Below are 113,614 nucleotides of genomic sequence, written 5' to 3' on the forward strand. Positions count from 1 at the left end.
CCTCGATGGTGTCGGTGCCCAGGCCGGCCAGAGCACGGAAGGCTGCCTTCTCACTGGGCAGCTTCTTGGCCTTGGTGATGTCCTTGACCAGGAGCTCGAAGGCCCGATCGGTGGGCAGGAAAGCGGTCACGGGCGTCTTTCCGTCGGTCAGGACGCTGACCGAGGACTTGGGCTTGGCCTTCAGAACGGTGACGACGGCCGTCCGCAGGATGTCGAAATCCTTTCCGTTGTGGTCGAAGCGATGCTTGTCGGCCAGGAGCACCGACGCCAGGGACCGGTTGCCGGCCGGAGAGGTCGCGGCCTGGGCGATCGAGGTCGTGGCGTTCTGCCCGGTGGACACCGCGCTGGCCGACGCAGTGGCAGGTAGCAGCACCGCCGACGTCAGTCCGACAGCGGTACCGGCAGCAGCAGCGAGCGTGATCACGGGGCGTGAAAGGCGCATCATGATTCCCTTCCGGGGGTCGTGGCGGGTGGTGTCGTTCTGGGATTCGCTTCCGGGCCCGCGTACGGATGCACCTGAGCCCAGAAACTTGCGCCGAGTTCCCGGCTGCGCCGGTCATGGTGCGAAATGGGTTAGGTTCAGACGTGCTTGATCGAGGACGGCGACCACGATGAGTGACGTTGGTCATCCGGTGGGCGGGAGTGACGAGGAGATCCGCAAGGGTTTCCAGGCCGACGACGAAGGCTCACTCAGGCTGCTCTACGACTGTTATGGCCCAGCTGTTCTGCACCTGGCCAGAACCGTGGTGGGTAACCACGCCGACGCCGAGGACGTCGTGCAGGCGACCTTCGTCGCGGCCTGGCACAACCGCGACAGTTATCAGCCCGAACTCGGCAGCCTCCTCGGCTGGCTCCTGGGAATCGCCCGGCGCAAGGCTGTCGACCTGATCCGGGTGCGCTCGCGGCAGGATCGGGTGACCGACTCTCTTCGTCGGGTAGCGTCGCCGCCGTCATCGGTCGAGCATGATACGGAGACCGTCCTGGAGCAGCTCGTCATCGCCGACGAGCTGACGGTTCTGGAACCGCAACAGCGCCGCGTCCTCGAGCTGGCGCTGTACGACGACCTGACCCACAGTCAGATCGCCGCCGTGACAGGCTTGGCGCTCGGCACGGTCAAGAGTCATCTGCGCCGTGGCGTGGCCCGCCTGCGCAAGCGAAGGGAGCTGGACCGTGGCGCATATTGATTCTGAGCGTCTTACCCTTGTCGCAGTCGGCGAGCAGCACATGTCTACCCAGGAGACCGGGCATCTGGAGCAGTGCCGGACGTGCGCCGACAGCCTGTCGGACCTGTGCACGGTCATCGGCGTGGCGCGGGACGCGGAACCGGTTCGCGAGCTCCCGGCCATGCCCGGTGACCTGTGGCAGCGCATTTCCCAGGAGGTTTTCGCCCAGCCGCCGACCGTGCTGGAGGTGGCGCCGGGAAGCGACCGTCCGGGGCGCCGGCGACAGGGCCGGACAGCCTGGCGGGCCGCCCTGCTGGCCGTGGCGGCCGCCCTCGTGGGCATCGCCGGGACCCTGGGTGTACAGACGCTGGTGGAAAGGCCTCCTACAATTGTTGCCGAGGCCAGCCTGGGGTCCAAGAACGCGGTCACGCGGGCGGTTCGGGGCACCGTCACGATCGTCGACACCGGACACGGGTTGCAGATGAAGGTCGATGTTTCCGATATGCCCTCCACCACGGGCTATTACGCGGTGTGGCTGTATGACGGCGCGGACACGATGATTCCGCTGGGGACGCTCGGTCCGGCTCCGCTGAACCTGCCGGCCTCGGTCAGCGACCTGGAGAGATTTCCTCTTGTCGACATTTCCGCCCAGCAGCTCGGTCAGCAGGCGCACGGGGTGTCCCTGCTGCAAGGCGCGCTCCGGACGGAGTAACCCGGCGGGCTCCGTCACCGGGCCTCGCCGGGCCCGGCCGACCGCCTGAAATGCCGCATCCAGTCATCCCCACTACCGTGGCCGGACCTGCCGCAGACCGGGCGGCAGGAGAACCGGAACCTGGAGGAGTGGTGCCGATGAGGATCGACAGTCAGGTGGAGCCGCTCGTGCGCGAGGCCCTGGCGGCCGTGGTCGCGCGGGATCCGGCGCGATCGGTGGTGGCCACCCAGACCCTCGTCGACCAGGGAGATCAGACCTTCGCCGACGCCGTCGACCTGTGCCTCGCCGTCGACAACCACGTGCTGCTCGACCTCTACGACGGGCCCCCGAACCTCGACAGCATCGCGTCCCTGGCCGATTCCGTCGTGCACATGGAGGCCTGGGCCGATATCGACCGGCCGACCGCGCAGACCTTCCTCACCGCTCTGGTCGAGCAGGAAGACCCGGCCCTGCTGCTTCCTCCCGCCGACGCGGTGGAGGCCGGATTCGTCGTCGGGGGCTGGCTGCTCTCGGCATTCGTGCCCGAGAGCGCCTCCTGGGAGAGCGCCCTGGACCATGCGCTCGACGCCCTCGGATCCGACGACTGGACGGCCGAGAGCCTGGCCGTCGGAGCCGGCGGGTTCGCCGGCACCATCCGGAGGGTCAGCCCCAGTCGCTGACCGGGCGGCATCAGTGAACAGCTCCCCACCCGACGTTCACAGTTCGTCCACAACGCTCCGATTAGTGTCCGTCCGGTCAGCGAGTGCTGACCGTCCGGACCGCTGATCGGCCCGGACGCGCGGGTGAAGGAGAGCTGCCAGTGTCAGCCAGTGTGCTGTTCGAACTCCGCGGACCGGAAGTGGTCCCTGAACAGGTGAACGACCGCCCGGAGCTCGCGGTGCTGAGTTCCCGGCTGGCCCGCCCGGAAAACGGCCCGTCCAGCACGGTGCTGCGCGGCGCCCCGGGCACCGGCAGGTCCGCCCTGCTGGACGCGCTCGCAGCCCAGGCCCCCACTCACGGTCTGCGGGTACTGCGGGCCTGCGGCGCCGAGGCCGAGGCGGAACTGCCGTTCTCCGGACTGCACCAGCTGCTGTACCCGCTGCGGGAGTACATCGCCCGGCTACCGGGCACCCAGCGCCAGGCCCTGAACCGGGCCTTCGGCCTGACCGACGGCCCGGAACCCTCCCGCTTCGTCATCTCGGCGGCGGCACTCGCCCTGGTCGACACCGCCGCCACCGCCCAAGGACCGCTCCTGCTCCTGGTGGACGACGTCGTCGGGATCGACCCCTCCAGCGCCGAAGTCCTCGGCTTCATCGCTCGCCGGCTGTCCGGCCGCCCGGTGCTGTTCCTGGCCGCGGCCACCGACGACGACCCCGCCACCCTCACCGCCGGATTACCCGAACTACGCTTGCGCGACACCGGATCCGGGACCCAGAGCGCCTCCTCGTCCGATCTCACCGCCCAGGAACTGCGGATCGCCGACCTGGCCGCCCAGGGCCTCACCAACAAGCAGATCGGCGAACGTCTCTTCCTCTCCCACCGCACGGTCAGCACCCATCTGTACAGGATCTTCCCGAAACTCGGCATCAGCTCCCGGGCGGCCCTACGGGACGCGCTCGCCGCACACTGAGCTCAATACCGGTACAGCTCCACCTCGGCAATGGCGATCTCCTTGCCGTCCGAGGTGCCGAAGCCCTCACCCAGCACCAGCACCACCTGCACGGCACCGTCGACCCGGATTCGCACCAGTTCTGGCGTGTAGTCTTTCAGCGTAACCTGTTTCGTGGTGCGCCGGCCCTGCTGGTCGAATACCACCAGGGTCAGGGTGTGTGGACGGGCCTGCTGGTCGCGCAGTTCCGGCCGGGGGGAGACCCCGGGCGTGATCCGGACCGCTCTCAGGTCGGTCGGGTTGATCACCGCCCGCAGGAACTGGCCGCGGGAGTCACCCGAGAAGCCCGGCCCCCACCAGGTGTTCGACCCGCCGTCGAAGGCCGAGGTCGCAGGATGCTGCGGATCGCTGTTCGACGCGTCCACCGAGATCGGTACGACGGCCACCGGAGTGCTGACCCGGTCCTGGTAGCGGTAGAACAGCGGTCTGGCCAGCAGTACACCGGCCAGGAAGATGAGCATCGTCAGCAGGCCGGCCCCGACCGCGAACCACGGCACGTCGTTCAGGCGGTCCCGGAATCGTTTCCACCACGAGGGTTCCGGCGGCGAGGCGGCCACCGGCACCCGGCTCAGCTCGACCCCGCAGTTGCGGCAGAAGATCCGGTCGCTGCGGTTCTCCACCGAGCAGTTCCAGCAGAGGACGCCCCTCTCCCGTACCGGTTCGGGTGTCCGGGTCACGGGTCGCACCGGATCGGGCCGGCCCGGCGCCACCTCGCCCACTCCCGGAAGCGATTCCGGCACGGGGAGTAGCAGGGCCCGGGCCCGCTCGAGTTCGGGATCCGCCGGGCCGTCCTCTCGCGGAGGCGACGACGGACCGGGCCGCGACGGCCCGGGGCGGGAGACTCCGGGTTGAGTGGGGCCAGGCTGGGAAGGGGCAGGTCGCGCCGGTCCCGGCTGGGAAGGCGAGGGCTGGGAAGGCCCCGGCCGGACCGAACCGGGTTGTGCGGGAGCGGGATACGCCGGCCCCGGCGGGCGGCGACGCGGTTCGCTGCTTTCGTTCGGCATCGGTTGCTCAGTTCCTCTCATCGGGAGCCGGGGCCGGGCCGCAGACCCAGCACCTCGACGGTGTACGGAATGTGGGCCGGACGCGCTCCGGCGACAACCTCGTCCAGACGCTGGCGATCGACGGACGACGGGTCGGCGACCCGCAGGGTGACCCGCAACCACGGGCCCTGGTCACCCGGGAACGGGCCCAGCGGGCCGGAAGACCAGATCGCGCCACCGCTCTCGGTGATCTCCGGGTCGACCCCGAACATCAGCCGGATCGCGATCGCCAGCCCCCGGGGCGTTCCCCGGGAACGGTGCAGGAGACCGGCCGCCGCGACCGCCGCCCGCCGCACCGACGCGTCCTCGTCCCCGTCCAGCTCGGCCCCCACCCAGCGCCCGAGCCAGTCGACGAAGTCCATCGGCGCCAGCAGGGGGTCGAAATAGAACGGCAGGCAGTCCAGAACGGTCAGCAACGGCGCGAAGACACTGTCCAGGCCGGTGCTGAACCGCTGCCCGAACTCGTCGTCGGCGTACACGGCGGGCAGCCGTTCACCCAGAGGATGAGGACTCGTCAGCTCGGGCAGGGCGCCTCTCACGACGGCCCGATCACGTCGACGTCGTGCTCGAACGAGAAGAACAACGACGAAGAGGACAGCGTGAGGACGTCGGTGGCATCGCCCCGTCGTCGGGTCAGGGGATCGGAGGGGTGGAGCAGCACCTCGTCCACCAGTTCCACCCCCGGAAGACGTTGCAGGGCGGCGAACAGATCACCTGAACGCAGAGGACGACCGAACGGCCAGCCGGTCCGGTCGGGTCCTCCGGTCATCGGGTCGAGGAAGTCGTACAGGGCGTCCAGGGCGCGGGCGCGCACCTGGCCGACCTGGGCCGCACGATAGGAGTGCAGCGTGGCCTTTACCGAGACACCCTGATAGAAGGGCGGTCCCACAGCCAGCCGGGTACCCAGGGGGCGCCGCTGGTCGAGATAGCGGGTGATCTTGTCCAGCAGCAGGTCACCGGGCACCAGCTGCTCGAACCGCAACCGGCCGCCCCGGTCCGTGACGGCCTGCGGCACCACGAGAATGCGGACCGCGTTCTCACCGTGATCGGTGGCGGACATCCCCACGCAGGTGATCCGGGCCGTCTCCGGCGCCGCCCGCCGGGCGAGCTCCTCGTAGTCCCGCACGGTGACCGCGCGGTCCTGGGCCCGCAAGGTGATCGGGGCCCGCACCGACGCCTCGTCCACCGTCTCGCCGTTCACCCCGCCCCGGGCCGCCTCGCGGTTCTCCACCCGGGCCACGAACGGGATCGAGCTGCGCAGCACCTGCAACGTGCCCCGCGAGACGTTCCCGGCCCGCCCACCGCCGGCCCGGTACCGCGCGGCGCGAATCATTCCTCCGCGCAGCGGAACCGCGCCGTACTGACGCAGACTGCCGTCCGGTTCCCGCACCGCCGGGCCGAACGAGATCTCCCCGGTGGCCGGCTCCAGGGTGACGTGCCGGTCGTCCGGCCCGGATTCGGAGAAGTCGTCCACCACCTGCCAGGGCCGCCAGCCCGCGTCCTGTGCTACCTCCAGCAGCAGCGGCGGATCGTCGGCCAGCACCGGGACGCCGGCCACCCGGACCCGTTGTCCCGGAGTGCCGGTGGCCTCCCCGAGCAGCTCGTTGTGCACCACCTGGGCGTGCACCGCCGACACCGTCCCGCCGATGGTGAACGCGTCGGCGGCCCGCACGGTCGGTGAGGTGGTGAAGAACGGCTGGTCCGGGAACGGGGCCACCACCAGGCAGCGCAGCCAGCCCGCGTCCCGGTCACCGAACCGGCTGGGTGCGTGAGTGGCCGGGACGTGCAGCACCACGTTCCCGGCCCGGTTCAGCCCGCCGGTGCCGTCCTCCTCGAGTTCGCAGTCCTGCCAGCCGTTCGGGGTCCAGGCCTGCCAGCGCAGCGGTGGCTGACGGGGGTCCACGCCGACTCCGTCCACCGTGCTCTCCAACGTCAGCATCACCGCGCAGCCGGGCACGGCCGCGGACAGCCCGAACAGCAGGGCGTCACCGGCCTGGGGCGGATTACCGAACACCGGGACGTCCCGCCCGGAGCGCACCTGAGGAGTCAGATCGATTACGCCCGAGCCGTTCTGGGTCTCGCGGGCGACGTATTCCAGGGTGCCCGGGGGGATTAGCAGATCGCGTTCGGTGGCGAAGATCAGGGCTTCGTCGGTCTCGGTGCGCAGGGTCGCCACCTCGGTGTCGGCCGGCAACGTCACGGTGTCCGGCTGCGGCGCCGAGAGCCAGAAGATCACGTCGGCCCGGGCCGCGGCCGGCGCGAAGAGCTTCACCCCGAGCAGGTTGAGGAAGGCCAGGTAGTTCTTGTCCGGCACCCGGTTCAGCCGGTACACTAGCTGGTCGGCCAGGTGGGCCACGGCTTCGATCAGGGTGACGCCCGGGTCGGAGACGTTGTGGTCGGTCCATTCCGGGTTGTGCTGCTGCACATGTCGTTTGGCGTCGTCCACGAACTGCTGAAAACGCCGGTCGTCGAGATCGGGGGAGGGCAGTCCCATCAGGCACCACCTGTCGAGGGCTCGTCGGAAGGGATCGTGTAGAACGGGAAGACCAGGTTGCGGGGGCTGTTCGTGCCGCGGATCGCGTACCGCACGTCGATCAGGACCACGCCGTCGTCGTCGTTGTCCTCCAGCACGTTGACCTCGGCGACCTCGATGCGTGGTTCCCAGCGGTCCAGCGAGCTGCGCACCTCGTACCGGATCCGCCCGGCCGTCGCCTCGTTCACCGGGGCGAACACCAGGTCATGGATGGCACAACCGAATTCCGGACGCATCGGGCGTTCGCCCGGCGCGGTGGCCAGCACCAGCCGGATCGCCTGCTCGATCTCGCGCTGACCGCGGGCCAGCGCGACCGAGCCGGACGCGTCCACCCGCATCGGGAAGGCCCAGCCGGAACCGATGAACTGCTCGGCCATCAGAAGGGGATCCCGTTCCGGATCGGGATCCCGGTCAGGACCACGGACAGGGCGGTGATGTTCGCGTTGCCCACCGCCCGGATGCCGACGGCGGCCCCGGCCTGGATGCTGGCTGTACCGGCCGCGTTGATGGTGGCGGCCGCCCCGGCGTTGATCGTGGCCGCCGCTCCCGCACTCAGGTTCATCGCCCCGGCGGTGTTCATCGCGATCCGGCCCGCGGCGTTGACGTTGACGGCCGCGCCGGCCTGGATGTTGACCGCGCGCCCGGCCCGCAGGGTCAGATCGCCCTCGCTGGCCACCTCGACGCTGCGCGAGCCGTGGATCCGCACCGTGCCCCGGCTGTCGATGCTCAGACTGGTCCTGCCCCGGTCCAGGTGCACCGTCAGCGCCCCGTCGCCCGAGCGCAGCCGCACACCCCGGTTGCCCGCGCGGGTGTCCATCAGTTCCAGCATGTTTCCGCTGCGGTCGGACAGGCTGCGCCAGTTGACATCCCCGCTGCGCAGATTCACGGCATCGGTGCGGTCCGGATCGGGAGTCGGCCTGTCCACGCCGTTGTACAGCCCGGCCAGCACGTACGGGTGTTCCAGGTTGCCCCGGTCGAACGCGACCAGTACCTCGTCCCGCACGTCCGGCAGCATCAGCCCGCCGCCGGCGACCCCGCCGAACTGCGCCACGCGGGCCCAGTCGCTCTCGTAACTGTCCGACAGCCAGGGAAACTGGAGCTTGACGCGTCCCATTTTGAGCGGGTCCTGGACGTTGCTGACCAGGGCGACGACCACTCCGTTCATCGCCGGGGCCGGTTCCCCGCCGGAAGCCAGGCCGTACAGTGAGCGGAACTGCCGCCCGGTCACGCTGACCTGGGTGGTGTACGGCCGGCCGGAGGCGAACACGTGCCGCACCCCGGTCACGGTGTACTTGCCCTCGAACGGGTACCCGGCGTTCTTCAGCGCCACGGGCGTGCCCGGCTGCAACTCCGGGTCGCCGGTCACGGTCAGCTCGACCTCGGCGAAGGAGCCGGCCAGATCACCGGCCAGGGCCGTCGCGGCGTGCCGGACCTGCGACTGGGTGCCGTACGGCACGCTCGCGTCCACCACCTCCGAGGCGCCGAACTTACTGATCAGCTCGCCCGGGGTGATGTCGGCCTGGATGTCGTCGGTGCGTGTGGCCGATGCGTCCTGCACCAGGGGTTTACGGGTCTTCACGTCCCAGCCCCGCACCGAGACCGTCTTCACCTGCCCGCCCGCGGTCACCCCGGCCCGGCCGTTGAGGGTGTTCGCGCCGAACTCCAGCACGTAGGGACTCCGCCTGGCCGGGGTGCTCCCCGCCGGCGCGCCCGAAGCGGCCCGCAGGGCGGTGAACTGAAGCTTGCCGAGCCGATCGAAGTACAGGTTGACGTCGTTCTCCCGGGCCAGCCGGGCCAGGAACTCCCAGTCGGTGACGTTCGGCTGGGTCGCGAGCGCGTACACCGTCCTCGTTGCGTCGATCGTGCCCAGGTTCAGCCCGTTCTGCCGAGCCACCCGCCGCACGATCTCCGAGGCCGTCTGGTTCGGGTAGCCGGCCACCCGGCGGTTTCGCAGCAGGCGGTGTCCCGGGTCGTAGCCGCGCACCACCACCGAGCGCCCGGCGGCGTCCACATCCATCTCCACCCCGGTGATCTCCCCGGTCAGGAGTGGCTTTCCGGGCCGGCCGTCGGTGACCGGGATCAGCTCGGCCTTCGCGCCCACGGCCAGCACGGAAAATGTGCCGAACATGTCGCCACCGGGGTTGGAGAAAGCCAGCCGGAAGGCCGCCGGAACGTTCACGCTCGCGTCCACCCACGCGTCCACCATCAGACCGGCCAGCCGCGGCGGCAGTTCCGTGCCACCGACCCGGACCTGGAGCACACTGGTGTAGGTTTTCTGGCTCATCCTCGGGCCACCTCCTCGGTCGCCGGAAGCAGCAGCTCCCGGCCGGTTTCCAGACGCATCGGGTCATCGATCGCGTTCGCCTCGGCAATCGCGCGCCACCGGGTCGCATCGCCGTACTCCAGCCAGGCCAGCGATTCCAGCGAGTCGCCGGAGACGACCCGGTGCACGCGCTGCGCGGCCAGGGTTCCCGAGGTCGGGTTCTGGCCCTTGGTCGGCAGCGGGACCTCGGTCAGGGACAGCTGGCAGTTCGCGCGCAGCGGGTCGCCCGTGGCTGTGAACAGGGTGTACGTCGCGCTGACGCTCTCCACGTAGGCGACGAACTGCACCGTGCTGAACGAGCCCCAGGCGAACCGAACCCAGGGTGGGGACGGACGTTGGGTCGGCAGGCTCTGCGGGTCCACCTCGCAGCACGACAGCAGCTGTTCGACGTCTTCGCGCACCTTGCTCGCGCTCGGTTTGGCCGAGCCGTCGAGGAACACCTCGACCTGCAACGAGGCCGGGTTGGCCCCGGAGAACTCCGGTGAGGCGCCGCGGGCGAAACCCACTGACGGCTGGGTGTTCCACGACGCCGATCGGGACAACTGCAGCTGGTTGGGGTTGAACTGGAAGCGCACCTGCCCGATCTGGCCGCCCAGACCGCCGGTCAGGGTCGAAGGCGGATGATGGATCGACAGGGTCGCCCGCACCAGGCTGGCGCCATTTTTCACGCCGGCCATCACCGGCCTCCCGCATCGGTGAAGCCGTGATGAGCGATCTCCAGCTCTTCCTCGGCCACTCCGGCCTGGCCGGGATTCAGGCTCGGCCCGGTCCAGCGCACCGGGAGCACCTCGACCAGGCCCCACTGCGCGACCACGGACAGATCCGCCCGCAGCGCGGCGATCTGAGCCGTGGGCCGCTGAATCCCGGTGGCGATGGACGAGATCCACGACGCCACCTTCACGGTGTCGGCCGTCAGGGGACGTGTCAGCCGGATGTTCGAGAACGTCACCCGGGTCGGCAGTTGCCAGACGAAGCTGTTGTTCCCGCCCTCCTCGTGCTGCTCGACCTGGACCTCGGAGGCCAGACCGTCACAACCGTGGAACAACCCGAGATCCCGGCCGTCGATGGACAGCCGGAAGAACACGGTGGCGGCGGGATCTGCGGTGGACGGCATGGGGTTTCCTCTGTCGATGGTTCGGGGGCGGATTATTTGGCATCACGGTCGGCTGTCGCGCACCCGGCCGAGACGTTCACGGTCGGCACGTAGTTCGGCCCGCAGCAGGCGGGCGATGGGGTCGTACAGGGCCCGGGCCAGCTCGTCGAGCTCTTGAGGGCTGCGCCCTGCCGGTCTTGGGGCAGTCGGCTCGGCCTTGCGCGTCGAGCTGGCCGCGGCGGGCACCGACGGGCGCGCCGGCCGTTCCGGACGCCGCTGAACCGGCGCCTGTTTCGGGGGCGGTGGCGGGGTCGGTGTCGATGGTGGACGTCGGTCACCCGCCGAAGGTGACCGTTGCACTATGGGTGGTTTCGAGGGTTGAGGAGCACGGACGGACGCGGCCGATCCCGTTTCCGCGGGGAGGTTCCCCGCCGTTCGGGCCGGCCGGGCGGGGGTAGCGAGTTGCGTCGCGGGCATCGGGACCGGCCGCCGCACGGCAGCGGGCGTCGAGGGCTGGACCACCGGTGTCCTCGCGGACCGGGCGGTCGGGTCTGTCGTCGGCGACAACCTGACCGGGGCGGTTCGGTCGGGCCTGGACGACGTGGGCGTTTGGGGACGGACGAGCGAAGCCCGCTGAACCGTCGCCGTCCTGGCTCGCGTGAGAGTTTCTGGCGGAGCCGAGGACAGCGCTGTGAACGCCCCCGGCACCGAGGACGTCGGCGCTGATTCGAGCGACGCGCCCTGGAGCGAGGCGACGGACGACCGATGTGTGGACGCGGTGGCCGAGGTAGCGCGTGCCCTTGCCGAGGAGGGCGATGTCGGTGCGTCCGGAATCCTGTCGGTGGACGCCGGGCGCCGGGCGGGGGAGGAGGTGGTGCTGTCTTCTCGCGTCGTCGTGGAGTGCGCCGGGCGGAGAAGGCCGGCCCGCTGGACAGACGTGGCGGACGCTGGTGGCCTCACCGGGGGTGCCGGGAAGGAAGACCGATCCGGTCCCCGTACCTCTGCTCGCTCAGCGGGCGAGGTCGCCGCGCCGTCGTGCTGCGTGGTCGGCGCTGGACGGGGAAGGCTCACTCGCTGGACGGGAGTGGCAGAGGACGACGCCGGTCCAGTTGCCGGGGTGGTGGAGGAGTGGAGCTGGGCCGGTCGTCGTGCCTCGGCACGCTGGACCGGCGATAGTGCCGGGCCGTTGTCCTGGACTGCTGTGGTGTGGGGAGGGGCTGGACGACGAACGCCGATGCGCTGGCCGGGATCGGCGGAAGAAGGCGGCGTCGTCGGGGTCTGGGGCTGGGCTGGGTGGCGGACGTCAACTCGCTGTACGGGAGCGCCTGGGGAGATAGCTGGCCCCGTTGCCGGTGAGAAGTTCGGCAACTCACGCCGTGCCCCGGCCGGCTGGATGGACGGTGCCGAGGAGGCTCCGTGGGCCGTCGTGGAGGTGGACGCCGGTGGCCGGTTGCTCGGGGCCCTCTGAACGGGTCCGGTGACCGAAGGTCCTGCGAGCCCCACGGAGGATGCGGGCGCTGAGGAGGACCTGGACGTCGCTGAGGGCAGGGACGGCCCGGAAAGAAGGGACGAAACCGTCGGCAGGGCTGTGCGTTGCGCCGAGAGCGCGGACGAGCCGGCGGACGTGCTCTGTCCCGAGGATGTGGCCTGTCCCGAGGGCGCGGACTGCCCTGAGGCCGCAGACGGTCCGGTGGACCCGGCCTGGGCTGAAGCAGCTACTGAAGACTCCAGCCGCGCCGGTGTGGCTGAGAGCGCCGGGTTCTGGCGCGAGGAGCGGTGCAGCGCGGGGGCCAAGGAGAGCGATTGCGTCGGCGAGGCCGGACGAGCAGCGGAGGTCGGTGATTCCTGCCGCGTCGGGGGTTCGGCCTGTCCGGGTGACGGCGAGGTGAGTTGCGTCGGAGCCGCCGGGCGGGTCAGCGAGGCACGTCGGATCGAGGGCTCCGAGGGGGTCCGCGCTCCGCCTGAGGGGGAACGGGGCTTCTGGGTCTTGGACGACCAGGACGGCTGGGGGGTCGCCGTGTTGCGTCTGCCGAAGGGCAGGGAGAACCGGCGCAGTGGTGACCTGGATACCTGCGGCGCGGGTGATGGGGACGCCGGCGGGATCGACGGTAGAGAGGCTGCCCGCGTCGCGGACCCCGATGATCGGGGGAGCGCGGCCCGGGGTGCGCCTTTCGTGGCGGTCTCGTTCGTTGCGGTCTCGTTCGAGGAGGTCCCGTTCGTGGAGGCGCCGGCCTGGTGGGCTTTGGCTGGCGGGGCCTGGAGGGCGCGGCCGCCCACCGGCGGAAGATGCGGTGGCGAGGGGGAGCGTTGCACCGAGGACAGCCGGGCTGCTCGCGCGGGCGGCAGGTCCGTGGCCGGGGCGATCCGGGAGGCAGCGCTCAGGGCTCTGAACGACGAGGTGCTCTGCGTCGGCAGAGGACTCGCCGAAGCTGCTGACCACGGGCGCGGGAAACGCTGCACACGAATCGGATCTGGTGATTGCCGGGTGGGTTCCGGGGGTTTCTGGTAGCCGGAGCCGGAGCCGGAGCCGGAGCCGGAGCCGGAGCCGGAGCCGGAGCCGGAGCCGGAGCCGGAGCCGGAGCCGGAGACAGAGCCGGAGACAGAGCCGGAGACAGAGCCGGAGACAGAGCCGGAGACAGAGCCGGAGACAGAGCCGGAGACAGAGCCGGAGACAGAGCCGGAGACAGAGCCGGAGACAGAGCCCGAGCTGGAGCCCGAGACAGAGCCGGAGTGGGAGCTGGAGACGGACCCCGAGCCGGAGTGGGAGCTGGAGACGGACCCCGAGCCGGAGTGGGAGCCCGAGCCGGACCTGTAGCCGGACCGGTCGCCGTCCATCTCTGACGCCGCGGCATCGGTGGACATCGGCCCGGCCGAATTTGGTGTGCTCCGCTGGATCGGGGCGTTCCGGTTCAGGACCGAGGATGGGTCCATCGGCGCACCGAGGCGTGACCGTCCACTGCCCGTGGGCTTGGACGCAGAGCGCTGTACCGCGGACGATCGTGCCGTAGCCGCCGTAGCCGCCGTAGCCGCCGTAGCCGCCGTAGCCGCCGTAGCCGCCGTAGCCGCCGTAGCCGCCGTAGCCGCCGTAGCCGCCGTAGCGGCTGCCACTCCTGTCACCGGTCCGGTGGGTGACCCTGCGACCGGAGCGGGCGCTGTCATCTTGGGCTGGTGCACGCCAGGATCGGCGCTGCGGGCGACGGTGATGGGGGCGGACGCGGTCGGGGAGACGGTGGCTCGGGGGGAGTCGGTGAGAGGGGCTCCGAGACCGAGGCGTCGTCGGGGTGTGTCGGAGCCTTCGGCGAGGGGGTGCGCGGGGGGTGGTGGCTGATTCGGGGTGGGTTCAGCGAATCGCTGGATGGGCGCCGGGGTGTTGCCCGGCGTTGTCGTCGGGTGGTTGGGGATTGCCGTGACCACGGGCAGGGGTCTGTCTCTGTCCGCAGAGGGTGCGGAAAACGTTGTGCCGGAGGATGTTGATGCCTGGGTGAGCAGGGGGTTGCGGTGGGTGGTCAGTCCTCTGTCGAACGAGCCGGTCAAGAGGGCGGAAGCGGAATGTGTGACGCGCTGGATGGCGGGCAGGGCCGCCCAGTCCTGCACCCGCGGGGCCGGGGTAGCGGGAGGGGGTGCAGTCGCCGGAGCCGGCTCGCCCGACGGCGAGCCGGCCCGGGTGGGCGCCGGACGACGGCCCAGCCCCAGGAAATCGAGCAGGCCGCTCACGACGGGCCACCGGCCGGATCCGCCAGCCGGCGGGCGGCAGCCACGTAGCGTCGCCGGTCGTGGTGCTCGAGGTCCATGATGTCTTCCAGGCTCCAGTGCAGATGGTGGGCCACGTACGCGATCTCCTGGTGCATGCCCTCGACCGCGCACGTCACGATTCCCCCAGGCGGCTCCCGCCGAGTTCGACCTCGAACGGCTCCGAGCAGTGCGGGCAGACGACGCTCGCCCGGGTGTGGCCCTCGGCGTTGATCTGGCGGTAGAAGTCTTGAAGGAAGGCCAGATCCGCGGCGAAGAGGTTCTCCACCACGCCGTCGTGCACGGCCGGCAACGATCCGAGCCGGGTGATCACCCGGGCCAGCAGCACCACCGACAGGTACGCCGGATTTCCCTGAACCCGTAGGTCCCGCAACGGGATCAGTTCGTCGCGGGCGGTAGCCAGGCGCATCACGCCGGAGGAGTGCACGGATCCGTCACCGGCGACGAAACCGCGCGGCAGCTCGAAGGTGAACTCGGTCTGCAAGCGATAACCCGGGGACTGGACGGGCGCGCCGGAGGGTGCCGGTGCGTCCATTATTCCGATGTCGACGACGCTTTCGCCCGGGGCAGAGCCGGCGGACGCGGCGGTGGCCAGATCTTCTGCCGACATCGGTGCCATCACGCCGGCCCGGCCCCGCCGGGTCACTCGATCGTCAATTCTTCGAAGGTGATGGTGACCTGCTCGGTCAGGGCCGACGCGTCGCCGGCCTTGACCCCGCTGCTCTCCACCTTGCTGCACCAGGCGTTGGTCATGTTGTAGCGCTTGACCGGGTTGTACTGGTAGTCCATCAGCATGATCGTGGCGTTCTTGCGCGCCGAGGCCATGTTTCCGGCCAGCGACTCGTTGATCCACTCGGTGAAGGCGCTCGACTGGGTCATGCCCCGGGTCACGCTGGCCTCACCGGCCTTCTTGGTGCCGGGCATCTTCTTGGTCACCGGGCGGCCGTTGGCCGAGACCTGCTGGTACTCGATCACGTCCTGCTCAAGGCTGAGACCACCGACCTCCTGGAGGTACTCGACGGTGACGCCGTCGATCTGGAGGCCGAAGTTGTGGGCGGCGAGGGCATCGCCAGGCTGCAGAGACATCTGTTCTTCCCTTGTTCCGGAGGATTATTCGGTGAGCTCGCCGGCGCCGCCGCCGGTGAACTGGGCCAGCTGGAACACCACGAACTCCGCCGGTTTCACCGGGGCGATACCGATCTGGCAGACCACGCGGCCCGCGTCCACCGACTCGATCGGGTTGGTGTCCCGGTCGCACTTGACGTAGAAGGCCTCTTCGGCGCGGGTGCCGAACAGGGCCCCGGAACGCCACTCGTTGACCAGGAAGGCCGAGATGTTGCGGCGGATGCGGGCCCAGAGGGCGTCGTCGTTCGGCTCGAACACCACCCACTGGGTGCCCAGAAGGATCGACTCCTCGAGGTAGTCGAAGTAGCGGCGCACGTTCAGGTAGCGCCAGGCCGGGTCGGACGACAGCGTGCGCGCGCCCCAGATCCGGATGCCGCGACCCGGGAAGGCCCGAATGCAGTTGATGCCGTTCGGGTTCAGCAGATCCTGCTCGCCGCGGGTGATCTGCAGCTCCAGATCGACGGCGCCGCGCACCACCTCGTTGGCGGGGGCCTTGTGCACGCCGCGCTCGGTGTCGTTACGCGCCCAGACGCCGGCCATGTGCCCGCTGGGTGGCACGTTCTGCTTCTGGCCGGTGGCCGGGTCGAAGACCGAGATCCACGGGTAGTACAGGGCAGCCTGGGACGAGTCGTAACCAGCCATCTCCTGGCGCCATTCGCGGATCTGCAGCGCGTTCATCCCGGGCGGGGAATCGAGGATCGCCATCCGGTCGCCCATCGACTCACAGTGAGAGATCATGCCGAGCTGAACGGACTTGACCCCGTCGAGGTCGATCTCGCCGCGCTCGTAGGCAGCCATCAGGTCGGGCACGGCCACGACGCTGATGGTGTCGAGTGCTTCCAGGCCCCCGAAACCCGTTCGCTCGGCGGCATCACCGAGAAACTCGGTCGCGGAGATCGTCCCCTGGTTACCGCGGGCCACCTCGGCGGGCCGGGACGGCACGGTGAGCTGCACGGACTGGTTGCCCGGGCGGGCCAGCTGCCCGGCCGGCGCGTTCTCCTCGACCTGGATCAACTGTGATCGCTGCCGCACCTGGGTGACCACGTAGTTGCGGGCGTTCTTGCGGGCGGAGACGTCGAAGCTCTCGGCGACCTGGTCACCGTCTTTGATCACCAGGGTGAAACGGTCTTCGGCGCTCTCACCGCCGGTGTCGGCCACCTCGACGGTCAGCCGGCCGCCGTTCACACCCTCGCGCGGCAGGGCCGACGCCTTGAACGTGCCGATCTCGACCGGGTCACCGGGGCCGACCGCGGCGCGGCGGCCGCGCGTCGTGCCGGAGCTGGCGCTGCCCTCGGAACCGCCGCCGATCCGCACGATGTAGGCGGCCGTGCCGCCGTTGCTGAAGAAGCCGTAGACGGAGTGCGCCAGGTAGAGGCCTTCGGTGAATTCGCCGAAGGACGAGACGTACTGCGCCCAGTTGGTGACCAGGACCGGTTCGTTGAGGGGACCGGTGGGGGCCAGGCCGACGAAGGCGGCCACCGACGTCCCCACGCCCTCGATCGGGCGGGAACCACCGGCCACCTCCTCGACATAGACGCCCGGGGAGAGGTACGTGGCCATGGGAGGTCTCCTTGATCGGGAACAGGGAACGGAAGCAACGGACTTCAGCGTGCCCGGGCCCGGCCGTCACCGGAACGTCTGCGCGACTCCGGTGCGGGACAACCCGATATGACCATTCGGGCACAGCGATCTGCCCGCGCGAGGGCCCGGCGGCCTCTGCCGTGGGTGCCGGCCCGGACCTACGGTCGGGCTGTGAGCCTTTGGACGTCCTTGAACCCGCTGTCTCTGCGCGTCGAGCCGGGGACCGATGCCGCCTACACCCTGGCGCTGCGCAACGACGGCGACACGGTTGAGGAGTACCAGTTGTCGCTGGTCGGCGCCCCGGCCGCCTGGGGTGTGATCGAGCCGCAGTCGGTGCGGCTCTACCCGGGTGACCAGGGCGCCGCCCAGGTCACGCTCAGCCCGCCGCGCAGTCCGGTGGCCCTGGCCGGTGAGACGCCCTTCGGGGTGCAGGTCCGGCCCCGGCAGAACGCCGAGCTGTTCGACGTGGCCGAGGCCAGTGTGACCGTCGCGGAATTCAGCGACGTGCGCGCGGTGCTGGCCCCCACCACGGTCAGAGGACGCCTGTCGGGTCGCCCCCGCCTGTCGGTCTCGAACTACGGTAACGCCCCGCTGACGGCGGCTTTCACGCCGCGCGACGACGAGGACGCTCTGGACTTCTCCTACGACACGAAAACGCTGGAGGTCTGGCCGGGCCGCTCGAACGCCACCCGGCTGAAGGTGCGGCCTCAGCGGTTGCGGCTGACGGGCCAGCAGGAGCGTCATCCGTTCGCGGTCGGGGTGGGTAAGGCCGGGCAGATCGACGACCCCCTGAGCCGGCTGGAGCCGCAGGGCACGTTCATCCGGATCCCGCTGTTCCCGAAATGGCTGATCGCCCTGCTGGCCCTGCTCACGGTGATCGCCCTGGCAGTGGTGGGTTTCATGACGTTCCCGCTGCCGAACCTGCGCACCGTGGCCCAGGAGCTGTCGGTGCAGCCGGCCGCCGCCCCGGTGGCCCTGCCGACCCCTCCGCCCGCGCAGGCGGCTCCGGTGGTTGCCCTTCCACCGCCGGCCGTGGCCACACCGCCGCCCACTCAGCCCCCCGCGGCGCAGCCGCCTCCCGCTGCCGCCACTCAGCCCCCGGCGGCCACCCAGCCACCGCAGCAACAACAACAGCAACAGCAGCAACAAGAGGACGAGAAACTCGGCGATCTGCAGAAGGACCAGAACGGTGACGCCGTCGCCACGATCACCAGCCGCCAGGACGGCAACTACCTGACCGTGCAGAACGGCGCCCAGGACGACGGAACCCCGGTGATCGTGCAGGGCAAGCAGAACCAGCAGAATCAGCAGGTGGCGCTGAACCAGTTCTGGGTGCTGGTCGGGTTCGACGACGGCTCGATGGCGCTGTCCCCGGGAAACTCGGCCGGGAGCGCGCTGACCCGTAACGACGACGTGGACCAGCTGCGGATCCGGACGGTCTCCGGCGGGGACGGCGCGATCCGGGCCGGCCGGGTGGAGGACTTTCAGCGATGGACGTTCACCGACTCGGACGACGACACCGTGCTGATCGTCAACGCCGGCACGGGGGAGTGCCTGACCAACGCGGGTGCTGACCAGCAGGCCCGCGCGCTGCGGTGCGAGGACCGGCTGAAGTCGTTGCAGCAGTGGACGCTCGGGGACTCGTGATGCATCGTTACGTCGAGGATGCGTCCGGACCCGACCGGTCGGGCGGTGTCCGGCGGGATGGACAACGTCGGCGCGACGACTCCGGGGAGACCAGGCAGGCCGTACAGCGGTCGATGGTTCCGCGGGTGCTGAGCAGTGGCGGTCGTCCTCTGGAGGAGCCCGTTCGCGCCGAGATGGAAGCCCGGCTGGGGGCCGACTTCTCGGACGTGCGGATTCACACCGGGTCCTCGGCCGACCGGCCGGCCGCCGAGATCGGGGCACGTGCCTACACCGCAGGCCATCACGTCGTGCTCGGTGACGGCGGATCCGACCGGCACACCCTCGCGCACGAACTGACCCATGTCATCCAGCAGCGGAACGGGCCCGTGGCGGGGGCGGAGAACGTTTCCGGGCTGAAGGTCTCGGACCCGGACGACACGTTCGCACGTGCGGCCGAAGCCAACGCACAGCGGGTCATGAAGGCCTCCGTTCCGATATCGGTGGCGCCTCCGCCGGAGGTCGGAAGACCTTCTGCGCGGGACCAGGCGGTGCCTTCGGTGCAGAGGGTGTTCGAGGGCGCATGGGCCCATGAAGGTCAGGAGGACATCCAGCGGCAGCTGGAAGAGCTCGGGGTGACGGCCTCGGCCGTGAGACTGATGAGGTTGAGGGCGGGCACAAAGGTCTTCAGGACGATCGACGAACTGGCCGCCGAACTGGGGGGAGGTCCCGTCGAAGGGACCGCGGTGGCGGACTATGTCAGGGAAACGGCTGCTGCCCGGGCCACGTCGGACGAGCAGAGTCAGGAGCCGCAACGGTATCTGCGGGTGAAGGCCGGGCATCCGCTGGCCGCTCCCACACCCGAGCTGACCGCGCAGATGGCAGCCGTGCTCGCCGACGGCGATCCGTCCGGCCTGCTGCCGGTCCTGATCGCGCAGCTCTACAGTGTGCTGAGCTGGACCGGCCGGGCACCTGTCACGGTGTACACCGATGAGGCCCAGGGCCGGGGCGACCTCACTCTGGGGATCAAGACGGCCGAGACCCTGAGGGAGTCCTTTCCGGGGCCGGGCGCAACCGGCAGCGACGTATCGCTGATGAGCACGGTACGGGCCTCCACGAAGAATCCGGGCATGTTCCGGGACTCCGGCCTTCCCTACACCCTCCTGCCCGATGCGAACACGGAGCCGCCCACCGTGCAGAACCCGGCGCAGGCTCCCGTGAGCGTGGTGGTGGCGCCGCAGCTGGGGGTCACCAAGCCTTTCCAGAAGGGCCTGCCCCGGTGGAACAGTCAGGTGACCACACTGACCGAGTACAACAATTACCAGCCCCTGCCCCCGGGAGCGGTGTCGCAGATGCACGCCGCCGGACTGGGGAGGAACCGGTACGGAGTGGCCAACGTCGGGATCAACGTCGACACCGCCCTGCGGGAGTACAAGAAGAGCCAGGACTCCATCCCCCTGCCCGAGGACAGGCGTCAGGCCCGGCTGGAGAATCTTCACGCGCTCAAGGACCCACAGATGCTCACCGGTCTGTTCAGCCGTCCGATCGGAAACCGGGAACAGGATATCGACGCGTACGCCAGGAACGCCGGATCCCGGCTGTATTTCGCGTACTCGAACAAGAGCGCCGTACGGTTCGCGATGCTGGTGGCGTCGCTGGAATCGGAGGGGCGCGACGACGTGACCGTGGCACAGAGCTCGGTGAAGAAGGACCAGTTCGGCCTGTCGGCGCTCGACGTACCGGCCAAGCAGTATCTGATCGACCGCAAGGTGGGGATCATCCGGCTGGTGACGTTCGTGAACGGGAGCAAGCAGGTCAGCAACGTGTTGCTCGGACACGGGGGCAAGACGATGACCTGGATCCTGGTGGACAGCATTCCGAAGTCGGACATGCTGACACTGATCCGGGCCAGCGAGCCGATCACCATGATGACCGGGAACCAGAGCACGGCGGAGGCGCTCTCGGCGGGCAAGACCATTCTGTACGAGAGCATCGGCCAGCCGCAGAGCCAGGCCTTCCGGACCGCGCTCCTGGACGATGCGGGTGTCGGTGCGGACGACCGGCTCGCGATCGAGGCGATGAGCCGGGACCACGACTGGAACCTGCACAAGCCGACGCCGGTGTCTCCCGGTGCCCCGGGGCCGACCGAACTCGATGGCGCGGCAGCGGCTCTGCGGCGGATGGAGGCCGGGCAGAACATGCCGAGGCTGAGTGACCGCGTCGCGGCCACCCGAGACCTCGGACGCTGGATCGGTGGGTCGCAGCTGCGGAGCTTCCTGATGCAGGGACCCCTGAAGAGTGACCTGGAGGGCCTCGAAGCAGATCTGATCGCGAACGCGAAGGCACCGGAAGGCGAACCGTTCAGGACGTTTCTCAAGGGGCTCACCGGGCTGGCCGGGAGCTGACGGGCAGAGCGACAGGGAGACGCGATGCATGACCACGAATCGCTTCAGGACGGAACGCCGCGGACCAGGCGACGGCCTCCGGCCGGGACGGAAGGCCCGGGGGCCGAGTCCCCGGTGATGCCGGCTCTGCAGCGGGCGACCACACGCGGCGTGCTGCGGTCGGGTGGGCGCCCCTTGGACGAGGCGACCCGCACCGACATGGAATCCCGTCTGGGCGCGGACTTCTCCGACGTCCGGATCCATGACAACAGTGCTGCCCGGCGCTCGGCCGCGCAGATCCAGGCCCGGGCCTACACGTCCGGGAACCATGTCGTCATCGGTGAGGGCGGAGAGGACCGGCACACCCTGGCCCATGAACTCACCCATGTCATCCAGCAGCGGCAGGGGCCCGTCGCCGGTACCGATCACGGCGGGGGCCTGCGGATCTCGGACCCTTCGGACCGATTCGAGCGGGCGGCCGAGGCCAATGCGCACCGGGCGCTGTCCGGCCGACCACCGATGAATGCCGAACCCACTGCTGTGCAGCGGGTCTCGCCGGACATGCCCCTGCAGAGGATGGTTGACAACCGAGGGGGAACCGAGGAGATCTTCAAGGCATTCTTCCAGCCCACCGTCAGTGACAACGATTACTACTACTTTTATCACGGCACGGCCGCGGACAATCTGCTCGAGAGTTCCACCCAGGTGCGGGGATCGGTCGTGACGACGAAGGGCATCGGAACCGAGGGCCTGGATCCGAACCTGGGTGGGAGCTCACTGGGTGCGGCCGGTTACGAGTCCTCGGTGGCGCGGGACTCGCAGGGCGCAACGAAGTTCGGCACCGATCCGAACCTGGCGATGACCTACTCGGCCAATATCGCCAGGGAAGGAGCGCGACGACCCGGTGTTCTGCTGGAGGTGCGGGTGCGCAAGGAGGAGCTTCAGCGGCTCTGGACGAGGAGGATCCAGGTCGGTCAGCCGGACCCATACTGGGGGAGGGAGAACGGCGGCGCTGATTCGCAGCACTCGGTGACGTCGCCCATCGACCCGCAGGTTCTTTCGCCGAACGCGGATCTGGCCCGGCTGAGCGAGGGCGGGCCGATCTACGCCGTGCAGACCAACATGAGGATACCGGCCCACGACATCAAGATCATCGGATTTCATGTTTCCGCGGGGCAGGAGATGGACGAGCGCAGGTATGCGGCGGCCATGAAGTACGACATGATCGTCGATGAGATCGGTGGGAATTACCCCAGCGACCCGTGGATCACGGCCCACCCGCATCCCTGACGGTGCTACGGACGTCGACCTCTCGTCGGGAGCCACTGGGTGTGCACCGACAAGGTCACCGCATCAAGGCTTTCCAAGGAGCCCGGAACGGCCCGGCGCCGGTCGTGCGCCGCGACGTCGAGCCATACCGGGGCCTGGGGGTGCAGGGGCAGGATGCGCAGGCTGACCTGATCGCCCTGCGCACCGGCGATCGTGTCCAGGTCGATCACCCAGCCGGTGCCGTCCCAGAAGCGGTCGGCCACGACCTGCCCGTCGACGCACAGGTGGGCGACGTCCCCGGCCCACTCCACCTCCAGCAGCCGGCGGGTGCCATCGGCCGGTTCACCCACGTCCATCAGCCGGTACAGCGTTCCCCGCTCCTCGACGGTCTCGGGGGTGGGCGCCGAGGCCCGCTCGTGGAAGCTGCCGTACAGCGGCAAGGGGTCAGGACGGGCGGCTGCCACCGGCACCCAGGTCACCGGCCGGGCGGGCAGGGCCGGGGCGGCGGGGTGGAGCTCCGCCGGCCTGAGCCCTTCGGCCGTGACCGCCCGCAGGCGGGGCCGGCGGTCGGCCAGAACGTGCACCACGCCGCGGTCTTCCCAGAGCGGGTGATCGCTCAGCAGTACCTGGCGTTCCGGCGTTCCCTCCACGACCCAGACCCGGTCGGCATCCCCGGACGCCACGATCACGACATCGGCCCGGGCGGACGGCCCGGCCAGGTGCACCGTTCCGCCCGAGGCCGCCGGAACCCGCCACCGGCCCTGTTCGAGCCTCTCACCGGCTCCGGAAACCTCCACCTCGGCATCGATGGACAGGTCGACGTCGATTCCCGTCTCCGCGACCAGCACCAGCGTGCCGTCATCCAGAACAGTGAGCGCGCTGGCGGTGGCCGACCGCAGAATGACGCCACCCAGATCGAGGTTGAAAGGCCAGCGGGCGATCGTGCCGGGCGGCACGTCCAGGGGGCCGAAGGCGGTGCTGCCCTCCGGCGTCTCCACCCGTAACCGCACGGCCCGGCACGTCGGCAGCGCGATGTGCGGCTGGTGCCAGTTCACGAAGACGAAGCCGCTGTACCCGTCCGAACGCACCGCCCAGCGCAGTGTCGTGCTGTCGTCCAGGCCGGCGGGCTGCTGGTCCGGCAGGGAGGCCGGCATCGTGGCCAGTCGCTCACCGAAGGCGGCCAGGAAGGCGTGCTGACGACGCAGGGCAGCGTGACTGGGGGAGGGCAGACCCGCAGCACCGATCGCGGCGTGGAAGTCGTAGTCGGTCACCGGCAGGTCGTTGGGGTATCCGGTGGCGTGGGACTCCTGGGCCGGGCCGATATCCGATGGGTTCAGCCCACCGGCATACATGTAGTAGCCCTGCCACATCGAGCCGCTGCCCAGCTTGGCGTTGGCGACCGCCGCGATGTCGGCGGCGGCCGGGACGATGCGCCGGTGGTAGGTGGTGGCCATCCCTCCGCCCAGCTCGCAGGTGGCCGGCGGGAACCGGTCCGGCGCGACCGGTCCCTCGCCGCTCGGGGCCGTCCCCGCCTGAAGGTCCCGCACGTCGGCCCCGACCCCCGGATCGTCCCACTCGTGGGAGAAGGAGAAGTGCGCGCGGAAGTTCGGGGCCCAGCCGTCCTGCGCGTCCACCCAGAAACCGTCCCCGTAGCCGGCCCACAGCGGGAAGACCTCGTCGGCGGGCAGATCGGCGCCGCCCCAGGCGGTGGCCGTCCACAACGGCGCGCTCAACCCCGACTCCCGGGCCATGGCCTTGAGGGTGAGCAGGTGCCCCGGCTCGGTGTACAGCTCGTTCTCCAGCTGCAAGCCGACGACGGGGCTGCCGGGCCCGCACAGATGCCCCAGTTCCTGGCCCAGCCGGGCGAACCAGGGCCGCACCAGATCCAGGTAGGCGGGATCGTCGGTGCGGTGACGCACCGGCTCCTGCTGCACCCAGTCGGGGAAACCGCCGTTGCGCACCTCGCCGTGCACCCAGGGGCCCAGACGCAGCACGACGTTCAGGTCCAGCTCGGCGCACAACGACACGAACGCAGCCACGTCCCGGTTGCCGTCGAACCGGGCCTGGCCCGGCCGGGGCTCGTGGTGCAGCCAGATCAGATACGTGGAGATCACGTCGATACCGCCCGAGCGCATCAGCAGCAGACGTTCACGCCAGCGCTCGCGGGGGACGCGGGAGTAGTGGATCTCTCCCGATACCGGGATCCACGGGCGCCCGTCCCGCAGCAGGCTGCGCGAGCTCAGCCCGATGCGATGGTGCGGGTCCACGTCGGCCATGGCCGGGCGGGTGACGGGATCGCTCCAGTCCTGGTGACGCGTGATCAGGTCGTGTGCAGGCATGACGGAACTCCTCGTCGAGATGGCCTTGCCGCGGTCAGCGCGTGGTGGTGCGTGGGCGAAGGGCTCCTGCGGCCAGGGCGGCGATCAGGAAGAACAGCGCCAGGAGCCAGAAAGCGGTGAGGAGGCTGGTGATCTGGGCCAGGAACCCGACGGCGGGCGGGCCGGCCAGGTTGGCGAAGTAGCCGAGGGTCGCGACGATGCTGACCCGGGCGGCGGGGTTCGGGCCGCTGTCGGCGGCGGCGGACATACCCAGGGGGAATCCCATGGAGACGCCGATCGCCCACAGCAGGACGGCTACCAGCATCACGACGGGGTGGCCGGCCAGGATGAACAGGACGACGCCGAGGACGCCCAGGAGCGAGGTGATCTGGACGGTCCGCACGCGTCCGAGCCGATCGACCACGGGTCCGCCCAGGACGCGGGCGGTGGTCTCACCGATCGCGAACGCGGTGAAGAAGAGCGCGGCGATCGAGGGTGACTGGCCGTGGCCGTCGCTGGCGGCCAGGGTCAGCCAGTTGTTGGCCGATCCCTCGCCCAGTTCGGCGCCGAGCATGACCAGGCCGATCGTCAGCAGGCGCCAGTCGGCCCAGCCGCGCAGCCAGACCCGGAACCTTTCGCCGCGGGAGAGTTCTGCCGCGGTCCCGGTCTGTTCCTCGCGCGGGCCGCCGGGGATGGCCGTGGCGGCGAACAGGGCGAGCGCGGCCATCAGGAATGCCTCGGCGGTGAACTGCGTCGCGGGATTGATGCCGAGCGCGGCACAGCCGGCACCGATGCCTGCTCCCACCGCGGCGCCCGCGGACCAGGCCGCGTGCATCAGGGGCATGAGGGTGCGCCCGGCCGCCCGTTCGATGCCGGCGCCATCGACATTGATCATTACGTCGAGCGTGCCGATCGCGAAGCCGGCCACGACGAAGCCCACGGCAACGACCGGCACGGAATGCAGCACGGTCGAGCCGACACCGATGATCGTCACGGCCGCGGCGATCACCAGCATCGCCCCGGGGACCGCCCGGCGGGCGCCGAACCGGGTGAGCAGAGGTGTCGAGGACAGCAGGCCGACGACCGAACCGACGGTGATCCCCGCCAGGAGCACGCCGATGCCACCGGTATCGAGATCCAGATCGGCCCGGAGGGCGGGGAGGCGGGGGCCCCAGGTCGACAGGGCCAGACCGCCGACAGCGAAAGCAGCGAAGATCGCGTTGCGCCAGCGGGCCAGCGCAGCGCGATCGATCGTCTGGGTCTTCATGGTGGCGGGGTCATTCACAGCGATGATCCAGTCTGAGCGCGGGTGGGAAACGGGAGTGAAGCCACCCGGTCCACTGCGTGCCCGGCGGCTCCGTTACCGTTCACGTGAACGGTAACAGCAGAGTCCGCCCGAGCGCATCAACACTTTCGGGAAGGCTCACTAGACTGGGTGGACTGTGAAAAACGACGATCTGCCCGCCGGGCGCACGAGCCCTCAGCGCGTGACCTTGCGCGACGTCGCCCGCGCGGCCGGTGTTTCCCACCAGACCGTGTCCCGGGCCATCAACGACAAGGGCGAGATCGACCCCGAAACCCGTCGCCGCATCCTCGAGGTGGCCCAGCAACTCCGGTACCGGCCTTCGCGATTCGCCCGCGGACTGGTCCGCCCCGGCGCGACCACGATCGGCCTGGTCGTCGACGACATCCTGAACCCGTTCTTCCCCGAGCTCATCGCCGGCGTCATCAGCGCCGCCGAGCAGCGCTCCTGGACGGTGCTGATCAGCACCACGCAGAACCACCCGGAGCGGGAGCCAGAACTGCTGGGTTCACTGGCCGGGCAGGTCGACGCCTTGATCGGCTACCTGTCCCAGCAGGACGCCGCGCTCGCGGCCGCCGTGGAAGGCCTGCCGCTCGTCGTCATGGGGCGCCCGGCCCAGGAGAGCGCCTTCGGTGCCGTGGACGTCGATGTACGCCCCGGCGTTCAGGCGGCCGTCGACCATCTGATCGCCCGGGGCCACCGGCAGATCGGCATGATCGACTGCCCGACCGCGTGCGAACCGGGCCGGCGGGCGGTCTTGCTGGAAGCAGCCGCCGCTCACGGTGTCCCCCTGCCCGCCGGCGCGATCGTCGCGGCCGACCCGAACCAGGTCGGCGGGGAGGAGGGCCTGGCCCGGCTGCTGACCGCGGAGCCCGGCGTCACCGCGGTGCTGGCCTTCAACGACGTCGTGGCCATGGGCGCCTACCGCACCGCTCGTCGCCTCGGTCTGTCGATACCCGGTGACATTGCGCTGATCGGCTTCGACGGCCTCAGCGTGGGTGAGGTCCTCGACCCGCCGCTGACCACGATCAACGTCGACAAGCGCCGGATGGGCGAGCTGGCCGTGGCCCAGGTCGAACGTCTGCTGGCGGGAGAGGACTCGCCCCTGGCGATGCTCTCGACCGACCTCCTGGTCCGGGATTCCGCCTGACCTGCGGCTGAACCCGGTTCAGAAAGACGAAACATTCACCAGACGGCCCATTTTGCGGTACTCGCGCTCGGCGCCGGACCACAGGTCGTCGTGCGTGACCCGGCCGTCACGCCCGGCGGCGAGATAGGCGGCGGTGACGCAGGCGCTGTGGATGGCGCCGCCGGGCATCTCGAACCGGGTGGCGACGTGGGCCGGATCGAGACCGGGTTCGAGCGGGGCCCCGGCCAGACTGTGATGCCACAACCGGGCCCGCTGCCCCGCGTCCGGGAACGGGAAGTCGACCACCAGGTCCAGGCGGCGGGTGAAGGCGTCGTCGATATTGGCCCGCAGGTTGGTGGTCAGCAGGGCGATCCCGTCGAACTGCTCCAGACGCTGCAGCAGGTAGGCGCTTTGCATGTTGGCGTGCTTGTCGTGGGAGTCCTTGACCTCGGAGCGCTTGCCGAACACGGCGTCCGCCTCGTCGAACACCAGCACGGCGTCGCTCTGATCGGCCTCGGTGAAGATCCGCTCCAGGTTCTTCTCGGTCTCCCCGATGTACTTGTCCACCACGGAGGACAGGTCGACCACGTAGAGGTCCAGGCCGAGTTCGCCGGCCACCACTTCGGCCGACATGGTCTTGCCGGTGCCGGACTCCCCGGCGAACAGGGCGATCACACCCCGGCCGCGCCCCCCGCCGGTACGCATCCGCCAGTCGCCGAGCACCCGGTCGCGCTGGCGCGCCCGTAGCGCCAGTTCGCGCAGGGAGCTCAGAGGTTCGGCGGGGAGCACCAGGTCGGCCCAGCCGACGCCGGGCGTCACCCGGCGGGCGTGGCGGTCCAGCAACGGGGCGGACTGGCGCCGGGCCGCCTGCTGGATGTGGGTCCGGGTCAGGGGGCCGCCGTCGAGCGCGGCCAGGGCCAGGGCCGAGCGGGTGGCCCGGCGCACCTGGTCCGCGCCCAGGCGGTACGGGGACACCGTCGAGGCCAGGTCCAGTCCGTCGGCGGCGGAACCGAACTCGTCGAGCCAGAGCTGGGCCGGGGCGCTGCGGGGGCCGGGGGCCTCCAGCGGAATCGGGGCGCCGGTCGATGACCAGTGCGGGTCGTACGGGGCACTGCCGGTCAGGACGACCGGGACCCGGGCGGTTTCCAGGGCCTGGATCAGCCGGGTCGTCCCGGCCGGGTCGTCCGGGAGTGGCCCGGCCACGATCGCCGCCTGCCGCAGCCGCGCCTCCCGGACCAGCGCGGGCACAAGCTTTCCGTCGGTGGAGGTGAACCGCAGCACGGGGTGGCCGGTGGCGAGCAGTGCGGCCACCGCCACCGCGGCTCCCGATCCGGGGCGGGTCTCGTGCAGATGGACGACGGTCGCCTGATCCCGAGCGGTCAGCAGGTTGGCCAGTCGGTGCGTGAAATTACGGTCCAGCAGAGAATCCGGATCGTTCTGGCCGATCAGCTGGACGGCGTTCGTCAGGCTCCCGTCCAGGGTGTCGTCACCGAGGAGGTGGGCGACGACCCGCTCGGGGACCTGAAGGTTGCGGCTCGGGAGCGAAAGGTGAGGGTTGTCGTCCATCATGATCAGGTGGTCGGCGAAAAGAGGCGCCCCAGGGTGGAAGCGGGCCCGGGCCAGGATCTGGTCGGTCTGTAGCCCGGCCAGTTCGAGGGCGAGCGCCACGGTGGCCCGGCGGCGGCTGACGTCGTCGTTCAGGTAACCGTAGAGCGGCTCGAACCGCCGGCTCACGTCCGGGGCCAGCGCCACCACCAGGATGTGCAGGTCGAGGGGGCTGAGTGCGAAAGTCTCGGCGAGGGAGAGCAATCGTCCTTCGGGACGGCGCAGGGCGGCGGCGTAGGCGTCGGTGCCGGGCACCGGATCAGGCCGGCGGTCCAGGAGATAGGTGACGGCCTCGGCGGACAGGAACAGGCCGCGCAGCGGATCGGTGGCTGTCGGGTCACCGGCGGAACGATTCTCTATGAGTACCGCCACCCGGTCGTGCAGCAGTTCCAGGCGGGGCATGAGTTCGCTGTGATCATCCATCGGAACTCCTGTCGTGCACGTCGACGACGGCCGGCTGGGTGACCGGCGGGGCGACCGGGAATTCCGGCAGCACCGGGAACGGGGCAATGATCACGACATCCAGCGACGGTTTCAGTTCTCCTCCCAGCGCCGACCAGATGTCGGCGATCGAGCGCGACTCCGGGGGTGGCACCGCCACCGAAATCTGCACGGCCCGGGTGATCTCGGCGACCGAGGGCGGTAGATCGTCCGGCGGGAGGATCTCGTTGCGCAGTAGGCATCCGAGAACTGATGACAGCAGCCGGTGTTCGTCCTCAGGCAGACGGGTCCAGGCGGTCACCAGGTAGGACAGGCGGAACCAGCGCGGCTGCATCCGCCGGGCCTGCACCTGGCCGGCCGGGTCGCGGACGGTGGCGGCCCCGCGCTCGCGCCGGGACACCTCCTCACGGATGTCGTACAGGTAGGCGTCGATGGTGGGGGAGTTGCGCCGCGCCGCCCAGTCCCGGCTGGGTGCGTCGAACAGCACCTCGGCCGAACCGTCCGGCAGGGCCTGGCGTTTGATCAGGCGGCGCACCGACTCGTCGATCTCGTTGATCACAGGTATCCCTCACGCAGGGCGTAGGCGACGGCGTGAGCGCGGTTGGTCAGGTGCATGCGCGACATGATGCCGTGCAGAATATTTTTCACGGTGCGCTCGGAGTACGACAGCTCCTGGGCGATCTGCCGGGTCTCCAGCCCGTCGGCCACCAGGCGCAGCACGCTCACCTCGCGGGGAGCCAGGTAGAGCGGGGCGCCGCGCCGAGGGCCGCGCTGCCCCCGCCCGACCGCGCCGAGCAGCTGCCCGAGCAGGTCGGGCGGCAGGTCACCGTCGCCGCGGGCGGCGGTGCGGACGGCCTGGGCCAGCCGCTGCGGGGAGGCCTGGTGGCGCCAGACGATGTTCTGCACACCGCATTCCAGCACGCTGACCAGTTCCGGTTCGCGCAGCTGGCCGGCGACCAGCAGGACCTGCCGCCGACCGCCCCGCACCAGGCGCTTGAGTTCGGCCAGGGTCAGGTCGTCGAGCCGGTCGCTGACCACCACCGCCACCGTGCCGCTCAGGTCGGGCCGGGCCACGGCCGAGCGGTCGGGGTTCTCCAGCACCTGCACGTCGCCGCGGCCCAGATGGCTGATCACCCCGGCCCGCAGCAGCTGGTCGGCGACATGCACGGTGACGGTGGGTTGTTCGGTAATCCTGGGCGCCACGCCGATCTGCCCGGCCATCTGCACGGTGTTCCTCCTTGGGTCGGTCCCGCGAGAGACGGTCTACTGGGCCTTGGCCTTGGAGCCGTCGGGCGCCACGGCGAACCAGTTGCCGTCCACGCCCTGGCCGTTGATCTGACCGGGGGCGGTGTCCTTGGCGAAGCGGTAGACCGGCCACTTGCCGATCGACATCTGCACACTGCCGTCCTTGCGGTAGAGGCTGCTGATGTTCTTGCGCTGCAGGCCCACGTATTGCACCTTGTGCGTGGCCAGGACCGGCGGCCAGGCCACGGCGCACCCGTCGTTGCAGGTCGACCTGGACGGGCTGGTGCTGTCCGGGCTGAACCGGTAGAGGGTGTAGCCCTCACCGTCGACGACGTAGCCGCCGATCTCGGCGGACTGCACGACCTGGAAGGTGACGGTGTCGTTGCCGGCGATGTCGGTGGTGTACGCCTGCACGCCACCGGCCGGGGCGGTGGTCACGGTCGTGGGTGTCACAGCAACGGACGAGGTGGCGCCCGCGGCGGTCGGGGTGGCGGCTGCTGTGGTGGCCGGGGCGGCCGGCGGCAGCGCCGGGGCCGGTTCGGCGTCCTGGGAGCAGGCGGCCAGCAGCAGGGTGGCACCGATCGTGACGGCGAGGGGCAGGGTCGTGCGCTTACGCATGGGAACTCCTGGTCAGGAAGGGGGAAGGATTAGTTCTGGCTGGCTTTGGAGCCGTCGGGGGCGACCACGAACCAGGTGCCGCCGATGCCCTCGCCACTGCTCTGGCGGGGCTGGGTGTCCTTGCTGAACCGGTAGACGGGCCAGCCGCCGACGGTCATCTGCACGCTGCCGTCCTGGCGGGAGACCACACCCAGGGCGCTGCGGTCCAGGCCGGAGAACTGGACCGTGCGCGCGGCCAGGGTCGGGGGCCAGGTGACCGCGCAGTCGTCGTTGCAGGTCGCCTTCGAGGGGTTGGCGTCGTCCGGGTCGAAGCGGTAGAGCGTGAAACCCTCACCGTCCACGACGTACTGGCCGAACCGTTCGGACTCCACCACCTGCAGGGTGACGGAACCGTCCCGGTAGCCGGGCTTTCCCTCACCGGCGGCGTAGCTGCTCACGTCACCGTCCGGCGGTGCGGCGGCCTGGGTGGCGGCCGGGGCGGGCGCGGTGGCCTGGGCCACGGGCGGCAGCGCCGGTGCCGGCTCCGGGTCCTGCGAGCACGCCGCGATCAGCAGGGTCGCGCCCACCGCGAACACGACGGGCAGGGTCTGGCGTCTCATGCGGACTCCTTGTCGGCAGTGGACCGGATCTCGATCCCACTGCGACGAGTCTCGCTATTCCAGACAAATTTTCCGTGCGTCAAATGACTGATCGAATGACTGGTCAGGCAACGTTGGTGCCAGTCTCGCCGGTCCGGGCAGCCACCGCACCGAGGGTCGCGCGCACCCTCCCGGTACCCGGACGGTCATCGTCCTTCTCCAGCCGGCGCAGCTTTTCGCGCAGCGGGCCGGCGTCGGCGTGGTTCAGGTCCTCGAGCACCGTCAGCGCCTGTTCCCAGTGACGCCGGGCCAGATCGGGACGCTGGGCGTCACGGTAGACGTTGCCCAGCTGACTGCTGCTGGCGGCCATGAAGTAGCGGTTGCCCTGGGCCGTGAACATCTCCAGGGCCTTCTGGTAGCAGTCGATGGCTTCCCGGTGGTGGCCGAGATTGTGCTGCGCCAGACCGACGCTGTCCCAGGCCGCGGCCTCACCGTGCCGGTCGCCCAGCTCCTGCTGGAGGTCGAGTGCGGCCTGGCTGTGCTTCAGGGCGGCCTGGTGGTCGCCCAGCAGCGCGCTGATGTGGCCGAGGTTGTTCAGCGCCCGGGCCCGGCCGACGGCCGAACCGGCGGCGGTGAACAGGTGCAACGCCTGACGGTCGTGCTCGCGCGCCTCCCAGTAACGCTGCTGCTGACCGGTGCGGCTCTTCACCGCCCCCAGGACGAGGTGCAGGTGGGCCTGGGCGGCGCCGTCGCCGAGATCACCGAACAGCTCCAGGGCCTGGTTCAGTTCGCGGAAGGAGTCCTCGGTGCGGCCGAGCCGGCTGTAAACCGTGCCGATGCCGCGGTCGGTGTGGGCCAGGCCCACCTGGTCGCGCTGGCGGGCGGCGGCGTCGCGGGCCACGTGCAGGGCGGCGATCCAGTCGTGCCAGTGGCCCCGCCGGTCGAAAAACTGCTGCAGGGCCCAGGTCAGCTGCCAGCAACTGCGGTCCTGTCCCTGGTCGGCCGCCTGTCGCAGCGCGGTGAGCAGGACCGGGTACTCGGTCCGGAACCAGGCGGTGGCCGCGTCCGGATCGGCCAGGGGCACCGGGGCGGCACCCGCGGTGATCGGGTCCAGGTCGATCGGGTGCCGGTACGGCTCGATCAGCCGGTTGGCCGCGACGGCGGTGTGCAGGTAATGGTCGATGATCCGCCGCTGCGCGTCGTGGCGCCGGCCGGCGCTCTCGGTGTCTTCCACCAGCTCGCTGGCGTAGGCGGCAATCAGATCATGGATGACGTAGCGGCCCGGCACCCGTTCGGTGATCAGGTGGGCGCGGGTCAGCTCGGCCAGGAGTGGCCGCACCTGGCGGGGCGTCAGCGCGCCCAGAGCGGCGGCCGCGGGTGCGCCCAGGTCGGGGCCGGGACGCAGCGCCAGCAGCCGGAACAGGCGGGCCGCGTCGGTGCTCAGCGCCCGGTACGACCAGGAGAACGCGACCCGGGCGTCGGTCGAGGGATCGGTGTCGGCGAACGCGTCCAGGCTGCCGGCCGTTTCGCGCAGCTCCTCGGCCAGCGCGGTCAGCGAGAACGTCGGGTGGGCGGCCGCCCGGGCCGCGACGATGGCCAGCGCGAGCGGGAGCCGCCCGCACCGGGCGACAATCTCGTCCACTGCTGCTGGTTCGGCGCCCACCCGGGCGGCCCCGAGACGCTCGGCCAGGGCCGCACGGGTCTCGTGCTCGGCCGGCAGGTCGAGGGTGACCGGCCGGGCGCCGTCCCGGGCGACCAGCCCGGAGAGCCGGTTGCGGCTGGTCACGATGACCAGGTGGCCGGCCGAGCCGGGCAGCAGCGGGCGCACCTGGTCCTCGTCGCGGGCGTTGTCCAGCAGCAACAGCATCCGGCGCCCGGTCAGCAGACTGCGGAACAGCGCGGCCTGGGCGTTCACACCGGCCGGGATCTGGGCCGGGGCCACCTCCAGGGCCTGCAGGAAGCCGCGGATCGCGGTGGCCGGATCGAGCGGATCCCCGCTCGGGTCGAAACCGCGCAGGTTGACGTACAACTGGCCGTCCGGGAAGCGGTCGGCGAGCTGGTGGGCCCAGTGCAGGGCGAACGTGGTCTTGCCGATGCCGGCCATCCCGTTGACCGCGGCGATCACCATCGCGGCCGGCGTCTCGTCCCCGGTGCCGAGCAGGGCCATCGCCTGGTGCAACTCGACCTCCCGGCCGGCGAAACCGGGCAGGTCGGCGGGCAGATGGGCCGGCCGGGCGGTGCCGGCCACCGGCTGCGGCAGCTCCTGCCGCAGCACCTTCCGGTGGGCGTCGCGCAGTTCCGGGCCGGGGTCGATACCCAGTTCCCCGGCCAGCGCGGCCCGGACCGTCTCGTACCGGCCCAGCGCCTCGGCCTGGTGCCCGGCGGCCGCCAGGGTCAGGATCAGCCGGGCCTGCAACGACTCGGTGTACGGATGCTCCGGGGCGCTCCGGCGCAGGATCGGAAGGGCCTGCTGCGGGCTCCCCGCGTCCAGCGCGGCATCGGCCAGCGCCTGCACCCCCTCGACACGGTGCTGCTCCAGGGCCGTGAACAGAGGATGATCAAGCACTTCGGGGTCCAGGCCCGCCGCCCCCGGGCCCCGCCACAGCTCCAGGGCCCCGACGAACAGCGGAACCGCGGCCTCCGGGTGACCGTGGTCGACGGCGTTGCGGGCCTGCTCGGTCAGCTCCTGGAAACGGTTCAGGTCCACCGCCTCGACGGGCAGCTCCAGCCGGTACCCGCCCGGGCTGCGCAGCAGGAACCGGCCCGGGGCGCGGACCGGGAGATCAGGCTCGAAGATCCGGCGCAGCCGCCCGATGTAGCGGTGCAGGACGTTCACGGCCGTGGCCGGAGGACGGTCACCCCAGAGCACGTCCACCAGTTCGTTCGTGCTGACCGTCAGGCCCTGCCGTAGCAGCAGGACCGCGAGGGTCGCGCGCTGCTGCGGTGGTCCGAGGTCGAGCTCCACCTCACCGCGCCAGGCCCGGACCGGGCCGAGAACAGAACACCGAAGGTCACTACTCATGCGGGAACAGACGCCTCACTGTCGAACGCGACGAACGGGGTGACCGGGCTCCCCCCGCCTCTTGCCGATCGGTTCTTTCCCGACACTTCGGACTCGAGTATCCGTGATCATTGCCTGATGCGTCCGGGCCACGAGACCCATGTCACGCTCGCCGGAGCGACCCCCCACGACCGGAAAACCACTTGCCCGCCGGGCCCGGCCACGCGACTCTCGACCCGTCACGGAAGCGGAGAACCAGGTGAGGCACGGATGGACGCGATCGATTGCGCGCTGCGCGGAACCGACGTCGATCTGACGTCCGAAACCCGGCCCGAGCTTGCCGGCCTGCGGGAATGCCCACAGACAGCGGCTTTCCACGCCGAGGGCGACGTGGCCGAGCACTCGCGCCGGGTCTACGACCTGGCCCGCGAACACGCCGGGCATCTGGAGGACCCCTGGTCCGCGATTACCCTGCGCCTGGCCGGACTGCTGCACGACGTCGGAAAACCCTTCACCACCAAGGAGAACGGTCCCGGACGCTGGTCGGCCCACGGGCACGACCTGGAGGGCGCGAAGCTGGTCTCGACCCTGTTCGCCACCCACCCGGCCCTGCTGAAGCTGCCCCTGGGTGTCTACGCCGGCGTCCATGCGCTGGTGCGGGCCCACATGTGGACGTACGCAGCCGACCGGATCAGCCCGGGCGCGGCGCTGCGGATGTCGCACATCAGCGATCCGCGCCTGCTGACGGCCCTGTGGGACAGCGATTCCCGCGGCCGGATCTGCGACGACCCGCACGAGCTGGCTGATCGCGTCGCCTTCGCCGACCTGGTGCTGCACGACCTCGACGCGGCCCGGCCCGCCAGCCACGGGGTGCTCGACCAGGTGGCGGTGCGCGACACCGTCGACCCCCGGGCCTGGCGGGAGACCTTCCGCGCCGTCGTGGAGGGCACCCTCACGAACTCCGGGGCCGCGTCCGCGCATCTGGCCGCCGCCGAGCGGCACAGCACCGGGGGGTCGATCACCTACACGATCGGCCTGCCCGGCGCGGGGAAGTCCACCTGGGCCCGGGAGACGTGGGCCCCGGCGACCGGCGGGGTGGTTCTCTCCAGCGAGGGCGCGCGCCGCCGCGACCGCAGGGCCGCGGCGGCCGCCGTCCTGCAACAAATTCCCGGGCACCTGGCCGCCGGGCGGGACATCTGCGTGGACGCCACCCACCTGCTGCGCGAGACCCGGGACGTGCTGATCACCTACGCCGGCCGGTACGGGGCCGGGCTGCACGCCGTGTACTTCGCGGCACCGCTGTCCCTGGCCCTGAACCGGCAGACGACCCGACCCGGTGCCGACGCGGTCCCGGCCGCCGCCGTCACGACCATGGCCGCCCGGCTGCGCTGGCCGACCCCGGACGAGTACCAGACCCTCACCGTGGTCGAGCCGAACCGCACCTCATGGGACTACACCGGGCACTCCCGATGGCTCGATCCACGAGCCGCCGCCCTGTCGTCCCCCTCCCGGACACCCTCGTGAACGCCCGCGTGAAATACCCGCGCACCCGTCACCTGCCCGGCAGCCCGGGGGCCAGCGCCGACGACGAGCACCTGGCCGACCTCACCACCCTCACCCACGCCGAGGTGGTGATGACCGAGAAGATGGACGGCGAGAACACCACCATCGGGTGCGGTTACGTGCACGCCCGCTCGGTGGACTCCCGGCCCCACCCCTCCCGCACCTGGGTCCGGGCACTGGCCGGGCGGCTGTGGCCGGACCTGCCCGACGGGATGCGGGTGTGCGGCGAGAACCTCTACGCGCGACACTCCATCGCCTACGCCGACCTGCCCTCGTACTTCCTGGTCTTCAGCATCTGGCAGGACGACATCTGCCTCGACTGGGACACCACCCGGGAATGGGCCGACCTCCTGGGCCTGAGCTGCGTCCCGGTCATCTACCGTGGCCCGTTCCCCACCGGCGGCCCCCGCGAACTGCTGCGGTGCTGGCAGAACAGTCGCGACAGCGCCCACCGCGAGGGATTCGTCGTGCGCACAGCGGACTCGTTCGACCGCACCCAGTTCCCCACCCACGTGGCCAAGTGGGTCCGCGCCGGGCACGTGCAGACCGACCAGCACTGGATGAACGCCCCGATCACAGCCAACCAACTCCTTCGGCAATAGGTACCAAAAGCCCCGTTTCTATCTAGGCTGGGCGGCGGGGGTGAAGAATGACGGACGAGGGGCGCGCCGGCGCGCGCAACTGGATGTCCCGGCTGCGCGGGCAAGCCAGGCCGGAAGGGCTGTCGCTGGTCGCGGGACTTGCCGCCGCGACCAGCGCTCAGATCTGGCTGCCCGCGCTCGCGGCCGGGGGAGCTGCGGGGGCGGCGGCGATCATCGCGGGCGTCGGCGGGAACCTGATGGCCAGCGTCATCGAAGACGTCTGGCGGCGCACCCGGCACGACGAGAAGCCCGAGGGCGAGGAGTCCGCCCGGTTACAGGCCCTGCTGGAGCAGACCTTCGAACGGCTGCTCTGCGACGACGAGCAGCGCGGGGTGCGGCTGGTCTTCGAGCAGGAACTGAACCGGTTCCTCAGCCTCAGCGGGGCCCTGGACGAGACCAGCGCCGACCCCGACCTGCACGCCGGCCTCGTCCGCGTACTCAACGACCTGACCGGCGTGATCGCCACCGGCCACCGGGTCATTCTCGACCAGGTGCAGGCCGGGCAGGACCGCGTGGACGACTACGCCGCCCGCCAGACCGCGGCCCTGGCCCAGCTCACGCGCCTGGAACAGGTGCGGCAGGCCGAGATCCGCCGCTTCATCGACAGCCGCGCCCCGGCGGACGAGACCGGCCGGCCCGAGCCCGGGCAGATCCCGTAACCCGGCCTCGACCCCGTCGGCCCGGCCGAGGCGGCGGCCGGTTTCTTGCACGGCCGCGACGAGATCCTCGCCGCCCTGCTCACCCGCCTCGCCGTGCGCGCGCAGGCCGACGTGAGCCTGCTCGTCGTCACCGGATCCTCCGGCGTGGGCAAGACGTCCCTGCTCCGGGCCGGACTGATCCCCGCCGTCGACAACGCGCTGCTGGATGTCGACGGCTCGAAGGACTGGCCGGTGGTGTACCTCGAGCCCGGCCGAAAACCGCTCCAGGCGCTCGCTCACGGCGTCACCCCGATGAACCACCCGGTCGGCGCGCTGCCGGACGACCTGGCCCGCGAGCCCAACGCGCTGGGGAACTCGCTGGGTCCTCTGCTGGAGGAACGACCCGACGCTGCCCGCGTCCTCTTCGTGGTCGACCAGGCTGAGGAACTCTTCACCCTCGGGTGCTCCGGTCGTGAGCGGGAGGCTTTCCTCACCGCGTTGATCAGAGCGTCGATGAAGGACGCGGTGGTCCTCCTCAGTTTCCGGGCGGACTTCTACGCGCAGTTCGCTGCGCAGGACATCCTGCGCGTCCACCTCGAACACCACTCCCTGTTCGTGCCTCCGATGAGCCGCGCGCAGTTCCAGGAGGTCATCGAGGGGCCGGCCCGTGCGACCGGTCTCACCCTGGGGCTCGGACTGACCCGGGCCCTGCTCGAGGACACCAGCGCCGAGCCGCTGCCGCGGCTGGCCCACACGCTGCGTCAGCTCTGGGAAGACAGCGACGGCACCACGCTCCGGCTCGGCGACTACCGTGAGATGGGCGGCCTGGCCCACGCCATCAGCTCGACGGCCGAGAAGGTCTACCTCGATCTGAGCGCCGACCAACGGGAGATTGTGCGTCCCCTGCTCCTGTCCATGGTGAGCATCGGCGACGGCACCACCGACACCCGCCAGAGCGTCGTCACCGCCGACCTCCTGGAGTCTTTCCAAGACGGAAAGGCCGACGCCGAGACAGTTCTGCGCCGCCTGAACGAGGCCCGCATCGTCACCTCAGGCCGGCTCACGAGCACGCTGACCCACGAGACCATCATCACGGCCTGGCCGGAACTGCAGGGCTGGCTGAATGACGACCGCACCGGCCTGCGCCTTCACGAGGAACTGCGCAACGCCGCGCTCTACTGGAACACCCACCGAGACGAACCCGGAACCTTCTGGGGCGGAAACCGTCTCGACACCATGCGGGACTGGTCGCAGGAGCACCCGCAGGCCCTGACCAGGCTCGACCAGGTATTTCTGGTGGCGAGCCAGAATCATCTGGACGCCGCCCGGAGCGCCGAACAACGGCGCGCCCGCCGAGTGCGTTTCCTGGCCGGTCTTTTCGCTGCCCTGTTCGCCATCGTCTCGGTGCTCGCGGTGGTCTCGTTCCGCCAGACCCGGGCGGCCGAACTGTCGCGCAACACCATCCTGGTCGATCGGATGGTGGGCCAGGCGCAGGATCTGCTGCGCAGTGATCCGCGCCTGGCCACACTGCTGGCGTTGGAGGCCGACCGCATTCATCACACCTCCGACACCGAAGATCTGCTGACGACCGCGGCTCGCTCGCCCATCTTCCGAACGGTCAGCGGGCACACCGGCGATGTGACCTCGGTGGCCTACCGCCCGGACGGCACGATGTTCGCGACCTCCAGCTCTGACAAGACTGTACGGATCTGGAACGCCGCCGCCGGCTCCGCCTGATCATGCCGCCCGGAAGATTCCCCACGGCTTCCCCGGAACTCTGACCTGGGTAAACGCCGAAGGACCCGTCCGTGGACGGGCCCTTCGATGAAACTCGCGGTCATCGCGGGCGGAAACCCGCGGGGGCTGATGCTGGCCGGGCGCTGGGCCGTGGTCTGCGCGGTCAACGTTGCCTCGCTGGTCACTCGGGGATGTCGAACTCGTACGTCCAGGTGAAGCGGCTGGCTGCATGGACCCCCGTGGCCGATTCGACCGGACAGTTTCTCCGGAACAACTCTCGTTCTGATGGCCGACGGGACCAGCAGGCCGATCGAGGATTTCGAGATTGACGACGAAGTTCTCGCCACAGATAAGGTTTACCACGAAATTTACCGTTCCGACTTTAAAAGGTGTGCGGGGCGTCGTGCCCGCCTATCCGGCATATCTCGGCGCGGCGCGTTTACGTGCTGGGTTGGTGCCAGGTCAGGCTCTCGGCGGGATCGGCATCGCCGTAGCACTTGACCCAGAGGCGGTGCAGGTGATTCAGGAACTCCCCGTCTGTGCCAAATTCCCACCCGGTCTCTCGTTCGTATTCGCTCGGTGAGAGGCCGCCTGAGAGACTCTTCGCGAAGCCTCTGCGAAAGCTTTCTCGTGTGGATTCTGTTCTAAGGTTCGCCATCCTGGTCGCGAAGTTTTCCTCCCAGCCGGAGAAGAGGGCATTGACATGCATCATTCGCCCTGAGTATTCGAGGAAAGTTTTGATTTCTGGGTCGTTGGTGTCGGTCGTCATGTAGCTCAATGAAGCCCTTCCATTGCGACTCGCCGAAGCGACGCTGGCTTGCGAATGGCCGACCTTGACGGTGCCAGCTAGGTACTCATCGAACCGGTCAGGTTCATGATCTCGGACTGGACCGGGCGCCTTTTGGTCTTCTCTACCTGACCTGTTCCTGAGGATCTGCATCTCGGTAAAATCTTGACCAGAGAGCCCTGAGATGGTCGTGCAGCTCTTCGGGAGTGTCGAATGACCACCCGGTCTCACGCTCGTATTCGCTGATCGATATCTGGCCGCTCAGGCCTTTGGCGAAGCCTCGGCGAAAGCTCGTCTTCAGGGATTCAATTTTCAGGCTCTCGATTTCTTCAACGAACTCTGCCTCCCAGTTCCGGACGAGTCCGTTGACGTTCATTGCGCCCGCCGAGAAGTCCAGGAAAACTTTGATGTCGGGATCGGTGGTCACATTCATTCCTTGGGGTCCGGGTACATGGTAGTGAGATGGTAATGGCCGTCGCTGGTTCTTCGGAAAACGGCATGGACGAAGCCGTCGTGGAGGTCTGACCGTTCTGGGGGAGAACTTCCTGGTGGTATGCCGGTCGGGTTCCGCTGTGATCCGGAGCGTCGCATTCCCCGTACCTGGGCAGCATAGTTGGGGCCGAAGACGTCGGACAGGGAGACCCGGACGACGAATGTGCGCCGTCCTGTGGTCTGACACTCGATTCCCTTGTCCCGGTATTCGCTGGTCGAGCGGACGTGTCTTTCGGCTTGGACCAGGGCTTCGTCGGTGGTGAACTTGGTGGCGTTCCGGCCGTGTTGGTGAGGGCCTCCATGAACGCCGTCAGTGGTGGTTCCGGTCATCGGATCCTTGCCCCAGAGTGCCCGGTCGGTGAGTTGCTGATCAGTGATCTGGGCGCCGTGGCGTTGTGGGGCGTGTCCTTGGCGTTGCAGTTCTGCGATGCGGGTCCGGATTGCGGCTGTGTCGCCGGGCGGATCCCTTGCAAGTGCATCCTCGGCTGGTTCTCCCAGCCTGGCGGACGCCTGTTCTTCGGAGATTTCCTTCTGGACGGCAGCGAGTGTCTCACCCGTTTCCTGAACCTTCTCGATCAGATCGTGAAGGATGCCGGTGAGGTACTCCTCGCCGGTAGCGGCCAGGGGGGTGAGGGCTTCGTCGAGTTGACTGAGGACGGCTTCCAGGCCGGTGTCGATCTCGTCGGTCGCCGCGCCGAGTCGTTCGGCGACGCCGGTGAGGCCGTGCTCGGAGTGAAGCGGCTGGAGGATCTGCGCGCAACGCTCGGCCCGTTCGCAGACCTCAGCGAGTTCGCCGGCGATCTCGCGGAGGTGCTCGGAAGCGGTCTCGTATCCCTGGGCCAAACCGTCCCAGCCGTGCTCCCAGCAGCTGAGTGCCCGTTCCCCGGCAATGGTTGCTGAACCGGTGACGTGATCGTGGTGCTGGCGTAGGGCGGTGGTGAGCGCGGTCAGGGATCTCTCGATCTCCTGTGTCCGGTTCGTCACCGTCCATGACTATCGGTATCCAGGCGGGCAGAACAAGTCATCAGGAGTCGCCTGAACAGGCCGACCGGGATCGAACCGGCACGACTGGCTTGTAGGGCTGGCCGATCCGTCTTTCGGCACAGTGTCTGCCTGGGGAGAATGAGGACGACGACACCACGTGAAGGCGGTGCACCGTGCGGTACTCCTCGGCGCTCTTCATGGCCGCTCTGGCCGGCCTGTGTTGGCTGACCGGGTGCAGTGCTGTGCACAGCGAGGATGCGGGGTGTGCCCGTCCTGATCTGGTGGTGGAGCCCGAACCGGTCACGATCGGGTCGGACGTCACCGTCACCGGCGGGCCGTTCCTGGGCGTCTGCGCCGATACCACGGACAACGGAAAGACCGGAAAGAACGTCGCTGCGGACGAGGTCCGTCTCTACCTGGTGCAGGGCAGCACCTCGACACCGCTCGGGGCGGGCGTACCGGATCAGGAGGGGCAGATCTTCGTGACCGTCACGATCCCGGGCACCGCCGGGCCCGGTGCCGCGAAAATCTCCACCGACGAAAAACTTCCGGTCTCGACCCGGATCAGCCTGGCGGAGTAGACGAGACACGGTCAGTCAGACAGGGGCCACGGGCGAGCAACCGCTCCAGCCGGGCCAGCATCTGGAGCTGGGCGGAGGGCAGCGCGTCGCGGGCGTAGGTGTCGATCAGCGCGAGCCAGTGCGGGTCGACCGAGCCCTGGACCGGGCCGAGCCGGGAGACGGCCTCCGGCGAGGTGAGGAAGGCGTGGAAGTCGTCGGCCAGGGCCGAGATGCCGTCGGCGTCGTCGGCGGCCAGGTGCTCGAGACGTTCACCGAGCTCACGCACCTCCACCATCAGGGCCGGGTCGGTCAGGATGTCCATCATCTGCTCGGTGTGGCCGGTGCCGGCGCCTTCCTCCAGATGCGCGAGAAAAGCCAGCTGCTCCCGCAGACTGCGGGCCAGACGGGGGGACGCGGTGAGGAGGAGCGGCGCGAAGCGGAGCAGGTGGGCGGGCAGGTCGGGGACGGTGCCCAGAGCCCGGGCCCGGGCGATCAGGGCGCGCTGAGCGGTCAGCTCGGCGATCTGCCGGTCCAGATCACGCTCGACGTCGTCCAGGACCGCCATCAACCGCTCGTTCCCGCCGGGCTCGTCGTCGAGCAGGGCCGCCGCGGCCTCCAGGGAGAACCCGGCCGCCTGCAGATGACGTAGCCGCAGCACCCGCACCAGCTCCCGGACGCCGTACTCGCGGTAGCCGTTCAGGCTGCGCGCCGGCTCGGGCAGCACCCCGAGCTGGTGGTAGTGCCGCAGCGTGCGCACGCTGACCCCGGCCAGGCGGGCGATCTCGGCGCTGCGCATCCTCACGCCCTCCAGTCAAAACCATGACGCTACGTCGGGGTCCATTCTGACGCGGCAAGACCCGGGTCCTTGACCCCGACGCGACGTCACAGTTTCGACTGGACCCATGCCCCGCGTCGTCCTTGCCTATCTCGGCTCCTACTTCCTGTCCGTCCTCGGTAACTCGATCGCCGCGGTGGCCCTGCCCCTGGTGATCCTCCAGTCCACCGGAAGCCCTCTGAAAGCCGGTGTGGTCGCCGCGGCCACCGCGGTCCCCGCCGTCCTGGCCGGGCTCTTCATGGGAACCGTCATCGACCGGATCAACCGCCGCACGTCCTCGATCGTCACTGACCTGGTCTCCGCCGCCACGACCGCCGCCCTGCCCCTGGTCGCCCTCACGACCGACCTGACCGTCGGCTGGTTCATCCTGTTCGGCGTCCTCGGTTCACTGGGCGACGTTCCTGGCCTGACTGCCCGAGAAGCCCTGCTACCCGCGATCTCCCGCAACAGCGGCATGACTCCCGAGCGCCTGGTCGGACTTCGCGAGAGCCTCGGCGCCCTCTGCATCGTGATCGGCCCGGCCGCCGCGGCCGGGGCCCTGACCTTCTTCGACGGCCCGACCGTGCTCTGGGTGACCGCCGCGACCTCCCTGGCCGCCGCCCTCGTCACCCTGCTGATCCCGGGCACCCTCACCACGGTCGAGGCGCCCGGTCCCGGAACCGGGATCCGCGCGGGCTGGAAGGCACTGTTCAGTAGCCCCTTCCTGGTGACGACGACCGCGCTCATCTGCCTGTCCGCCGTGGTCCTCGCCGCCCTTCAAGGGCTCGTCCTGCCCGTCCACTTCACCAGCACCGGCCGGCCGAACCAGCTCGGGCTGGTGCTCACCACCCTCGCCCTCGGCCTGCTGCTGGGCAGCGGTCTCTACGCCCTCGCCGCCCGCACCCGCTCCCGCCGTTTCTGGCTCGTCACCGGAATGGCCGGAACGGTCGTCGGATTCGCGGTGACGGCAACTCTTCTGAGTACCGTCGTGATCCTCACCGGCGCCTTCCTGATCGGCTTCTCCAGCGGCCTCTTCGCCAGCCTGCTCGGCGTCCTCAGCATGGAACGCATCGACGACGACCTGCGCGGACGCGTCATGGGCACCCAGAACGCACTGATGACGGGCGCTCCTGCCCTCGGCATCATGGGCGCGGCCGTCCTCACCGAGAAGGCCGGGGTCGAGGTCGCCGCAGCAACGCTGGCGAGCATCTGGGCCCTCGGAGCGCTCACCGCTGTCCTGGTCCCGGCCACCCGTGACCTGGATCCGCCGACCAGCACGCCGACCGTCACCGGGGCGTCGATTCGATGACCGGCCGCTTCGGCGCGGGGAGGCAATCAGGTCGGCGCCCCGGCTTGCCTGGTCACGCCGAGATCCAGGTCGTAGGACACATAGGTGAAGGAAGCCCTAAAATCGGACGTCAACTGATGGGGACGGTGTCGTCCTCGGTCACGGTCCAGTGGTCCTGACCTGACCAGCCGCATCGGTCGCCCCGGGGTGGACGATCGGCCGGATGTGCGAGGCTGTCGGCGTGCAGCGTCCGGTTCTCCGTCTCGCCGGGCTCGTCGTGTTCCTGGGGGCCCTCGGCCTGCTGACGGCGTTCTTCCTGCCGGTCTCGGTCGAGGGCCTGCAGTCCCAGATGCAGCGGTTCGGGCTGCTGGCCGGACCGGTGTTCATCGTGACCGCGGCCGTGCTGGCCCTGGTGTTCGTGCCCGGGCCACTGCTGTCGGCCGCCGGAGGCGCGATGTTCGGCACCGGTCTGGGCTTCGCGTGCAGCCTGGCCAGTTCCACGCTGACCTCGGTGCTGGCCCTGCTGACAGCCCGCCGGGCCGGGGGAGGAGCGGTCGAGGAGATCGGCGGGGAACGGACCCGCGCGCTGACGGATCTGGCCCGGCGCCACGGCACCGTCGCGGTCGTCGTGCAGCGGCTGATCCCCGGGGTGCCGGACGCGCCGTTGTCCTACGCCTTCGGCGTGATCGGCCTGCGGACCTACCAGATCGCCCTCGGCACTCTGATCGGCTCGGCCCCACGGGCCTTCGCCTACACCGCGCTGGGTGATGCTGCGGTCTCCGGCGACGCGACCCTGGCCGTCGTCGCGACCGGGGTCGGGGCCGCCGTCAGCGTGCTCGGGCTGGGCCTGGGCTGGTGGCTGACCCGCCGGAACCGCCACAGAAGTACGGACGAGGTCACCCCGCCACGGTGAGAGCGGGTTCGCAGAACATCCAGTCCACCCAGGAGAACCGGGGCTCGTCCGTACTACGCTCGCCTCCGGCGGGACGTGTCGAGGTCGGCAGGAACTGCGTGCTGTGGTTCGATTTCCGGCTGCCGTCAGCAGCGCGGTGACCGAGCACCCCACTGCGCCCTAGTATCTCGTCCGTCCCTACGCCCGCATCTGAATCCCTGAAGAAAGTCAGTAGGAGCCATGAGCATGCCCCGCACCGCCATCAGCACGACCGACGCGCCGGCCCCCGCCCATACGTTCTCCCAGGGGGTGCGCAAGGGCCCGGTGCTCCAGGTGTCCGGCCAGGGCCCGGTCGACCCGGTGACGAACGAGTACCTGTACCCCGGCGACGTGAAGGCCCAGACGCTGCGCACGCTGGAGAACGTCGAAGCGATCCTGCGGGCCGGTGGCGCGACCTTCGACGACGTCGTCATGCTGCGGGTCTACCTGACCACCCGCGACGACTTCGCCGCGATGAACGAGGCCTACGGCGAGTTCGTCAAGCAGCGCTGCGCCTCGGGCGTCCTCCCGGCCCGCACGACGGTGATGACCGGTCTGCCGCGCGAGGAGATGCTCGTCGAGATCGATGCCCTGGCCGTCCTCGACTGAGGCTGCTCAGAGGTCGGCGATGTCGACCGTGACGTCGGTCTGGGGGCGTCCTACGCAGGTCAGGACGTATCCCTCGGCCTCCTGCCCGGCGGGCAGGCAGTGCGGCTCGCTCATGGCCACCCGGCCCGAGAGGAGCTTCACGACACACTCGCCGCAGTTCCCGACGGTGCAGGAGTACGGCATCGGCAGCCCGGCGGACAGGCCGGCCTCCAGGAGGGTCTGTCCGGCCGGGACCGGGCCGGCGCCGATCTCGGCCCCGCCGTCGGTGACGTTCATCCGGTGGGCGGTGCCCGTCGATTCGGTGGGGGCCGCGCTGCGGTAGCTCTCCATCCGGATCCGATCGCCCGGGATCTGGCTGTCCCGCAGGGCTTCCCGGGCCCCGCTCATGAGGGCGTCGGGTCCGCACAGGTAGTAGCGGGCCCCGGTGGAAGGACGTAGGTCGGCCAGCCAGGCGGTCAGGGACGCGCCGGTGATCCGGCCCGTCCTGCCGGTCCAGGTGGGGTCCGGGCCGGTCAGCTGGTGCGTCACCACGAGCCGGCCCGGATGTTCCCGCTGCAGCCGGGCCAGTTCTCCGGCGAAGATGATGCTGCTCTCGTCCCGGTTGCCGTACAGCAGCAGAAGACGGGCGCGGCCCGGGCCGGCCAGCCGCGCTCGGATGATGCTCATCATCGGGGTGACGCCGCTGCCGGCGGCCACCATGACGATCTCGTCGGCATCGGTCGTGGCCGGGTCGAACAGTGCGCCCGAGGGGCCCCGCACCTCGAGCTGGTCGCCCACCGCGAGCTTTCGGTGCAGATGGCCGGAGAACACCCCGCCGTCGATGTGTTTGACGGTGATCTCCAGTTCGGGGGAGCCGGGGGCCGACGACGCGGAGTAGGCGCGCCGCACGGTGGTCCCGTCCACGTCGAGGCCGAACGTGAAGAACTGTCCCGGAACGAAGTCCAGAGGTTCGTCGCCGCCCCGCAGGACGACCGTGGCGGCCTCGGGCGTCTCCCGGCGGATCGTGCGCACCTCGAACCGGCGCGCGGGTGAGGACGCCCGGCGCGGCGGGGTGGGTGCGGGGGCGGGAGCATCGCTGTCGTAGCCTTCCTTGGCCAGGGCCGAGCTGAACGACCGGCCGATCAGGCGCCGGGTGACGTTCGGGAAGAGCCGCAGCAGCGCTGCCACCGGCCGGATCAGCGGGCCCATCCGGTTGGCCGGGTTGGTGGCCAGGTGCTGGGCCGCCAGGATGTTCAGGTCGGGGAACGCATCCCGGTCGACGTGGGCCGCCGCGTCCCACAACTGGGCGTCGCGCACCGGCTCGCTGACGCCCAGTTCCGCTCCGGCGACATCGATCAGCAGTGCCGCGTGCGGGTTCATACCTCGTAACGCCATGGTGCTGAGCAGATCCGGGTCGGTGGTGACGGAAGCAGTCCCGTTCAGGTGCAGGACCTGCGAGGATCCCGGAACCAGCGCGGCCAGGGCGATCTGCGGGTCCTGCAGCACATTGTGGAACGTGTCGGCCCGGCGGTTGCCCTTGCGGTCCGGGATCGCGATCGTGTGCCCGTCGATGATCCGGACGAAACCCGGCCGGTCACCCCGGGGGCTGGTGTCGCTCCCGCCGTCGGCATCACCGCTGGTGCAGACCAGGAACGGTGCGGCGGCGAGGAATTCCCGTACCCCCGGATCGTTCAGGGGCCCGGATCCGCCGGGGCCATGGCTGCCGGGCGGGGCCGGGGATTTCGGGGCCACCCACAGTTGGGACCGTCCGATGGCCCGCGCACAGTGCACGTAGACCTCCTGCACCTGCACGACGGTACGGGCCCCGTCGCGGCTCAGCATCAGGCCGTTGAGGCGGAGCGTCTCACTGACCCCGGGTAGGAGGAAGACGAAGGAGAAGCCGCTCGAATTCGCCGGCACAGGAGATGTCCCGGGAAGGGAGAAGGCGATCCGGGTAGGAGCGAGAACCTCGATGAACCCGGCGTCACCACCCACGAACGTGCTGCGGCGCGATCCGGTGGCGTCCCGGTACCCGGCACCCGCGATCGGGGAATGCCGTAGCACCGAGACCGCGCCCCGATCCAGGTGATCGATCTGCTTCATCATCACGGCCGGCACGGGGTTGCCCAGCAGCTCCATGATCTCGTCGGCGGTGGTCAGAACCGCTGTTGTCGTGAGCCTTTCGCCCGGAATCTCCGTGGTCATCCAGCCAGGCTAGGGCGGCTGGTCTGCGAATGGCGGCCAGGCGATACCGCGGACACGCCAACCTGAGAGCCGGCATCCCGGCCCGGCCACCTACACCCATCGATACCGCCAGGGTATGGACGGTTCGCGCTGAGGGTGTTGGTCCCCGGCCACGAATGGGTCAGGATCGACACCATGAACCAGCAGAGAGCGGACCCCGAACCGGCCGCGACCGGCCGGTGGTCACCCGAGCAGGCGCAGCGCATCCATGCCGCGGACGAACTGGAGATCGCCGTCGCCCGCACCGACGGCACCCTGCGGCGATGGACGCCCGTCTGGGTCGTCTGTGTGGGTGAAGAGGTGTTCGTGCGCACCTGGTACCGACGCGAAACCGGTTGGTACGGTCAGGTACTGCGATCTCGCCGGGGCCGCGTCCGGGTACCCGGGGTCGAGACCGACGTCGAGATCGAAGAGGTCACCGGCCCGGTCGGCGCAGCAGTCGATCCGGCAGTGGACGAAGCAGTGGACGAGTCGGTGGACGAGTCGGTGGACGCGGCTGTCGACGTTGCGTACCGGGCCAAGTACCGGCGCTACGGCAGCGGTTCGGTCGACCAGATGGTTTCGGAGGCGGCCGTGGCCACCACTCTTCGCCTGCGCCCCGCGGGGCGGTCACGGAAGGAGTGACCCCCGCCAGCGGTGAACCGGGACCCGTCAGACGGCCGCAGGAGGTGTCCTGAGCGGGGTGTAGGTGCTGCGGTAGGAGCGCGGCCCGACGAACCGGACCAGCGAATTACGGATGATCGCAGGCAGTGCCGCGGCCCGGGAGAAGCGGTCGGTGGCGTCCTGGACGTGCTGCACCCGAGCGCGCCGGGCGTTCTGATAGCGCTCGCCGACCTGGTCCCACGGCTGGGTGGCGAGCAGGTCGGCCAGCACCTGCCCGTCTTCCAGGGCCATCGCTGCGCCCTGGGCCCAGACCGGCGCGGTGGCGTGAGCCGCGTCACCGATCAGCACGCGGCGTCCGTGGGTCCAGGTCCCGGAACGGACCTCCTCGATCAACGAGTGGTACAGCGTGTCCGGGCACCCGGCGAGCTCCTCCAGCACCTGCCGGACCGGAGCCGGGTAGGTGGCGAAAGTGGTCTGCAGCCAGTCCGGATCGTCGGCGACCGCACCTCCGACGACGCTGGAGGCGTACCCGTACACCTGCCCCTGATCCACGGGCACCAGCAGGAACGTCGCTTGGGGACCGGTCCACAGGGTCCAGCAGTCCACGCCGGGGTTGCGGGCCATGAAGCGCCAGTTGGAACCGCTGAGCAGAGCCTGGGTGCGCTCGGCGCCTCCCGGCAGCCCGGACCGGACGGCCGACCGGATGCCGTCGGCACCGATCACGAACCCGAAATCCTCCGTGGTGCCCTCCCCGAACTCGACCCGCACCGACTCGTCCTGTGCAGTGGTCGTCCGGATCGCCAGCGGCCGGCGCACCGGTGCGTCCAGGCCGTCGGCGAGCAGATCCAGCAGGTCCGAGCGCCGCACGCACCGGGGCCGGGCCTGCGGCCCCCAGAAAGCGTCCTCGTCGACGCCGAACATCAGCCGGTCCCGGGCACTGCGGTACTCCCGGCGCTGCGTCGGCGATCCGAGCGAGGCCAGCCGTTCGCCCAGTCCCAGCCGGTCGATGGCCCGCACGGCGTTGCCCGGCAGCACGATCGCCAGCCCCGAACGGTCCGTGCTCTCGGCACTGCGCTCGCACAGCACCACCGGCACGTCGTGGCCGCGCAGGGCCCGGGCCACCGCCAGACCGGCGATCCCCGCTCCGGCCACCAGTACCTGCTCACCCATGACATCGTCCTTCCCGCACTCGTGAACCGTTCACCAGGACAGACCTCCGGCGACGCTGTCGAGGTGCCCGAGAGAGCACGTGGCGGGACCTCCCAAAGGTTCACGCCGGGCAGAGGCCTCGTGGCGGGTGAGCCGGGCCGGCGTGTCCACTCCCGTCGAAAGGTCATGCGACCTCAGGGTTTCACCGGATCGACGGTCCGGGTCTTGCTGGTGACTCCCTTCAGGGGCTTGTCACCGTTCAGAGTCGCTTGGTCACTGCGCTTTCCCAGCAGGAAACGCCCGTAGAACGCCGTCGCGTACTGCACCAGGGCGCTGTGCTGGGTGGCCGGGGTGAGCGTGCGGCCGGGGCAGGTGCTGTCGTCGTACGCGAGCGGTGTGGGTGGCGTCCACCGGGTGTTGTAGAAGTTGTGGTTCGCCCCCTCCAGAACGACGGAGTAGGCGCCCGCCCGCGTCTTTCCCTTCACGTCGTCCAGGTAGCCCTGTCCCTCCAGCGATTGACTGATCCCGCCGTCGCACGAGCCCATCACGACTCCGACCGGCACCCGGGTCGTGAAGGTGTCGCTGATGTCGCCCCGGGGCCAGTCGAACTTCACGGGCGCCAGCGGGAGCACGGCCTTGACCGTCACGCCCTTCGGCCACTGGTGCCGGTGCTTGTCCGAGGCCTGCCACATGACGCCCTTCCCGGCCCGCGAATGTCCCATCGTGCCGACCCGCCGCAGGTCCACATGACCGGTCAACCCGGCCAGCCGGGGACGCAGCGCACCGGTGCCGTCCTGCAGTTGCTTCCACAGCTTCAGGTGGTGATTGATCAGAGCGGCCCGGGCTCCGTATTCACTGGCCGCGGTCTGGTTGATGCCGCTGGAGCCGATCGAGACCACGACGTACCCCTGGGCCGCCAGTTGCTCTCCCAGGTAGTCGTATCCCCGGTAGCTGGGATCGGCGCGTCCTTTCCGGCAGGGCCACTTCGTCTCGTCCGCGTTCGTGCAGGCGTACCAGGTGCCGTGCTCGAGCACGATGAGCGGGACCTTGCCCCTGATCGTCCGGGGCCGGAACACGACGCCGCGAATCTCGCTGACAGCGCCGGTCTCCCGGTCCCGGAAAGCCTTGTCACCCAGGTCGTAGGTCGTGGTGACGACCTTCTGGGCGGTTGTCGTCCCCGCCGCGACCGAAGCCGGAGGCCGGCCCGCCGCGGCGGGCCGGGACGCGTCCACCGTCACCGCGACCGCGAGAACGGTCGCCAGCGAACCGATCAGGATCAGGCGACGGGGGCGGGCGAGCAGGTTGGTCATCTCACTCCTCAGGATGGTTCAGCCGATGGCTGTTCGACGCCGCGGGCCGTTCCCGGGTTGTGCCGCGATGAACAGGCGCCGGCCGGACATGTAGGGGATGTCCGCACGATGCGTTCGCCCGCCGCCCTTTTCCCGGAGGCCGGCCCGCAGCTCCTGGAGGAGATCATGTCCAGCCCCGATGTCAGGTCCGGAACACCCGGTGGGCGGCGCGCGTCCGGCTGGTGGTGGGTGGGAGTCATCACGGCTGCCGTCGTGGCCGTCGCCGTCGCGTTGCTGGTGTTCGTCCACCGCGATGATGAGAACTCCGGGTCGGCGGATCCCGTCGCCGTCGAACTGCCGCAGGAAGCGGTGGCGACCGACGGCAATCCCCACCTGTTCATGAAGGATGACCAGTGGCGGCTGACGTCGCTCAGCCAGGACGACGAACGCAGCGGAAGCCAGGTCTTCACGCTGGCGGGGCGGACGGTGACCATCACGTGGTATCCGTCCAGGGTTGCGGACCTGGTCCTGAGCGGCCGCCGGGCCGACCTGCGGGAGCAGGATCCGCTGACCATCTTCGGCCGGAGGGCAACAGTTCTCGAAGATGCACTGAATCAGGAGGTGCTGTTCACCTCAGGTTCCGCGTTCATCACGGTGCGGGTGCACGGTGTGCGCGATCGTGGTGCCTTCACCGCGGTACTGAGTGAGCTGCAGGTCCTGGAACCCGCTCGGTGGGAGGATTCCCTGGGGCCGGACGTGGTGCGGCCCGAGCGGTCGCCGGAGGTGGCGGGGCAGATGCTGAGCGACGTGCCGGTTCCTGACGACTTCGACACCTCGACCCTGACCACGAGGTTCAGCGAAGATCGCATCACCTTCGGCGGCCGGGTCCTGGGATCTGTCGGTTGCGCCTGGCTGGGGCAGTACACCCGGGCCTACGCGGACCAGGACGAGAAGAGGATGGCCCGCGTGTACAAGGCGCTGAGTGGCTACCGGCAATGGTCGCTGCAGAGGGAGATCAGCGCGCGGGCAGAGGCTCCCGACTCGGGAATCCTCCTGCTGTCGGGCCAGGTCGGAACCCGGCAGGACGCCTCCGAGTACGTGGACCTGCTCGGATGCGATCCTGACGAGATGTGAACAAGTTCCGGCGGGCTTGGCCCGGAACCGGTCTCAGTGTGAGAATTTCACCTTGAGCAGGGCGATGACGATGCCGACCGCCGCGATCCCGGCTCCGCTCCACAGGGTGGCGGCCGAGGTCCGGCGGCCGCTCAGGCGTTCGACGACCAGTCCGGTGCCGGCCAGGCGCAGCACGACGAGACCGGCCGCGACAATTTCGGCGGGGCCGGGTTCGAACCACTCCTGGGCGAGACCGGTGAAAATCAGCACCGGGGTGATTCCCGAACTGAGGATCGGTACCGCATCCCGAATCTCGTGCATCAGGTGGCTGCGGTGTTCCTCATCGGTGCGCCCGACCTGCTCGGCGACGTGGTGGGCGAAGACGTGCGCCAGGTAGGTGGTCAGGGCCGTGGCCAGGACGATCAGCCAGGAGTGGGAATGGTCCGACGACCCCGTGGTGCCGATGATCGCGGCCAGGACCAGGATGTTGCCGTAGACGTAGGCGGAGAGCCGGCTGCGTACGCGGTCTGCGGGCAGGGCCTCGTCCACGGGGAACTGCCGGTTCAGCGGGCCGAGAATCGGGCGGGGCGCGGAGGGGGACGACGTGGGCATGATCCGGATGCTAGGGCGTGGCACCCTTTTTGTCGCACCGTACGGTGAGCGCGGTCGGCGTGATCAGAAAGTTCCCGCCACCGCGCAACGCCGGTGGCTGGTCCGGACATGAGTAGGTCGTGAGGGAACTGTCAGAGGCTGCCTACCGGCACCTGTACTCCGCCCATTTCCCGGTGATCCTGAACTACGTCCTTCGGCGGGTGAACGGCCCCGATGACGCGGCCGACGTGGTCGCGGAGACGTTTCTGGTGGCCTGGCGCCGGAGCGAGGAGATACCGGCGGGGGAAGAGGCACGACTGTGGCTGTTCGGCGTGGCGCGGCGCGTGCTGGCCAACCACACCCGGAGGGAACGGCGCCGCAGCCAGCTCGGTCAGCGGCTACGGCTGGAGTTGCGGGAGGACGCGGTGGACGACCCGTCGGCCGATCTGGTCGAGGTCCTGGCTGTGGACGCGGCGCTGGGGGCACTCGAGGCGACCGACCGCGAGGTGCTGGAGCTGACCGTCTGGGACCAGCTGACCCCCAGCGAGATCGGCATCCTGCTGGATCTGCCCGCCTCGGTGGTGCGTTCCCGGTTGTTCCGCGCCCGCAAGGCCGTGCGGAAAGACTTTCGGTCTCCCGAACGGGTGGGCGCCGGGCGACGCGACGACCACCGCGGACCCGGACATGTAGTGGTTGCCCGCACCGCGTCCCAGCCGGAAAGAAGTTGAGATCAATGAACAACCGGGAGTTCGAGGACCTGATGCACCGGGTGCGTCCCGCCCCGTCATCGCCTGCGCGATTTCACCGGGCCGGGCAGGAACTCCTGGAGGAGATCCTGCGAGGCGACCGGAACGATGACGTGCCGCCGGATCGGATCCCGGCCCTCGACCTGGACGACGGGCCGCCGGCCAGGGTGATGCGGCCCCCACGTCGTGCCTGGCCGGCCGCGGCGGCGGTAGCCGCAGCGGTGGTCGCGGTGTGCGTCGTGCTCGTCCAGGGAAGGGCCCCGGTCGCGCCGGCCGACGAGCTGCCCCAGGAACCCATCGTGGCCACGGGCAATCCGTATCTCACCGTCGACGACCGGTGGCGCCCGGCCTCCCTGGTCCAGAACGCGCCCGACGAGGGGGAGCAGCAGTTCACCGGGGAGGGTGACGAAAAGCTGACGATCTGGTGGGGGCCCGAGTCCGCCTACGAACGCACCGTGAAGCGCATCGGCGCCGACGTCAGCCGGCGGACGTCACTGACCATTTTCGGTCAGCAGGCACCATTGTTCGAGACAGCTCTCTCCGAGCAGATTCTCGTCCCCGCGGGGGAGGTCTTCGTCTCCGTCCGGCTCGACCGCCCGCGTGACCATGAAGAGTTCCTCTCGGTGCTGAGCTCGTTACGGGTCGTGGACCCCCAGCAGTGGATCGCGGATCTGGGAGAAGGGACCGTCACGCCCGGGAACTCGGCGGCCACGGCTGCGACCATGCTGCGCGGCGTGCCGCTCCCGGCCGGATTCGACCTCCCCGACCCGGTCACCGAACTGAGCCAGGACCGCTACTACTTCGGCGCCGAACTCCTGACCACGGTGAGTTGCGCCTGGCTGGAGGAGTACACGAACGCTCGCGCGGACCGGGACGAGGACGGCATGGCCGCGGTCGACAGGGCGCTCAGCAGCCACCGGGACTGGCCGTTGCTGAACGAGATGAACGAGACCGGTGACTGGGGCGCGCAAGTACCGATCTTCGCGGCGAAGGTCAGTATTCGTCAGGACGTTTCCTCGTACATGGAACAACTCTCGTGCGATCTGCCGCGGGGGTGAGACCCTTGGGGGCAGGCCTCGCTGAGCCGGCGATGTCAGGGAGGCGTTCGGCTCGGGGAGTCATGTCGCTGACCGGCCGACGCCCGGCCGCGGTTCCCGTGACGTAGCCGGATGGGCCGGCCGGCCTGCGACGGCCTCTTCCGAGAGCTGATCATGGCTGCTGGACCTCCCACCCGATCGACTCGACCGGCCGGCGGGGCCTGAATCTCCAGGCGCCAGTTGCCCTGAGACCTATCGGGGCCAACGTGCGTGCTGGGGTAGGAGTCTGATCAGCTCTCGAGGATCAGTAGGCCACGCCCACGGCGTGCCCGATAGTGGCTGGGTCGTCGAGCATGGCGAGCATGTGGTGGGCGACGTCGGCGCGGGAGATGAATGTGCCGCCGCGCACGTTGATGTCGGTCGCCGTGCGATACGTGGCGTGCAGTGGGCGGTTCAGCAGGCGCGGCGGGCGGCTGACCGTCCAGTCCAGGGCGCTCGACCGCAGCAGGTCTTCCATGATCGCCAGGTCCGCGTAGTGGGGGCGGAACAGCGCCTTGGCGACCGGTGCGAACACCAACCGGGTCATCGGACCGTCGCCGGGGTTGAATCGCGGCGGGTCGGGACGCAGCGGCGACGGCACGGTGCCGACGGACGCGGCGCTGACAACCACGATGCGGCGCACCCGTGCGGTCGCCATCGCCGCCACGATCGCTCTGGTGCCACGCGACGCGACGCCCGCCTCACGGCCGGTGCGTGCCCCGAGCCCGGACAGCACCGCATCCGTGCCGGCCACGGCGTCGAGCAGCACGTCCGGATCGGGCGCGGTCAGGTCGGCGCGCACCACGCGGGCCGCCGTGCCGCGCAGTGCGTCGGGGTTGCGGACCACGGCCGTCACGTCGTGCCCGGCGTCGAGCGCCTGTGTCAAAATGTGACGGCCGATGCCCCCGGTCGCCGCGACGATCACGAGGTGGGACATAAACACCATGATGCAGCACCGCCGCACGTTCGTGGCGGCCGGGATCTACAACATTCTCTGGGGCGCTTACACGTTGCTCGACCCGCAGTGGCTGTTCCGGGTGGCCGGGATGCCGCCGTCGAACACACCGCAGATCTTCGCCACGCTCGGCATGGTGCTCGGGCTCTACGGAGTGCTCTATCTGGAGGTGGCCCGCCGCCCCGAGCACGGCTGGCCGATCGCCGCCGTGGGGCTGACCGGCAAGGTGCTCGGGCCGATCGGGCTGGCGTTCTTCATCCTGAGCGGCCAGTGGCCGTGGCAGACCGTGGCGATCACCGTGACGAACGACCTGATCTGGTGGGTGCCGTTCGGGATCTATCTACGCGCGGCCTGGCCGTCGTTCCGCGCCACCTTCTGATCGGTCCACCGGGCAGGCCATGCTCTCCGAATCCGGCCGGTGCACGTTCCTCTCAGACGACTCGCCGTACGTCGCCACCTCGTCCGTGCGCGGTCCGGACGCCTGAAACCCCAGAACGCGACGGCCGTCCTGAGTCTGCTCCCGGCCGGAGGGCGCCGCCCGCAGGCGACCCCGGCGCTGGGCGTCGTGCAGGAGATGCTCGCGGAGCGGTGGCCGGTGGCCGGGCTCGTCGGGACGCTGGTGAGCAGTAACCATCGTGGCGTCCGGCGAAGGGCTCTGGTCCTGGGCCGGGAACGAGCCTGCTCTCGCCCGGGCCGTGTCTGGGCATCGTCCGCTCGGATCCGGACCAGTGGATGCGGGCCGACGCCGCCGACGGTCTGCCGCCGACCCTCGGCGACTGAGCGAACTGCCGGCCGCGCACACCGTCGAGGGACGGCTGGTGGCCCTGGGCCGGATGCCGGACGAGGCCCGGCGCGATGACGACCTGGTGCCGCTGCCGGCCGACCGGGCGCCGCGGGTGCGGGCCCAGGCCCGGTGGCGGGCCCGGGAGCGCGGCCTCGGTACCGCGAGCAGATCGAGGGGCCGGAGCGTCCGGGGCGCTTCCTGGCCGCCTGCCGGGACGGGCCGGCCCCGGCGCCGCGACCACCGGGACCCCGTTGGGCGGCGAACAGCGTGAACGCATCCGGGTACAGCTCGTGACCGGCGGTGCCGATGACCGGACGGGCAGGGCGGTGGCCTTCCACGCCGGTCTCCGCCGCCCGGCGAGCGGTTCCGGACCCGGCCGGCGGCAGTCGGGAAAGGGTTGGTGGCCGGTTCCGGGAACTCGGGGACGGGTCCGAGGAATGAGATGCCCGTGTATGCGTTTAAGATGTGCGGGGCACCGACCACGAGACCGGAACCGGTCGTGGTGTGGATTGCCCAGGTCCGGCATGTTCAGGACCTGTGAGGGGGGCCACCGTGGCCTCAAGCGTTGTCGTGCGCCGATCCACCGGGTTCGCCCGGTACCGGAGCACCGTAGCTCCCGCCCCGGATGTCTCGTGGCGGGCCTGAAGGACCGGACGGCACCAGGGCGCTGAACCGCCCGGGCGACCGTGCCGGAGTTGTACGCCCTTGAGGGGCGGATGTGGAGGAGGAGTCTGTGGCCCGACCAGGCCAGCGTGGAGCAGGTCATCGCCGTCCTGCGCCGCAGAACCAGCGGCGGGGTCGTCAGCGCCCAGATGTCATCGCGGTGCTCGCGGCCGCCCTGCGGGAGATCCAGGACGCCGCCCGCCGCGGCCGCCTGACCCCTGCCCTGCGGGCCAAGTTCCAGGCCGTCGCCGCCCTGCTGAGGGAAGAACGCGCCCGCCTGCGGGCCGACACCAGCTCCAGCGGTGCCCGCACGGCCGAACAGCTCAAACGCCTCGACGGTCTGGCGACCGTCCTGGCCACGACCGCCGTCCAGGACACCGGGCTGATGGCTTTCCTCACCGAGGACGCGCCGCTGTCCGACGCTGCCCTCTCGCTCAAGCGGGAGATGCAGCAGGCCGCCGGCCTGGAACCGGAGCCCGAGGCCAAGCCCCGGGCCGCCGCCCCGGCACAGACCCCGACGGCACCCGCCCCCGCGGAGAGCCGCGTGATCCCGCGCTCGGTGGTCTCCCGGCAGATGGCCAACCCGTTCCTGGTCCCCGACTTCTCCGCCGCCCGCCCGGTCGCGACCCCTCGCCACCGCCTGGCCGGCTGGGAACTGCTCGGCCCGCTGCTGGACTCGTTCGAGCGCGCCGACAGCGGTGCCCCCGCCTGCATGAAACTCCCGGCCGGCACGGTCTCCCGCACGCCGATGAGCGTCCAGCTCATGCCGCACCAGCGCGAGCTGGTCGCCGCGGCCGCCGCCGGGCACCGCACCTTCCTGCTCGCCGACGAACCCGGACTGGGCAAGACCGCCCAGGCGCTCCTGGCCGCCGAGGCCGCCGGCGCCTACCCGCTGCTCGTGGTCGTACCCAACGTGGTGAAGACCAACTGGGCCCGCGAGGCCCGCCGCTGGACACCCCACCGCCCCGTCACCGTGGTCCAGGGCAACGGCGACGCGGTCGACGGCTTCGCCGACATCGTCGTGGTCAACTACGAGGTCCTCGACCGGCACGTGGGCTGGCTGAGCGACTTCGGCCTGGGCGGCATGGTCGTCGACGAGGCTCACTTCATCAAGAACAAGACCTCCCAGCGCTCGCAGAACGTCCTGCGCCTGTCCGACCGCCTGCGCGCCCGCTCGGCGCAGCCGCTGCTGATGGCCCTGACCGGCACGCCGCTGATCAACGACATCGACGACTTCCGCGCGATCTGGCAGTTCCTGGGCTGGATCGACGACAAGAAGCCGCTCGGGAAGCTGATGGACTCCCTGGAGGAGACCGGTCTCAACCCGGCCGACCCGGGCTTCTACCGCGCCGCCCACCAGTGCGTCATCGACAGCGGCATCGTGCGGCGCCGCAAGGTCGACGTCGCCGCCGACATCCCCGCCCGCCGCGTCGCCGACCTCCCGGTCGAGCTGGAGGGCGCCGCCGGCCGATCGGTCCGCGCGGCCGAGCGCGACCTGGCCCGACGCATGCTCGAGCGGTACCGCACCGCTCTGGCGAGCCGCTCGTCCACCAATTCCGCCGACGGGATCGACCTGGAACTGGCGCGCCGGGTGGCCCGGGCCGAACTGAAGGACACCGCCACCAAGACCGGCGAGAACGTCTTCAGCATGATGCGCCGCATCGGCCAGGCCAAGGCCGGACTGGCCGCCGACTACGCGGGCCAGCTGGCCCGCAGCGCCGGCAAGGTCGTCTTCTTCGCCAAGCACGTCGACGTGATGGACACCGCCGAGGAGACCTTCACCCGGCAGGGAGTGCGGTTCGCGTCCATCCGCGGCGACCAGAGCCCTTCACTGCGGCAGAAGAACATCGACGCCTTCGTCAACGATCCCGCCGTCGCCGTCGCGGTCTGCTCCCTGACCGCCGCCGGCGTCGGGCTCAACCTCCAGGTCGCCTCGAACATCGTCCTGGCCGAGCTGTCCTGGACCGACGCCGAGCAGACCCAGGCGATCGACCGCAGCCACCGCATCGGCCAGACCGAACCGGTCACCGCCTGGCGGGTCATCGCGGCCCAGACCATCGACGCCCGCATCGCCGAGCTGATCGACAGCAAGGCCGGACTGGCCGCCCGGGCCCTGGACGGCTCCGACACCGAGGTCTCCTCCTCGTCCGACGTCCAGCTCGACATGCTGGTCGCCCTGCTGGCCGACGAGCTGAGCCGGGCACCGCAGACCGACATCGGACCGCTGGACGATCTCCTGGACGCACCGGCGGACGCACCGGCGGACGACCCCCTGAGCGTTCCGCTCGACGACCCCCTGAGCGTTCCGCTCGATGACCCCCTGAGCGAGCCGGCGGAGTAACGACATGTCCGGGCCCCTGCGGGTGAACGCGACCGTGACGATCCCGGAGAACGAACTCACCTGGCGCTTCTCCCGCTCCTCCGGGCCGGGCGGCCAGGGCGTGAACACCACCGACAGTCGCGTCCAGGTGCGCTGGGACGCGGCTGCCAGTGGGGTGCTCTCACCCGAACAACGAGAACGGGTGCTCAGCCGGCTGAGCACCCGCCTCGTGGACGGGGTTCTGCAGGTCACCTCGTCCGAACAGCGCTCGCAGCTGCAGAACCGCGAGACCGCCGAACAGCGCCTGGCGCAGATCGTGGCGGCCGCGCTCGCCCCACCGGCGCGGCCGCGGCGTGCCACCAAGGCCACCCGGGGGTCCCAGGAACGCCGTATCGCCCAGAAGAAGCGCCGCGGCAACGTCAAGCGCCTGCGCCGGGACACCTCCGACTAGGCTCGTTTCACTCGTCGAAATCGGTGCTCCGGCTGAGCTTCTCCCAGGCGTCGACCTCGGTGCGCAGAGCGTCCAGGGTCGCCCGGAACCCGTCCGAGGAATCGTTGCCCAGCAGCAGCATGAAGGGCGCCTCCTTGGACTCCACGGCCTCGATGAGCGCGGCCGCGGCCTTCGCCGGATCGCCCTTCTGGGTGCCGTGCACCGTGTCGTGCTCCTTACGGCGCCGGCCCGCCGTGTCGGCGTAGTCGGCGATCGGCACGGCCGCCTGGGTCAGGGAACGGCCGGCGAAGTCGGTTCGGAAGCCACCGGGCTCGACGACCATCGCGGTGATCCCCAGCGGCGCCACCTCTTTGCGCAGCGACAGGGTGAGAGCCTCGACGGCGGCCTTCACCGCCGCGTAGTAGCCGGAACCCTCGGGGGAGATCCGCGCCCCGATCGAGGAGATGTTGACGATCGTGCCCGAGCGACGCTCGCGCAGGCCCGGCAGGACGGCCTTGATCATGCGGGTGGTCCCGAACACGTGGGTCTCGAAGAGCTGCTGGACCGCTTCGTCCTCACCCTCCTCGACCGCGGCCCGGTAGCCGTACCCGGCGTTGTTGACCAGCACGTCGATCGCCCCGAACCGCTCCTGCGCCGCCGCCACGGCGGCGGAAACCTGTTCCTGGTCGGTGACGTCCAGCGGCAGGGCGAGGGCGGCCTGCGGGTGGGCGTCGGCCAGGTCCTGGACCCGGGAGACGTCCCGGGCGGTGACGACGACGTGGTGGCCCCGGGCCAGCACGGCCTCGGCGAAGGCGCGGCCGAGGCCGGTCGAGCATCCGGTGATCAGCCAGGTGGTCATGAAAGGCCTTTCTCCAGAGGGTTGGTGGTCTACCACTGGCCCCGACAAGAAGACCGCTCGATCCCCGGTGCGCGTCCGGTCAGGCCCGTGCCCGTCGCAACGTGACCAGCAGGGGACCGGCGGTGAGCAGGGCGATCGCGATGATGACGACGGCGAAACCGACCAGGGCGGTCGCCAGGCTGATCGACAGGGTGGCGACGCCGATGCCGACCACCGGCAGGGTGAGCCCGATGTAGCCGATCAGGAAGATGCCCGCCAGGACCTCGCCGCGCTGGGCGGGTGCGGACAGGGATCCGGCCACGGCCAGGGCGGCGGCGAAGAGCGGTCCGGCGCCCGCCCCGCTGACGATGCCGCCGAGGAAGAACCAGCCCAGGGACCCGACGGTCTCCACGACGACGGCGAGGACGGCGATCCCCGCGACGAGAAGCACGGTGCCCACGGCGATCCGGGCCGGCAGGCTCAGGGGGCGCACGGCGATCTGGGAGATCGCGGCGGCGGCGAAGGTCACGAACACCACCAGGCCGGCGGTGGCGCGGGAGGTGATGTGCAGCTGGCCGGCGACGAAGATTGGGGCCAGCGAGGTGAACAGGCCCAGCACCGAGAAGGCGGAGAAGGCGATGCCGCCGGCCAGGAAGAACCGGCCCCGGGCGGCCTGCGGCACGCTGACGCGCTGCGGCCGGTAGGCGGGACGCGGCTGCGGCCGGGCGGCGGTCTCCGGGACGAGCGCGAGACCGGCGAAGGCCAGGGCCAGGAGCACCAGGAACACGACGTACGGGGTGACGAGCGGGGCGTCCGCCCATTCGGCGAGGATGCCCGAGGCCAGGGCCCCGATGCCGAAGCCACCGAGGTTGGCCATGCCGGCGACGATCTGCCCGCGCACCGGGTCGGCGCCCGGGCGGGAGGTCAGGTGCAGGTCGAGGATGTGCGCGGTGACGGTCGCGGTGAGCATGCCGACGCCGAGCCCGGCGATCAGCCGGGCCGCGATCAGTCCGGGCAGTTCGGGCCAGGCGATGAAGACCACGGCCGAGACGATCTGCAGGGCGATGGCCGGCAGCAGGATCCGTCGGCGGCCGTGGACGTCGCCGAGGTGCCCGGCCAGGAACAGGGCGATCACCACGCCGACGGCGTAGGCGGCGAAGGCGATGGTGATGGCGAACGTGGAGAAGCCGTCGCGGCGCTGATAGATCGACCACAGCGGGGTGGGCACGGTGTTGTAGGCCATGACGACCAGGAAGGAGGCCGCGGCGATCCAGAAACCGGCGCCGGGGCTGACCTCACGACGGGCCGGGGCCGGGGCCGTGAGCGTGGCGGTTGACATGGCTTGATCCTGACCCACCTGGAATTATCCCGTCCAACGATGAAATCCGATCAGATTGATCTGGCATAGTGATGAATCGTGGACAGCCGTCAGCTCGAGGTCTTCGTTGCCGTCGCCGGCGCGGGTGGGTTCACCCGGGCCGCGGCCGATCTGCACCTGGTGCAGTCGGCGGTGTCGGCCACCGTCGCGGCCCTGGAATCGGATCTGGGGGAGCGCCTGTTCGACCGCACCACCCGGCAGGTACGCCTGACCGCCGCCGGGCGCGCCCTGCTGCCGCACGCGTCCGGGATTCTGGACGCCTTCCAGGTCGCCCGGGACGCGGTCGACGCGGTGGGTGGTGGCCTGACCGGCTCGATCCGGATCGGCTACATGACGAACGTGACCCTGTTCGACGTGCCGCGCCTGCTGGGCCGTTTCACCCACGAGCACCCCAACGTCACGATGCGCCTGGCCCCGGCCCCCTCGGGCACGGCAGGGATGGCGGAGAGCCTGCGGGTGGGCGACATCGACGTGGCGTTCATGGCGGCGCGTCCCGAGGACTACCCCGACCTCCAGATCGATGTGCTGGCCAGCTCGGACCTGGGGCTGGCGGTGGCGCTGGACCACCCTCTGGCCGGCCGCCGGGCGATCACGCTGGCCGAGGCCGCCCCGCTGCGGTTCGTGGACTTCCGCCGGGGTTTTGCCAACCGCACCCTCGTCGACGCCGAGTTCCGACGCCGGGGGCTACGGCGGGACGTGTCCATCGAGGCCTCCGACACCAACGACACCGCGGCGCTGGTACGCAACGGTCTCGGTGCGGGGTTCCTGCCCCGGTACCTGGCCGGGAACGACCCGTCGCTGCACTGGATCGAGCTGGAGGACGCCGACTTCCAGATGCATGTCAGTGTGGCCACGGCGCGCGGGCGCACTCTGACCGCGGCGGCCGCCCGCCTGGCTGCGCTGGCCCGGGACGCGCAGCGGCCGGGGGCCCGGAGCGGGACCCAGGTCTAGGACTTTGGGCCTACAGGTGATGCACAGGATCGCGGTTGGGTCGGACCACTCGAGTTCCCTGACCACGAGAAGGAGCATCACGTGTCGCGACGACGTCCCCGGCTGCTGCGCCCGGCCATTGCGCTAGCGACGGCCTCGATCCTGGGGGTGGGCGCGGCGATCGCGTTCGGCGCGGTCCCGGGCAACTCCGTCAACCTGCCCAAGGGCAGCCATCACGGCAGCACGGTGGAGCCGGTCGCCGGTTCCGCGGGTGATGACGAGCTGGAGATGACCACGGCGCAGGCGGCGAAATACGCCGGCACGCTGGGCAAGACGGCCACGAAGAAGCGGCGGCACGGCAGTACGCCGACCGCGAGTCCCAGTGCCACGCCCAGTAGTACCCCGGCCCCGACCACGACGAGCACCCCCACCGACACCAGCACGCCGGACCACGCGATGACGCCCGGCGCCACCATGACGATGCCCGCCGGTGACTGGATCCCGGTGGACGCGGCGGCCTGGAAGGCACAGCTGGACGAGTTCGAGGCGCTGACCCCGCGCACCCCGCCGGCGACCGCGAAGAAGAACCCCGAGTTCAACGCCACCTGCACCTACAGCCATTCGGGCAACAACGACCCGATCGTGTTCCCGGGGCAGACCGGGAAGTCGCATCTGCACTCGTTCTTCGGCAACGAGAGCACCGACGCGAACAGCACCACCGAGGACCTGATGAAGTTCACGTCCACGACCTGCCTGCCGACGCAGGACCACTCGGCCTACTGGATGCCGTCGCTGACCGACAAGAGCACCGGCCAGAAGGTCGAGCCGAAAGAGCTGATCGTCTACTACGGTTCGCTGCTGGAGGACAAGACCAAGACGGTGCCGATGCCCAACGGCATGCGGATGGTCGTGGGGGACGCGAAGAAGCAGGAGGCCACCCCGGTCGGCACGGTGAACCAGTTCTGGTGCGCCGGTGGCCCGGCCGACGGCGTGGCGCGTAGCGACGACGGCAACTGGCCCGTCTGCCAGGACAACGGCTCGCTGCACTTCCTGCAGCGGTTCCCGGACTGCTGGGACGGCAAGAACCTGGACAGCCCGGACCACAAGTCGCACGTCGCCTACGGTGCGCAGGGCACCTGCCCGGCCGCGTTCCCGGTCCGGATCCCGGCCGTCACCTTCGTCGTCAACTACGACACCGAAGGCACCAAGGCCGGGTTCGAGCTGGCCAGCGGTATGGCTTCGTCCATGCACTTCGACGGGTTCTTCGCCTGGGACACCAAGACCATGGCCGACCTGGTCAAGAGTTGCGTGAACCAGCTGGTGACCTGCAACAAGGAGAAGCAGTTCTGATCCTGCCGGTCCGGGCCGGGTGAGGTGCCACGGCACCCCACCCGGCCTTCCGGTCCGGGCGGCCGGACGTGCGCCGTCCGGAGCGGCATGCTTCGCTCGGGCGGTGACCACCGCCGATGTGCTCCTCCTGACAGCCACCGCAGCTCACCTCGGTTTCCAGGTCACCGTCACGGCGCTCGTCTACCCGGCCCTGGCCCGCGTGCCCGCGCAGCAGTGGGAGTTCGCCCACAACGCCCACTCGCGGGCCGTCGTCCCGCTCGTGGCGGTGATGTACGGGACCCTCGTGCTGACCGGCGGATGGACCCTGCTGTCCGGCCCGGGCGGCTGGACGCTCGTGGCCCTGGCCGCCGTGGCCGCCACCTTCATGGTCACGGCCTGCGCGGCCCGGGTGCACGGCCGTCTCAGTGCGGGGCACGACCGCGAAGAGGTCAGGCGTCTGCTGCGGATCGACCAGGTCCGGGCCCTGACTGCCGCACTCGCACTCGTTGCGTCGGCCCTGGCGGTGCGGTGACACGCCCGATGCTCCCGGGCATCCGCGGACCTCAGTCGCCGGTCGCGGCCAGGATCGGTTCCAGCGCCTCGAACCAGGCTCCGGCGATCTTGCTGTAGCCGCCGTCGTTCGGGTGGATGCCGTCGCTGGTCAGGTCGGACGAGTTCAGCACCGCGTTCAGGTCGGCCAGGTGCAGACCGTCGGTACCGTCCGCGATCTTCTGCTCCACCAGGGTCTTCGCGGCGGCGTTGAACTCGTCGACCTCGGCGTCGTTGGCGGCGTTGCCCGAGGGCTGCAGGGTGCCGACCACCAGGGTCACGCCCGGACGGGCGGCCAGGATCTCGTCGATCAGGGCACTCAGGCGGGCCGGGGCGTTCGGCAGGTCGTAGTTCTGCAGGGTGTCGTTGGTGCCGGCGGCCAGGAGCACCACGTCGGGTGTGTAGGTGGCCAGCCAGTTCTCGGCCCCGGCGGCGACCTGGTCGATGCGGTAGCCGCCGTGACCCTCGTTCTCCGGGTCGTCGGTGGTACCGGACTTCAGCGAGCCGACGTAGTCGATGCTCACCCCGGCCCCGGTCAGCTGCTGACGCAGGACCTCCCGGTAGCCGTTGCCGGTGGTGGAGCCGGTGCCGTAGGTCATGGAGGCGCCCAGCGGCATGATCTTCACCGGGACCGCCGCGGTGGACTCGGCCGCCTGGGCCGCCTGGGTGGCCGTCGTGGCTCCCAGACCGAGGGCGGCGACGCCGATCGTGGCGGCGAGCAGGGTGATCCGGTGTGCGCGGGGACGGAACATGGATGTCTCCAAACAGGTTCGTGGATGACGGAAACCAGCACCACTATCCAAAGCCCGGCCCCCCGGCCGACAACTCAATGGAATGATAACGATGTCTTTAGGCGGGTGGGGGCATTCCCGTTGCCCCTTGAGGTCGTTCGGTTCGTGTCGGTGCCCCGCGCACGATCCGGTCGTGGGTGCGCCACCGGGTGGTGCCCGCGGCCCGACCGGTGGCGGTGTCGGCCTCCTGGATCCGGCGGCGCAGCAGATCGACGGCGATGCGGCGGTTGTCGGACAGGCGCCGCTCGGTGTCGACCACCACGACGGTCCCGCTCGGGCGGTGCGTGGCCCGGATCGCGGTGCTGGCCTTGTTGCGGTGCTGCCCACCCGGGCCACCGGTCCGGGTGGCCACGAAAGTGACGTCGTCCTCGGAGAAAACAGAAGGGTGGACGTCGTCGGGCTGCGGTTCGGCGATCACGTACCAGTTCTTCCGCGCGACCCCGGCCCGGTAGGGGCTGGGCGCCTGCCAGCACAGGGTGCCGGTCCAGGCGGCGGCGAAGGACGGCGGGCCTTCCAGCCGCAGCAACAGCGACCGGTAGGTGCCGGGAGCCTCGCCGGGAACCGCATCCACCCGCTGCACCCCGACGCCTTCCCGCCGGGCCCGGTCCTCCAAGCGTTCGGCCAGTTCGGCCACGGCCCAGGCGCATTCGACCGGACCACGCCCGGCCGAGAGCAGCAGGCGGAGGGTGGAGCTCATCGCCGGCGCCGCCCGTCGGAGAGGTCTTGCGTCTTGTAGGTGATGATCGGGACCGTGGCGGCCACCGGTGTGGCCAGGTGGTGGCTGACCAGGTCGTCGATCACCTGAGGACGCCCCGGGAGCGCAACGCATTTTCGAGCGTGCCTCCTGCGCCCGGCAGGTACCGGTGTCGCCGGGTCAGCCGGCCATCACGCCGACGGCCACGGAACCGACCGCCATGGCCGCGGCGGCCACCAGGAGCCCGAACGTGACGCGTTGATAGATATCCGCGTTCAGCAGCTCGAAGAGCCGGCGGCCGATCAGGAATCCCAGCCCCGCGGCGACCCACAGCAGCGGGAGCCCGCTTGGCAGCGCCCAGGCACTCGTCATCAGCAGGATGCCCACACTCAGCGGAAGCCGCGCCACCGACAGCATGACGAGGGTGTCGCGCACCCGCCGGGGCTCCCGCAGCCGCGCATTGAGGTACAGCACGACGGGCGGGGCCCCGAGGGACGTGCACGAACTGAGGAATCCCGAGACCGCGCCGATCATGGGTGCGGCGGCGCCGGAGTGCGCCCAGCGGCCCGGTTCTGCGGCCGGGGCGACCGCCCGGCCGGGGAACCGGGGCCTCAGCTGGTCCAGCACGGCCAGGACGACCGCCAGGGCGATGAGGATCTGCAACGGGACCTGAGGCACCCGGGTCAGTGCGATCGCCCCCAGAAGGAGGCCGGGCACCGACCACACGGACAGTTCCAGCACGGCCCGCCGCGACGACCGGGGCCGGCTGCCGCTCGCCACCAGCACGAGGATCTCCACGACGAACCCTGAGGCAATGACGACGCACACGGCCTCCTGCGGCCCCCAGATCATCGTCAGCAGAGGCATGCTGAAGATCGCATAACCGAAGCCCATGACGGCCTGCAGCGCGGAGGAGAAGAAGATGATCAGGCCGGCCAGCGCGATCTGGGTGTTCCCGGGAAAGTCGAGAAAGGCAACAGCAGCGTGAAAAATGCAGTCCTCCAGGTCTGGTCGTAAGTTTGATCCCGGTCACACCGCGTAGCCCAGCGTCCGGAGCGTACCCGAGGCGATGTCCTCGAAGGCGGTGATCTGCTCGGCGGTGAGATCGTGTCGGAACCGTCCGACCGGCGCGTCGCTCAGCGGGTTCTTGGTCGCCTCCGACGAGGGATGGGACCAGTCGTGGGCGTGCAGCGTGTGGTCGACCAGATGGTGCTGCAGCATCTGGCTCGCGAACGGGATCTCGAGGAAGTCGCACAGGGCCCGGCAGGCCTTCTCCGGCTCGGAGACCAGGTCTTCGTAACGGATCTCGTGATACCGCGGGGCGGGCGCCCGCAGCCGGGCGGCCTCGATCAGGTTGGCCCACTTGTACGCCGTGTCGTCGATCGACCGGTAGCCCCAGTCCGGCACGGTCCGCAGATGGGATGCCGCCACGTCCCGGCCGTCGCGGATGATGTGGATGAAGCGCGACCCGGGGAAGATCTGCGCGTACCGGTCCACGTCCTGGATCTTGCGCTGGAGCTTGATCCCCCAGGTGAGCTTGCCCGTCATCGCCATCTTGAACTGCCCGATGCGCTCCAGGAGCCGGCACCGGTCGCGCAGCGCCACGATGTCCCGGCCATCCTCGGCGATCTGCTGCTCGACCAGGCCGGACAGGGTGGCCGGCGGAACGCCGTAGCGCTCGCACTGTTTCACGAAGTGCGCGACGTCGTAGTAGGCGGGATCGTTCGTGTCCGTGCCCGGGCCCAGCACGCGCGGGTCGCCCTCCCGCAGCAATCGGCACGTCTGGATCACCAGCGTGCCCAGGTTGGTGGGCTCGGCGAAATCGAGCTCCGGGCCGACGTCGAGAGCCGGATGCGAGTCCAGCACGATGCTCAGGAGCGTCGTCCCGGACCGGTGTTCGCCGCCGAGGAGAATGGGGGTGTTCACGCGGACCTCCCGACCAGGGCGGCACCGGCATCCGGGGTGGCGGTGTCCAGACGCGGGCCCAGCTGTTCCCACCACCGCGCGGCGACCCGCGGTGTCACCCGGAAGGCATCCTCGGCGAAGCGGGCGAACGCCCCGGCGCTGATGCTTCGGGCCGACGGGCCGGCGAACGTCGCCGCCACCTCGTCGAAGGCGAGCAGGGCCTGGTCGATGTCCTCCGGGGTCAGTGCGGCGCTGACCAGGTGGGCGCCACCGAACTCGGCGTGCACGCCCCGCCGCCGCAGTTCGGTGTAGAAGCGCTGCCCGAGGTCGTCGTCCTCGAACAGGACGTGGAAGATGCCTGCCGCGCTCAGCGCCCGGGCGGCCAGGCCGTGCCGGGCGAGCACCGCGTTGATGCCGGGCACCAGGCGGGACACGTGGTCGATGATGGTCTGCGTCGCACCGTTACGCTGGATGTCCACCGACACCCGGGCGCCGGCGAACGGGGCCACTTCCCGCATGAAGGTGTTTCCCAGATAAGTCTTCTCGTGAGCCTCCAGGACACTGCGCGCACCCAGGACGGCGGAGAGGGCCATCCCGTTGCACAGTCCCTTGCTCACGGTGATCAGGTCGGGGGTCAGGCCCAGGGCGCCGTGCAGGCCGCCGTTCACGAACCGGAATCCGGTCATCACCTCGTCCAGCGCGAAGAGGGCGCCGTGGGAGCGGGCCAGATCCTGCATCGTGAACAGGTCGGCCAGCGGCATGCAGGTCGACTCGGGCGTGACGAAGACCGCCGCGACCCGCCCGGGGTGATCCTCCAGCAGTGTGCGCAGACGCTCGACGTCGTACCCGAAGTCGACGACGCCGGCGTCGCGTCCCACGACGTCGGGAGTTCCCTTGTACTGCAACTGCCAGTCGTGCCAACCGTGGAAGCCGGAGGTGAGGATCAGATCGCGACCGGTGTGCACCCGGGCCAGCCGGACCGCACCGCTGGTCGCGCAGGAACCGGTCCGGAAGAACAGGGCGCGCTGCGCGCACGGGAAGATCGAGCACAGATCCTGCGCCACGTCCGTCCGCAGGCTGCTCATGACACCCGGGAGAACCCCTCCACTGCGGCGCATCTCGTCGATCACCGCGTCCAGGACGGGCGCGTGGCCCATGCCCAGGGGAGCGGCGCCGGTGCAGGACGTGAGGTCGATGTACTCCTGCCCGGAGGAGTCCCAGAAATGGGCCCCCTGCCCTCGGTCGGGCACCAGGGGCATGCGCCGGTCGGCGTCCCAGGTGCGGGAGGAAGTGATGGCCAGGGCCCGGTCGAGTTCGTTCCGGGCGGTGGGAGCCTGCGTCGTCGGCGTTGACGTCACGATGAATACCTCTGAATCTCGCTGGTTTCCGGATAATTACGGGCGCAGGAGCGCGGCGATCCGTAAGGCGTTGGCCATGATCGTCATGGTAGGATTCACCGCGGTCGCATAGGGGAAGTAGCCCCCGTCCACGACGTAGGTGTTGTCGGAGCTGTGGACACGGCCGCCCGGGTCGACCACGGAACTGCCCGGGTCGTTCCCCGCGCGGCAACTGCCGAGAAGATGGGCAGCGCCCAGCTCGTTGGGACTCACGGTCGTGCGGATGTCCCGGCCGCCGGCCTCCCGCACGGTGGACGCGGTCACGTCGAGCAGTTCGCCCAGGCGCAGATCGTCCTGGGGAGTTGGCCGGTACTGCATGACGATCTTCGGTTCACCCCGCAGCGGCCCGTTGCGGTGGACGCCCTCCACCTGGACCCGGTTCGAGCGCAGGGGGGTGTCGCCGGTCACGCAGTGCAGGCGCCAGTCGGGGGTGCTGCGCTCGGAGAGCCGGGCCTCGTAGATCAGGCCACCGGGTCTCAGGCCCGACGGTAACTGCTCGTAGAAGTCGGTCGTGCAGATGGTCGAGAACAGCGACGGCCCCGGCGATGCCCCGGCCGGCATCTGCGCCCGGACGTATCCGCTCCTTTTCAGGCACAGCCCCCGCCCCACCATGTCCGTCTCGTTGCCCAGCCCGGCCGGGGAGCTCGGGGTGGGTGAGCGCAGGAGGAGGGCGGCGCTCTGCACCGCACCGGCGGCGAGCAGGAAGGTTCTCGCCCGGGTCGCGTGCAGGGCGCCCGTGCTCAGGTCGACCCACTCCGCGCCCACCGTGGTGTCGCCCCGGACCAGAAGCCGGCGGACGTAGGCCTGACTGGTGATCCGGATGTTGCCGGAGTGGGGTGAGGACCGCAGCTCGCGGACGGCATCGGCCCGGGCGCCGCTGCGGCAGAGCTTCTCGTTGCACACGGAGCCGTACGAACAGGCCGGGCGCCCACCGTAGGGGCGGGAATTCACGGCGACGGGGGTGGGGAAGCAGGAGATGTTCCGTTTACCGGCCGCCACCTCGAACAAATGTGCTTCGGGCGATGATTCGTGGGGCGGAAGAATGGGTGGCCCGGAGGGCGGCGCATTAGTATCACCGGTCGCCGATCGCGCAATTCCAAAGCGCCGTTCGAGTTGCTCGTACCACGGCTGGAGGTCGGCGTAGCGAATGGGCCATTCCGGTGCCAGATCGGCCCCGGGCAGTTCTTCCTGGTGCCGGTCGAAATCACGCTCGCGCATCCGGAAGAAGATGCCCGCGAACCGCGTCATTCCGCCTCCGACCGCCGACAGCGTCCACGGGTTGGCGGCATCCGGCACCAGGGGTGCCGTGGCGGTGCTGCGATGGTCGGCGCCGGCCATCGCCACCCGGGCGGCCGGGTAGTCCGACGGCGGGTCGGTGTTCTGGCCGACTTCGAGAATATGTACCTTGAGGCCTCTTTCGGCCAGATGCAGGGCGGCGATCGCCCCGCTGGCGCCGCTCCCGACAATGCAGACGTCTGGATCCCCGGTGATGGCATCTCCTTTGATGAACGAGCGGTCCTGGGGGCCGTCACCCGGCTGCGCGTGAACGCCGGTGCGGATGCTCCGGGTCGGCCGGAAGGCGCTGACCACAGCCATTTTTCGCCCGCTTCGGAGGCGGGCGGTTCGGTGGGCCGGCCGATGGCGGCGCGCCCCGGGTGGGCGGCGCCAATCGTTGTAACTGCCCCGTAACAGAACAATCCGGACTCTAGTCCCGGCCCCAGGGGCCGTCAAGGAAGTCCTCAAGATCCAATAGCGGTTCGACCGGGCATTTCCCGGCGTCCCCGGTTTCACCGCGCGTTTACGTCGTGTTATTCAGGGTTCTTGCCTGATCCGAGATATCCGTGGAATGTTGGCGGCATGCAGAACCGTGCCGGGATCATGGAATCTTTGACCAGGGGTGAGGGGCGATCCGGGATCGTCATGGATTTCGACGGGGTGCTCTCGCCCATCGTCGACGACCCGGCCGCCAGCCGTCTGCCGGCCGATCTGGCGCCCACGCTGGAACGACTGGTGAAACGGCTGGACGTGGTGGCGCTGCTGTCCGGACGGCCGGTGGACTTCCTGGCCGAGCGGGTGCCCGTTCCCGGGCTGGTGCTGCTGGGCTCGTACGGGCTGGAGCGCCGGGTGGACGGCTCGACGGTCGTGCGGCCGGACGTGGCGGCGTGGCTCGCCCGGGTGCGGGAGGCCGAGGCCCTGCTGACCGAGCAGCTGGCGCCGGTGCCGGGCGTCCACATCGAGGTCAAGAGCGTCGCGGTGGCCGTGCACTGGCGTAATGCCGCCGACCGGGCGACGGTGGGGCAGCTGGTGAACGAGGTCGTGGCCCGGGTGGCCGCCTCGACCGGGCTGGGGCAGGAGCCGGGCAAGCTGGTGCAGGAGCTGCGGCCGCCGCTGCCGGTGGACAAGGGCACGTCGCTGCGCGAGCTGATCGACGACCAGCGGCTCGACGTCGTGGCCTATGCGGGTGACGACAAGGGCGACCTGCCGGCGTTCGCGGCGGTGACCGCGGCGGACGGGTACCCGCTGGTGGTGCACGGGCACGAGACGGCGCCGGAGGTCGCGGCGGTGGCCGGTACCCATTTCGAGGGCCCGGAGGATTTCGCCTCCTGGCTGGAAGAGCTGTCCCAGGCTGACTGACGAGGCCGACGAGGCTGATGAGGGAGACGCAAGGATGCGTATCGGACTGGTTTCCGGAGATGGTGTTCCGGTCAGTGGACTGCTCACGATCTTCCGCAACGTGATCGACCTGGGTCGCAGGGAGGGCCTGGTGGAGGCGGGCCCGGTGCCGGCCGAGCTGGGCTACTCCTGGCGCCCGGACAAGCCCGGGTACTTCCCCGACGGTCCACCGGATCCGGAGGGGCACGAGTTCCTGGCCCCGCTGTCGATCCCGCTCCCGTCCGGCCCGGAGGCGGCCGGATGGACGGCCGTCCGGAACGCGGTGGCGCAGGCCGACGCACTCGACGATGCGGGCCGCGAGGAGCTCCGGCAGCGTATCGACCGGCTGGCCGCCCCCTACCGGGAGTACTTCGGGCAGTGGCTCCGGGAGGCTCAGGTCGACTGGGTCTGCGCGGTCAACCTGACGCTGTCCGACGCGGTGCCGGTCACGGCGGCCCTGCACCAGGCGGCCGCCGAGTATTACGGCGCGAGAGGTTCCGGTGGCGTGCTGTTCTGGGACCACGACCTGTTCGGCAGCTGCGCCATCTTCGAGGACGGGCTGCGGGTCTACCCGGATCACCCGAACGATTTCACCCCCCTGCCGGCGGACGAGCCGTACCATCGCTGGGCGGTGGTCTCGGAGTCGCTGGCGCAGGAGTGCCGCCGGTATCCGACCGGGGCCGGGCCGCACATCGTCCCGAATGTGCTGCCCGAGGTCCCGGCCGGTCCGCTCGAGGACCGGCACCATGAATTCCTGCGTCAGCAGGGCATTTCGCCCGACCGCCCGATTCTGCTGAACCCGGTGCGGGTGTTCCGGGTGAAGGGCGTGGAGATCGCGCTGGACGTGCTGGCCGGGGCCCGGCAGGGCAACGACGGCCAGGCCCCGGTGCTGCTGGTGTTCGGTGGGCTGAGCGAAGACCCGGTCTACGCCCAGGAGGTCGTCGCCAAGGCCCGCTCCCTGGGGCTGGAGCAGGACCTCCGGTTCCTCGAAGGGGTTCCGCTGCGCAGTTATCTGGACGGGACCGGTCGCTGGCACCTGGACGAGGTCGACCTGCTGCGGCTGGCCACGGCCGGTCGTGGGGGTGTGGTGTTCACCCCGAACCTCCCGGACGTCGAGACCGTCGGCCTGGGCCCGGCCCTGGCCGCGGTGGCCGGAATTCCCTGTGCCGTCACCGACTACGACGCCTTCGTCCCGACCTACGGCAAAGACTTCTGGACGGTCCGGGTCGGCCCGTCGGCCCAGGACGCGCAGCGGGCGGGCCGGGAGCTGATGACCGTGCTCCGGACCCGTCCGGCCGAGCTGGAAGACCGTCTGCGCCGCAACCGGCAGGTCGCGCAGGAGAACTTCCCCACCGGCCCGTGGGTGGACCTGCTGCGGGAGCTCACCGCGGCTGCCGGCCCGGCTCAGAAGATGCCGGAGTAGGCATTCAGGGCGGGCTGGCCGCCCAGGTGGGCGTACAGCACGGTGGAGTCGGCCGGGATGTCGCCCTGGCGGACCAGGTCGATCAGCCCGGCCATCGACTTGCCCTCGTAGACCGGGTCGATGATCATGCCCTCGAGCTCACCGGTCAGGCGGATGGCGTCGATGGTCGACTGCACCGGCACGCCGTACAGGTCACCGGCCCAGCCTTCGAGCACGGTGATCTCGTCGTCGCGCAGGTCGCGGCCCAGGCCGATGAGATCGGCGGTGTGACGGGCGATCCGCCCGACCTGAGCGCGGGTCTTCTCCAGGGTGGCGGAGGCGTCGATGCCGATCACCCGGCGGGGACGGTCCTGCTGGGCGAAACCGGCGATCATGCCGGCGTGCGTGGAACCGGTGACCGTGCAGACCACGATCGTGTCGAAGAAGACGCCGAGCTGAGCCTCCTGCTGCTCTACCTCGCCGGCCCAGTTGGCGAAACCCAGCCCACCAAGCCGATGTTCGGAGGCGCCGGCGGGGATGCCGTAGGGCGTGCCACCGGCGGCCCGGACGTCTTCCAGGGCCTGTTCCCAGGAGTCACGGATGCCGATGTCGAATCCGGCGGCGTCGAGCTGGACCGTCGCCCCCATGATCCGCGAGAGCAGGATGTTGCCGACCTTGTCGTTGACGGCGTCCGGCCAATCGACCCATTTCTCCTGCACCAGGCGCGCCTTGAGTCCTAGCTGGGCCGCGACGGCGGCGACCTGACGGGTGTGGTTGGACTGATAGCCGCCGATCGACACGAGGGTGTCGGCGCCGCTGGCCAGGGCATCGGGGACGATGTACTCCAGCTTGCGGGTCTTGTTGCCGCCGTAGGCAAGACCGGAGTTGCAGTCCTCGCGCTTGGCCCAGATCTGCGGGCCGCCCAGGTGCTGGGTCAGGCGGTCGAGCGGATGCACCGGACTGGGCCCGAAGAGCAGCGGGTAACGGTCGAAATCGTCGAGCGACACGGGGTTCTCCTGCAATTGAGGTGGGTTCAGTCGGTGGGCGGCTGGAGGGTCATCCAGTTGGCGCGGGTCAGCCGGGCGGCGCCGTCGGCGTCCCCGTCCCGCGCGTGCTGGATGATCGAGCGGTGCTGGGCGACGGACGCCCGCCCGGTGAGCGAGGCGAAACGGACCCGCTCCATGCGCCGCAGTAACGGCGTCACGTCCTCGAGGATGCCGGCCAGCATGCGGTTGGCCGCGAGGTCGACGAACACCCGGTGAAAGGCGTCGTCCGCGGCGATCGCGGCATCGACGTCGGCCTGGGCGAGCGCGGCGGCGAACGCGGTGTTGGCGGTCTTCATCGTGGCCAGGTGGGCCGGGCTCACCAGGGGCACGGCCTCGCGGGCGGCGAGCTCGTGCAGGCCGGCGGCGACGGCCTGCGCCTCGACCGCGGCCCGCACGTCGATGGGTGCCACGAGCGTCTTGCTCCCGGGCCGGATCTGGACCAGGCCGGTCTTCTCCAGATGGGTCAGGGCTTCTCGCACCGGGGTGCGGCTGACCCCGAGCCAGGCACACAGCTCGGCGTCGACCAGTCGCTCACCCGGCTCAAGTGTGCCGTCGACGATCGCCGCACGCAGCGCCACCAGGGCGCGGTCGCGCAGCAGGGTGCGAGGAGTCGCGGCGCTTGCATGGGGGACCGGCATGCGGAATACGGTATGCGAAATATTGCATGCAGGCCAGAACCGGCGAACCCCAGACTCCTCACCCCGCCCATCCGTTCGTGATCAGGCAAACCTCCACGGGGAGGTTTTGCCTGATCACGAACGAGGAGTGGAGGGAGATCCCGGATCTCAGCTACGGCTGGTTGCGCACCAGGGTCAGGTTTCCGAGGTTCGTGGCCACCTGCCGCACGAGCACGAACCCGGCGGCCTGGGCCTCAGCGGCCAGTTCGTCCACGGTGTGCCCGCCGCTGATGCCCCGCTGTCCCAGCTGCACGACGTCGGTCAAGCCGGCGAGCTGCTCCTGCAGGATCAGCAGGCCGTCATCGGTCAGGGCCTGCCGCAGCACGGCGAGGGTGGCGGGCCGCCCGGCGTCGGGGAAGAAGCACTGGGCCCAGTAGGCCACCCGGAACGTGCTGCGGTCGTTCAGGTTCCGGGCGTCCACGCAGCGCACCTCGACCTGGTCGGTCAGGCCCAGCTCGTCACGGCGGCGCACCGCCTCGGCGGCGACCTCGGGCACGATGTCCACCCCGACCAGCTTCAGCTGCGGGTACAGCTGCGCGGTGGTGAGCAGCGCGCCACCCACCCCACTGCCCAGGTCGAGCATCGGCCCACCACTCTCCAGCACGGCCGACACCTCCGGCATCGCGTCGTAGACCGAGCGGTAGAGCATCTGCGTGACCGGGTCGGCCGCTACCCCGGCGTCCCGGGCCACGACCAACGCGGCCACCCCGTCCACCATGCCGGGTTCCTCGCGGTCCAGCTTCTCCAGCGAGGCCAGGTCCAGCCGGGCCGAGTCCAGCACGGTCTCCAGGCTCACGCCCGACTCCCCGGCCAGCAGGTCGGCGAACGGCGGCGTGAGCTGCCAGGTGCCGTCGGCCTCGTTCGCCACACCGGCTTGCTTGAGGACGTCCACCACACCTTGCACGCGCGCCTGCGGCCAGGCGTCGGTGGTCAGGGCGGCTGGTGACAAGGGCTCGGCGAGCTTCTCCAGCCAGCCCATCCGGTGGGTGGCCTCGACGATGGCCAGGGTCTGCGCACCCCTGACCCATTCCCGCACGATCCCGCGGGCGGCCAGGGCGTTCAGCAGGGGCGGCTGCGTGTCAGTCATGTGCTTCTCCAGTTCCGGCAACAGGTAAGGGCCGGACAAGAGGGAGCGGGACGATCAGAAATGCGCCCTCGTCGGAGTGATCCGGGTCACGTCACCGATCGGCGGTCCGATCGGCGGGGTGATGGGTGCCGTACGTGATGCCCATCCGCGATCCCCGCCCCTGGTCGAGGGTGAACAGGGCCGCCATCGTGGGCGGGCAGTGCTCGGGATCGGACGGCGGGTTCAGGAAGTCCGCCTCCCACAGCAGCACGTCCTTACTGGCCACGGTGTTGTGCAGCCGGACCTTCACGTCGGCGCTGAAGGTGAGGTCAAGCATGTCCAGCAACAGCGTGCGCCGCCCGTGCAGGAAGCCCATGACCACGATCGACGCGTCCGGGTGGTACCAGTCGTCGAGCACCCGGCCGAACGTCCCGTCGGTCATCGCCCCGAGGATCTGGGTGGACTCGCGGTGCCAGACCGAGGCCGCGGTATCGGCACGAACATCGGTACGCACCTGATCTGCGGTCTCCTGCAGGCGCTTCGCCAGCACCCGGCGCCCGTCGCGCAGCCGGCTGCCCACCGTCTCGGGCAGGATCCCGCAGATCTGGCCGATCTCGCGGTACGACGACACCCCGCTGAAGTAGCGCAGCAGCATCACCTCCCGCACCGGCGCGGACAGACCGGCCATCGCCTCGCGCACCCAGTCGCGGTGTACGGCCCGCTCGAGCCGGTCTTCCGGACGGGGCCCGGGATCGGGCGGCAGCAGGGGCTCGGGGTCGGGCACCGGCACGGCCCGCCGGGCCCGCAGCTGGGCGCGGCAGTTGTTGCGCACGATCGCCTTGGCCCAGGGCCCGAACCCGTTCACGTCGCGCAGGTCGGGCAGCCGCTGCATCGCGATCAGGAGAGCGTCCTGCACCGCGTCGTCCGCGTCGTCGGTGTACCCGAGCACCGCGATCGCCGTGGCCCGCAGCGAGGCCTGGTGCCGCTGGACCAGCAGGGCGAACGCCGTCATGTCCCCGGCCCGGGCCGACCGGATCAGATGCTCGTCCGGTGCCACTTCGTCCACTGCTGCCCTCACGCCCTCTCGCCTCCTGCCGCGTCCGCTGATGTTCGCTGATGTTCGCTGACCAGGATTCTCCCGGATGAATCGGACGCAACCCCAGCGTGAGGATCGCGAAGGGGAACGGTTCTGACCGGGACCTCGGTGTCAGCCGAGTAGAGCGGTGGAGGCGCGGCCGGGCCGACGGTGACCGGAGTGTGGGGCGGCAGGTCTGCGTTGTGTACACCTGGTACATCCGGTACCGGATGTACCAGGTGTACACAACGCGTCGGCTGTCCTGCGGGTGGATGGGCAGGGCATGGTGCGGTGCCGGGGTGGACCACTGAATGAGCGCGGGTGGGAACGGAACCAGAGGATCCGATCGGCCAGATCCGGGCCCCGGCGGGAGCGCACTCAGATGGACCCCGCTGTGTTTGCCTTCGCGGGTATCGCCCTCGGGCCGCTACCGCGCCGGTCGTCCGGGGCGCTCCGGAGAAAGGGGTCGTCATCGGTGAGCCCCACCCGACCCCGATGTAGCCATGGGTATCTGTAGCATCACCCTCGGTAAAAACAATGGGGGTGGGCATGGCCAGGTACGGAAGTCGGCGGTATGCGCGCAAAGGATCGGCTCTGGTCCCGGCGCTGAGCCTGATCGTGGCCGGGGTGGTGGTGCTCGATTCGCAGCCGGCGGTCGCGGCGGTGCCACCTAGCGCGACGGCCGTTTACGACCTGGATGTCTATGCCGGTGGCACGTCGGCTTTCCCGGCGACCAACGGCATGAGCGCGGTGGAGAACATCGACTTCGACTCCTCGGGCAATCTGTACGCCGCCGACTACAACAACTTTCGTATTGTGAAGATCTCACCGTCACATGCGTTCACGGTCATCGCCGGAAACGGCGGTTACGGGAGCCCGACGCCGGGCCCGGCCACGAGCACGCCCCTGGGTTTCGTCACCGGCGTCGCGGTCGAGGCTAACGGTGACGTGCTCGCAGCCGACCCGACCAACGCGCTGGTCTACCGGATCACCGCGGCCGGTCAGCTGAGCGTCGTGGCCGGGGGCGGCGGAGGCACGCCCTCCAGCACGCCGGCCGCGGCGACGTCCGTCTCCCTGAACAGCCCGAGCAACGTCGTGGCCGACCCGTCCGGGGGCTTCTACATCGTCGAGGCGGACACAACGGGACGCGTCAGTAAGGTCAGTTCCGGTGGCCAGATCAGTGTCGTGGCCGGTGGCGGGGTCACAGCCCCCACCACCACGGCGGGTCCGGCCACCGCGATGTCGCTGAGCTTCCCCTCCTCCGCGGCCCTGGCCGCCGACGGAACCCTTTACCTCGTGGACGCCGGGACCTATGTCGAGAAAATCACCCCGGCCGGTCAGCTCAGTGTCGTGGCCGGTGACGGCACCACGGCGGCGCCCGTGCCCGGCCCGGCGACGGCGTCACCGATGGGCCCGCAGACGGTGACCCTGGACAGCGCCGGGAACCTGATCATCTCCGACAACGCCAACGGTCGCCTCGAGAAGATCACCCCGGCCGGCACGCTGAGCGTCATCGGTGGTGACGGCACGGTTTTCCCGCCACTGCCCGCGGTTCCCGGACCCCTCCTGAACTCGCCCCTGATCACGGTGTCCGGCCTGGCCGTCAACCCGCTGGACAGCGAGATCTACATCGCCAGCCGGGTCAACAGCGAGATATACCGAACCACCGTGCGCGACCTGCCCGCCGCCCCGACGGCTCTGAACGCCTCGGCCGGTGACGCGCAACTGGCCCTGACCTTCAACGCCCCAGGCAATATTGGCGGAGCCGCGATCAGCGCCTACCAGACATCCATCGACGCCGGCGCGACCTGGCAGGCTCTGGTCACCACCGGCAGCACCTCCCTGACCGGGTCCATCACGGGGCTGACCAACGGCACGACCTACACCGTGCGGGTGCGGGCCGTGAACTCGGTCGGCGCCGGACCGGCCTCGGTCCTGACCACCGCGACGCCCACGGCATCGGTGCCGCCGCCCGTTCCGTCCCTGCCTGCGCCCAGTCCGGCGGCTGCCTCCAGTACCGGTGCCGGGCGTAGCGCCCAGACCGCCCAGGTTTCCCTGCAGACGGGACAGAGCCTGTCCCTGCTCCAGAACGGCCGGGCCGTGACGCGAATCGTGGTGGACGAGGTGGGTGTCTATCTCGCCGACCCCACGACGGGAGTCATCACCTTCACCCCCGCGGTGGGATTCACCGGGGTCGCGGCGGCGGTCACGTTCCAGGTCAGCGACGCCGCCACGGGCCTTTCGGGAACGGCTCTCTACACCGTGACCGTGACCGTTCCCGCGCCGCCGTCGCTCAGCAACCTCAGCAGCACCGGTAGCGGTAGCCAGGGCATCGAGGTGGATCTCCCGGCCGACGCCACGCTGGCCCTCGTCGGCACCGACGATGTGCCCACCACCCGCGTGCCCGTCACCGGCCAGGGCGCCTACACCCTCGACGCCGTCCGCTCCCGCATCACCTTCATCCCCACGTCCGGGTTCGCCGGCCGGGCCACTCCGGTCACCTACCGTGTCAGTGACGCCTACGACCAGCACACCGACGCTCTCTACAGTGCGCGTGTGGTGGCCCCCGCACCCCCCTCACGTCCTGGCCCTCCGACACCCGCGCCGACACCGATCGACCGCTCCCACTGGGTGAAGGTTCCCCGGAACCCCAACGCCGTCCACGGAAAAGAGCGCCGCACCCAGGCATTCAACGCCTCGTTCTCCGGTATCGATGCCTACCCCATCCCCGCTCTGAAGGAACGGCAGCTGCGGCGGGGGCAGGCCACCACCCTTTCCGGGGACGGTCTGTTCACCTTCGACCGCGCCACCCTGACCGCCGAGGGCCGGTCACAGGTCAAGGCCGTCGTGCACAACCTCGAGGAGGCCGTCAGCGTCCGGTGCGAGGGGTACACCGACTACGCCGGATCCCGCCGTCACGAGATGACCCTCTCCCGCCGGCGCGCGCACGTCATATGTACGGCCCTTCGACGCTACGGGGCCGACGTCACGACCATGAGTCGCGGCTACGGGCCCCGGCGCCCGGCTGTCGTCGGCGGAAGCGCCCGCGGCCGCAAGGAGAACCGGCGCGTTGTCATCGTCACCACACGCTGACGTCGGGATCACCGGCAACGAGCGACCGGACCGCAGCACCCAGCAGCCGCTCGGTCAGGCGGGTCTCCCCGGCGTCGATCGTGGCGTCGACATCCGCCGGGGTGATGGGGGATGCCGGCGTCCTGCGACCGATGAACGCAGGCCCGGCCACTCGCGAGAGGGGGCTGAAAGAATGTCGTCGTGTTCTCCCGACCTTCCCGACGCCCCACCTTCAACCCGCCACCGGGCTGGCCGGTCCCGCCGGGCGGCTGGCGTCCGGGCCCGGGCTGGGCGCCGGACCCCTCCTGGCCACCGGCCCCCGAGGGCTGGAGGCTCTGGAAGAAGGGCCCGCTGCTCGTCCTGTCCGACGTGGTCGTGGTGCTGGTCTGTTTCGTCGCCGCACTGCTGGCCTGGGCCTTGTGGATGCGGCTGGGCCAGGAGCCCGGCGTCGACTATCCGGTCTGGCGGGTCGCGGGTCTCGTCCTGACCCTGGCCGCCGTCGGACTACCGGCCGCGTGGCTCAACTGGGGGCCGTCCGTCACGCTCGCGGTACCGCTGGGCCTGGCGGTGAGCGCCTACCAGGACTGGCACGACGACGAGACCGGCCTGTTCATGGTCGGGGTGGTGATGGTCTTCGTGGGCTCGCTGGTGGTGACGGCGGTGTCGGCCGGTCTGGCCTCGGCGGCGGGCCAGAGGCGGCGCGGGTCTTCCGTCTGACCACCAAGCTGTCGTGCCGGACGGGTTGATCCGGGCGATCGGCCCGGAACCGGGCTGATCAGGGGTGGCCGGCCCAGGTCGCGTGGTTCTCGAGGTCGACCACGAACCGGAAGGTGCCGCGCGACTCGTACTCCTGCGCGGGAACCAGGTGCCAGGTCTCGTCCTCGGGGGACTCGTCGGGTGAGGCGACGACCCCGACGAAACCCGGGGGCACGGTCTCGTGCCAGTCACCCCAGACCTGCCGGGCGATCGGGCCGGACTTTCGCACCCAGGCCGGGCGGGGCGTCTCGGGCACCTGCTGGTCGGCGGAGGCGCTCGCGGCGACGGGGATGAGCTGGGTGCGCTCGGGGAGGGGGTCGTTGCTGTCGGTCGGTGCGGTCTTCGTGGTCGCCTCGGGTGTGCTGGGACGGGGGAGTGAGGTCGCCGCCGCGAGCTGGGCTGCGAGAACGATGGTGTAGCAGTGGGGGTCGCCCTGCTGCTGGAGCTCGTGGGCCTGCTCGACCAGCTCGTCCGGGAACAGCGTCGGGAAAGTCATGGCGACGATCGCCCAGTGCCGGTCGTCGGCGCTGTGCCCGTACCATCCGGTGGGGATGCGCCAGATCTCGTGGACGCGGGCGTTCAGCTCGCGGGGCACGAAGTAGCCGGTGCCGGTGTCGGTGTGCACCCGCAGGATGCCTTCGGTGCCCACCTGGTCGAACGAACGGATGCTGCCCCAGGGGCTCAGGGGCGGCAGTTCGGTGGTGAGCATCGTTCCTCCGGTCTCGGCCTACGTGTACTACCCGTCACACGTCCAGCTCTGCGTGATGGGCAGGGCATTGACGGTAACCGAATTTGACTCGGTTGTGCACCGGTGCTGCACAACTGGTATTCGGTGCCAGGGCCGCAACATGGCTGGTGAGAAGCGGAATGGGCCGGGCGGGTTCGCAGTCTGTAACCGGCCGGCAGGTTGCCCGGACGGGAGAAGGCTTGTGATCGTGCGGCGTTGCGGAACGGGTCCACTGATTGTTCGGTCAGCGAACTGGCTCTGCGTGACCTGTGGGGCGGGACTCAGGCGTAGATCAAGGCGTCGTAAATTTTTTCTCGCGCAGCCGCCCAGACCTTGTCATCGGGGAGTGACAATGCCTGCATGGGTCCGCTGGAGCTTCCCGCCCACCTGTGCGACGCCGCGCGCCGGTCGCACGACGAGGCGTTCGGTGCGTGGGTGGACGCGTTGCCGGCCGTCGTGGCCGCGGCCGCGCAGCGGTGGTCGTTGCGGCTGGGGGATCCGTACCAGCCCGGCGGCGCCTGTTCCTGGGTGGCGCCGGCCCGGGACCCGGCGGGCCGTCGGCTGGTGCTGAAAGTCGGCTGGCGGCACGATGAAGCACAGGACGAGGCGGCCGGCCTGCGCGCGTGGGCGGGAGACGGTTCGGTGCGGTTGTACGAAAGCCGTGCCGACACGTCCACCATGATGTTTCTGCTCGAGCGCTGCGAACCCGGCACGACGTTGCGTGTACTGCCCGAGGCGGAGCAGGACGTCGTGATCGCCGGGCTGCTGACCCGGCTGTGGCAGGCGCCGGCCGGTGGGCATCCGTTCCGGCCGCTGAGCCGGATGTGCGCGGACTGGGCCGACGAGTGCGAGGCCCGGCCCACGTCGCTCGATCCCGGCCTGATCCGGGCCGGACTCGCACTCCTGCGGGAATTGCCCGTGAACGCCGAGTCTTCCGCTCTGCTGTGCACCGACCTGCACGCCGGCAACGTGATCGCCGCGCGCCGGGAACCGTGGCTGGTGATCGACCCGAAGCCGTACACCGGCGATCCGCACTACGACGTGCTGCAGCATCTGCTCAACGGCCGGGAGCGGTTGCTGGCCGACCCCCGCGCCCTGGCCCACCGGATGGCCGACCTGACCGGTCTCGACCGCGACCGGGTGGTGGCCTGGCTGTTCGCCCGTAGCGTGCGGGAATCCTTCGAGCAGAAGGAGCTTCGACCGGTCGCCGCCGCGCTGGCTTCGCTGGTGTGAGGGTCAGGCATCGTCGGCGACGGTCAGGTCGAGCGCGGTGATGAGCGCCTGGGCGAGCTGGTGTTCCTGATCCGGGCTGATGATCGCGCCGGAGAGACGGGACGCGCCGATCACTCTGCTGAGGTCGCTACCGCGCAGGTCCAGGTGTCGGTACCTCCCGGGCCCGAACTCGGCCTCTGGCAGTTCGCAGTTCTCGATGGCGGCCTTCTCGAGCGTGCACGCGTCGAACCGCGCTTCGGTCAGCCGGCAGTTCGTGAAGATGACCGGGCCGGCCGCCCGGACCCGGGTGAAGGTGGCGTAGTCCAGGCGGCAGCTGTCGAACAGTACGTGGTCGAGCGTGCAGTCCTCGAACGTGGCGCCCATGAGGCGGCATCCGCGAAAGGCCACGCGCGTGAGCCGGCTGTTCTCACTACGCAGCGCGGTGAAGGTGCAATCGGTCAGGAGCACCGACTGCAGGTGGGTTCCGGCGGCCAGGAGTACTCGCTGTGCCTCGACTCCGTCCAGGATCCCGGCCCGTAGGAGCAGGCCGGTCAGGTCGAGATCACGCACCTGGCCGGCAAAGGTGAACTCCGCGATCGAGCCGTCGTCGGCGTCCAGGGATGCGAGGGCGGTGAGGTCGCCGGCGTCCAGGTTCGGGACGGCGATGCGATGGCGGCTGTTCACGATGTGCTCCTGCGGTGTCTCGGGCTGACGTCACTCAGGGATGCGAGCGAGAGCAGCTTCTGCTCGCTCTCGCTGCCGGGGGTCGCGGAGAACATGGCCAGGAACTGGGACTGGTCGGGGTCCATCAGGATCTGCACCTGCACGGTCACGATTACCAGGTCCTGATGTTGCAGGCACATCGGGGTACAGTGCGCGCCCGTCCGGGCACGATCCACCCGGCCAGTATCCCCGTCCCGGGCTCATCCGGGGACGGTCCGTCCCTGGATAGCCCGCGCTGCCCCTGGTGTGCTCGGACCATGACGAACACCTCCGCCACCCCCGGGCGCGTCCAGCTGCGCGGCATCGACTTCGCCTACCGCAGCCAGGGCGGTCAAGAGCTCGGCCCGGTCGTCCTCGACGCGCACGGGCTCACCTCCAGCATGCGTGGCGCGCTCGGTGACCCCGCCCACCCGATCGAGAGTGCGCAGCGGCCGGCGCGGACCCTCCCGGACGCCGAGCTGGTGGTCACCGAGACCTACGACGAGATGCTGCGGTGGGGTGAGCGCATCGCCACGTTCCTGGCGTGAGGCCGGCTCCCGCGCGAAGGGGCGCACCGACCGATGCAACGTCCACGCCCGGTTCCCCGTCTGACGGGAGCATGATGTCCGGACCGGGCATCTGCGCACCGGCCGGGACGGTTACGATCGCGGCCGGGCAGAGACGGCTACACAGTCTGGAGACATGGTGGGCTTGTTCGACAAGATCCGCGGCGAGCTGGTCGACATCATCGAGTGGCTCGACGACAGCCGGGACACGATGGTCTACCGGTTCCCGCGCTACCAGAACGAGATCAAGATGGGCGCCAAGCTCATCGTGCGGGAGTCGCAGACGGCGGTCTTCGTCAACGAGGGCACCATCGCCGACGTGTTCCAGCCGGGCACCTACACGCTCGAGACCCAGAACATGCCCGTGCTGAGCACGCTCAAGGGCTGGAAGTACGGTTTCAACTCGCCCTTCAAGGCTGAGGTCTACTTCGTCAGCACCCGGCAGTTCACCGAGCTGAAGTGGGGCACGCAGAACCCCATCATGATGCGCGACGCCGACTTCGGCATGGTCCGCGTGCGGGCCTTCGGCGGATTCTCGGCCCGCGTGGTCGACCCGGGCAAGTTCCTCAAGGAGCTCGTCGGCACCGACGGCCTCTTCAAGACCGACGAGGTCAAGGAATACCTGCGCCAGATGATCGTCGGGCGCCTGGCCGGGGCCCTGGCCCACGCGCAGGTGGCCGTGCTGGACCTGGCGGCCAACCAGGAGGCGATCGCGGCCCGCCTGGCCGGGACGCTGACCGAGGAACTGGCCCCCTCCGGCATCGCGATCCCGAAGTTCATCATCGAGAACGTCTCGCTCCCGCCCGAGGTCGAGCAGGCGATGGACAAGCGCACCCAGATGGGTGTGCTCGGCGACCTGAACAAGTACACGCAGTTCCAGACCGCCAACGCGATCGAGAACGCCTCGAACAACCCCGGCGGAGCAGGGGACGCGATGGGCATCGGTCTGGGTGTCGGGCTGGGTCAGCAGGCGGCCGCCTCGATGTACCAGCAGCAGGCCACGCCGCCGCCCGCCCCGGCCGCCGCCGCGCCGGCCCCGCCGGTCGCTGCTCCCGCGGGCCCGCCGCCGCTGCCGACAGCCGTGCAGTGGTACATCGCGGCCAACGGCCAGCAGGTCGGCCCGCTGGACGAGTCCGGTCTGCAGAGCCAGGTCTCGGGTGGTCACCTCGCGGCGACCACGCTGGTGTGGCGGGCCGGGATGGCCGAGTGGACACCCGCGTCCTCGGTTCCCGAGATCGCCCGCCTGCTGTCGCAGGGCCCGCCGCCGCTGCCCCCGCAGTAGGCACGGGCCCCATCACCGGACGAGACGCGAACAGGTCAGGGAATGACGGACGACAGCAGTAGCAGCACGGCGCCGCAGTACAGCCAGCAGCAGTACCCGTGTGCCTCCTGCGGCGCCCGGCTCACCTTCGCGGCGGGCACCACCGCCCTGAAGTGCCCCTACTGCGGGTTCGAGCAGGAGGTGGTCCAGGACGCCGACCGGCAGGTGCGTGAGTACTCGTTCGACCAGTGGCTGGCCACCGCGAAGGACAAGCCGGTCACCCAGATCGCCCCGCACACGGTGACCTGCTCCGGCTGCGGCGCCCGCAGCGAGACCGACAAGCTGTCGGACGCCTGCCCGTTCTGCGGCGCCGCCGTCGTGGTCGAGCCGGACGCCGACGTGATGATCACGCCGGAGGGTGTGCTGCCGTTCGCGATCCCCCCGGCCAAGGCGATGGACCTGTTCCAGGGCTGGGTGAAGAGCCGCTGGTTCGCGCCCAACTCGCTCACGGCGCTCGCGGCCCGGGAAGGACTGCAGGGCACCTACCTGCCGTTCTGGACGTACGACAGTGACACCACGACCGTCTACCACGGTCAGCGGGGCGACTACTACTACGTGACCGAGACCTACCGCGACTCCGACGGTGAGGAGCAGGAACGTCAGGTCCGCCGCACGCGCTGGAGCCCGGTCTACGGCACGGTGCAGCGCATCTTCGACGACGTCCTGGTCTCGGCGGTGAAGAACCTTCCCGTCGACAAGGTGGACAAGCTCGAGCCGTGGGACCTGCCCGTGGTGGTGCCCTACCGGCCGGAGTACCTGGCCGGCTACCAGACGATGCGCTACGAGATGGAGCCGCCCGAGGGCCTGCAGCGGTTCCAGCAGGTCGCGCAGAACCAGATCGAGGACGACTGCCGCGACGACATCGGCGGTGACGAGCAGCGGGTCAGCTCGACCGACACCGAGTGGAACTCGGTGACCTTCAAGCTGCTCCTGCTGCCGGTGTGGCTCGCGGCCTACCGCTTCGACAACCGGGTCTGGCAGGTGATGATCAACGCCCGCACCGGTGAGGTGACCGGTGACCGTCCCTACAGCGTCGCGAAGATCGTGTCCGCGGTCCTGGCCGCTCTCGTCGTGGTGGCGGCCCTGGTGCTCGCCTACACCCTGGTGAAGGGTCGGTAAACCCTTCGGGCAGTAGTGAAGACGTCGTCCTTCGGGCCGCTCTACCCGCTGAGCCGCGCCGGGATCGCCGGCCGGTACAGAGTCCCGGCCCTAGGAAGCCGGTACCTCGTAGATCGCCCGGGCCGGCCGCACGATGGCCGGGCCGTTGCCCGGGTCTTCGTGGAAGGCCAGGGCGGCGGCCCCGACGGCGGCCGCATCGGCGATGTGGGCGGCCAGGGTGACGTTCACACCGTGCGGCCGGGCGGCGTAAAGGTCGGTGTGGAGCCGTTCTTCGAGAACCGTCACGTAGAGGGAACCGGCCGTGCTGAACGAGGGTCCGGCCAGCGCGAGCGAGTCGATGTCCAGCAGGTCGGCGACCGTGACCACGGCGTCGGCCAGGTAGTGCGCGGACTCCTCGACCAGTTCCACGGCCAGGGCGTCGCCGTGCACCGCGGCCGAGGCGACCACCCCGAAGTCGCGGAAGGGATCGCCGTCGTCGGTGAGCGCGATCGTTGACTCCCGGCCGGTGGCCAGGGCGGCGCGGGCCTGGCGGGCCACGGCGTGAGGGGCGGCCAGGTCTTCCAGGGCGGGCCCGGCATCACGTCCGGAGCGGTGCAGATGCAGCCGGCCCAGTGGTCCGGGATTGCCCCCGGCCCCGCGGTGGACGGCTCCGTCGAGGATGAAACCGGCGCCGATCCCGGCGCCCATGTAAAGGGTGCAGTGCGCGGCGGCGTCGGCCGTGCGCCCGCTCCAGTGCTCCCCGACGGCGGCCGCGGTGGCGTCGGTGTCCATCACCACCGGCACCCCCAGGGCCTGGACCAGGGCGTCGCGCACGGCGTGCCCGCCCCAGAGCGGCAGTGTGCGGGAGGCCCGGATCGCCCCGGCGTCCAGGTCGATCGTGCCGGGCACCGCCAGCCCGGCCCCGACCAGCTGGTCCGGGGTGATGGCGGTGGCGCGCAGCAGAGTGTTCACGTGGGCCGCGACCACGGTGACGACCTGGGTGGGGTCGTCCTGGCGGGCCCCGCGGGCCCGGACCCGCCCGACCACGGCGCCCCGCGCGTCCATAATCACCACCACGATCCAGTCCGCGCCCAGCTGCACCCCCACGGCGCACCGCGCCCGCGGCGAGATGGTCAGCATGACGCGGGGTTTGCCGCCGGTGCGCTCTCGCTGCCCGCTCTCCCGCACCAGGCCGTCGTCCAGCAGCGACCGCACGGCGTGGGTGATGGCCGCCGGGGTGAGGCCGGTGATCTCGGCCATCTCGACCCGGCTGATCGGGGAACGGGTGCGGATCAGGTCGAGGACCAGGCGCCGCGTCGAGGTCCGGGGGGCCCGGCGGGGTGATCTCGGCATCTCCGACCCGGCGTCCGCTCCGTACACGGACAGAAGCATTACACGGTTCCCGCTGCCGGTTCGCCAGGTTATCGGCGGGCCGGGCGTGACATTCTGATCGCATGACTTCGCTGGCGAGGTCCGGCCCCGGTCCCCGGGTCGGCATGGCGCTGCTGCCGATCAACGACGACGGCGGCCTGGAACCCTTCTACGCCGATCTGCTGGCCGGGATGGAAGAGGAGCTGGACCGTCACGACGGCACGGTGTTCCTGCACGTCGTGCCCGACCTGGACGCCGAGATCCTGGCCTACCGGCGATGGGTGGACGAGGGCCTGGTCGACGCGGTGGTCGTCTCCGACCTGGTCGACGGCGACCCCCGCCAGGCCGTGTGCGCCGGGCTGGGTCTGCCCGCCGTGCACATCGGCGGGGATCCGGCCTCGGGTCAGTCGGGTCAGTGGGTGGTCGGTTACGACAACGCCAGCGCCATGCGCGCGGCGGTGGAGCACCTGACCGGGCTGGGGCACCGGCGCCTCGCCTGGGTCTCCGGGCCCGACCGGTACCGGCACACCCGCGACCGGGCCGCGGCGTTCGCGCAGGCCGTGGCCGCCGCCGGGGGCGAGGGCACCCGGTGGGAGGGCGACTACGGTGCGGCCACCGGGGCCGCCCTCACCGGCGAGCTGCTCGCGGTCGACCCGCGTCCCACCGCCGTGGTCTACGACAACGACCTGATGGCCGTGGCCGGCCTGAAAGCCGCCCAGCGCCTGGGTCTTCAGGTGCCGCGCGACCTGTCCGTCCTGGCCTGGGACGACTCGGCCAACAGCCGGATCTGTCATCCACCGCTGTCGGTGGTCAGCCGCGACGTGCACGAGCTCGGGGTGCTCACCGCCGGCCTGCTGCTGCGGGCCGTGCGCGGTGAGACCCCCGCTCTCGAGTCGCCGCCGGTCGCCCAGGTCGTGGCCCGCGCCTCGACCGCCCCGCCGGGCTGATCTCATCCGCTCCGCACGAGAGCGGTGAGGGCCGAGACCACTTCTGGCACCGGGAGGGTGGCGTCCAGCACATCGTCGAACGCGCCCGTCTCCCGCAGGTGCGCGATGTTGTCCAGATGGCTGGGGAGCCAGTGCACGTTCGACCAGCCCTCCTCCCGTTCCCGGTGCGCGGCCCGCTCCCGCATCACCGACTCCGGCAGGTCCAGCAGCACCAGACGCCAGTCCCTCTCCCGCAACAACGCGAGGTCCTCGTCGTCCAGCAGGCTGTAGGCGAGCACGACGTCGTCCAGCCGCGACGTCTCCCGCAGAATCCGCCGCGTCAGGACGCGTTTGGCCGCGAAGGATGATGGCCACAGGCCGCCGTTGAGCTGCTTCAGCTCCTCGTCCAGGTCCAGGACGGGCCCATCGAGAGCCTTCCGCAGCGGCGCCATCAGCGTGGTCTTCCCGGCGCAGGGGGCGCCCAGGAGAAACAGCCTCACGGTACGACGGTGGCGTGCAGCACGAGGGCCTGGGCCGGCCACAGGGTGGGGAGCTGGAGCCCGACGACGTCGAGGACCCGCCCGGTCAGCACCACCTCGCCGTGGGACAGCCAGCCCGGGGTGATCCAGCCCCAGCGGGAGGGCCCGATCTCGTCACGCACCCGCACCCGGTAGTGACGCTCGGGGTCGAGGCCGGGCAGCCGCACCGGTTCGGGGCGGGCGTCTTCCAGCGACGCCACCGTGGCCACGGTCCAGACCCCGGCACTGCGGTCGGTGGCGACCACCCCGCGCACGCGCAGCGCCGGGTCGCGGACGTCGGCGTGCACCACGGTGCCGCTGTGCAGCAGCGGCCGCAGTTCCCGGTAGAGGCCGGCGAAACGCTGGAGCTGGGCCACCTGTTCCGGGTCGCAGTCCAGCACGTTCCATTCGAACCCGGCCGAGCCCATCAGGCTCGTGGCCAGCCGGTACGAAAGGTCCACGGTACGGCCGGAACTGTGCGCGGTGGGCGGGCCCACGTGCGCGCCGATCAGTTCCGGCGGCAGGAGCAGCTCGGTCCAGCGCTGGATGTCCTGGCGCTCCACCGCGTCGTTGGAGTCGCTGGCCCACACCCGGTCGGTCACCTCGAGCACCCCGAGGTCACAGCGGGCCCCGCCCGAGGAGCACGACTCGATCTCCAGCCCCGGATGGCGGCCCTTGAGCTCGGCCATCAGCCGCAGGGCCGCCGTGGTCTGGGCGTGCACGCCCGGGCGACCCTCGTGCCGGGCGTCCACCAGGTCGCGGTTGTGGTCCCACTTGATGAACGCCAGGCCCAGGCCGGAGACCAGGGCGCTCATCCGTTCGAGCACGTGGGCGTACGCCGGCGGGTGGGCCAGGTCGAGCACGTACTGCGTGCGCCAGGAAAGGTCTTCGGGGGAGGGAACCCCGGACGCATCGTGCAGCAGCCACTCCGGGTGGGCACGGGCCAGATCGGAGTCCAGACTCACCATCTCGGGCTCGAACCACAGCCCGAACTGCATCCCGAGCTCGCGCACCCGGTCGGCCAGGGGCTCCAGCCCCTCCGGCCAGACGGTGCGGTCCACCTCCCAGTCGCCCAGACCACGGGTGTCGTCGCGCCGCGCCGGGAACCAGCCGTCGTCCAGCACGAACCGCTCCACGCCGATCTCGGCGGCCCGCTCGGCCAGGCGCCCGACGGTGGCCGGGTCGTGGTCGAAATAAACGGCTTCCCACGTGTTCAGTACCAGAGGACGAGGTGTCCGGGGATGCTGGGGACGCGAGCGGAGGTAGGTGTGGAACCGTTCGGTGATCCCGTCCAGACCCACCGGCGACCAGGCGAACCACGCCGTCGGGGAGGCGTACTCGTCACCGGCGCCCAGCCGGACCTCGCCCGGGCGCAGGAGTTCCCCGGCCCCCAGCAGGGTGGGGTTGTCGGGCAGCCGGTCGGTGCGGTAGGTGACATCGGCGCTCCAGGCCAGGTGCACGGCCCAGACCTCGCCGGAACGGGACCTCGCCGGGCCGTCGGAAAGGGCCAGCAGCCAGGGCTGATCGTGCCCGGGCCGGCCCCGCCGGGTCTGGCGGGCCAGCGACCCCCGGCCCAGCGGCGATCGCTGCGGCGACTTCTCCCGGGTCCACCGCCCGGAGAACGTGGTGACGTCGTCGGCCCGGGTGGGCACCGGCACAGTGGCCTCGAGCCACTGCACCTCCACCTCGTCCTGCGCTGCCAGTGTGTGCTGAACCCCCAGCAACCCACCGGGTTCCAGGTGCAGCCGGGTGGTCAGGCGCAACCCGGCGGCCCGATCGTGCAACCGGGCGAGGATCTCGTGATCGGTGACGTCGACGCCGGCCGGCTGCCAGCGGGGGATCAGCGGCACCCCGGCCCGCACGAGCAGCAGGCCCGGGCGACCCGGCCAGCCGTCCGGCTCGACCGGCAACAGCCCCGGCCGCCAGGTCGCGTCGAGCGTGCCCGGACGGGTCTGGCGCTCGTCGGCGTCGGTCAGCGCGGTCAGGTCGTCGGCTTGTAGCGGGCCGGGGTCGGCGCCCCAGTGCTGCACGACCGGCGGGGCGTCCACCGGATGGCGGACGAGGACGGCGACTCCGTCACGGCGAATGATGGACGAGGGGGTGGGCATGGTGCTCCTTGACGTGAATCCGGTGGAAGATACTTTCGTTCCTACGTGTTCATCGGCAGAACCTTCTGCCGCGCAGCGACAACCGGCTCGGCGTGCACCAGCGGCGACCGCAGCACCACCAGCGCCCCACCCACGGCCGCGGCCGTCCCGGCATCGGGGGAGACCAGCACCCGCACCGGCCGCAACAACCGCGCCAGCGCCCCGCGCTCGGCCGCCCGGGTGGCAGCCTCGGCGTACAGCGGCCCCGCCGTCACCAGGGCCGGACCGGACAGCACCACGGTGTCGAGGTCGAACAGGTTCATCAGGGTGACCACGGCGTCGGCCAGGCGCTCGGCCGAGGCCCGCAGCAGATCCGCGGCCGCCCCGTCACCCTGCCCGGAGGCCACGACCAGCTTCTCGAAGTCGGACAGGGTGTCGTCCAGGCGCCCCGACAACCGCAGCCGGGTCCGCACCCGCCGATCGGCCATCGCCCGGGCCACCACGGCCGCCGGTCCGGCCGTGACCTCCGCACAGCCCCGGTTCCCGCAGCCGCACACCGCCCCCGCCGGATCCAGCGGAACATGGCCGATCTCCACCGGATTCGCGGTCGGGCCACCGAAGGACTCGGCGCCGAGCACCACCCCGCCCCCGATGCCCCCACCCACCCAGACGACCCCGAAGGTGTCCACGTCCAGCGACCCCGTCCACTGCTCACCGACCGCCGCCGCGGTCGCGTCGTTCTCCAGCAGCACCGGCAGCGCGAGCAGCCCGGCCAGCGTCGTGGTCAGCGGGAACCGCTGCCAGGCCCGGGTCGGCTGCGAGGTCAGGACCATGCCGCGCTCGCGGTCCTGCGGACCGTGGGTGACCAGCCCCAGGCCGAGCACCCGCTCACGGGGTACCGCCGTCGCGGTCAGCAGGTGCTCGACGTGGGCGGCCAGCGCGGTCAGCGTGACCTGCGGCGGTCCGTCGCCGACGCCCGGCGACCGCGTGCCGGCCAGCTGCCGGCCGGTGAAGTCGGTGACGACGGTGGTCGTCGTGGACCGCGAGAGCTGAACGCCCACGGCGTACCAGGCGTCCGCCGCGAGCTCCAGCAGACGCCGCGGCGAGCCGATCGCGCCGGGACGCCGCCCGGTCTCCCGCACCAGCCCGCCGGCCAGCAGATCACGGACGATGTTGGTGATCGTCGCGGCGGTCAGCCCGGCCCGCTGCGCCAGTTCCACGCGGCTGACCGGCCCGGCGGTACGGATCAGATCGAGGACGAGGGCGGGCGTCGTGGTGGCCAAGGGGCTCCCTCGGGACGTGTTTCGCGGGGTTCACGGCAGGTCAGGGGCGCGCTTGTCGCCGGTGACCGGCGCCGTCGCGGTGTCCCGAGACCTATATTGACATACTAAATTTACCAACGTAAGAATTGCGTCAACCGCAATGCAGCGGGGACGAGCCGCCGCTCACGACGTGGCGGTGGACGAAAGGACCAAGGATGTTCCTTACGGCGAAGAGGGCTCGCCCCCGTACGGGCCGGGCCCTCGGCTTGACAGCAGGACTGGTGGTGGCCGGTCTGCTCGCGACCGGATGCTCGGGCAGCAGTGGTAACGGCAGCGGATCCGGGGGCGGCACCACCACCCTGGTCGCCTACACCGGCCAGTCCGGCGACTACCAGATCAACTTCAACCCGTTCTCGCCGACCCAGATCGGTGGCGGCGCGGCGATCTACGAGCAGCTGTTCTTCATCAACAAGGCCGGCTCCGGCGACCCGGAACCGCTGCTGGGCACCGACTACTCCTGGAACGACGAGGGCACGCAGCTGTCGGTCACCCTGCGGGACGGGGTGAAATGGACCGACGGGGAGGCGTTCACCGCCGACGACGTGGCCTTCACCTTCGGCCTGCTGAAGAAGCACGCCGCGCTCAACTCGATCGGCTACGACGGTTCGGCCAAGGCGGTCGACGACACCCACGTCGTCTTCACCTTCGACAAGCCGGCCTACACCCAGGGGCCGGACGTGCTCGGCAACACCTACATCGTGCCCGAGCACCTGTGGAAAGACGTCAACCCCGAGACCGACGTGATGGAGAAGCCGGTCGGTACCGGGCCTCTCAAGCTCGGTGATTTCAAGGCCCAGGCCTTCACCTACGTCGCCAACGAGGACTACTGGGGCGGCGCCCCGGCGATCAAGACGGTCCGGTTCCTGTCCCTGTCGGGCAACACCGCGGGCGCCGACGGCGTCGCGGCCGGCACGATCGACTGGCAGACCGGCCCGGTGCCGAACATCGACAAGGTCGCCGAGACCTACCCGGGCTATGGCTCAGCCACCGTCAACCAGAGCCAGACGGCGCTGCTGACCTGCTCCAGCAAGGACATGGGCTGCGCGGGCCCGCAGACCGACCCGGCCGTGCGCCGCGCGATCTACCACGCGATCGACCGTAAGCAGCTGAACGCGCTGGCTTTCCAGAACACCTCGAGCGAGATCTCGCCCACGTTCGTGCTGACCTCGAACCAGAAGGACCTGATCTCCTCCTCGATCGAGCAGCCCGTGGCCCCGGAGACGGCCGACGTCGCCGCGGCCACCTCGGAGCTCGAGGGCGCCGGCTGGAGCAAGGGCAGCGACGGCATCTATGCCAAGGGCGGGGAGAAGCTCTCGCTCACGGTCGAGGTGGTCACCGGCTGGACCGACTACATCACCGCCGTGCAGACCATGGCCCAGCAGCTGAAGAAGGCCGGCATCGAACTGAAGGTGGCCCAGTCGTCCTGGAACGAGTGGACCGAGAAGAAGACCCAGGGCAAGTACGAGCTGGCCATCGACTCCCTGTACCAGGGCTCGGCGCCCGACCCGTACTACGTCTACAACAACTTCTTCGCCTCCTCGGCCGGGGCCAAGGTCGGAAAGACGTCGGGCAACAACGTCTCCCGCTTCTCCGACCCGGACGTCGACGCCGCGATCAAGTCGCTGCGCCAGCTCCCGCAGGACGACAAGGCGGCCCGGCAGCCCTTCCTCGACACGATCGAGCAGAAGATCGTCGAGGACATGCCCTACATCCCGGTGCTCACCGGCGGTACGACCAGCGAGTGGAGCACCAAGAAGTTCACCGGCTGGCCCAGCGACGACAACATGTACGCGGTGCCCGCGGTCTGGTCGAAGAACGACTTCGCGGCCATCATCAAGAACCTGAAGCCGGCCTCCTAGCCGAAACCCCGTCCGTGATCAGGCCGAACCTCCCCGCAATGGCCTGATCACGGACGGGAGGGTTGTTCCTCAGTCGCCCCGGAAGGCGGTCTCGGCGTGAACTACGTGCTGCGCAAACTCCTGTTCTACGCGGTCGCCGTCTGGGCGGCCATCACCCTCAATTTCGCGATTCCCCGCCTGCTGCCCGGCAATCCGGTGGACATCCTGCTGGCCAAGCTCCAGCAGCGGGGCGGGACGATCACCCCGCAGTCGCGGGAGGCCTACGCCGCCCTGCTCGGCGGGGACACCGACGACTCGCTGCTGCACCAGTACTGGACCTACCTGGTCAATCTCGCGCACGGAGATCTCGGCACCTCGGTCACCTACTTCCCGACCAAGGTCACCGACGTCATCTCCACCTCGATGCCGTGGACGATCACCCTGGTCGGGATCGCCACGATCATCGCCGCGATCCTCGGGGTCGGGCTCGGCGCCGTGGTCGGCTGGAGGCCGGGCACCTGGCTCGACTCAGCCGTCCCGGCCACCACGATCCTCGCTGCGGTGCCGTACTTCTGGCTCGCGCTGGTCCTGGTCTACCTGCTGGCCCGGGTGCTCGGCTGGTTCCCCTCCCAGGGCGGATACGACGTCGTCCTCGATCCGGGGTTCAACGGGCCGTTCCTCCAGTCGGCCCTGCTCTACGGGTTCCTGCCGGCCCTGACCATCGTGCTGGCCTCGCTCGGCGGCTGGATGCTGGGCATGCGCAACATGATGGTCTCCACCCTGTCGGAGGACTACGTGCTCACGGCCCGGGCCAAGGGTCTGCCCGAGCGCACGATCATGCGCAACTACGCCGCCCGTAACGCGGTGCTGCCCTCCATCGCCGGGTTCGCCATCTCCCTGGGGTTCGTGGTCTCCGGGTCGGTCGTCACCGAGCAGGTGTTCTCCTACCCGGGTATCGGCTCGAAACTGCTGTCGGCCGTGCAGAACAACGATTACGCCCTGATGCAGGGCATCTTCCTCTACATCACGCTGGCCGTGCTCGGCGCCAACCTGGTCGTCGACCTGCTGTACGGCCTCATCGACCCGCGCACCCGCGCGAAGGGCTGAGGGGCACCGGGATGAGTACATCGCACTCGGAAACACCCGAACCACCCGTCCGCGATCAGGCCGACGTCCCCGGGGAGGTCCTGCCTGATCACGAAGGCGGGCGGCTGGAGCCGGCCGCGGCGTCGGCCCCGATCGCCCCGACCGGACCCGGCGGGCCGCTCGCGGCCCCGGCCACCGCTCCGGTGGCGAATCCGATGCCCCGGGGCCGCCGCTCGCTGCTGCCGACCATGACTCCCTGGCTGGCCGTCGGTCTCACGCTCGTCGTGGCGATCGGCCTGTTCGGGGCGTTCGGCCCGTTCTTCGTCGGTGACCCCGACGCGATCAACGACATCGGCCTGTCCGGGCCGTCCGGGGCCAATCTCCTGGGCACCACCCAGACCGGCCAGGACGTGCTCTCCCAGCTGGCCTTCGCCACCCGGGGATCGCTCCAGATCGGCCTGCTGGTCGGGGTGATGGCCACCGTGCTGTCGGCCTTCTTCGGCATCTACGGCGCCTACCTGGGCGGCTTCGCCGACGAGGCGTTCTCGTTGCTGTCCAACGTCTTCCTGGTCATTCCCGGTCTGCCGCTGGTGATCGTGATCTCCGGGTTCGTGCCGCCGGAGGACCGGGGGCTGTGGACCATCGCGCTGGTCCTGGCGCTGACCAGCTGGGCGGCCTCGTCCCGGGTGCTGAGGGCCCAGACCCTGTCGGTGCGCAACCGCGACTACGTGGCCGCCTCGCAACTGGCGGGGGAGCGGCCCTGGCGGGTGATCGCGGTCGAGATCCTGCCGAACCTCCTGCCCGTGCTGGCCTCCCAGTTCGTCTACGCGGTGATCGCGGCCATCCTCGGTGAGGCCGGCCTGTCGTTCCTGGGTCTGGGGGCCTCGAACTCCTCGACCCTGGGCACCATGCTCTTCTACGCCCAGAACGGCTTCGCCCTGCCGCTGGGCGCCTGGTGGTGGTTCGTGCCCCCGGGCCTGATCATCGCCCTGTTCGGGATGGGTCTGTCCCTGATCAACTTCTCGATCGACGAGATCATCGACCCCAAGCTGAAGAACGCCCGCACCTCCCGGCGCAGGCTCCGTCGTGCGGCCCAGGAGGGGCGATGACCACCACCGCCGAACCGACCACCGAGCCGGTCACCACCCGGCGCCCGGTGCTGACCGTCACCGACCTCACCGTCGTCTACGAGACCGAGCAGCCGTTCACCGCCGTCCGGTCGGCCTCGCTGCAACTGCACCGCGGTGAGATCCTCGGCCTGGCCGGGGAATCCGGTTGCGGGAAGACCACCCTGGCCTACGCCGTCAACCGGCTGCACCAGCCCCCGGCCCGGATCGCGTCCGGGTCGGTGGTCTTCCACGACCGTGAGGCCGGCGACATCGACCTGCTGGGCCTGAAGGACGAGGCCCTGCGCACGTTCCGCTGGTCGCAGCTGTCGATGGTCTTCCAGGGGGCGATGAACTCCCTGAACCCGGTGCGCACCATCGGCTATCAGCTCGACGACACGCTGAAGGCCCACGTTCCCCCGATGACCCGGGCCCAGCGCAAGGAGCGCTCGGCGGAGGTGCTCACCCGGGTCGGGGTCGACCCGGTGCGGCTGCGGTCCTACCCGCACGAGCTGTCCGGCGGCATGCGCCAGCGCACCATGATCGCGATGGCCATGCTGCTGCAGCCCCAGATCATGATCATGGACGAGCCCACGACCGCCCTCGACGTGGTGGTGCAGCGCGAGATCCTGCGCGAGATCCTGCGTCTGCGCGACGAACTCGACTTCGCCGTGCTGTTCATCACCCACGACCTGCCGCTGCTGCTGGAGATCGCCGACCGGATCGCGGTGATGTACCGCGGGGAGATCGTCGAGCTGGAGACGGCCCAGCGACTGCACGCGGCCGCGCAGCATCCCTACACCCGCAAACTCCTGGGCTCGTTCCCGAGCCTCACCGGTGAGCGCAGCGACTTCGTCCGTTCCGGGCGCGCAGATGAGGGGTTCTCGGCATGACCAGCGTGCACGTCAGCGACCTGACCAAGGACTACCGGATCCGCGACGGCCTCAAGCGCCGCCGGCTGCGGGCCGTCGACCACGTCAGCTTCGACCTGAAACCCGGGCGCACCGTGGCCCTGGTCGGGGAGTCCGGCTCGGGCAAGTCGACCATCGCCAAATTGCTCACCCGGCTGGAACATCCGACCTCGGGAAGGATCGAGGTACGTCAGGACGACGGCTCCGCGGTGCCGAACGCGCTGTACCGGCGGCACGTGCAGATGGTGTTCCAGGACCCGTTCGCCTCGCTCAACCCGTTCCATTCCGTCGCCCACCACATCGCCCGCCCGCTGCGGCTGCACGGGCGCACCCAGGGGGCTGCGGCCACCCGGGCCGAGGTGCTGTCGATGCTGGAGCGCGTCAACCTCACCCCGGCCGCCGACATGGCCGACCGTCGCCCGCACGAGCTGTCCGGCGGCCAGCGGCAGCGGGTGGCCATCGCCCGCGCGCTGGCCCCCGGCGCCCAGGTGCTCGTGGCCGACGAACCGGTCTCGATGCTCGACGTCTCGATCCGCCTGGGCGTGCTCAACCTGCTGGGCCGCCTGCAGCGCGAAAGTGACCTGGCCGTCCTCTACATCACGCACGACCTGGCCACCGCCCGGCACTTCTCCGACGAGATCCTGGTGCTGCACCACGGTCGCGTGGTCGAGCGGGGGCCGGCCGACGCCGTGATCCTCGACCCGCACCACGACTACACCAAACTGCTGGCGCTGTCGGCCCCCGACCCCAACCGGGTCGGGGCGGTCGTCCACTCCACCGCGCCCGACCGGGAATCGATCGACGACTCCGTCTGCTACGACCACGATCTGGGTGAGTGGGTGCCCAGCGGCACCCAGGAGGCCGCGGCATGAGGCTCGTTGAAGGGCTCGTCTACGGCGGCGACTACAACCCCGAACAATGGACGCGGGACACCTGGGCGCAGGACGTGGCCCTCATGCGGGTGGCCGGGGTCAACCTGGTCACGCTCGGCGTGTTCTCCTGGGGTCTCATCGAGACCGCCGACAACGTTTTTGATTTCGGCTGGCTGGACGAGATCGTCGGTCTGCTGCACGAGAACGGCATCGGGATCGACCTGGCCACGCCGACCGCGGCCCCACCGAGCTGGCTGCACACGGCGCACCCGGAGATCCTGCCGTTCGACGCCGACCTCTACCAGCAGCCGCCCGGCGGCCGGAACGCCTGGTGCCCCAGTTCGCCGGTGTTCCGCGATTACGCCCTGCGGATCGCCGGGCAGCTGGCCCGCCGGTACGGTGACCACCCGGCGGTGCGACTCTGGCATGTCGGCAACGAACTCGGCGGCGGGAACGCCCGCTGCTACTGCGACGTCTCGGCCGTCGCCTTCCGGGAGTGGCTGGCGCAGCGGCACGGCACCGTCGAGGCCGTGAACCAGGCCTGGGGAACGGCGTTCTGGGGACACCGGTTCAACACCTTCGAGGAGATCCAGCCGCCGCGGGGCAAGCACGGCGCTCCCAGCCCCGGCCTGTTCCTGGACTACGAGCGCTACTCCTCCGACGCCCTGCTGGCGCACTACCGGGCCGAGCGGGAGGTGATCCAGCAGTTCTCCGAGGCACCGGTGACGACGAACCTGATGGTCGGGCCCGGTGCCCAGATCGTCGACTACGCCCGCTGGGCCCCGCACACCGACATCGTCGCCAACGACCACTACACGCTGGTCGACGACCCCGACCGGGCCATTGAACTGGCCTGTTCGGGCGACCGGATGCGCGGGATGTCGCCGGACCGCAAGCCCTGGCTGCTGATGGAGCACTCCACCGGCGGGCCGAGCTGGCAGCAGCGTAACCGGGCGAAGGACCCGGGCGAGATCGCCCGCAACGCCCTGGCCCACGTGGCCCGCGGCTCCGACGGGGCGATGTTCTTCCAGTGGCGGGCCTCCACCGCCGGGGCCGAGCAGTTCCACTCGGCCATGCTGCCGCACGCCGGTACCCGGTCGCGGGTCTGGCGGGAGGTGGTCGAGCTCGGTGGCCACCTGCGGTCGCTGGCCGAGGTGGCCGGGTCGCGGGTGGAACCGGCCCGGGTGGCGATGGTCGTCGACGACGAGTCGGGCTGGTACCTGCAACACGGCCTGAAACCGCACCGCGGCCTGCGGTACGGCCACGAGCTGCGGGCCTGGCACAAGGCGCTGTGGCAGCGGCAGGTGCTGGCCGACCTGGTGCCGCCGTGGGCTGATCTCGACAGCTACGACCTGGTGCTCGTGCCCGGCCTGATCCTGGTGGACGACGAGGTCGCCGCGCGTCTGTCGGCGGTGCCGGAGCGCGGGGGCACGCTGCTGGTCACCTACCTGTCCGGGGTCTGCGGCCCGACGGGAGAAGTCCGCACCGGCGGCTACCCGGGCGCCTTCCGCGACGTGCTGGGGATATTCACCGACGAGTTCTACCCGCTCCAGGCCACCGAGGAGGTCCCGCTGGACGACGGCGGCGTGGTCCGGGACTGGACCGAGCGGGTGCAGCTCGACGGAGCCTCCGCCGTGATCTCCTACGCGGGCAGTTCGCTGGCCGGTGGCCCGGCGGTGACCCGTCGCGCGGTGGGGGAGGGCGCGGCCTGGTACGTGTCGGCCGCCCTGCCGGAGAGCAGCATCGGGGCGATCACCGATCGGCTGGTCGCCGAGACCGGCCTGACCCGCACCGTGGAGGCACCGGCCGGTCTGGAGGCCGTGCGTCGCCTCGGCGACGACGCCTCGTACCTGTTCCTGATCAACCACCGCGACACCGCCGTGGAGGTCGCGACCAGCGGGCTGGACCTGCTCACGGACGAGAAGGTCGGCCCGTCGACCATGGTTCCCGCCGGAGGGGTCCGCGTCGTGCGCGAGAGTGCGACGTCGTCCCCTGTTCGTGATCGTGCGGGATCTTCTCAATGACCACTCAGCCCGGGAGGGCCTCGTGAAACACCAGAGCGTGACCAGCGGATGGACCGTCACCGCGACCGCGGGCGAGGTGCCCGGGCGGGCGACCGGAACGTTCGCCGCCGCCGTCCCCGGATGCGTCCACACCGACCTGCTCGCCGCCGACGCGATCGACGAGCCGTACGACGACGCGCACGAGAGCGACCTGGAGTGGTTCCACCGCACCGACTGGCGCTACGGCACGACCCTCGACCTCGCGGCTCCGGCCCCCGGTGAGCGGGTCGACCTGGTCTTCGACGGGATCGACACCGTGGCCACGGTGCGGCTGGGCGGCACGGTGCTCGGCGAGACCGCGAACATGCACCGCAGCTACCGCTTCGACGTCACCCCCTTGATAACAGGCTCTGAGCTGGCGCTGGAGGTGGACCTGACCTCGGCCACGACCTGGGCCGAGGCGCTGCGCGAGAAGCTCGGCGACCGTCCGGCCGTGAACGTCCCGCGCCCGTTCAACTTCGTCCGCAAGATGGCCTGCTCGTTCGGCTGGGACTGGGGTCCCGACCTGCGTACGGCCGGTCTGTGGAAACCGGTGCGGATCGAACGGTGGACGACCGCCCGACTCGCGCGGGTGCGTCCGGTGGTCGGAGTGGTTGCCGACGGGACCGGGACCGTCGAGGTGCACCTCGACATCGAGCGTTCTGGTCTGGAAACCGCCTCTGCCGTCACGGTTCGGGCGCAGGTCCGCGGGATCACGGCCACGGCGGCGATCCCGGCCGGGGAGGACAGCGCCGTGCTGGCCCTGCGGGTGCCCGACGTGCCGCTGTGGTGGCCGGCCGGTCACGGGGAGCAGCCGCTGGCCGAGCTGAGCGTGGAACTGGCCGCCGGCGAGGAGCTTCTGGACGCGTGGAACCGGCGGATCGGGTTCCGCACCGTCGAGGTCGACACCGGCGACGACGAGCACGGCACCGCCTTCGTCGTCCGCGTCAACGGCAAGCCGATCGCCGTGCGGGGCGCGAACTGGATCCCCGACGACCATTTCGTCACCCGGATCACCCGCGAGCGCGTGGCCCGGCGTCTGGACCAGGCACTGGGGGCGCACCTGAACCTGCTGCGGGTCTGGGGCGGGGGCGTCTACGAGTCCGAGGACTTCTACGAACTGTGCGACGAGCGAGGGCTTCTGGTCTGGCAAGACTTCCTGCTGGCCTGTGCGGCCTATCCGGAAGAGGAGCCGCTGCGCTCGGAGATCGAGGCCGAGGCGCGGGAGAACGTCGTGCGGCTGATGCCGCACGCGTCCCTCCTGCTGTGGAACGGCGGCAACGAGAACCTCTGGGGCCACGAGGACTGGGGGTGGAAGGCGCAGCTGGACGGGCAGACGTGGGGGCACACGTACGCGACGCAGTTGTTCGCCGACGTGGTCGCCGAGCTCGACCCGACGCGTCCCTACAGCGCGAACAGCCCGTTCACGCCGCGGCGCACTCCGGAGCAGTCGCACCCGAACGATCCCGACCGCGGCACGCACCACCAGTGGGATGTCTGGAACCGGCTGGACTGGTCCGTGTACAGCGATGAGATCCCGCGCTTCTGCTCGGAGTTCGGCTACCAGGGGCCGCCGGCCTGGAAAACCCTGACCGACCACGTGCACGCGGCCGACGGTGGACCGCTCACCGCGGTGGACGACGCCTGCGCCGACCCGGTGTTCCTGATCCACCAGAAGGCCGACGACGGCACCGGCAAGCTGGGGCGCGGGATGGCGCCGCACACGGGTGTGCCGGCGGACTTCGAGGACTGGCACTGGGCCGCGCAGCTCAACCAGGCGCGGGCGATCCGGCACGCGGTGGAGCACTACCGGTCGTGGTGGCCCCGCACGGCCGGGTGGATCGTCTGGCAGCTCAACGACTGCTGGCCGGTCGTCTCCTGGGCCCTGGTCGACAGCGAGGAGCGGCCCAAGCCGGTTTATTTCGCGTTGCGCCGGGCCAATGCGCCGCGAGCCCTGTACCTGGTGGCGCAGGACGAGGACCTGACCCTGGTCGCGGTCAACGACACCGACGAGCCCTGGACGGGTACGGCGCAGGTCCGCCGCGAGACGCTGGCGGGCAAGGACTACGTCACGCTGATCACGGAACTGACGGTGGCGCCCCGGTCGGTGGAGTTCGAGCCGGTGTCGCCGGACGTGGCCACGCCGTACGACACGGCCGGTGAGGTGGTGGTGGCCGAGTTCGACGGGGCCCGCACCGTTCACACGTTCGTGGAGGACGTCGACCTGCGGCTGGAGCCCGACCCGCTGGAGGTCTCGGCCCAGCGGGTCGAGGGTGGTTACCGGATCGACGTGCGGGCGCGCAGTTTCGCCGACGGCGTCACGGTGCATCCCGACCGGCTGGCGGCGGACGCGCGGGTGGACGACGGTGTCGTCACCCTGCCGGCCGGGGCCCGGGCGAGTTTCCTGGTCACCACCACCGCGGAGCTCGACCCGCAGGCCCTGACCCGTTCCCCGGTGCTGCGCACGGCCAACGAGCTGCGGGGTGTCGCGGTGCGGCCGGCGCCCGAGGCGACCGGGCCCTCGACCCACATGTCCACCCCCTGACAGCCCTGACACAGGAGTAGTCATGACCGAACCCCGGCGATTCCCGACCGATTTCCTCTGGGGAGCAGCAACGTCCTCGTACCAGATCGAGGGTGCGGTGGAGGCCGACGGCCGTGGGCCGTCCATCTGGGACACGTTCTCCCGCATTCCCGGTGCGGTGGTGAACGGTGAGAACGGTGACGTGGCCATCGACCATTACCACCGGGTGGCCGACGACGTGAAGCTCATGGGTGACCTGGGCCTGAACGCCTACCGGTTCTCGGTGGCCTGGCCGCGGGTGCAGCCCACCGGTTCCGGGCCGGCCAACCAGGCGGGCCTGGACTTCTACCGGCGCCTGACCGACCAGCTCCTGGACGCCGGGATCGCCCCGGCGCTGACCCTGTACCACTGGGACCTGCCGCAGCCGTTGCAGGACGCCGGGGGCTGGCCGAACCGCGACACCGCCTACCGGTTCGCCGAGTACGCGGGGCTGGTGGCCGACGCGCTGGGCGACCGGGTGAACCTCTGGATCACCCTGAACGAGTCGTGGTGCGCCGCCTACCTGGGCCACCTGTCCGGTGAGCACGCCCCCGGCATCAAGGACCCGGCCCAGGCCCTGGCCTCGGTGCACACCCTCAACCTGGCCCACGGCCTGGGGGCGGCGGCGATCCGCGAGCACGCCGGGCCGGACGCGAAAGTGGCGATCGCGCACAACATCCAGGTCAACCAGGCGGCGACCGACGCGCCGCCGGACGTGGCCGTCAAGACGAAGCTCGACCTGGTCAACAACGAGATCCTGCTGGCCCCGCAGCTCGACGGCGCCTACCCCGAGGGCCTGTTCGAGGCCACCGCGGCGTTCACCGACTGGTCGTTCGTGCGGGACGGGGATCTGGAGATCATCCACGCCCCGCTGGACGCCCTGGGCCTGAACTACTACTCGACCTCCACCGTGCGGGCGGGCGAGGACCCCGACCGCGACCCGTTCCAGCCGACCCTGGTGGACGGGGTGGCGCGGGTGCGGCCCGAGGGGGAGTACACCGAGATGGGCTGGCTGGTCGAACCGCAGGGCCTGACCGACCTGCTGCTCGACATGCACCGCCGCCGGCCGGGCCTGCCGCTGTACATCACCGAGAACGGTGCGGCCTTCGACGACGTGGTGGCGGAGGACGGTGGGGTCCACGACGAGCGGCGCACGGCCTACCTGCACGCCCACCTGGAGGCGGTCGGCCGGGCCCTGGACGCCGGTGCGAACGTGCGCGGGTACTTCGCCTGGTCGCTGACCGACAACTTCGAGTGGTCGTACGGTTACGGGAAGCGTTTTGGGCTGGTGCACGTCGACTACGCCACGCAGACCCGCACGATCAAGGACTCCGGGCACTGGTACCGCGGGGTGACCACCACGGGCGTCCTGCCCGCGGCGGTGGATCCGGGAGTCGATGGTTAAGCTCTGACTAGGGGGACATCAACCCGGCATCATTGCCGAAAGTTGTTCCCATGGAAATGCCCTCGGGACGGGGCGCGGCTTGTTCGGGAAGAAATCTCTTCCCTACAGTGAGGCGCCCCCTGAAGGCCGATCGTGAAAGCCTCGTCGAAACGACACTTGTCGCTCTGACGAGGGACTTCGCCGATCGATTCTTTCCCCTGAGGAGATTTCTGTGAAGCGCTCCGTCCGTGTCACGGCCGTCGCCGCCCTGCTGGTCGCGGCGGCGGCCACCGGTCTGACCGTCGTCGCGGCGCGGGCCGAGGAGCCGTCGGTCGCCGCGGCCAGCGGCTTCTACGTCGACCCGAGGTCCGGCCCGGCCCAGTGGGTCGCCGCGCACCCGGCCGACGGCCGCGCCGCCGGCATCAAGAGCTCGATCTCGTCGAAACCGATGGCCCGGTGGTTCGGTGACTGGTCGGGCAACATCGGCACGGCGGTCGGCGGGTACGTCGGCGCCGCGGCCCGGGCAGGCAAGATGCCGGTGCTGGTGTCCTACAACCTGCCGCAGATCGACGTGTGCGGGAAGGAGTCCGCCGACGGCGGGTCCAGCGGTGCCTCCGCCTACCGCACCTGGATCGCGGCGTTCGCCGACTCGATCAGGGACCGCCCGGCGATGGTGATCCTCGAGCCCGACTCGCTGGCCGACCTGGACTGCCTGGGCGCCAGCGCGGCCAGTACCCGGCTGGGCCTGCTGAAGTTCGCCACCGAGCAGTTCCGCGACCGGGCCCCGAAGGCGACCGTCTACCTCGACGGCGGCAACTCGGTGTACCGCACGGCCCCGGTGACGGCCGACCGGCTGTCGAAGGCCGGCATCCAGAACGTGCGGGGCTTCTCGCTGAACGTCTCGAACTTCCACACCACGGCCCAGGAGAGCGCGTTCGCGGAGAAGGTGAACGACCAGCTGGCGGCCCAGGGCCTGGAGCGGGTTCCCTACGTGGTCGACACCAGCCGCAACGGTAAGGGCGGCAACGGTTCGTGGTGCAACCCGGACGCCCGTCAGATCGGTACCACCTCGGCGATCCAGGACCTGGACGGGAAGGGCCTGGAGGCCCGCATCTGGATCAAGGCCCCGGGTCAGTCCGACGGCACCTGCGGGATCGCCCCGAACACTCCCGCCGGGACCTTCGACCCGCAGATCGCCTACGACCTGATCCACGGATACTGAGTCCGGCCGATGGAAGAGCCGGTCCGGCCACCGACGATCTACGACGTGGCCCGGGCGGCCGGGGTGGCGGCCTCCACCGTGTCCCGGGCGTTCGCCCGGCCCGGCCGGGTGAACGCCCTCACCTCCCTGCGGATCCACCAGGTGGCCACGGAACTGGGGTACCGGGCCCGGCCCCAGGCCGTGGCGCCGACGCCGCGCCGCACGCAGATGATCGCCCTGGTCGTCGCGGATGTGACGAACCCGTTCCACGACAGGATCATTCGCGGTGCGCAGGAGGCCGCGGCCGCGGCCGGGTACACCATCCTGCTGGCCGATGCCCAGGAGTCCGGGGTCCGGGAGGCCGAGGTGCTGCAGCGGGCGATGGCCGCGGTGGACGGCATCGTGCTGGCCACCTCCCGGATGCCGGACTCCTCGATCCGGACAGCGGCCGGGCAGCGGCCCGTGGTCGTGCTCAACCGGGCCCTGCGGGACATCCCCTGCGTCCTGCCCGACCACGACCGCGGGGTGCGGCGGGCCGTGGAGCACCTGGCCGGGCAGGGCCACGAGCAGATCACCTACGTCGCCGGCCCGGAGGCGTCCTGGGCCGACGGCATCCGCTGGCGGGTGCTGCGGGAAGCGGCCCGGGAACGGCACCTGCAGGTGCGGCGGATCGGCCCGTGGGCGCCCACCGTGATCGGCGGCACCCGGGCCGCGGCCGAATTCGCCCGGCGCCCCACGTCGGCGGTGATCGCCTTCAACGACATGATGGCCATCGGCCTGATCCGCGCCCTGACCGGGCGGGGTATCGGGGTGCCGGACGACGTGAGCGTGGTCGGTTTCGACAACGTGTACGCGGCCGAACTGGTCACGCCGCCGCTGACCACGGTCGCCTCACCCCTGCAGGCGATGGGCCGCACGGCGGTGGGCACCCTGCTGGCGATCATCGACGGTGACCGCCCGCAGACCCACGCACCGGTCGAGCTGCCCACCCGGCTGGTGGTGCGGGCCTCGACGGCCCCGCGCCGGGAGGGCCGCCCGGCCTGACGGCCGGGAGCCCGCTGCGCGAGTGCGAACCCCGCGGGCGGGGTAACGTCGAGGTGCTGCCCCGGACCCGGCGGTTCGTCCGCAGGCCCGTGAAGGCAGCCGAACGTGAGCAATCTGGAGACTCGACCCGCCCGGGTGCGACAGGTCTCGTCGTACGCCGAGCTGTCCCGGCAGATCCGCGACGCCGGTCTGCTCCGGCGGCGCTACGCCTACTACTGGTCCTGGGGCATCGGCCTGGTGATGGCCTTCCTGGCCTGCTGGACAGCCGTTCTCATGCTCGGGAACACCTGGTGCCAGTTGCTGGTGGCGGGGCTGCTCGGCGTGGTCGTGACCCAGTTCGGATTCCTCGGTCACGATGCCGCCCACCGGCAGATCTTCGACTCCTCCCGCTGGAACGAGTGGGCGGCCCGGGTGCTGTCGGGTGTCTTCGCCGGGCTGAGCTACGGCTGGTGGTTACACAAGCACAACCGTCACCACAGCGGCCCGAACCAGGAGAACCGCGATCCCGACATCGCTCCCGGGCCGATCGCGATGACCCCGGCGGTGGCCCGGGCCCGCACCGGGTGGGCCGCCTGGTTCACCCGGCACCAGGGACACCTGTTCTTCCCGCTCCTCCTGCTGGAGGGCGCCAATCTGCATGTCGGCGGTGTGCGGGAACTGATCTCGAACCGGGCGCTGCCACACCGCCGGCTGGAGTGCACGATCATCCTGACCCGGTTCGCCCTCTACCTGGGTGTGCTCCTGAGCGTGCTGCCTCCCGGAAAGGCGCTGGCCTTCATCGCTGTTCAGCTCGGTGTGTTCGGGTTCCTGCTGGGTGCCTCGTTCGCGCCCAACCACAAGGGCATGCCGATCGTGCCGAAGGACACCCGGATCGACTTCCTCCAGCGGCAGGTCCTGATGTCCCGCAACGTGCACGGTGGTCCGGTCACGGACATCGCGATGGGCGGGCTGAACTACCAGATCGAGCACCACCTGTTCCCCAGCATGCCCCGGCCCAACCTGCGCCGGGCCCGGCCGATGGTGCGGGAGTTCTGTCGCAGCCGGCAGGTCACCTACACCGAGACCAGCCTGATCGGTTCGTACCGCATCGTCGTGAGGTACCTCAACACCGTCGGCCGGCCCGACCGCGACCCGTTCGCCTGCCCCCTGGTCCGGCAGTACCGCGGCTGAACCAGGACATCCCGCAAGACCTGCCCCGGCAGGCCGGATAGGGTCGATGGCGTAAGCAACGCTCCGGTCCTTGGGCGGCCCGAAGAGAATGGTGCTGCCATGTCTGATGTTCTGCGACCGGCCGCGACCCGGCTGTGACGGCCACAGGTGAAGACACCGCCTGGGTCCGTGGCCTGATCGCTGCGGAATCACCCGACCCGGACCTGTCCAGCGGGTCCATCGCCTGGCTGCAGTGCCTGTGCCGGGCGGCGACCCGGGCCCTGCCGGTGACCGGTGCCGCGATCAGTGTGATGGTCGCGGGCGGCACCCAGGGGCTGGCGGCCGCCTCGGACACCCGCAGTGAACTGGTCGAGGAACTGCAGTTCACGCTCGGCGAGGGACCGTGTCTCGACGCGCGGTCGCAGGGCCGGCCGGTACTGGCACCGGACCTGGCCGGGGAGTCCGGTGGGCGCTGGCCGGCCTATACCTCGGCGGCGATGGAGCACGGTGTGGAGGCGGTTTTCGCGTTCCCGATGCGGATCGGCGCGGTGCGGCTGGGCGTGCTGGACATGTACCGGGCCCGGCCCGGGGTGCTCCCGCCCGACGCCCTCGACCTGGCCCAGGTGTTCACCGGGGTGGCCCTGACCGGTCTGCTGGACGCGCACGAGGTGATGGGCGCAGACCGGCTGGCCGAGGAGATGGGCCAGATCTCGCGGTACCGGGTCGAGGTCCACCACGCGCAGGGCATGCTCCAGGTCCAGCTCGGGGTCGGCCCCGAGGCCGCCCTCCTGCGCCTGCGCGCCGAGGCCTATCTCCAGGGACGGCGGCTGGGCGAGGTCGCCCGTGACGTCGTCGACCGTAAACTCACTCTCGAACGGGATGAAGCATGACGGGACCAGCCGATGCGGTGAACGAGAGGGCGAGCAGCCGATGAGCGCGATCGCCTCAGAACGTCTGGCCGATGTGTTCGTCGAGCTGGCCGACACCCTCGTGGACGACTTCGACCTGGTCGAGTTCCTGCAGATGGTGACGGCTCGTACGTCCGAGCTCACCGGGGCGCGGGCGGCCGGGCTGTTGCTGGCCGACGCCGAGGACGGGCTGCACTTCATGGCCGCCTCCGACGAACGCGTGCACCTGCTGGACCTCTTCCAGATCCAGGCCGACGAGGGACCGTGCCGCGACTGCTTCCGGCAGGGCGTCCCGGTCAGCGATGCCGATCTGAACCGGGCCGACACCCGCTGGCCCCGGTTCGCACCCGCCGCGCGCACGGCGGGCTTCGCCTCGGTGCAGGCCTTCCCGCTGCGGCTGCGGCACCAGGTGATCGGCAGCATGGGGCTTTTCAGCGCCACCCCGGTGGCGATGACGCCGGGCGACGTGCGGGTGGTGCAGGCGCTGGTCGACGTGGCCACGATCGGCATCCTCCAGGAACGCCAGGTGCGCCGCGGCCAGGTCCTGACCGAGCAGCTCCAGGGCGCCCTGGACAGCCGGATCGTCATCGAGCAGGCCAAGGGCGTCATCGCCCAGTCCGCTGGGGTCACGATCGACCAGGCGTTCACGATGCTGCGGACCTACTGCCGCAACCATCACCTGCGCCTGAGCGACCTGGCCCGCACCATCGTCAACGATCCCGCTCAGGTTCCTGACTTCGGGACCGGCTGAGCGGGTCGCGGCCCGCCAGCGCCTCCCGGAGCGAGGCGATCTCCTCGTGCAGCGCCCGCACCTCGGCGTCGTCGGGTATCGGAGCCCAGGAGTCCGGTTCCCCGTTTTCCGGGGGAAAGCGACGCCAGGAGTTGTCCGGTGCCGAAGGTGCCGAAGGGGCGCACGAGCGGCCGAGGACCTGCGCCAGGCGCGGTTGTGATTTCAGGAAACGCGCTGCCGGGGAGGAGATCTGAGTCAGACGCAGCGCTGCGCCCCGGAACGTCTGGAGGCGGTGGGCCTCGACCAGAGGCTCGACCCCGTCACGGTCCAGCCAGGTGACGCCGGAGAGGTCGACGACGATCTCCTCCGGCCCGTCCTCGCAGGCGAGACTGAGCAGATGCAGGCGCATGACCGGAACCCCGGCGGCACGCAGGTCACCGGAGAAGCTCACGGTGACAGACGTGTCCCGCAGGATCAGTGGTTGTGCGACCCGGTCAACGGCGGACAGAACCGCCCGGTTGGATGAGGACATGACCCCGTACTTCCAAGAGACACCGTGGTCGGCACCACCGGGTCCAGGGCAGCTTGATCGACCAACCTCATTCTACGGGGCGAATCGGCACCTGGACAGGCATCTCACCGGTAGGTTCTGGCCGGACCCCCGTCAGTCGCGCGGAACCTCGTCGCGCCAGGAGTGCTGCGGGACGAACCCCAGCAGCTCCCGGGCCCCGTCGATCGCCAGCAACGTCTCGAAATCCAGCAGATCACGGCGAATCTCGACGCCGGGGAACTCCGCTGCCAGCAACTCGGCCGAGGGCCGATCCATCAGGGTGTCCGCCGCCGCGATGATGACGTTCTGCGAACCGGTGGTCTCGACCTCCAGCGCCAGCCGGAACGCGGCCGCGGCGTCCCGCGCGTCGATGTAGCCCCACAGGTTCCAGCGCCGCGACGCCGGGTCCGCCCAGAACCCGGGCACGTTCGCGTACATCTCGGGGACGAACACGTTGGACAGGCGCAGCCCGACGAACGGGATGCCCGACCACTGCGACACCTGCGCGGCCACGTCCTCGCTCAGCACCTTCGACAGGGCGTACGTCGAGGTCGGGTACGGGAAGTGGGCCTCGTCCACCGGCGCGTACCGCGGCGGGACGTCGAACGGCAGCCCGAGGGTCGTCTCGCTGGAGGCCCACGCCACCTTCCGCAGCCCGAGCCGCTGGGCGGCCAGGAAGACGTTGTTGTTGGCGGCCAGGTTCCGGTTCAGGGTGTCGGGCGCCGACTCCATGCCCGGCTGCGGGATGTTGGCCAGGTGCACGACCGCCGAGCAGCCGGCCAGGGCCTCCACCGCCTGGCCGTAGTCGGTCAGCTCGGCGCGCATCACGTCCACGCCCAGGCCGGCACGCTCGCCGAAGGGGCCCTGCGCGTCTGTGGCCCGCACGGTGTAGCCGTGCTCCAGGAGGTCTTTCACGACGGCCCGGCCCACCTTGCCCAGGGCTCCGGTGACAGCAACGGTCTCGGTCATGGCACGTCCTTGTTCTGGGGGGAAGGCGTTTACAGGGAGGTCGTGCCGTGGACGCGGTGCCCGATCGCGACGGACTCCCCGGAGATCGTCGCCGTGCGGGGAGAGACCAGGAAGCAGACCAGGTCGGCGATCTGCCCGGGACTGGACTCCCCGGGCCGGCCCGGCTCGACCGCGGCGGCCGGGTCGTCCGACACGAGGCCGGGGCTGACGGTGTTGACCGTGACCCCGGACCCGGCGACGACGTCGGCCAGGTTCTGGGCCGCGATGATCAGGGCGGCGTTGCGGACCGAACCGGTGACGTTCCCGGTCCCGCCCACCACCAGCACGACCCGCCCGTGAAGTTCGAGATCCATGGCGGCACGCTACCGCCGGCCCGCTCGACGTCCTCGCTCAGGACGTCTCGGCGACCCCGAGCAGCTTCTCGCAGCGGGCGATCTCGGCGGCCCGCCACTCGCGCATGCCGCTGCTCCACTGGCTGATCTGGAGGCTGAGCACCGCCAGGGCCTGGTGTTCCGAGAGGTCGAAGCGCTCGGACAGTCTCACCCGCGCCTCGCCGGCGTCGGTGCAGGCCTCGACGGTCGCGAACACCTCGTCACGCCGGCTCACGGCCAGTTCCATCGCCTGCAGGATGTGGAGCCGCTGCCGGGCCTCGTCGATGTTCTCGTCACTCACGGTGTCACTCTTACGGGCAGATACCCGTCCCGTCCACCTGGGGCGAACAAATTTTGTCACCCCGTTGCGCACCGTGTTCCATCGTGAGCGAATCTCCGGCGACCGGTCAGCGGTGCGTGTCGACCACGGCCGCCAGGTCCCGCAGTCTCGGATGCTGGTAGACGAGGCGTGAGGAGACGGCGATCCCGTGGTCGCGCTTCAGCCGGGCGACGAGTTTCAGGGCCATCAGCGAGTGCCCGCCCAGGGCGAAGAAGTCGTCGGTCGCGCTGATCCCGCTGCGCCCCAGGACCTGGGCCCAGACCTCGGCGATCAGGTGCTCCGTGGGCCCGGCCAGAGCGGTCGCCGAGGGGTCGGGGCCGCGGTCGGGTGCGGGCAGCGCGTCCCGGTCGATCTTTCCCGACACCGTGAGGGGGAACTGCTCGAGCCGGATGAAGGACGCGGGCACCAGCGGCTCGGGAAGGATGCCGGCGACGTGGTGGCGGAGTGGGGGAACGGTGACCTCCCCGGTGTAGTAGGCGACCAGGACGTCGTCCACCATCTGGACCGCCGTGGACGTGACCTCGCGGTGGCGGGACACCGCCTCCTCGATCTCGGCCGGTTCCACCCGGTGCCCGCGGATCTTGACCTGGCGGTCGGTGCGGCCCAGATAGACCAGTTCCCCACCGGGGTCGTACCGGACCCGGTCACCGGTGCGGTACATCCGTCCGCCCTCCGGTCCGAAAGGATCAGCGACGAAGCGGGTGGCGGTCAGGTCGCGACGGTTCCGGTAGCCGGTGGCCAGGCCCGGGCCGGACAGGTAGAGCTCGCCCTCACCGGCCGGTCGCAGGGCGGTGTCCAGGACGTGCGCCGTCATCCCCGGCAGCGGCCGGCCGATCCGGGGTTCCCCGGCGGTGATCCGGGCGGCGACCGCGTCGACGGTGCACTCGGTCGGGCCGTACACGTTGAAGGCGTCGAGGTTGCCCGGCCGGGTGAGCAGGCGATCCCACAGGTCCGCCGGGATCGCCTCGCCGCCGATCAGCAGGCGGAAAGGCCGGTCCACCGGCGCCACGTACTGCTCGAGCACCTGCCAGTGCGACGGGGTGACATCCAGGTCGTTCACGCCCGTCTGCTCCAGGTAGGCGGCCAGCGCGGCGGGATCCTGCCGCAGTTCGTCGTCCAGGACCACGACGGTGTCCCCGCGGCAGACCCGGGCCCACTGCTGTACCGAGGCGTCGAACGACATGCTGGCGTTCCAGGCCACGACCCTCGGGGTGTCGCTGTAGACGCCCGCCGCGCTCAGCGCCCGCTGAAGATGGCTGACATTGGCCCGGCTGACCTCGACGCCCTTGGGCAGGCCGGTCGATCCGGAGGTGTAGATGACGTACGCGGGCGAGCCGACCGGAACGGGCCGTTCGTCGTCCGCGCCGCGCTCCGGCGCGCCGTCCAGGCGTTCCGGCGTGACCCAGCCGGCCGTACCGGCCCAGGTCGGAGCGGGATCACGGGTGAGGACGAGGCGGGGCTCGGCGTCCTGGGCCAGGTACCGCAGCCGTTCGGCCGGGTGGGCCGGGTCGAGAGGGACGGAGGCGGCACCGGCCCGCCAGATCGCCAGGAAGGCGACGATCAGTTCCGGTCCGCGGGCCAGGTGCACGCCGACCCGGTCACCCGGGCGCACGCCGTGCTCGTGGCGCAGGGCGCTCGCCGCCCGGGCGCTGCGCCGGTCGACCTCGCCGAA

103 protein-coding genes and 2 pseudogenes (2 of these 105 only partly in view) are annotated in these 113,614 nt (G+C 70.4%); 50 read left to right on the forward strand and 55 right to left on the reverse strand.

Annotated elements, in window-relative coordinates; all coding sequences use genetic code 11:
• Positions 1–445, reverse strand: partial view of a fasciclin domain-containing protein gene (locus LR393_RS18295; RefSeq protein WP_231485165.1) — the 5' portion only. Its footprint begins 263 nt before the window's first position; only the first 445 of its 708 coding nucleotides appear in the window; it begins with the start codon at positions 443–445; its stop codon lies beyond the left edge, outside the window.
• 166 nt (positions 446–611) lie between these two features.
• On the opposite strand from LR393_RS18295, the gene LR393_RS18300 reads away from it, so the two are divergent.
• From LR393_RS18300 to LR393_RS18315, 4 genes are all read left to right on the forward strand, one after another.
• Positions 612–1,184, forward strand: coding sequence for an RNA polymerase sigma factor (locus LR393_RS18300; RefSeq protein ID WP_231485166.1), 573 nt, complete (start codon positions 612–614; stop codon positions 1,182–1,184).
• A 40-nt stretch (positions 1,185–1,224) separates the two neighbouring features.
• The gene (locus LR393_RS18305) at positions 1,225–1,875 is read left to right on the forward strand and encodes an anti-sigma factor (RefSeq protein ID WP_231485167.1); all 651 of its coding nucleotides are present in this window, start codon (positions 1,225–1,227) and stop codon (positions 1,873–1,875) included.
• A gap of 137 nt (positions 1,876–2,012) precedes the next feature.
• Positions 2,013–2,534 carry a hypothetical protein gene (locus tag LR393_RS18310; protein ID WP_231485168.1) on the forward strand — a complete coding sequence of 174 codons (522 nt, stop codon included), beginning with the start codon at positions 2,013–2,015 and terminating at the stop codon, positions 2,532–2,534.
• Positions 2,535–2,752: 218 nt separating this feature from the next.
• A complete protein-coding gene (locus LR393_RS18315; RefSeq protein WP_407937332.1) occupies positions 2,753–3,484 on the forward strand; it encodes a helix-turn-helix transcriptional regulator in 732 nt (243 codons plus the stop codon).
• Between the two features lie 2 nt (positions 3,485–3,486).
• Here LR393_RS18315 and LR393_RS18320 read toward each other — a convergent pair whose 3' ends face one another.
• From LR393_RS18320 to LR393_RS18375, 12 genes are all read right to left on the reverse strand, one after another.
• Complete coding sequence (locus tag LR393_RS18320) at positions 3,487–4,200, reverse strand: zinc ribbon domain-containing protein (protein ID WP_231485170.1); 714 nt, start codon at positions 4,198–4,200, stop codon at positions 3,487–3,489.
• Positions 4,201–4,544: 344 nt separating this feature from the next.
• Positions 4,545–5,105: a phage tail protein gene (locus tag LR393_RS18325; RefSeq protein WP_231485171.1), complete on the reverse strand. Its 561-nt coding sequence runs from the start codon at positions 5,103–5,105 to the stop codon at positions 4,545–4,547.
• Positions 5,102–7,060, reverse strand: coding sequence for a putative baseplate assembly protein (locus LR393_RS18330; RefSeq protein WP_231485172.1), 1,959 nt, complete (start codon positions 7,058–7,060; stop codon positions 5,102–5,104). Before LR393_RS18330 ends, LR393_RS18325 begins: the two co-directional genes overlap by 4 nt.
• The gene (locus tag LR393_RS18335) at positions 7,060–7,476 is read right to left on the reverse strand and encodes a GPW/gp25 family protein (protein ID WP_231485173.1); all 417 of its coding nucleotides are present in this window, start codon (positions 7,474–7,476) and stop codon (positions 7,060–7,062) included. The genes LR393_RS18330 and LR393_RS18335 overlap by 1 nt, the downstream gene beginning before the upstream one ends.
• Positions 7,476–9,383, reverse strand: a complete 1,908-nt coding sequence (locus LR393_RS18340; protein WP_231485174.1) for a VgrG-related protein — start codon at positions 9,381–9,383, stop codon at positions 7,476–7,478. The genes LR393_RS18335 and LR393_RS18340 overlap by 1 nt, the downstream gene beginning before the upstream one ends.
• Positions 9,380–10,099, reverse strand: a complete 720-nt coding sequence (locus LR393_RS18345; protein WP_231485175.1) for a CIS tube protein — start codon at positions 10,097–10,099, stop codon at positions 9,380–9,382. Before LR393_RS18345 ends, LR393_RS18340 begins: the two co-directional genes overlap by 4 nt.
• On the reverse strand, positions 10,099–10,536 hold the full coding sequence (locus LR393_RS18350) for a phage tail protein (protein WP_231485176.1): 438 nt from the start codon (positions 10,534–10,536) through the stop codon (positions 10,099–10,101). Before LR393_RS18350 ends, LR393_RS18345 begins: the two co-directional genes overlap by 1 nt.
• A 42-nt stretch (positions 10,537–10,578) precedes the next feature.
• On the reverse strand, positions 10,579–10,761 hold the full coding sequence (locus LR393_RS18355; protein ID WP_231485177.1) for a hypothetical protein: 183 nt from the start codon (positions 10,759–10,761) through the stop codon (positions 10,579–10,581).
• Positions 10,762–14,225: 3,464 nt separating this feature from the next.
• On the reverse strand, positions 14,226–14,384 hold the full coding sequence (locus LR393_RS18360) for a DUF6760 family protein (protein WP_231485178.1): 159 nt from the start codon (positions 14,382–14,384) through the stop codon (positions 14,226–14,228).
• Positions 14,381–14,875, reverse strand: a complete 495-nt coding sequence (locus LR393_RS18365) for a hypothetical protein (protein ID WP_231485179.1) — start codon at positions 14,873–14,875, stop codon at positions 14,381–14,383. The genes LR393_RS18360 and LR393_RS18365 overlap by 4 nt, the downstream gene beginning before the upstream one ends.
• 32 nt (positions 14,876–14,907) lie before the next feature.
• Positions 14,908–15,351, reverse strand: coding sequence for a phage tail protein (locus tag LR393_RS18370; protein ID WP_231485180.1), 444 nt, complete (start codon positions 15,349–15,351; stop codon positions 14,908–14,910).
• 24 nt (positions 15,352–15,375) lie between these two features.
• Complete coding sequence (locus LR393_RS18375) at positions 15,376–16,950, reverse strand: phage tail sheath family protein (protein WP_231485181.1); 1,575 nt, start codon at positions 16,948–16,950, stop codon at positions 15,376–15,378.
• A 192-nt stretch (positions 16,951–17,142) separates the two neighbouring features.
• Between LR393_RS18375 and LR393_RS18380 the strand changes: the two genes are divergently transcribed.
• The 3 genes and pseudogenes from LR393_RS18380 to LR393_RS37085 form a co-directional block, all read left to right on the forward strand.
• Positions 17,143–18,618: a ricin-type beta-trefoil lectin domain protein gene (locus tag LR393_RS18380; protein WP_231485182.1), complete on the forward strand. Its 1,476-nt coding sequence runs from the start codon at positions 17,143–17,145 to the stop codon at positions 18,616–18,618.
• On the forward strand, positions 18,618–20,999 hold the full coding sequence (locus tag LR393_RS18385; RefSeq protein WP_231485183.1) for an eCIS core domain-containing protein: 2,382 nt from the start codon (positions 18,618–18,620) through the stop codon (positions 20,997–20,999). Before LR393_RS18380 ends, LR393_RS18385 begins: the two co-directional genes overlap by 1 nt.
• Positions 21,000–21,023: 24 nt before the next feature.
• Positions 21,024–21,530 (forward strand): annotated as a pseudogene (locus LR393_RS37085) (eCIS core domain-containing protein); the annotation flags it as partial.
• 743 nt (positions 21,531–22,273) lie between these two features.
• On the opposite strand, the gene LR393_RS18395 reads toward LR393_RS37085, so the two are convergent.
• Both LR393_RS18395 and LR393_RS18400 read right to left on the reverse strand, forming a co-directional pair.
• Entirely contained in the window at positions 22,274–24,586 is a 2,313-nt protein-coding gene (locus LR393_RS18395) for a beta-galactosidase (protein ID WP_231485185.1), read from the reverse strand.
• Positions 24,587–24,620: 34 nt separating this feature from the next.
• A complete protein-coding gene (locus LR393_RS18400; protein WP_231485186.1) occupies positions 24,621–25,832 on the reverse strand; it encodes an MFS transporter in 1,212 nt (403 codons plus the stop codon).
• 175 nt (positions 25,833–26,007) lie between these two features.
• Between LR393_RS18400 and LR393_RS18405 the strand changes: the two genes are divergently transcribed.
• Complete coding sequence (locus tag LR393_RS18405; RefSeq protein ID WP_231485187.1) at positions 26,008–27,018, forward strand: LacI family DNA-binding transcriptional regulator; 1,011 nt, start codon at positions 26,008–26,010, stop codon at positions 27,016–27,018.
• A gap of 18 nt (positions 27,019–27,036) precedes the next feature.
• Here LR393_RS18405 and LR393_RS35480 read toward each other — a convergent pair whose 3' ends face one another.
• The 6 genes from LR393_RS35480 to LR393_RS18440 form a co-directional block, all read right to left on the reverse strand.
• Positions 27,037–29,025: an ATP-binding protein gene (locus tag LR393_RS35480; protein WP_269327464.1), complete on the reverse strand. Its 1,989-nt coding sequence runs from the start codon at positions 29,023–29,025 to the stop codon at positions 27,037–27,039.
• A complete protein-coding gene (locus LR393_RS18420; protein WP_231485188.1) occupies positions 29,018–29,602 on the reverse strand; it encodes a DUF4255 domain-containing protein in 585 nt (194 codons plus the stop codon). The genes LR393_RS35480 and LR393_RS18420 overlap by 8 nt, the downstream gene beginning before the upstream one ends.
• Entirely contained in the window at positions 29,599–30,264 is a 666-nt protein-coding gene (locus tag LR393_RS18425) for a helix-turn-helix transcriptional regulator (RefSeq protein WP_231485280.1), read from the reverse strand. The genes LR393_RS18420 and LR393_RS18425 overlap by 4 nt, the downstream gene beginning before the upstream one ends.
• A gap of 42 nt (positions 30,265–30,306) precedes the next feature.
• The gene (locus LR393_RS18430) at positions 30,307–30,906 is read right to left on the reverse strand and encodes a COG4315 family predicted lipoprotein (RefSeq protein ID WP_231485189.1); all 600 of its coding nucleotides are present in this window, start codon (positions 30,904–30,906) and stop codon (positions 30,307–30,309) included.
• Between the two features lie 29 nt (positions 30,907–30,935).
• The gene (locus tag LR393_RS18435; protein WP_231485190.1) at positions 30,936–31,505 is read right to left on the reverse strand and encodes a hypothetical protein; all 570 of its coding nucleotides are present in this window, start codon (positions 31,503–31,505) and stop codon (positions 30,936–30,938) included.
• 103 nt (positions 31,506–31,608) lie between these two features.
• Positions 31,609–34,506: an AfsR/SARP family transcriptional regulator gene (locus tag LR393_RS18440; RefSeq protein WP_231485191.1), complete on the reverse strand. Its 2,898-nt coding sequence runs from the start codon at positions 34,504–34,506 to the stop codon at positions 31,609–31,611.
• Positions 34,507–34,755: 249 nt separating this feature from the next.
• Here LR393_RS18440 and LR393_RS18445 point away from each other — a divergent pair, with 249 nt between their 5' ends.
• From LR393_RS18445 to LR393_RS36505, 5 genes and pseudogenes are all read left to right on the forward strand, one after another.
• Positions 34,756–36,009: an ATP-binding protein gene (locus LR393_RS18445; RefSeq protein WP_231485192.1), complete on the forward strand. Its 1,254-nt coding sequence runs from the start codon at positions 34,756–34,758 to the stop codon at positions 36,007–36,009.
• Positions 36,006–36,650, forward strand: a complete 645-nt coding sequence (locus LR393_RS18450; RefSeq protein WP_231485193.1) for an RNA ligase family protein — start codon at positions 36,006–36,008, stop codon at positions 36,648–36,650. The genes LR393_RS18445 and LR393_RS18450 overlap by 4 nt, the downstream gene beginning before the upstream one ends.
• 47 nt (positions 36,651–36,697) lie before the next feature.
• The gene (locus LR393_RS18455; RefSeq protein WP_231485194.1) at positions 36,698–37,348 is read left to right on the forward strand and encodes a hypothetical protein; all 651 of its coding nucleotides are present in this window, start codon (positions 36,698–36,700) and stop codon (positions 37,346–37,348) included.
• 39 nt (positions 37,349–37,387) lie between these two features.
• A pseudogene (locus tag LR393_RS18460) lies at positions 37,388–38,515 on the forward strand (ATP-binding protein); the annotation flags it as partial.
• 288 nt (positions 38,516–38,803) lie between these two features.
• Positions 38,804–39,064 carry a WD40 repeat domain-containing protein gene (locus LR393_RS36505; protein ID WP_331282960.1) on the forward strand — a complete coding sequence of 87 codons (261 nt, stop codon included), beginning with the start codon at positions 38,804–38,806 and terminating at the stop codon, positions 39,062–39,064.
• 439 nt (positions 39,065–39,503) lie between these two features.
• On the opposite strand, the gene LR393_RS18465 is transcribed toward LR393_RS36505, so the two are convergent.
• The 3 genes from LR393_RS18465 to LR393_RS18475 all read right to left on the reverse strand — a co-directional run bounded on the left by LR393_RS18465 (position 39,504) and on the right by LR393_RS18475 (position 41,327).
• Complete coding sequence (locus LR393_RS18465; RefSeq protein WP_231485196.1) at positions 39,504–39,833, reverse strand: hypothetical protein; 330 nt, start codon at positions 39,831–39,833, stop codon at positions 39,504–39,506.
• A 142-nt stretch (positions 39,834–39,975) separates the two neighbouring features.
• Positions 39,976–40,278 (reverse strand): hypothetical protein, encoded by a 303-nt coding sequence (locus tag LR393_RS18470; RefSeq protein ID WP_231485197.1) that lies wholly within the window; start codon positions 40,276–40,278, stop codon positions 39,976–39,978.
• A 2-nt stretch (positions 40,279–40,280) separates the two neighbouring features.
• A complete protein-coding gene (locus LR393_RS18475; RefSeq protein ID WP_231485198.1) occupies positions 40,281–41,327 on the reverse strand; it encodes a hypothetical protein in 1,047 nt (348 codons plus the stop codon).
• A 173-nt stretch (positions 41,328–41,500) separates the two neighbouring features.
• On the opposite strand from LR393_RS18475, the gene LR393_RS18480 reads away from it, so the two are divergent.
• Positions 41,501–41,908 carry a hypothetical protein gene (locus LR393_RS18480; protein WP_231485199.1) on the forward strand — a complete coding sequence of 136 codons (408 nt, stop codon included), beginning with the start codon at positions 41,501–41,503 and terminating at the stop codon, positions 41,906–41,908.
• Here the strand turns inward: LR393_RS18480 and LR393_RS18485 are convergent.
• Positions 41,892–42,683 carry a helix-turn-helix domain-containing protein gene (locus LR393_RS18485; protein ID WP_231485281.1) on the reverse strand — a complete coding sequence of 264 codons (792 nt, stop codon included), beginning with the start codon at positions 42,681–42,683 and terminating at the stop codon, positions 41,892–41,894. The genes LR393_RS18480 and LR393_RS18485 overlap by 17 nt on opposite strands.
• Positions 42,684–42,789: 106 nt before the next feature.
• Here LR393_RS18485 and LR393_RS18490 point away from each other — a divergent pair, with 106 nt between their 5' ends.
• From LR393_RS18490 to LR393_RS18500, 3 genes are all read left to right on the forward strand, one after another.
• Positions 42,790–44,010 carry an MFS transporter gene (locus LR393_RS18490; protein ID WP_231485200.1) on the forward strand — a complete coding sequence of 407 codons (1,221 nt, stop codon included), beginning with the start codon at positions 42,790–42,792 and terminating at the stop codon, positions 44,008–44,010.
• A 202-nt stretch (positions 44,011–44,212) separates the two neighbouring features.
• Positions 44,213–44,902, forward strand: coding sequence for a TVP38/TMEM64 family protein (locus tag LR393_RS18495; protein ID WP_231485201.1), 690 nt, complete (start codon positions 44,213–44,215; stop codon positions 44,900–44,902).
• A 219-nt stretch (positions 44,903–45,121) separates the two neighbouring features.
• Positions 45,122–45,529, forward strand: coding sequence for a RidA family protein (locus tag LR393_RS18500; RefSeq protein WP_345718627.1), 408 nt, complete (start codon positions 45,122–45,124; stop codon positions 45,527–45,529).
• Between the two features lie 6 nt (positions 45,530–45,535).
• On the opposite strand, the gene LR393_RS18505 is transcribed toward LR393_RS18500, so the two are convergent.
• Positions 45,536–47,713 carry an FAD-binding oxidoreductase gene (locus tag LR393_RS18505; RefSeq protein WP_231485203.1) on the reverse strand — a complete coding sequence of 726 codons (2,178 nt, stop codon included), beginning with the start codon at positions 47,711–47,713 and terminating at the stop codon, positions 45,536–45,538.
• Between the two features lie 174 nt (positions 47,714–47,887).
• Between LR393_RS18505 and LR393_RS18510 the strand changes: the two genes are divergently transcribed.
• On the forward strand, positions 47,888–48,376 hold the full coding sequence (locus LR393_RS18510; protein ID WP_231485204.1) for a DUF2255 family protein: 489 nt from the start codon (positions 47,888–47,890) through the stop codon (positions 48,374–48,376).
• A gap of 27 nt (positions 48,377–48,403) precedes the next feature.
• Here the strand turns inward: LR393_RS18510 and LR393_RS18515 are convergent, their stop codons facing one another.
• Both LR393_RS18515 and LR393_RS18520 read right to left on the reverse strand, forming a co-directional pair.
• A complete protein-coding gene (locus LR393_RS18515) occupies positions 48,404–49,525 on the reverse strand; it encodes an FAD-dependent monooxygenase (RefSeq protein WP_231485205.1) in 1,122 nt (373 codons plus the stop codon).
• Positions 49,526–49,698: 173 nt separating this feature from the next.
• Positions 49,699–50,814, reverse strand: coding sequence for an alpha/beta hydrolase (locus LR393_RS18520; RefSeq protein ID WP_231485206.1), 1,116 nt, complete (start codon positions 50,812–50,814; stop codon positions 49,699–49,701).
• Between the two features lie 108 nt (positions 50,815–50,922).
• Between LR393_RS18520 and LR393_RS18525 the strand changes: the two genes are divergently transcribed.
• A complete protein-coding gene (locus LR393_RS18525) occupies positions 50,923–51,927 on the forward strand; it encodes a hypothetical protein (protein ID WP_231485207.1) in 1,005 nt (334 codons plus the stop codon).
• Positions 51,928–51,960: 33 nt separating this feature from the next.
• Here the strand turns inward: LR393_RS18525 and LR393_RS18530 are convergent, their stop codons facing one another.
• The gene (locus LR393_RS18530) at positions 51,961–52,518 is read right to left on the reverse strand and encodes a hypothetical protein (protein ID WP_231485208.1); all 558 of its coding nucleotides are present in this window, start codon (positions 52,516–52,518) and stop codon (positions 51,961–51,963) included.
• Positions 52,519–52,637: 119 nt separating this feature from the next.
• Between LR393_RS18530 and LR393_RS18535 the strand changes: the two genes are divergently transcribed.
• Positions 52,638–53,225, forward strand: a complete 588-nt coding sequence (locus tag LR393_RS18535; RefSeq protein WP_231485209.1) for an RNA polymerase sigma factor — start codon at positions 52,638–52,640, stop codon at positions 53,223–53,225.
• Positions 53,226–53,230: 5 nt separating this feature from the next.
• A complete protein-coding gene (locus LR393_RS18540) occupies positions 53,231–54,301 on the forward strand; it encodes a hypothetical protein (RefSeq protein ID WP_231485210.1) in 1,071 nt (356 codons plus the stop codon).
• Between the two features lie 283 nt (positions 54,302–54,584).
• On the opposite strand, the gene LR393_RS18545 is transcribed toward LR393_RS18540, so the two are convergent.
• Positions 54,585–55,256: an NAD(P)-dependent oxidoreductase gene (locus LR393_RS18545; protein ID WP_231485211.1), complete on the reverse strand. Its 672-nt coding sequence runs from the start codon at positions 55,254–55,256 to the stop codon at positions 54,585–54,587.
• 7 nt (positions 55,257–55,263) lie between these two features.
• Here LR393_RS18545 and LR393_RS18550 point away from each other — a divergent pair, with 7 nt between their 5' ends.
• From LR393_RS18550 to arfB, 4 genes are all read left to right on the forward strand, one after another.
• Positions 55,264–55,653, forward strand: a complete 390-nt coding sequence (locus LR393_RS18550; RefSeq protein ID WP_231485212.1) for a hypothetical protein — start codon at positions 55,264–55,266, stop codon at positions 55,651–55,653.
• Between the two features lie 349 nt (positions 55,654–56,002).
• The gene (locus LR393_RS18555; protein ID WP_231485213.1) at positions 56,003–56,329 is read left to right on the forward strand and encodes a hypothetical protein; all 327 of its coding nucleotides are present in this window, start codon (positions 56,003–56,005) and stop codon (positions 56,327–56,329) included.
• 462 nt (positions 56,330–56,791) lie between these two features.
• Positions 56,792–59,062, forward strand: a complete 2,271-nt coding sequence (locus tag LR393_RS18560; RefSeq protein ID WP_231485214.1) for a DEAD/DEAH box helicase — start codon at positions 56,792–56,794, stop codon at positions 59,060–59,062.
• A gap of 4 nt (positions 59,063–59,066) precedes the next feature.
• The gene (arfB, locus tag LR393_RS18565) at positions 59,067–59,492 is read left to right on the forward strand and encodes an alternative ribosome rescue aminoacyl-tRNA hydrolase ArfB (RefSeq protein WP_231485215.1); all 426 of its coding nucleotides are present in this window, start codon (positions 59,067–59,069) and stop codon (positions 59,490–59,492) included.
• A 7-nt stretch (positions 59,493–59,499) separates the two neighbouring features.
• On the opposite strand, the gene LR393_RS18570 is transcribed toward arfB, so the two are convergent.
• Positions 59,500–60,330, reverse strand: coding sequence for an oxidoreductase (locus LR393_RS18570; protein WP_231485216.1), 831 nt, complete (start codon positions 60,328–60,330; stop codon positions 59,500–59,502).
• Positions 60,331–60,409: 79 nt separating this feature from the next.
• Positions 60,410–61,648 carry an MFS transporter gene (locus LR393_RS18575; protein WP_231485217.1) on the reverse strand — a complete coding sequence of 413 codons (1,239 nt, stop codon included), beginning with the start codon at positions 61,646–61,648 and terminating at the stop codon, positions 60,410–60,412.
• 78 nt (positions 61,649–61,726) lie between these two features.
• On the opposite strand from LR393_RS18575, the gene LR393_RS18580 reads away from it, so the two are divergent.
• From LR393_RS18580 to LR393_RS18590, 3 genes are all read left to right on the forward strand, one after another.
• The gene (locus LR393_RS18580; RefSeq protein WP_231485218.1) at positions 61,727–62,638 is read left to right on the forward strand and encodes a LysR family transcriptional regulator; all 912 of its coding nucleotides are present in this window, start codon (positions 61,727–61,729) and stop codon (positions 62,636–62,638) included.
• Positions 62,639–62,719: 81 nt separating this feature from the next.
• Positions 62,720–63,967, forward strand: a complete 1,248-nt coding sequence (locus LR393_RS18585; RefSeq protein ID WP_231485219.1) for a DUF1996 domain-containing protein — start codon at positions 62,720–62,722, stop codon at positions 63,965–63,967.
• A 103-nt stretch (positions 63,968–64,070) separates the two neighbouring features.
• The gene (locus tag LR393_RS18590; RefSeq protein ID WP_231485220.1) at positions 64,071–64,478 is read left to right on the forward strand and encodes a hypothetical protein; all 408 of its coding nucleotides are present in this window, start codon (positions 64,071–64,073) and stop codon (positions 64,476–64,478) included.
• Positions 64,479–64,509: 31 nt separating this feature from the next.
• On the opposite strand, the gene LR393_RS18595 is transcribed toward LR393_RS18590, so the two are convergent.
• From LR393_RS18595 to LR393_RS18620, 6 genes are all read right to left on the reverse strand, one after another.
• Positions 64,510–65,247: an SGNH/GDSL hydrolase family protein gene (locus LR393_RS18595; RefSeq protein ID WP_231485221.1), complete on the reverse strand. Its 738-nt coding sequence runs from the start codon at positions 65,245–65,247 to the stop codon at positions 64,510–64,512.
• 97 nt (positions 65,248–65,344) lie between these two features.
• Complete coding sequence (gene prfH / locus LR393_RS18600; protein ID WP_231485222.1) at positions 65,345–65,983, reverse strand: peptide chain release factor H; 639 nt, start codon at positions 65,981–65,983, stop codon at positions 65,345–65,347.
• A 177-nt stretch (positions 65,984–66,160) separates the two neighbouring features.
• Positions 66,161–66,985 carry a sulfite exporter TauE/SafE family protein gene (locus LR393_RS18605; protein ID WP_331282961.1) on the reverse strand — a complete coding sequence of 275 codons (825 nt, stop codon included), beginning with the start codon at positions 66,983–66,985 and terminating at the stop codon, positions 66,161–66,163.
• Positions 66,986–67,009: 24 nt separating this feature from the next.
• A complete protein-coding gene (locus LR393_RS18610; protein ID WP_231485224.1) occupies positions 67,010–67,906 on the reverse strand; it encodes a sulfotransferase family protein in 897 nt (298 codons plus the stop codon).
• Positions 67,903–69,243 (reverse strand): aminotransferase class III-fold pyridoxal phosphate-dependent enzyme, encoded by a 1,341-nt coding sequence (locus tag LR393_RS18615; protein ID WP_231485225.1) that lies wholly within the window; start codon positions 69,241–69,243, stop codon positions 67,903–67,905. The genes LR393_RS18610 and LR393_RS18615 overlap by 4 nt, the downstream gene beginning before the upstream one ends.
• 36 nt (positions 69,244–69,279) lie before the next feature.
• On the reverse strand, positions 69,280–70,878 hold the full coding sequence (locus tag LR393_RS18620) for a GMC oxidoreductase (RefSeq protein WP_231485226.1): 1,599 nt from the start codon (positions 70,876–70,878) through the stop codon (positions 69,280–69,282).
• A gap of 324 nt (positions 70,879–71,202) precedes the next feature.
• Between LR393_RS18620 and otsB the strand changes: the two genes are divergently transcribed.
• Both otsB and LR393_RS18630 read left to right on the forward strand, forming a co-directional pair.
• Positions 71,203–71,916, forward strand: a complete 714-nt coding sequence (otsB, locus tag LR393_RS18625; RefSeq protein ID WP_231485227.1) for a trehalose-phosphatase — start codon at positions 71,203–71,205, stop codon at positions 71,914–71,916.
• A 34-nt stretch (positions 71,917–71,950) separates the two neighbouring features.
• Positions 71,951–73,357, forward strand: coding sequence for a glycosyltransferase family protein (locus LR393_RS18630; protein ID WP_231485228.1), 1,407 nt, complete (start codon positions 71,951–71,953; stop codon positions 73,355–73,357).
• On the opposite strand, the gene LR393_RS18635 is transcribed toward LR393_RS18630, so the two are convergent.
• The 4 genes from LR393_RS18635 to LR393_RS18650 all read right to left on the reverse strand — a co-directional run bounded on the left by LR393_RS18635 (position 73,339) and on the right by LR393_RS18650 (position 77,203).
• Positions 73,339–74,343 carry a 1-aminocyclopropane-1-carboxylate deaminase gene (locus LR393_RS18635; RefSeq protein WP_231485229.1) on the reverse strand — a complete coding sequence of 335 codons (1,005 nt, stop codon included), beginning with the start codon at positions 74,341–74,343 and terminating at the stop codon, positions 73,339–73,341. The genes LR393_RS18630 and LR393_RS18635 overlap by 19 nt on opposite strands.
• 26 nt (positions 74,344–74,369) lie before the next feature.
• Positions 74,370–75,020, reverse strand: a complete 651-nt coding sequence (locus tag LR393_RS18640; RefSeq protein ID WP_231485230.1) for a GntR family transcriptional regulator — start codon at positions 75,018–75,020, stop codon at positions 74,370–74,372.
• A 151-nt stretch (positions 75,021–75,171) separates the two neighbouring features.
• Positions 75,172–76,146 carry an SAM-dependent methyltransferase gene (locus tag LR393_RS35490; RefSeq protein ID WP_269327467.1) on the reverse strand — a complete coding sequence of 325 codons (975 nt, stop codon included), beginning with the start codon at positions 76,144–76,146 and terminating at the stop codon, positions 75,172–75,174.
• A gap of 91 nt (positions 76,147–76,237) precedes the next feature.
• A complete protein-coding gene (locus LR393_RS18650; protein ID WP_231485231.1) occupies positions 76,238–77,203 on the reverse strand; it encodes an RNA polymerase sigma factor in 966 nt (321 codons plus the stop codon).
• A gap of 546 nt (positions 77,204–77,749) precedes the next feature.
• On the opposite strand from LR393_RS18650, the gene LR393_RS18655 reads away from it, so the two are divergent.
• Positions 77,750–80,293: an NHL domain-containing protein gene (locus LR393_RS18655; RefSeq protein WP_231485232.1), complete on the forward strand. Its 2,544-nt coding sequence runs from the start codon at positions 77,750–77,752 to the stop codon at positions 80,291–80,293.
• On the opposite strand, the gene LR393_RS18660 is transcribed toward LR393_RS18655, so the two are convergent.
• On the reverse strand, positions 80,280–80,444 hold the full coding sequence (locus LR393_RS18660; RefSeq protein WP_231485233.1) for a hypothetical protein: 165 nt from the start codon (positions 80,442–80,444) through the stop codon (positions 80,280–80,282). The two genes, LR393_RS18655 and LR393_RS18660, sit on opposite strands and share 14 nt — an antisense overlap.
• 29 nt (positions 80,445–80,473) lie before the next feature.
• Here LR393_RS18660 and LR393_RS18665 point away from each other — a divergent pair, with 29 nt between their 5' ends.
• A complete protein-coding gene (locus LR393_RS18665) occupies positions 80,474–80,989 on the forward strand; it encodes a hypothetical protein (protein ID WP_231485234.1) in 516 nt (171 codons plus the stop codon).
• A gap of 58 nt (positions 80,990–81,047) precedes the next feature.
• Here LR393_RS18665 and LR393_RS18670 read toward each other — a convergent pair whose 3' ends face one another.
• Entirely contained in the window at positions 81,048–81,737 is a 690-nt protein-coding gene (locus LR393_RS18670) for a DUF7007 domain-containing protein (protein WP_231485235.1), read from the reverse strand.
• 378 nt (positions 81,738–82,115) lie between these two features.
• On the opposite strand from LR393_RS18670, the gene LR393_RS18675 reads away from it, so the two are divergent.
• Positions 82,116–82,988, forward strand: a complete 873-nt coding sequence (locus tag LR393_RS18675) for an aminoglycoside phosphotransferase family protein (RefSeq protein WP_231485236.1) — start codon at positions 82,116–82,118, stop codon at positions 82,986–82,988.
• A gap of 3 nt (positions 82,989–82,991) precedes the next feature.
• Here the strand turns inward: LR393_RS18675 and LR393_RS18680 are convergent, their stop codons facing one another.
• Both LR393_RS18680 and LR393_RS18685 read right to left on the reverse strand, forming a co-directional pair.
• Positions 82,992–83,651, reverse strand: coding sequence for a pentapeptide repeat-containing protein (locus LR393_RS18680; protein WP_231485237.1), 660 nt, complete (start codon positions 83,649–83,651; stop codon positions 82,992–82,994).
• Positions 83,648–83,830: a hypothetical protein gene (locus LR393_RS18685; protein ID WP_231485238.1), complete on the reverse strand. Its 183-nt coding sequence runs from the start codon at positions 83,828–83,830 to the stop codon at positions 83,648–83,650. The genes LR393_RS18680 and LR393_RS18685 overlap by 4 nt, the downstream gene beginning before the upstream one ends.
• A gap of 117 nt (positions 83,831–83,947) precedes the next feature.
• On the opposite strand from LR393_RS18685, the gene LR393_RS18690 reads away from it, so the two are divergent.
• From LR393_RS18690 to LR393_RS18700, 3 genes are all read left to right on the forward strand, one after another.
• Positions 83,948–84,217: a hypothetical protein gene (locus LR393_RS18690; protein ID WP_231485239.1), complete on the forward strand. Its 270-nt coding sequence runs from the start codon at positions 83,948–83,950 to the stop codon at positions 84,215–84,217.
• Between the two features lie 157 nt (positions 84,218–84,374).
• Positions 84,375–85,517: an SPFH domain-containing protein gene (locus LR393_RS18695; protein WP_345718651.1), complete on the forward strand. Its 1,143-nt coding sequence runs from the start codon at positions 84,375–84,377 to the stop codon at positions 85,515–85,517.
• Between the two features lie 42 nt (positions 85,518–85,559).
• Positions 85,560–86,675: a hypothetical protein gene (locus LR393_RS18700; RefSeq protein ID WP_231485241.1), complete on the forward strand. Its 1,116-nt coding sequence runs from the start codon at positions 85,560–85,562 to the stop codon at positions 86,673–86,675.
• 90 nt (positions 86,676–86,765) lie between these two features.
• Here LR393_RS18700 and LR393_RS18705 read toward each other — a convergent pair whose 3' ends face one another.
• On the reverse strand, positions 86,766–88,046 hold the full coding sequence (locus LR393_RS18705; RefSeq protein ID WP_231485242.1) for an ROK family transcriptional regulator: 1,281 nt from the start codon (positions 88,044–88,046) through the stop codon (positions 86,766–86,768).
• A gap of 62 nt (positions 88,047–88,108) precedes the next feature.
• On the opposite strand from LR393_RS18705, the gene LR393_RS18710 reads away from it, so the two are divergent.
• Entirely contained in the window at positions 88,109–88,972 is an 864-nt protein-coding gene (locus tag LR393_RS18710) for a LacI family DNA-binding transcriptional regulator (protein ID WP_231485243.1), read from the forward strand.
• Positions 88,973–88,974: 2 nt separating this feature from the next.
• Here LR393_RS18710 and LR393_RS18715 read toward each other — a convergent pair whose 3' ends face one another.
• Genes LR393_RS18715 through LR393_RS18725 form a run of 3 tightly spaced genes read right to left on the reverse strand, consistent with a single transcriptional unit; the run spans position 88,975 to position 92,839 of the window.
• Positions 88,975–89,451: an AAA family ATPase gene (locus LR393_RS18715; RefSeq protein ID WP_231485244.1), complete on the reverse strand. Its 477-nt coding sequence runs from the start codon at positions 89,449–89,451 to the stop codon at positions 88,975–88,977.
• Positions 89,448–91,577 (reverse strand): alpha-galactosidase, encoded by a 2,130-nt coding sequence (locus tag LR393_RS18720; RefSeq protein WP_231485245.1) that lies wholly within the window; start codon positions 91,575–91,577, stop codon positions 89,448–89,450. Before LR393_RS18720 ends, LR393_RS18715 begins: the two co-directional genes overlap by 4 nt.
• A gap of 41 nt (positions 91,578–91,618) precedes the next feature.
• The gene (locus tag LR393_RS18725; RefSeq protein ID WP_231485246.1) at positions 91,619–92,839 is read right to left on the reverse strand and encodes an ROK family transcriptional regulator; all 1,221 of its coding nucleotides are present in this window, start codon (positions 92,837–92,839) and stop codon (positions 91,619–91,621) included.
• A 245-nt stretch (positions 92,840–93,084) separates the two neighbouring features.
• Here LR393_RS18725 and LR393_RS18730 point away from each other — a divergent pair, with 245 nt between their 5' ends.
• The 13 genes from LR393_RS18730 to LR393_RS18790 all read left to right on the forward strand — a co-directional run bounded on the left by LR393_RS18730 (position 93,085) and on the right by LR393_RS18790 (position 109,733).
• Positions 93,085–94,737, forward strand: coding sequence for an ABC transporter substrate-binding protein (locus LR393_RS18730; protein ID WP_231485247.1), 1,653 nt, complete (start codon positions 93,085–93,087; stop codon positions 94,735–94,737).
• 96 nt (positions 94,738–94,833) lie between these two features.
• Positions 94,834–95,823 (forward strand): ABC transporter permease, encoded by a 990-nt coding sequence (locus LR393_RS18735; RefSeq protein WP_231485248.1) that lies wholly within the window; start codon positions 94,834–94,836, stop codon positions 95,821–95,823.
• Positions 95,824–96,017: 194 nt separating this feature from the next.
• Positions 96,018–96,911 (forward strand): ABC transporter permease, encoded by an 894-nt coding sequence (locus LR393_RS18740; protein ID WP_345718650.1) that lies wholly within the window; start codon positions 96,018–96,020, stop codon positions 96,909–96,911.
• A complete protein-coding gene (locus tag LR393_RS18745; protein WP_231485250.1) occupies positions 96,908–97,801 on the forward strand; it encodes an ABC transporter ATP-binding protein in 894 nt (297 codons plus the stop codon). Before LR393_RS18740 ends, LR393_RS18745 begins: the two co-directional genes overlap by 4 nt.
• Positions 97,798–98,691, forward strand: coding sequence for an ABC transporter ATP-binding protein (locus LR393_RS18750; protein ID WP_231485251.1), 894 nt, complete (start codon positions 97,798–97,800; stop codon positions 98,689–98,691). The genes LR393_RS18745 and LR393_RS18750 overlap by 4 nt, the downstream gene beginning before the upstream one ends.
• The gene (locus LR393_RS18755) at positions 98,688–100,715 is read left to right on the forward strand and encodes a beta-galactosidase (protein ID WP_231485252.1); all 2,028 of its coding nucleotides are present in this window, start codon (positions 98,688–98,690) and stop codon (positions 100,713–100,715) included. The genes LR393_RS18750 and LR393_RS18755 overlap by 4 nt, the downstream gene beginning before the upstream one ends.
• A gap of 22 nt (positions 100,716–100,737) precedes the next feature.
• Positions 100,738–103,278 carry a glycoside hydrolase family 2 protein gene (locus tag LR393_RS18760; RefSeq protein ID WP_231485253.1) on the forward strand — a complete coding sequence of 847 codons (2,541 nt, stop codon included), beginning with the start codon at positions 100,738–100,740 and terminating at the stop codon, positions 103,276–103,278.
• 22 nt (positions 103,279–103,300) lie between these two features.
• Entirely contained in the window at positions 103,301–104,701 is a 1,401-nt protein-coding gene (locus tag LR393_RS18765) for a GH1 family beta-glucosidase (RefSeq protein WP_231485254.1), read from the forward strand.
• 211 nt (positions 104,702–104,912) lie between these two features.
• On the forward strand, positions 104,913–105,902 hold the full coding sequence (locus LR393_RS18770) for a glycoside hydrolase family 6 protein (protein ID WP_231485255.1): 990 nt from the start codon (positions 104,913–104,915) through the stop codon (positions 105,900–105,902).
• Positions 105,903–105,911: 9 nt separating this feature from the next.
• Entirely contained in the window at positions 105,912–106,925 is a 1,014-nt protein-coding gene (locus LR393_RS18775) for a LacI family DNA-binding transcriptional regulator (protein ID WP_231485256.1), read from the forward strand.
• 105 nt (positions 106,926–107,030) lie between these two features.
• The gene (locus LR393_RS18780) at positions 107,031–108,095 is read left to right on the forward strand and encodes a fatty acid desaturase family protein (RefSeq protein WP_231485257.1); all 1,065 of its coding nucleotides are present in this window, start codon (positions 107,031–107,033) and stop codon (positions 108,093–108,095) included.
• A gap of 134 nt (positions 108,096–108,229) precedes the next feature.
• Positions 108,230–108,964: a GAF and ANTAR domain-containing protein gene (locus LR393_RS18785; RefSeq protein WP_231485258.1), complete on the forward strand. Its 735-nt coding sequence runs from the start codon at positions 108,230–108,232 to the stop codon at positions 108,962–108,964.
• Positions 108,965–109,004: 40 nt separating this feature from the next.
• Positions 109,005–109,733, forward strand: coding sequence for a GAF and ANTAR domain-containing protein (locus LR393_RS18790; RefSeq protein WP_231485259.1), 729 nt, complete (start codon positions 109,005–109,007; stop codon positions 109,731–109,733).
• Here the strand turns inward: LR393_RS18790 and LR393_RS18795 are convergent.
• The 5 genes from LR393_RS18795 to LR393_RS18815 all read right to left on the reverse strand — a co-directional run.
• Positions 109,693–110,244, reverse strand: coding sequence for an STAS domain-containing protein (locus LR393_RS18795; protein ID WP_231485260.1), 552 nt, complete (start codon positions 110,242–110,244; stop codon positions 109,693–109,695). The genes LR393_RS18790 and LR393_RS18795 overlap by 41 nt on opposite strands.
• Positions 110,245–110,376: 132 nt before the next feature.
• Positions 110,377–111,231 (reverse strand): NAD-dependent epimerase/dehydratase family protein, encoded by an 855-nt coding sequence (locus LR393_RS18800; RefSeq protein ID WP_231485261.1) that lies wholly within the window; start codon positions 111,229–111,231, stop codon positions 110,377–110,379.
• A gap of 29 nt (positions 111,232–111,260) precedes the next feature.
• Positions 111,261–111,584: a Rossmann-fold NAD(P)-binding domain-containing protein gene (locus LR393_RS18805; RefSeq protein ID WP_231485262.1), complete on the reverse strand. Its 324-nt coding sequence runs from the start codon at positions 111,582–111,584 to the stop codon at positions 111,261–111,263.
• A 37-nt stretch (positions 111,585–111,621) separates the two neighbouring features.
• Positions 111,622–111,903 (reverse strand): hypothetical protein, encoded by a 282-nt coding sequence (locus LR393_RS18810; protein WP_231485263.1) that lies wholly within the window; start codon positions 111,901–111,903, stop codon positions 111,622–111,624.
• Between the two features lie 106 nt (positions 111,904–112,009).
• Positions 112,010–113,614 carry the 3' portion of a non-ribosomal peptide synthetase gene (locus LR393_RS18815; protein WP_231485264.1) on the reverse strand. 120 nt of this gene lie beyond the right edge of the window, so 1,605 of the gene's 1,725 nt are visible here — the last part of the coding sequence; its start codon lies off the right edge, out of view; it ends in the stop codon at positions 112,010–112,012.

Origin of the sequence: Kineosporia mesophila, from assembly GCF_021129235.1 — a bacterium.
Classification (GTDB): Bacteria; Actinomycetota; Actinomycetes; order Actinomycetales; family Kineosporiaceae; genus Kineosporia; species Kineosporia mesophila.

Excerpts from the sequence above, each read along its gene's own strand:
- LR393_RS18300 (WP_231485166.1), top strand. The coding sequence starts at position 612 with ATGAGTGACGTTGGTCATCCGGTGGGCGGGAGTGACGAGGAGATCCGC.
- LR393_RS18305 (WP_231485167.1), top strand. The coding sequence starts at position 1,225 with ATGTCTACCCAGGAGACCGGGCATCTGGAGCAGTGCCGGACGTGCGCC.
- LR393_RS18310 (WP_231485168.1), top strand. The coding sequence starts at position 2,013 with ATGAGGATCGACAGTCAGGTGGAGCCGCTCGTGCGCGAGGCCCTGGCG.
- LR393_RS18330 (WP_231485172.1), bottom strand. The coding sequence starts at position 7,060 with ATGGGACTGCCCTCCCCCGATCTCGACGACCGGCGTTTTCAGCAGTTC.
- LR393_RS18335 (WP_231485173.1), bottom strand. The coding sequence starts at position 7,476 with ATGGCCGAGCAGTTCATCGGTTCCGGCTGGGCCTTCCCGATGCGGGTG.
- LR393_RS18340 (WP_231485174.1), bottom strand. The coding sequence starts at position 9,383 with ATGAGCCAGAAAACCTACACCAGTGTGCTCCAGGTCCGGGTCGGTGGC.
- LR393_RS18345 (WP_231485175.1), bottom strand. The coding sequence starts at position 10,099 with ATGGCCGGCGTGAAAAATGGCGCCAGCCTGGTGCGGGCGACCCTGTCG.
- LR393_RS18350 (WP_231485176.1), bottom strand. The coding sequence starts at position 10,536 with ATGCCGTCCACCGCAGATCCCGCCGCCACCGTGTTCTTCCGGCTGTCC.
- LR393_RS18365 (WP_231485179.1), bottom strand. The coding sequence starts at position 14,875 with ATGTCGGCAGAAGATCTGGCCACCGCCGCGTCCGCCGGCTCTGCCCCG.
- LR393_RS18370 (WP_231485180.1), bottom strand. The coding sequence starts at position 15,351 with ATGTCTCTGCAGCCTGGCGATGCCCTCGCCGCCCACAACTTCGGCCTC.
- LR393_RS18375 (WP_231485181.1), bottom strand. The coding sequence starts at position 16,950 with ATGGCCACGTACCTCTCCCCGGGCGTCTATGTCGAGGAGGTGGCCGGT.
- LR393_RS18385 (WP_231485183.1), top strand. The coding sequence starts at position 18,618 with ATGCATCGTTACGTCGAGGATGCGTCCGGACCCGACCGGTCGGGCGGT.
- LR393_RS18395 (WP_231485185.1), bottom strand. The coding sequence starts at position 24,586 with ATGCCTGCACACGACCTGATCACGCGTCACCAGGACTGGAGCGATCCC.
- LR393_RS18400 (WP_231485186.1), bottom strand. The coding sequence starts at position 25,832 with ATGAAGACCCAGACGATCGATCGCGCTGCGCTGGCCCGCTGGCGCAAC.
- LR393_RS35480 (WP_269327464.1), bottom strand. The coding sequence starts at position 29,025 with ATGGATGATCACAGCGAACTCATGCCCCGCCTGGAACTGCTGCACGAC.
- LR393_RS18425 (WP_231485280.1), bottom strand. The coding sequence starts at position 30,264 with ATGGCCGGGCAGATCGGCGTGGCGCCCAGGATTACCGAACAACCCACC.
- LR393_RS18430 (WP_231485189.1), bottom strand. The coding sequence starts at position 30,906 with ATGCGTAAGCGCACGACCCTGCCCCTCGCCGTCACGATCGGTGCCACC.
- LR393_RS18435 (WP_231485190.1), bottom strand. The coding sequence starts at position 31,505 with ATGAGACGCCAGACCCTGCCCGTCGTGTTCGCGGTGGGCGCGACCCTG.
- LR393_RS18440 (WP_231485191.1), bottom strand. The coding sequence starts at position 34,506 with ATGAGTAGTGACCTTCGGTGTTCTGTTCTCGGCCCGGTCCGGGCCTGG.
- LR393_RS18445 (WP_231485192.1), top strand. The coding sequence starts at position 34,756 with ATGGACGCGATCGATTGCGCGCTGCGCGGAACCGACGTCGATCTGACG.
- LR393_RS18455 (WP_231485194.1), top strand. The coding sequence starts at position 36,698 with ATGACGGACGAGGGGCGCGCCGGCGCGCGCAACTGGATGTCCCGGCTG.
- LR393_RS36505 (WP_331282960.1), top strand. The coding sequence starts at position 38,804 with ATGGTGGGCCAGGCGCAGGATCTGCTGCGCAGTGATCCGCGCCTGGCC.
- LR393_RS18465 (WP_231485196.1), bottom strand. The coding sequence starts at position 39,833 with ATGACGACCGACACCAACGACCCAGAAATCAAAACTTTCCTCGAATAC.
- LR393_RS18485 (WP_231485281.1), bottom strand. The coding sequence starts at position 42,683 with ATGCGCAGCGCCGAGATCGCCCGCCTGGCCGGGGTCAGCGTGCGCACG.
- LR393_RS18490 (WP_231485200.1), top strand. The coding sequence starts at position 42,790 with ATGCCCCGCGTCGTCCTTGCCTATCTCGGCTCCTACTTCCTGTCCGTC.
- LR393_RS18495 (WP_231485201.1), top strand. The coding sequence starts at position 44,213 with ATGTGCGAGGCTGTCGGCGTGCAGCGTCCGGTTCTCCGTCTCGCCGGG.
- LR393_RS18500 (WP_345718627.1), top strand. The coding sequence starts at position 45,122 with ATGAGCATGCCCCGCACCGCCATCAGCACGACCGACGCGCCGGCCCCC.
- LR393_RS18505 (WP_231485203.1), bottom strand. The coding sequence starts at position 47,713 with ATGACCACGGAGATTCCGGGCGAAAGGCTCACGACAACAGCGGTTCTG.
- LR393_RS18510 (WP_231485204.1), top strand. The coding sequence starts at position 47,888 with ATGAACCAGCAGAGAGCGGACCCCGAACCGGCCGCGACCGGCCGGTGG.
- LR393_RS18515 (WP_231485205.1), bottom strand. The coding sequence starts at position 49,525 with ATGGGTGAGCAGGTACTGGTGGCCGGAGCGGGGATCGCCGGTCTGGCG.
- LR393_RS18520 (WP_231485206.1), bottom strand. The coding sequence starts at position 50,814 with ATGACCAACCTGCTCGCCCGCCCCCGTCGCCTGATCCTGATCGGTTCG.
- LR393_RS18525 (WP_231485207.1), top strand. The coding sequence starts at position 50,923 with ATGCGTTCGCCCGCCGCCCTTTTCCCGGAGGCCGGCCCGCAGCTCCTG.
- LR393_RS18530 (WP_231485208.1), bottom strand. The coding sequence starts at position 52,518 with ATGCCCACGTCGTCCCCCTCCGCGCCCCGCCCGATTCTCGGCCCGCTG.
- LR393_RS18540 (WP_231485210.1), top strand. The coding sequence starts at position 53,231 with ATGAACAACCGGGAGTTCGAGGACCTGATGCACCGGGTGCGTCCCGCC.
- LR393_RS18545 (WP_231485211.1), bottom strand. The coding sequence starts at position 55,256 with ATGTCCCACCTCGTGATCGTCGCGGCGACCGGGGGCATCGGCCGTCAC.
- LR393_RS18550 (WP_231485212.1), top strand. The coding sequence starts at position 55,264 with ATGATGCAGCACCGCCGCACGTTCGTGGCGGCCGGGATCTACAACATT.
- arfB (WP_231485215.1), top strand. The coding sequence starts at position 59,067 with ATGTCCGGGCCCCTGCGGGTGAACGCGACCGTGACGATCCCGGAGAAC.
- LR393_RS18570 (WP_231485216.1), bottom strand. The coding sequence starts at position 60,330 with ATGACCACCTGGCTGATCACCGGATGCTCGACCGGCCTCGGCCGCGCC.
- LR393_RS18575 (WP_231485217.1), bottom strand. The coding sequence starts at position 61,648 with ATGTCAACCGCCACGCTCACGGCCCCGGCCCCGGCCCGTCGTGAGGTC.
- LR393_RS18595 (WP_231485221.1), bottom strand. The coding sequence starts at position 65,247 with ATGTTCCGTCCCCGCGCACACCGGATCACCCTGCTCGCCGCCACGATC.
- prfH (WP_231485222.1), bottom strand. The coding sequence starts at position 65,983 with ATGAGCTCCACCCTCCGCCTGCTGCTCTCGGCCGGGCGTGGTCCGGTC.
- LR393_RS18620 (WP_231485226.1), bottom strand. The coding sequence starts at position 70,878 with ATGGCTGTGGTCAGCGCCTTCCGGCCGACCCGGAGCATCCGCACCGGC.
- otsB (WP_231485227.1), top strand. The coding sequence starts at position 71,203 with ATGGATTTCGACGGGGTGCTCTCGCCCATCGTCGACGACCCGGCCGCC.
- LR393_RS18630 (WP_231485228.1), top strand. The coding sequence starts at position 71,951 with ATGCGTATCGGACTGGTTTCCGGAGATGGTGTTCCGGTCAGTGGACTG.
- LR393_RS18640 (WP_231485230.1), bottom strand. The coding sequence starts at position 75,020 with ATGCCGGTCCCCCATGCAAGCGCCGCGACTCCTCGCACCCTGCTGCGC.
- LR393_RS35490 (WP_269327467.1), bottom strand. The coding sequence starts at position 76,146 with ATGACTGACACGCAGCCGCCCCTGCTGAACGCCCTGGCCGCCCGCGGG.
- LR393_RS18655 (WP_231485232.1), top strand. The coding sequence starts at position 77,750 with ATGGCCAGGTACGGAAGTCGGCGGTATGCGCGCAAAGGATCGGCTCTG.
- LR393_RS18670 (WP_231485235.1), bottom strand. The coding sequence starts at position 81,737 with ATGCTCACCACCGAACTGCCGCCCCTGAGCCCCTGGGGCAGCATCCGT.
- LR393_RS18675 (WP_231485236.1), top strand. The coding sequence starts at position 82,116 with ATGGGTCCGCTGGAGCTTCCCGCCCACCTGTGCGACGCCGCGCGCCGG.
- LR393_RS18685 (WP_231485238.1), bottom strand. The coding sequence starts at position 83,830 with ATGTGCCTGCAACATCAGGACCTGGTAATCGTGACCGTGCAGGTGCAG.
- LR393_RS18690 (WP_231485239.1), top strand. The coding sequence starts at position 83,948 with ATGACGAACACCTCCGCCACCCCCGGGCGCGTCCAGCTGCGCGGCATC.
- LR393_RS18700 (WP_231485241.1), top strand. The coding sequence starts at position 85,560 with ATGACGGACGACAGCAGTAGCAGCACGGCGCCGCAGTACAGCCAGCAG.
- LR393_RS18705 (WP_231485242.1), bottom strand. The coding sequence starts at position 88,046 with ATGCTTCTGTCCGTGTACGGAGCGGACGCCGGGTCGGAGATGCCGAGA.
- LR393_RS18710 (WP_231485243.1), top strand. The coding sequence starts at position 88,109 with ATGACTTCGCTGGCGAGGTCCGGCCCCGGTCCCCGGGTCGGCATGGCG.
- LR393_RS18720 (WP_231485245.1), bottom strand. The coding sequence starts at position 91,577 with ATGCCCACCCCCTCGTCCATCATTCGCCGTGACGGAGTCGCCGTCCTC.
- LR393_RS18740 (WP_345718650.1), top strand. The coding sequence starts at position 96,018 with ATGCCCCGGGGCCGCCGCTCGCTGCTGCCGACCATGACTCCCTGGCTG.
- LR393_RS18745 (WP_231485250.1), top strand. The coding sequence starts at position 96,908 with ATGACCACCACCGCCGAACCGACCACCGAGCCGGTCACCACCCGGCGC.
- LR393_RS18750 (WP_231485251.1), top strand. The coding sequence starts at position 97,798 with ATGACCAGCGTGCACGTCAGCGACCTGACCAAGGACTACCGGATCCGC.
- LR393_RS18755 (WP_231485252.1), top strand. The coding sequence starts at position 98,688 with ATGAGGCTCGTTGAAGGGCTCGTCTACGGCGGCGACTACAACCCCGAA.
- LR393_RS18765 (WP_231485254.1), top strand. The coding sequence starts at position 103,301 with ATGACCGAACCCCGGCGATTCCCGACCGATTTCCTCTGGGGAGCAGCA.
- LR393_RS18775 (WP_231485256.1), top strand. The coding sequence starts at position 105,912 with ATGGAAGAGCCGGTCCGGCCACCGACGATCTACGACGTGGCCCGGGCG.
- LR393_RS18790 (WP_231485259.1), top strand. The coding sequence starts at position 109,005 with ATGAGCGCGATCGCCTCAGAACGTCTGGCCGATGTGTTCGTCGAGCTG.
- LR393_RS18795 (WP_231485260.1), bottom strand. The coding sequence starts at position 110,244 with ATGTCCTCATCCAACCGGGCGGTTCTGTCCGCCGTTGACCGGGTCGCA.
- LR393_RS18800 (WP_231485261.1), bottom strand. The coding sequence starts at position 111,231 with ATGACCGAGACCGTTGCTGTCACCGGAGCCCTGGGCAAGGTGGGCCGG.
- LR393_RS18805 (WP_231485262.1), bottom strand. The coding sequence starts at position 111,584 with ATGGATCTCGAACTTCACGGGCGGGTCGTGCTGGTGGTGGGCGGGACC.